At 64.8% G+C, this 112,686-nt stretch carries 107 protein-coding genes and 1 tRNA gene (1 of these 108 only partly in view); 55 read left to right on the forward strand and 53 right to left on the reverse strand.

All coding sequences use genetic code 11. The features are described 5' to 3' along the window. The first annotated feature begins 154 nt into the window (after positions 1-154). From CFE35_RS19005 to CFE35_RS22560, 5 genes are all read left to right on the forward strand, one after another. Positions 155-529, forward strand: a complete 375-nt coding sequence (locus tag CFE35_RS19005; protein WP_292933055.1) for a hypothetical protein — start codon at positions 155-157, stop codon at positions 527-529. A gap of 13 nt (positions 530-542) precedes the next feature. Beyond that, positions 543-800, forward strand: coding sequence for a hypothetical protein (locus CFE35_RS19010; RefSeq protein ID WP_292933056.1), 258 nt, complete (start codon positions 543-545; stop codon positions 798-800). 83 nt (positions 801-883) lie between these two features. Next, positions 884-1,564 carry a hypothetical protein gene (locus tag CFE35_RS19015; RefSeq protein ID WP_292933057.1) on the forward strand — a complete coding sequence of 227 codons (681 nt, stop codon included), beginning with the start codon at positions 884-886 and terminating at the stop codon, positions 1,562-1,564. 332 nt (positions 1,565-1,896) lie between these two features. After that, a complete protein-coding gene (locus tag CFE35_RS19020; RefSeq protein WP_292933058.1) occupies positions 1,897-2,367 on the forward strand; it encodes a hypothetical protein in 471 nt (156 codons plus the stop codon). A 9-nt stretch (positions 2,368-2,376) separates the two neighbouring features. Beyond that, positions 2,377-2,538: a hypothetical protein gene (locus CFE35_RS22560; RefSeq protein WP_366557166.1), complete on the forward strand. Its 162-nt coding sequence runs from the start codon at positions 2,377-2,379 to the stop codon at positions 2,536-2,538. A 350-nt stretch (positions 2,539-2,888) separates the two neighbouring features. Here the strand turns inward: CFE35_RS22560 and CFE35_RS19025 are convergent. The 4 genes from CFE35_RS19025 to CFE35_RS19040 all read right to left on the reverse strand — a co-directional run bounded on the left by CFE35_RS19025 (position 2,889) and on the right by CFE35_RS19040 (position 5,295). Further along, positions 2,889-2,964: transfer RNA gene (locus CFE35_RS19025), tRNA-Lys, on the reverse strand. Next, a complete protein-coding gene (gene folK, locus CFE35_RS19030) occupies positions 2,955-3,509 on the reverse strand; it encodes a 2-amino-4-hydroxy-6-hydroxymethyldihydropteridine diphosphokinase (RefSeq protein WP_292933059.1) in 555 nt (184 codons plus the stop codon). The genes CFE35_RS19025 and folK overlap by 10 nt, the downstream gene beginning before the upstream one ends. Beyond that, positions 3,493-4,359 carry an N-carbamoylputrescine amidase gene (aguB, locus tag CFE35_RS19035; protein WP_292933060.1) on the reverse strand — a complete coding sequence of 289 codons (867 nt, stop codon included), beginning with the start codon at positions 4,357-4,359 and terminating at the stop codon, positions 3,493-3,495. Before aguB ends, folK begins: the two co-directional genes overlap by 17 nt. An 87-nt stretch (positions 4,360-4,446) precedes the next feature. Beyond that, positions 4,447-5,295, reverse strand: coding sequence for a methyltransferase (locus CFE35_RS19040; protein ID WP_292933061.1), 849 nt, complete (start codon positions 5,293-5,295; stop codon positions 4,447-4,449). 137 nt (positions 5,296-5,432) lie between these two features. On the opposite strand from CFE35_RS19040, the gene msrA reads away from it, so the two are divergent. Together msrA and CFE35_RS19050 are read left to right on the forward strand one after the other, a co-directional pair. Beyond that, on the forward strand, positions 5,433-5,975 hold the full coding sequence (msrA, locus tag CFE35_RS19045) for a peptide-methionine (S)-S-oxide reductase MsrA (protein ID WP_292933062.1): 543 nt from the start codon (positions 5,433-5,435) through the stop codon (positions 5,973-5,975). A 7-nt stretch (positions 5,976-5,982) separates the two neighbouring features. Continuing rightward, entirely contained in the window at positions 5,983-6,348 is a 366-nt protein-coding gene (locus CFE35_RS19050; RefSeq protein ID WP_292933063.1) for an MmcQ/YjbR family DNA-binding protein, read from the forward strand. Between the two features lie 12 nt (positions 6,349-6,360). Here the strand turns inward: CFE35_RS19050 and CFE35_RS19055 are convergent, their stop codons facing one another. Further along, the gene (locus tag CFE35_RS19055; protein ID WP_292933065.1) at positions 6,361-7,617 is read right to left on the reverse strand and encodes a methyltransferase domain-containing protein; all 1,257 of its coding nucleotides are present in this window, start codon (positions 7,615-7,617) and stop codon (positions 6,361-6,363) included. A gap of 70 nt (positions 7,618-7,687) precedes the next feature. On the opposite strand from CFE35_RS19055, the gene CFE35_RS19060 reads away from it, so the two are divergent. Then, a complete protein-coding gene (locus tag CFE35_RS19060) occupies positions 7,688-7,864 on the forward strand; it encodes a DUF1674 domain-containing protein (RefSeq protein ID WP_292933067.1) in 177 nt (58 codons plus the stop codon). Here the strand turns inward: CFE35_RS19060 and CFE35_RS19065 are convergent. From CFE35_RS19065 to CFE35_RS19095, 7 genes are all read right to left on the reverse strand, one after another. Next, complete coding sequence (locus CFE35_RS19065; RefSeq protein WP_292933069.1) at positions 7,861-9,408, reverse strand: MFS transporter; 1,548 nt, start codon at positions 9,406-9,408, stop codon at positions 7,861-7,863. The genes CFE35_RS19060 and CFE35_RS19065 overlap by 4 nt on opposite strands. Continuing rightward, a complete protein-coding gene (gene queC / locus CFE35_RS19070; RefSeq protein WP_292933071.1) occupies positions 9,392-10,096 on the reverse strand; it encodes a 7-cyano-7-deazaguanine synthase QueC in 705 nt (234 codons plus the stop codon). The genes CFE35_RS19065 and queC overlap by 17 nt, the downstream gene beginning before the upstream one ends. Positions 10,097-10,163: 67 nt before the next feature. Continuing rightward, a complete protein-coding gene (locus CFE35_RS19075; RefSeq protein WP_292933073.1) occupies positions 10,164-10,553 on the reverse strand; it encodes a DUF3617 family protein in 390 nt (129 codons plus the stop codon). Positions 10,554-10,730: 177 nt separating this feature from the next. Further along, complete coding sequence (locus CFE35_RS19080; protein ID WP_292933075.1) at positions 10,731-11,639, reverse strand: Hsp33 family molecular chaperone HslO; 909 nt, start codon at positions 11,637-11,639, stop codon at positions 10,731-10,733. Between the two features lie 2 nt (positions 11,640-11,641). Beyond that, positions 11,642-12,568, reverse strand: coding sequence for an ornithine carbamoyltransferase (gene argF, locus CFE35_RS19085; RefSeq protein WP_292933076.1), 927 nt, complete (start codon positions 12,566-12,568; stop codon positions 11,642-11,644). Further along, on the reverse strand, positions 12,565-13,758 hold the full coding sequence (locus tag CFE35_RS19090; RefSeq protein ID WP_292933078.1) for an aspartate aminotransferase family protein: 1,194 nt from the start codon (positions 13,756-13,758) through the stop codon (positions 12,565-12,567). Before CFE35_RS19090 ends, argF begins: the two co-directional genes overlap by 4 nt. Before the next feature lie 140 nt (positions 13,759-13,898). Continuing rightward, the gene (locus tag CFE35_RS19095; protein ID WP_292933080.1) at positions 13,899-14,708 is read right to left on the reverse strand and encodes a cold-shock protein; all 810 of its coding nucleotides are present in this window, start codon (positions 14,706-14,708) and stop codon (positions 13,899-13,901) included. Between the two features lie 254 nt (positions 14,709-14,962). Between CFE35_RS19095 and CFE35_RS19100 the strand changes: the two genes are divergently transcribed. Genes CFE35_RS19100 through CFE35_RS19115 form a run of 4 tightly spaced genes read left to right on the forward strand, consistent with a single transcriptional unit; the run spans position 14,963 to position 17,700 of the window. Then, entirely contained in the window at positions 14,963-15,757 is a 795-nt protein-coding gene (locus tag CFE35_RS19100) for a TerC family protein (protein ID WP_292933082.1), read from the forward strand. Positions 15,758-15,796: 39 nt separating this feature from the next. After that, a complete protein-coding gene (locus CFE35_RS19105; RefSeq protein WP_292933084.1) occupies positions 15,797-16,231 on the forward strand; it encodes a TIGR01244 family sulfur transferase in 435 nt (144 codons plus the stop codon). A 30-nt stretch (positions 16,232-16,261) separates the two neighbouring features. After that, complete coding sequence (locus CFE35_RS19110) at positions 16,262-16,702, forward strand: hypothetical protein (protein ID WP_292933085.1); 441 nt, start codon at positions 16,262-16,264, stop codon at positions 16,700-16,702. Beyond that, positions 16,699-17,700 (forward strand): sterol desaturase family protein, encoded by a 1,002-nt coding sequence (locus tag CFE35_RS19115; RefSeq protein ID WP_292933087.1) that lies wholly within the window; start codon positions 16,699-16,701, stop codon positions 17,698-17,700. Before CFE35_RS19110 ends, CFE35_RS19115 begins: the two co-directional genes overlap by 4 nt. Here CFE35_RS19115 and CFE35_RS19120 read toward each other — a convergent pair. The 3 genes from CFE35_RS19120 to CFE35_RS19130 all read right to left on the reverse strand — a co-directional run bounded on the left by CFE35_RS19120 (position 17,641) and on the right by CFE35_RS19130 (position 21,858). Then, entirely contained in the window at positions 17,641-19,125 is a 1,485-nt protein-coding gene (locus CFE35_RS19120; protein ID WP_292933089.1) for a hypothetical protein, read from the reverse strand. The two genes, CFE35_RS19115 and CFE35_RS19120, sit on opposite strands and share 60 nt — an antisense overlap. Before the next feature lie 108 nt (positions 19,126-19,233). Further along, a complete protein-coding gene (locus CFE35_RS19125; RefSeq protein ID WP_292933091.1) occupies positions 19,234-20,235 on the reverse strand; it encodes an agmatine deiminase family protein in 1,002 nt (333 codons plus the stop codon). A gap of 12 nt (positions 20,236-20,247) precedes the next feature. Next, positions 20,248-21,858 (reverse strand): M28 family metallopeptidase, encoded by a 1,611-nt coding sequence (locus CFE35_RS19130; protein ID WP_292933242.1) that lies wholly within the window; start codon positions 21,856-21,858, stop codon positions 20,248-20,250. Positions 21,859-22,068: 210 nt separating this feature from the next. Here CFE35_RS19130 and glnE point away from each other — a divergent pair, with 210 nt between their 5' ends. The 6 genes from glnE to CFE35_RS19160 all read left to right on the forward strand — a co-directional run bounded on the left by glnE (position 22,069) and on the right by CFE35_RS19160 (position 30,059). Continuing rightward, positions 22,069-24,810, forward strand: a complete 2,742-nt coding sequence (gene glnE / locus CFE35_RS19135) for a bifunctional [glutamate--ammonia ligase]-adenylyl-L-tyrosine phosphorylase/[glutamate--ammonia-ligase] adenylyltransferase (protein WP_292933093.1) — start codon at positions 22,069-22,071, stop codon at positions 24,808-24,810. Then, a complete protein-coding gene (locus tag CFE35_RS19140) occupies positions 24,807-25,280 on the forward strand; it encodes a peroxiredoxin (protein ID WP_292933095.1) in 474 nt (157 codons plus the stop codon). Before glnE ends, CFE35_RS19140 begins: the two co-directional genes overlap by 4 nt. Positions 25,281-25,332: 52 nt before the next feature. Further along, complete coding sequence (locus CFE35_RS19145) at positions 25,333-26,088, forward strand: ferritin-like domain-containing protein (protein ID WP_292933243.1); 756 nt, start codon at positions 25,333-25,335, stop codon at positions 26,086-26,088. Between the two features lie 268 nt (positions 26,089-26,356). Continuing rightward, entirely contained in the window at positions 26,357-26,980 is a 624-nt protein-coding gene (locus CFE35_RS19150) for a M23 family metallopeptidase (protein WP_366557165.1), read from the forward strand. A gap of 218 nt (positions 26,981-27,198) precedes the next feature. Further along, positions 27,199-28,737, forward strand: coding sequence for an acyl-CoA synthetase (locus CFE35_RS19155; RefSeq protein WP_292933098.1), 1,539 nt, complete (start codon positions 27,199-27,201; stop codon positions 28,735-28,737). A 20-nt stretch (positions 28,738-28,757) separates the two neighbouring features. Beyond that, positions 28,758-30,059, forward strand: a complete 1,302-nt coding sequence (locus CFE35_RS19160; protein ID WP_292933100.1) for a cytochrome P450 — start codon at positions 28,758-28,760, stop codon at positions 30,057-30,059. A 9-nt stretch (positions 30,060-30,068) separates the two neighbouring features. On the opposite strand, the gene galU is transcribed toward CFE35_RS19160, so the two are convergent. Then, a complete protein-coding gene (galU, locus tag CFE35_RS19165) occupies positions 30,069-30,968 on the reverse strand; it encodes a UTP--glucose-1-phosphate uridylyltransferase GalU (RefSeq protein ID WP_292933102.1) in 900 nt (299 codons plus the stop codon). Between the two features lie 125 nt (positions 30,969-31,093). Between galU and murA the strand changes: the two genes are divergently transcribed. Both murA and chrA read left to right on the forward strand, forming a co-directional pair. Continuing rightward, positions 31,094-32,377, forward strand: coding sequence for a UDP-N-acetylglucosamine 1-carboxyvinyltransferase (gene murA, locus CFE35_RS19170; protein ID WP_292933245.1), 1,284 nt, complete (start codon positions 31,094-31,096; stop codon positions 32,375-32,377). After that, positions 32,377-33,663: a chromate efflux transporter gene (gene chrA / locus CFE35_RS19175; protein WP_292933104.1), complete on the forward strand. Its 1,287-nt coding sequence runs from the start codon at positions 32,377-32,379 to the stop codon at positions 33,661-33,663. The genes murA and chrA overlap by 1 nt, the downstream gene beginning before the upstream one ends. Before the next feature lie 23 nt (positions 33,664-33,686). On the opposite strand, the gene CFE35_RS19180 is transcribed toward chrA, so the two are convergent. Beyond that, positions 33,687-34,997: an acetyl-CoA hydrolase/transferase C-terminal domain-containing protein gene (locus tag CFE35_RS19180; protein ID WP_292933106.1), complete on the reverse strand. Its 1,311-nt coding sequence runs from the start codon at positions 34,995-34,997 to the stop codon at positions 33,687-33,689. 1 nt (position 34,998) lies between these two features. Continuing rightward, the gene (locus CFE35_RS19185) at positions 34,999-36,381 is read right to left on the reverse strand and encodes an amino acid permease (RefSeq protein ID WP_292933108.1); all 1,383 of its coding nucleotides are present in this window, start codon (positions 36,379-36,381) and stop codon (positions 34,999-35,001) included. A gap of 134 nt (positions 36,382-36,515) precedes the next feature. On the opposite strand from CFE35_RS19185, the gene CFE35_RS19190 reads away from it, so the two are divergent. Next, positions 36,516-38,063, forward strand: coding sequence for a carboxylesterase family protein (locus CFE35_RS19190; RefSeq protein WP_292933110.1), 1,548 nt, complete (start codon positions 36,516-36,518; stop codon positions 38,061-38,063). 74 nt (positions 38,064-38,137) lie between these two features. On the opposite strand, the gene CFE35_RS19195 is transcribed toward CFE35_RS19190, so the two are convergent. Next, positions 38,138-38,611: an Lrp/AsnC ligand binding domain-containing protein gene (locus CFE35_RS19195; RefSeq protein WP_292933112.1), complete on the reverse strand. Its 474-nt coding sequence runs from the start codon at positions 38,609-38,611 to the stop codon at positions 38,138-38,140. A 142-nt stretch (positions 38,612-38,753) separates the two neighbouring features. Here CFE35_RS19195 and CFE35_RS19200 point away from each other — a divergent pair, with 142 nt between their 5' ends. Continuing rightward, positions 38,754-39,773, forward strand: coding sequence for a 1-aminocyclopropane-1-carboxylate deaminase (locus tag CFE35_RS19200; RefSeq protein WP_292933114.1), 1,020 nt, complete (start codon positions 38,754-38,756; stop codon positions 39,771-39,773). Between the two features lie 51 nt (positions 39,774-39,824). Further along, positions 39,825-40,559: a GGDEF domain-containing protein gene (locus CFE35_RS19205; RefSeq protein WP_292933115.1), complete on the forward strand. Its 735-nt coding sequence runs from the start codon at positions 39,825-39,827 to the stop codon at positions 40,557-40,559. Here the strand turns inward: CFE35_RS19205 and CFE35_RS19210 are convergent. The 4 genes from CFE35_RS19210 to CFE35_RS19225 all read right to left on the reverse strand — a co-directional run bounded on the left by CFE35_RS19210 (position 40,556) and on the right by CFE35_RS19225 (position 46,650). Next, the gene (locus CFE35_RS19210; RefSeq protein ID WP_292933117.1) at positions 40,556-42,340 is read right to left on the reverse strand and encodes a hypothetical protein; all 1,785 of its coding nucleotides are present in this window, start codon (positions 42,338-42,340) and stop codon (positions 40,556-40,558) included. The genes CFE35_RS19205 and CFE35_RS19210 overlap by 4 nt on opposite strands. 85 nt (positions 42,341-42,425) lie before the next feature. Then, positions 42,426-43,658, reverse strand: a complete 1,233-nt coding sequence (locus tag CFE35_RS19215; protein WP_292933119.1) for an aromatic ring-hydroxylating dioxygenase subunit alpha — start codon at positions 43,656-43,658, stop codon at positions 42,426-42,428. 159 nt (positions 43,659-43,817) lie between these two features. Beyond that, the gene (locus tag CFE35_RS19220; RefSeq protein WP_292933121.1) at positions 43,818-45,356 is read right to left on the reverse strand and encodes an aromatic ring-hydroxylating dioxygenase subunit alpha; all 1,539 of its coding nucleotides are present in this window, start codon (positions 45,354-45,356) and stop codon (positions 43,818-43,820) included. A gap of 22 nt (positions 45,357-45,378) precedes the next feature. Then, entirely contained in the window at positions 45,379-46,650 is a 1,272-nt protein-coding gene (locus CFE35_RS19225) for a cytochrome P450 (RefSeq protein ID WP_292933122.1), read from the reverse strand. Positions 46,651-46,818: 168 nt separating this feature from the next. Between CFE35_RS19225 and CFE35_RS19230 the strand changes: the two genes are divergently transcribed. From CFE35_RS19230 to CFE35_RS19250, 5 genes are all read left to right on the forward strand, one after another. Beyond that, positions 46,819-48,429: a carboxylesterase family protein gene (locus tag CFE35_RS19230; RefSeq protein WP_292933124.1), complete on the forward strand. Its 1,611-nt coding sequence runs from the start codon at positions 46,819-46,821 to the stop codon at positions 48,427-48,429. 11 nt (positions 48,430-48,440) lie between these two features. After that, entirely contained in the window at positions 48,441-49,202 is a 762-nt protein-coding gene (locus CFE35_RS19235; protein ID WP_292933126.1) for an SDR family oxidoreductase, read from the forward strand. Between the two features lie 287 nt (positions 49,203-49,489). Further along, positions 49,490-51,103, forward strand: coding sequence for a calcium-binding protein (locus tag CFE35_RS19240; protein WP_292933128.1), 1,614 nt, complete (start codon positions 49,490-49,492; stop codon positions 51,101-51,103). A gap of 356 nt (positions 51,104-51,459) precedes the next feature. Next, positions 51,460-51,987 (forward strand): carboxymuconolactone decarboxylase family protein, encoded by a 528-nt coding sequence (locus CFE35_RS19245; RefSeq protein ID WP_292933129.1) that lies wholly within the window; start codon positions 51,460-51,462, stop codon positions 51,985-51,987. Positions 51,988-52,108: 121 nt separating this feature from the next. Further along, a complete protein-coding gene (locus tag CFE35_RS19250; RefSeq protein ID WP_292933131.1) occupies positions 52,109-52,525 on the forward strand; it encodes a DUF3237 domain-containing protein in 417 nt (138 codons plus the stop codon). Here CFE35_RS19250 and CFE35_RS19255 read toward each other — a convergent pair. Then, entirely contained in the window at positions 52,522-54,024 is a 1,503-nt protein-coding gene (locus CFE35_RS19255; RefSeq protein ID WP_292933132.1) for an AMP-binding protein, read from the reverse strand. The genes CFE35_RS19250 and CFE35_RS19255 overlap by 4 nt on opposite strands. Positions 54,025-54,252: 228 nt before the next feature. Between CFE35_RS19255 and CFE35_RS19260 the strand changes: the two genes are divergently transcribed. Genes CFE35_RS19260 through CFE35_RS19270 form a run of 3 tightly spaced genes read left to right on the forward strand, consistent with a single transcriptional unit; the run spans position 54,253 to position 58,691 of the window. Further along, positions 54,253-55,038, forward strand: a complete 786-nt coding sequence (locus CFE35_RS19260) for a cyclase family protein (protein WP_292933133.1) — start codon at positions 54,253-54,255, stop codon at positions 55,036-55,038. 9 nt (positions 55,039-55,047) lie between these two features. After that, the gene (locus tag CFE35_RS19265; RefSeq protein WP_292933134.1) at positions 55,048-57,186 is read left to right on the forward strand and encodes an indolepyruvate ferredoxin oxidoreductase subunit alpha; all 2,139 of its coding nucleotides are present in this window, start codon (positions 55,048-55,050) and stop codon (positions 57,184-57,186) included. A gap of 2 nt (positions 57,187-57,188) precedes the next feature. Continuing rightward, complete coding sequence (locus tag CFE35_RS19270; protein ID WP_292933135.1) at positions 57,189-58,691, forward strand: indolepyruvate oxidoreductase subunit beta family protein; 1,503 nt, start codon at positions 57,189-57,191, stop codon at positions 58,689-58,691. Positions 58,692-58,700: 9 nt separating this feature from the next. On the opposite strand, the gene CFE35_RS19275 is transcribed toward CFE35_RS19270, so the two are convergent. Beyond that, on the reverse strand, positions 58,701-59,090 hold the full coding sequence (locus CFE35_RS19275; RefSeq protein ID WP_292933136.1) for a RidA family protein: 390 nt from the start codon (positions 59,088-59,090) through the stop codon (positions 58,701-58,703). Positions 59,091-59,174: 84 nt separating this feature from the next. On the opposite strand from CFE35_RS19275, the gene CFE35_RS19280 reads away from it, so the two are divergent. Further along, positions 59,175-60,617 carry a hypothetical protein gene (locus CFE35_RS19280; protein ID WP_292933137.1) on the forward strand — a complete coding sequence of 481 codons (1,443 nt, stop codon included), beginning with the start codon at positions 59,175-59,177 and terminating at the stop codon, positions 60,615-60,617. A 3-nt stretch (positions 60,618-60,620) separates the two neighbouring features. On the opposite strand, the gene CFE35_RS19285 is transcribed toward CFE35_RS19280, so the two are convergent. Beyond that, positions 60,621-61,445, reverse strand: coding sequence for an alpha/beta hydrolase (locus CFE35_RS19285; RefSeq protein WP_292933138.1), 825 nt, complete (start codon positions 61,443-61,445; stop codon positions 60,621-60,623). Between the two features lie 143 nt (positions 61,446-61,588). On the opposite strand from CFE35_RS19285, the gene CFE35_RS19290 reads away from it, so the two are divergent. The 6 genes from CFE35_RS19290 (at position 61,589) to CFE35_RS19315 (ending at position 68,612) form a co-directional block, all read left to right on the forward strand. After that, positions 61,589-62,173, forward strand: coding sequence for a gluconate 2-dehydrogenase subunit 3 family protein (locus tag CFE35_RS19290; protein ID WP_292933140.1), 585 nt, complete (start codon positions 61,589-61,591; stop codon positions 62,171-62,173). Between the two features lie 4 nt (positions 62,174-62,177). Then, positions 62,178-63,755, forward strand: coding sequence for a GMC family oxidoreductase (locus CFE35_RS19295; protein ID WP_292933142.1), 1,578 nt, complete (start codon positions 62,178-62,180; stop codon positions 63,753-63,755). Positions 63,756-63,939: 184 nt separating this feature from the next. Beyond that, positions 63,940-66,432: a TonB-dependent receptor gene (locus tag CFE35_RS19300; RefSeq protein WP_292933143.1), complete on the forward strand. Its 2,493-nt coding sequence runs from the start codon at positions 63,940-63,942 to the stop codon at positions 66,430-66,432. Positions 66,433-66,495: 63 nt separating this feature from the next. Then, the gene (locus CFE35_RS19305) at positions 66,496-67,257 is read left to right on the forward strand and encodes an aspartate/glutamate racemase family protein (protein ID WP_292933145.1); all 762 of its coding nucleotides are present in this window, start codon (positions 66,496-66,498) and stop codon (positions 67,255-67,257) included. Next, positions 67,254-68,000, forward strand: coding sequence for an Asp/Glu racemase (locus tag CFE35_RS19310; RefSeq protein WP_292933147.1), 747 nt, complete (start codon positions 67,254-67,256; stop codon positions 67,998-68,000). Before CFE35_RS19305 ends, CFE35_RS19310 begins: the two co-directional genes overlap by 4 nt. A gap of 81 nt (positions 68,001-68,081) precedes the next feature. After that, positions 68,082-68,612 (forward strand): winged helix DNA-binding protein, encoded by a 531-nt coding sequence (locus CFE35_RS19315; RefSeq protein ID WP_292933149.1) that lies wholly within the window; start codon positions 68,082-68,084, stop codon positions 68,610-68,612. Between the two features lie 21 nt (positions 68,613-68,633). Here the strand turns inward: CFE35_RS19315 and CFE35_RS19320 are convergent, their stop codons facing one another. The 7 genes from CFE35_RS19320 to CFE35_RS19350 all read right to left on the reverse strand — a co-directional run bounded on the left by CFE35_RS19320 (position 68,634) and on the right by CFE35_RS19350 (position 75,909). Continuing rightward, positions 68,634-68,894: a hypothetical protein gene (locus CFE35_RS19320; RefSeq protein ID WP_292933151.1), complete on the reverse strand. Its 261-nt coding sequence runs from the start codon at positions 68,892-68,894 to the stop codon at positions 68,634-68,636. 271 nt (positions 68,895-69,165) lie between these two features. Continuing rightward, the gene (locus CFE35_RS19325) at positions 69,166-70,491 is read right to left on the reverse strand and encodes an acetylornithine deacetylase (RefSeq protein ID WP_292933153.1); all 1,326 of its coding nucleotides are present in this window, start codon (positions 70,489-70,491) and stop codon (positions 69,166-69,168) included. A 2-nt stretch (positions 70,492-70,493) separates the two neighbouring features. Then, positions 70,494-71,675, reverse strand: a complete 1,182-nt coding sequence (locus CFE35_RS19330) for an amidase (protein WP_292933155.1) — start codon at positions 71,673-71,675, stop codon at positions 70,494-70,496. A 4-nt stretch (positions 71,676-71,679) separates the two neighbouring features. Next, positions 71,680-72,522 carry a VOC family protein gene (locus CFE35_RS19335; RefSeq protein WP_292933157.1) on the reverse strand — a complete coding sequence of 281 codons (843 nt, stop codon included), beginning with the start codon at positions 72,520-72,522 and terminating at the stop codon, positions 71,680-71,682. 58 nt (positions 72,523-72,580) lie between these two features. Continuing rightward, positions 72,581-73,594, reverse strand: coding sequence for an FAD-binding oxidoreductase (locus CFE35_RS19340; protein ID WP_292933159.1), 1,014 nt, complete (start codon positions 73,592-73,594; stop codon positions 72,581-72,583). Positions 73,595-73,608: 14 nt separating this feature from the next. Further along, positions 73,609-74,961: a Rieske 2Fe-2S domain-containing protein gene (locus tag CFE35_RS19345; RefSeq protein ID WP_292933161.1), complete on the reverse strand. Its 1,353-nt coding sequence runs from the start codon at positions 74,959-74,961 to the stop codon at positions 73,609-73,611. Positions 74,962-75,009: 48 nt separating this feature from the next. Next, entirely contained in the window at positions 75,010-75,909 is a 900-nt protein-coding gene (locus CFE35_RS19350; RefSeq protein WP_292933163.1) for an alpha/beta hydrolase, read from the reverse strand. 225 nt (positions 75,910-76,134) lie between these two features. Between CFE35_RS19350 and CFE35_RS19355 the strand changes: the two genes are divergently transcribed. Beyond that, complete coding sequence (locus tag CFE35_RS19355) at positions 76,135-77,241, forward strand: LLM class flavin-dependent oxidoreductase (protein WP_292933165.1); 1,107 nt, start codon at positions 76,135-76,137, stop codon at positions 77,239-77,241. Positions 77,242-77,250: 9 nt separating this feature from the next. Here CFE35_RS19355 and CFE35_RS19360 read toward each other — a convergent pair whose 3' ends face one another. The 7 genes from CFE35_RS19360 to CFE35_RS19390 form a co-directional block, all read right to left on the reverse strand. Continuing rightward, positions 77,251-77,697 carry a thioesterase family protein gene (locus tag CFE35_RS19360; RefSeq protein WP_292933167.1) on the reverse strand — a complete coding sequence of 149 codons (447 nt, stop codon included), beginning with the start codon at positions 77,695-77,697 and terminating at the stop codon, positions 77,251-77,253. Then, positions 77,697-78,872, reverse strand: a complete 1,176-nt coding sequence (locus tag CFE35_RS19365; protein ID WP_292933169.1) for an acyl-CoA dehydrogenase family protein — start codon at positions 78,870-78,872, stop codon at positions 77,697-77,699. Before CFE35_RS19365 ends, CFE35_RS19360 begins: the two co-directional genes overlap by 1 nt. A 1-nt stretch (position 78,873) precedes the next feature. Continuing rightward, a complete protein-coding gene (locus CFE35_RS19370) occupies positions 78,874-79,683 on the reverse strand; it encodes an enoyl-CoA hydratase family protein (protein WP_292933171.1) in 810 nt (269 codons plus the stop codon). Further along, positions 79,680-80,147: a MarR family transcriptional regulator gene (locus CFE35_RS19375; protein ID WP_292933173.1), complete on the reverse strand. Its 468-nt coding sequence runs from the start codon at positions 80,145-80,147 to the stop codon at positions 79,680-79,682. Before CFE35_RS19375 ends, CFE35_RS19370 begins: the two co-directional genes overlap by 4 nt. Beyond that, on the reverse strand, positions 80,148-80,909 hold the full coding sequence (locus CFE35_RS19380; RefSeq protein ID WP_292933175.1) for an SDR family NAD(P)-dependent oxidoreductase: 762 nt from the start codon (positions 80,907-80,909) through the stop codon (positions 80,148-80,150). Then, on the reverse strand, positions 80,906-83,203 hold the full coding sequence (locus CFE35_RS19385) for a bifunctional salicylyl-CoA 5-hydroxylase/oxidoreductase (RefSeq protein WP_292933177.1): 2,298 nt from the start codon (positions 83,201-83,203) through the stop codon (positions 80,906-80,908). Before CFE35_RS19385 ends, CFE35_RS19380 begins: the two co-directional genes overlap by 4 nt. Positions 83,204-83,374: 171 nt before the next feature. Next, positions 83,375-84,145 carry an IclR family transcriptional regulator gene (locus CFE35_RS19390; protein ID WP_292933179.1) on the reverse strand — a complete coding sequence of 257 codons (771 nt, stop codon included), beginning with the start codon at positions 84,143-84,145 and terminating at the stop codon, positions 83,375-83,377. A gap of 81 nt (positions 84,146-84,226) precedes the next feature. Between CFE35_RS19390 and CFE35_RS19395 the strand changes: the two genes are divergently transcribed. The 3 genes from CFE35_RS19395 to dmpG are packed head-to-tail and all read left to right on the forward strand — an operon-like array spanning position 84,227 to position 87,001. Beyond that, positions 84,227-85,009, forward strand: coding sequence for a fumarylacetoacetate hydrolase family protein (locus CFE35_RS19395; RefSeq protein ID WP_292933181.1), 783 nt, complete (start codon positions 84,227-84,229; stop codon positions 85,007-85,009). 1 nt (position 85,010) lies between these two features. Beyond that, positions 85,011-85,955, forward strand: a complete 945-nt coding sequence (locus CFE35_RS19400) for an acetaldehyde dehydrogenase (acetylating) (protein WP_292933183.1) — start codon at positions 85,011-85,013, stop codon at positions 85,953-85,955. Next, positions 85,952-87,001, forward strand: a complete 1,050-nt coding sequence (gene dmpG / locus CFE35_RS19405; RefSeq protein WP_292933185.1) for a 4-hydroxy-2-oxovalerate aldolase — start codon at positions 85,952-85,954, stop codon at positions 86,999-87,001. Before CFE35_RS19400 ends, dmpG begins: the two co-directional genes overlap by 4 nt. A 6-nt stretch (positions 87,002-87,007) precedes the next feature. On the opposite strand, the gene CFE35_RS19410 is transcribed toward dmpG, so the two are convergent. Further along, on the reverse strand, positions 87,008-88,228 hold the full coding sequence (locus CFE35_RS19410; protein ID WP_366557167.1) for an MFS transporter: 1,221 nt from the start codon (positions 88,226-88,228) through the stop codon (positions 87,008-87,010). A 3-nt stretch (positions 88,229-88,231) separates the two neighbouring features. Then, on the reverse strand, positions 88,232-89,008 hold the full coding sequence (locus CFE35_RS19415; RefSeq protein ID WP_292933187.1) for an aspartate/glutamate racemase family protein: 777 nt from the start codon (positions 89,006-89,008) through the stop codon (positions 88,232-88,234). 141 nt (positions 89,009-89,149) lie between these two features. Here CFE35_RS19415 and CFE35_RS19420 point away from each other — a divergent pair, with 141 nt between their 5' ends. Further along, complete coding sequence (locus CFE35_RS19420; RefSeq protein WP_292933189.1) at positions 89,150-89,896, forward strand: GntR family transcriptional regulator; 747 nt, start codon at positions 89,150-89,152, stop codon at positions 89,894-89,896. Beyond that, positions 89,893-90,807 (forward strand): CoA ester lyase, encoded by a 915-nt coding sequence (locus tag CFE35_RS19425; RefSeq protein WP_292933191.1) that lies wholly within the window; start codon positions 89,893-89,895, stop codon positions 90,805-90,807. The genes CFE35_RS19420 and CFE35_RS19425 overlap by 4 nt, the downstream gene beginning before the upstream one ends. On the opposite strand, the gene CFE35_RS19430 is transcribed toward CFE35_RS19425, so the two are convergent. After that, a complete protein-coding gene (locus CFE35_RS19430; protein WP_292933193.1) occupies positions 90,804-91,988 on the reverse strand; it encodes a CoA transferase in 1,185 nt (394 codons plus the stop codon). The genes CFE35_RS19425 and CFE35_RS19430 overlap by 4 nt on opposite strands. A gap of 104 nt (positions 91,989-92,092) precedes the next feature. On the opposite strand from CFE35_RS19430, the gene CFE35_RS19435 reads away from it, so the two are divergent. Beyond that, positions 92,093-93,589: a 4-hydroxyphenylacetate 3-hydroxylase N-terminal domain-containing protein gene (locus CFE35_RS19435; RefSeq protein WP_292933195.1), complete on the forward strand. Its 1,497-nt coding sequence runs from the start codon at positions 92,093-92,095 to the stop codon at positions 93,587-93,589. Between the two features lie 4 nt (positions 93,590-93,593). Here CFE35_RS19435 and CFE35_RS19440 read toward each other — a convergent pair whose 3' ends face one another. The 3 genes from CFE35_RS19440 to CFE35_RS19450 are packed head-to-tail and all read right to left on the reverse strand — an operon-like array spanning position 93,594 to position 95,779. After that, entirely contained in the window at positions 93,594-94,232 is a 639-nt protein-coding gene (locus CFE35_RS19440) for a 2-hydroxychromene-2-carboxylate isomerase (RefSeq protein ID WP_292933197.1), read from the reverse strand. Further along, a complete protein-coding gene (locus CFE35_RS19445) occupies positions 94,232-95,089 on the reverse strand; it encodes a TauD/TfdA family dioxygenase (protein ID WP_292933199.1) in 858 nt (285 codons plus the stop codon). The genes CFE35_RS19440 and CFE35_RS19445 overlap by 1 nt, the downstream gene beginning before the upstream one ends. Positions 95,090-95,101: 12 nt before the next feature. Further along, a complete protein-coding gene (locus CFE35_RS19450) occupies positions 95,102-95,779 on the reverse strand; it encodes an isochorismatase family cysteine hydrolase (protein WP_292933201.1) in 678 nt (225 codons plus the stop codon). A gap of 93 nt (positions 95,780-95,872) precedes the next feature. Between CFE35_RS19450 and CFE35_RS19455 the strand changes: the two genes are divergently transcribed. From CFE35_RS19455 to CFE35_RS19475, 5 genes are read left to right on the forward strand one after another with little or no spacing between them, the layout of a single operon-like run. After that, on the forward strand, positions 95,873-96,595 hold the full coding sequence (locus tag CFE35_RS19455) for a glutathione S-transferase family protein (RefSeq protein ID WP_292933202.1): 723 nt from the start codon (positions 95,873-95,875) through the stop codon (positions 96,593-96,595). Continuing rightward, positions 96,592-97,278 carry a glutathione S-transferase N-terminal domain-containing protein gene (locus tag CFE35_RS19460; protein ID WP_292933203.1) on the forward strand — a complete coding sequence of 229 codons (687 nt, stop codon included), beginning with the start codon at positions 96,592-96,594 and terminating at the stop codon, positions 97,276-97,278. Before CFE35_RS19455 ends, CFE35_RS19460 begins: the two co-directional genes overlap by 4 nt. A gap of 54 nt (positions 97,279-97,332) precedes the next feature. Then, entirely contained in the window at positions 97,333-97,764 is a 432-nt protein-coding gene (locus CFE35_RS19465) for a nuclear transport factor 2 family protein (protein WP_292933204.1), read from the forward strand. After that, positions 97,764-98,162 (forward strand): nuclear transport factor 2 family protein, encoded by a 399-nt coding sequence (locus CFE35_RS19470; protein ID WP_292933205.1) that lies wholly within the window; start codon positions 97,764-97,766, stop codon positions 98,160-98,162. Before CFE35_RS19465 ends, CFE35_RS19470 begins: the two co-directional genes overlap by 1 nt. A 22-nt stretch (positions 98,163-98,184) precedes the next feature. Next, positions 98,185-98,964, forward strand: a complete 780-nt coding sequence (locus tag CFE35_RS19475; protein WP_292933207.1) for an SDR family oxidoreductase — start codon at positions 98,185-98,187, stop codon at positions 98,962-98,964. Between the two features lie 42 nt (positions 98,965-99,006). Here CFE35_RS19475 and CFE35_RS19480 read toward each other — a convergent pair whose 3' ends face one another. The 5 genes from CFE35_RS19480 to CFE35_RS19500 are packed head-to-tail and all read right to left on the reverse strand — an operon-like array spanning position 99,007 to position 104,095. Beyond that, positions 99,007-99,366 (reverse strand): hypothetical protein, encoded by a 360-nt coding sequence (locus tag CFE35_RS19480; protein ID WP_292933209.1) that lies wholly within the window; start codon positions 99,364-99,366, stop codon positions 99,007-99,009. An 11-nt stretch (positions 99,367-99,377) separates the two neighbouring features. After that, positions 99,378-100,550 (reverse strand): class I SAM-dependent methyltransferase, encoded by a 1,173-nt coding sequence (locus CFE35_RS19485; RefSeq protein WP_292933211.1) that lies wholly within the window; start codon positions 100,548-100,550, stop codon positions 99,378-99,380. 21 nt (positions 100,551-100,571) lie between these two features. Then, positions 100,572-101,378, reverse strand: a complete 807-nt coding sequence (locus CFE35_RS19490; protein ID WP_292933213.1) for an alpha/beta fold hydrolase — start codon at positions 101,376-101,378, stop codon at positions 100,572-100,574. A gap of 4 nt (positions 101,379-101,382) precedes the next feature. Continuing rightward, entirely contained in the window at positions 101,383-102,447 is a 1,065-nt protein-coding gene (locus tag CFE35_RS19495) for an LLM class flavin-dependent oxidoreductase (RefSeq protein ID WP_292933215.1), read from the reverse strand. 31 nt (positions 102,448-102,478) lie between these two features. Then, positions 102,479-104,095, reverse strand: a complete 1,617-nt coding sequence (locus tag CFE35_RS19500; protein WP_292933217.1) for an FAD-binding oxidoreductase — start codon at positions 104,093-104,095, stop codon at positions 102,479-102,481. 210 nt (positions 104,096-104,305) lie between these two features. Here CFE35_RS19500 and CFE35_RS19505 point away from each other — a divergent pair, with 210 nt between their 5' ends. Continuing rightward, complete coding sequence (locus CFE35_RS19505; RefSeq protein ID WP_292933219.1) at positions 104,306-105,055, forward strand: SDR family NAD(P)-dependent oxidoreductase; 750 nt, start codon at positions 104,306-104,308, stop codon at positions 105,053-105,055. A gap of 79 nt (positions 105,056-105,134) precedes the next feature. Here CFE35_RS19505 and CFE35_RS19510 read toward each other — a convergent pair whose 3' ends face one another. Continuing rightward, positions 105,135-107,660: a TonB-dependent receptor gene (locus tag CFE35_RS19510; RefSeq protein ID WP_292933220.1), complete on the reverse strand. Its 2,526-nt coding sequence runs from the start codon at positions 107,658-107,660 to the stop codon at positions 105,135-105,137. Positions 107,661-107,728: 68 nt separating this feature from the next. After that, positions 107,729-108,439 (reverse strand): aspartate/glutamate racemase family protein, encoded by a 711-nt coding sequence (locus CFE35_RS19515; protein WP_292933222.1) that lies wholly within the window; start codon positions 108,437-108,439, stop codon positions 107,729-107,731. Between the two features lie 122 nt (positions 108,440-108,561). Between CFE35_RS19515 and CFE35_RS19520 the strand changes: the two genes are divergently transcribed. From CFE35_RS19520 to CFE35_RS19535, 4 genes are all read left to right on the forward strand, one after another. After that, entirely contained in the window at positions 108,562-109,236 is a 675-nt protein-coding gene (locus tag CFE35_RS19520) for a GntR family transcriptional regulator (RefSeq protein ID WP_292933224.1), read from the forward strand. Positions 109,237-109,302: 66 nt separating this feature from the next. Beyond that, complete coding sequence (locus tag CFE35_RS19525) at positions 109,303-110,211, forward strand: hydroxymethylglutaryl-CoA lyase (RefSeq protein WP_292933226.1); 909 nt, start codon at positions 109,303-109,305, stop codon at positions 110,209-110,211. A 33-nt stretch (positions 110,212-110,244) separates the two neighbouring features. Next, complete coding sequence (locus CFE35_RS19530; RefSeq protein ID WP_292933228.1) at positions 110,245-112,293, forward strand: hydantoinase/oxoprolinase family protein; 2,049 nt, start codon at positions 110,245-110,247, stop codon at positions 112,291-112,293. A gap of 15 nt (positions 112,294-112,308) precedes the next feature. Further along, positions 112,309-112,686, forward strand: the beginning of a protein-coding gene (locus tag CFE35_RS19535; RefSeq protein ID WP_292933230.1) for a hydantoinase B/oxoprolinase family protein. 1,497 nt of this gene lie beyond the right edge of the window; 378 of the gene's 1,875 nt are visible here — the first part of the coding sequence; it begins with the start codon at positions 112,309-112,311; its stop codon lies beyond the right edge, outside the window.

Below are 112,686 nucleotides of genomic sequence, written 5' to 3' on the forward strand. Positions count from 1 at the left end.
CGCTGGAGCGCCCAAAACGCGAAAGGAAAAAGCCACCACTTGACCCATCCCTGCACCGCGGGGCACCATATCCACCCGGGTCACTTCTCGATGAAAATCCCGGGTCAACTCTCAGCGGAAATCAACATCCACAGTGCATTGAGGGAGGTTGGATATGTGGATCATCACGAAAATCGGCTTTTTTTCAGTCGTGGAGAAGCCCGAGGATGCAGAAGGAGGCAATCTCACCATCCGTTCCCGTGTGCGATCAGACCTCGAAAACCTGCGTGATCGCTATCTTCCCGATATGGGTGAAATCGGTGACAGCACGGCAAGTGACTACAGGTTCAGGGCTGTCGCACCTCGGGATGCTGTGTCTGCTGCTATGGCTGCGCTTGTGGCTGGAATCGACTATTCCAACTTTAAGTCGGCAGTTTCCGTTACCCAAGGTTATGGCCGTGCAGAGGTATACGGCCACGTCTGGGGAGAGCTTTATCGCCTTCAGAGTGGTAGGTTTGAAGCGCCAGCAGACGATCCACGAATGATTTGAAAGGGAGAACCGCATGACCACCAAGCGCACCAGCGGGATGTTGATCAGGAACTGCCAGTTCGCCTTCAAATGCGATGCGGTGTGGGAAAATTTGGAGCAGAAGCGGAGCAAGAAAATCCGCTTCTGCAACGCATGTGAAAAGAATGTCTACCTGTGCGATGGTGATTATGAGTTGGCTGAAAAAATAAGGCAAAACAAATGTGTAGCTATCGATAGGTATGGGGAGCGGTTGCTGGGGGCAGCATTGCACCCGGTCGATTTTGAGCGTTGAGGTCTGGTTGCGCAATGGCTAAAGTGGCTACGCCAAATCACGATTTTAGAAATTGACTTCTCACTATTTTTGAAGGCAATTACGTGAATAATATCAGATTCAAGTCAATAATGTTCTTGGGCGGCTTATCTGTGCCGAACACTGCTTACGCCTATTGCGTCATGCCCAGCGTAAGCTACGACAAATTCCAAAGCGCTCTCGCTTGGGCAAGTTATGAGAATTGCGTTCAGCAAGAACGACAAGGTGAGCAGCAGCGTTATCTTGCAGAACAGCAACGTCAGCAGATGGAGCGTCAGCGCCAGCAAATGGAGCTTCAACGACGGCAGATGGAAGCTCAAACGCTTGAGATGCAGCGCCAATCTCGCATTCAGGAGCAACAGTTGCAAACCCAGCAGAGGCAGCTTGAATCTCAGAAGCAGATGCAGAGTTATTCTGCTGCACCTTCAAATGTTGTAGGGCTTAATGCCTATATTTTTGAATTATCAAAAAAATACAACGCTCAGCTACCGTTGCAATTTGATAATGTTACTAAGCTTATTCGTGTTGATGCTGGAAATAGCACTCTAACGATGGTTCATCAAATATCATATGAGGTTGATACGCAGGATCGCATCAACACTATGGCTTCGATTATAGGGCCTAAAGCTTGCAGTGATCCAGAGACGCTGCGAAATATTAATGTATATCGTGTGAAATATGTTTATCGATATTTTATGCCATCTGGGCGAAATTTTGATATTTTCATGAATCCCGGTTCTTGCTGATATATCTGCATCTCACCCACAAAAATCCACAAGGCACCATATCCCCGCTGGGGTACCGTCTAGGCCATCGCCGTTTGACTGACCTGCACCATATCCTCGCCGTCTGCCGATCCCGCTCCGAATCAGCGTTATCGAGATGTAGGTTATGCAGGGCAATCGATCATGTCACCGGGAATGGCATGGGATAGGCGAAGCAGTGATGGCCCTGCTCTCTTCCCAAGGGTGACCACGATGGCTACAAATAACCCTATGGGTAAAGGCTTTGGCCTTCGCATCGTGGAGACTGAGAGCATATGAACGTCCCAGTCAGCAGGGTGCTTCTAGCGACGTTGATGATCGCCACGACTGCGGCACCGGAGCCAACGTTTGCTCAGTCAATGTTGGCGGGAAAACAAGCTGATCCGCAACCACAGGACGAGGTGCGAGAAGGCCCTTGGGAAGACTACTCCCCAGATGCTTGGTGGATTGTCTACGTGAAACCGGGGTCACTTGAAACATATGCCATAAGAAACAAGGACTTCGGAACTGGCAATGTGTTTTTCGGTCTGGGAGGGCAAGGGGTAAGGATTTGGGTCAAGGGAAACCATAAATCCAATCCAGCCGTAGCTTACCGGAAAACGATGACCCTCTATCGCTTCCTGTGTCAGTCGAAAGTTTACGCAAAGGATCAGTTCATAGCTTCCACCTCAAATGGCAGGATTATTCAATCTTGGCAGCGTGGTGGCAAATTTCAGGCATGGGTCCCTGATAGCCTTGAGGAAGCTGTTGCTGATCATGTTTGTCGATCTGGAACAGATCGTTGAATTCTGATCATCGACCACCTTACAGAGAATGGGGCGATGGAACCTAAGCGTCTGTATGAGTCGCCATTCACCGATCTGGACGATCAAGGTGTGGGTGGCCTGTTCCCACAGGCTGATGTGCTTCAGATTGTGAGTGTGCTGAATGATGTGAAGCTTAAGGCTGCGGCTTAGGGTTTGGTGTGAAGCGTGGAGAGTGGGGTTGCAGCCTCGGGGTGGCGTTTTGCAGCCTAGGAGGAAGTTTTGAAGCCTAGGGGTGTTGCTTCGCTAAGCGAAGGAGGCGTTTTGAAGCTTCTGTGGAGCTACCATTTGACGGTCACGCCGCCCAAGTTCGACCTACGACGTACCACCTTGCGGTCACCCTGAAAGTGAGAACCCGCCCCCTGCCAAACTACTGATTAAATGGAATTAATTTCTGCTGAAGCGGACTGGCATCCACCAGACTTTTGAAGCCTATATGAAGCCTGAAAGCGGAAAATGGCTTTGGGAGAGGCTGCAAAACTCTCCTAAGCCATTGAAAATAATGGTGAGCCCTGCTGGGTTCGAACCAGCGACCTACTGATTAAAAGTCAGTTGCTCTACCGACTGAGCTAAGGGCCCACACGCAATCGGGATGCGACGCACCTACGGACCGCGCGGGGCTGGGTCAAGCGGGCGTGGAGGTGGCGGATGGTGCATGTCCCCATGGGATCGCGCCATTGCGGCGCAACCTTGACGGCGGGGGTGAGGACGAAAGCGCGGGTGCGGAAGCGGGGGTGCGGGATTGTCAGCGTTTTGGTGCGCCAGGCGCCGCCACTCCACAGCACGATATCGAGATCAAGGGTGCGCGTCCCCCAGCGCTGGCCGCGGCGGACGCGGCCGAAGCGGGTTTCGATGGTTTGCAGCAGAGCGAGCAGCGCGGGCGGCGCAAGCGGCGTGGCGATGCGCGCAGCCCCGTTGGCATAGCGGCGGCGCGAGGGACCGACGGGAGCGCTCGTGATGAAGTGCGAGACAGCTTCCACCGTCAATCCTTCCTGCGCCAGCGCGGCAAGCGCAGCGGCGAGGACTTGCGGCGGGGAGCCGTGGCGCTGGTGCCGCTGGTTCGAACCCAGCGCGATCAGGTAGCCCCACACGGAACCGGGGGGCCGGTCAGATATCTTCGGCAAGGCGCGTATAGAGCTGCGGGCGGCGATCGCGGAAGAAGCCCATGCCGGCGCGGTGGCGCGCGGCTTCGGCAAGATCGAGCGTGGCGGTGAGGACGCCGGTTTCCGCAGCGCTGAACTCCGCGAGGAAATCGCCCCATTGATCGGCAATGAAGCTGTGGCCGTAGAACCGCTGGGGAGGCGTCCCGCCCACGCTCTCGCTGCCGATGCGGTTGGCCGCGATCACCGGCATGCAGTTCGAAACCGCATGGCCAAGCATCGCGCGGCGCCAGACGCGGCTGGTATCGAGGTTCGGATCGTAAGGTTCGCTGCCGATGGCGGTGGGATAGAACAGCACTTCGGCGCCCATCAGCGCCATGGCCCGCGCGCATTCCGGGTACCACTGATCCCAGCACACGCCGACGCCGATGCGGGTGCCAAACAGGTCCCACACCTTGAAGCCGGTGTTCCCGGGGCGAAAATAGTACTTTTCCTCATAACCCGGGCCGTCCGGGATATGGCTCTTGCGATAAGTGCCCATGATCGCGCCATCCGGCCCGATCATCGCCAGCGTGTTGTAGTAATGATGTCCCTCGCGCTCAAAGAAGCTGGTGGGGATGGCGATCTTGAGGCTGCGGGCGAGCGCCTGCATGGCCTTGACCGACGGGTCTTCGCCGAGCGGATGTGCGAGGGAAAACAGCGCCTCGTCCTCGATCGTGCAGAAATAGGGGCCGGCGAACAGCTCTGGCGGGAGGACGATCTGCGCGCCTTGCCCGGCAGCTTCTTCCACCAGCGCGCTGACAGCGGCGATGTTGGTCTGCGCATCGGGAGCGCCAAGCGCGAGCTGGAGGGCGGCGACGGTGAGCTGGGTCATGCGCGGGACTTGGGGGGCCTCGGCGGGATTGTCAAAGGGTAGCACTAACCCCGGGGCGATCCCGGGGGTTGGCGCACCAAACGGGTATCAGGGCCGCTTGGCGAAAAGCAGCGTCATGCGGTCGCTTTCGCCGATGGCTTCATACTTGGCGCGGTCCTTGTCTTTCAGGGCGAGGACGGGCGGCAGGGTCCACACGCCGTTCGGCCAATCCGCCGTATCCTTGGGGTTGGCGTTGACTTCGCTCTTGGCGACAAGGCGGAAGCCGTGCGCTTCGACGAGCGCGATCACATCGGCCTCGCGCATGTAGCCGTTGATGCCGAGGGTATAGTTCGCCGGGGCATCCGGCTTGGCGCGGTGTTCCTCGATCCCGAGGAGGCCATCGGCCTTGAGCAGGCTGCGGATCGCGGCGAGATCGTTGTAGAGGTAGCCATCGGGCCACATGTTGTGGAGTTCGCGCATGATCAGCACACGGTCGACCGTGCCCTTGCGTTCGGCAGGGATTGCATCAAGCGTATAGGCGGGGATGCGGTTCGCCGTCAGGCCCGTCCAGCCGGCGGCTTTTTCCGGGAACTGGGCGGGGAACGCGGCCAGGCGATCACGGGTTTCGCCAGAGGCAGCGGCGAGACCGGCGGTTATGCCGATATACTGCCCCTTTTCAGCGAGATAGGGGGCAAGCACGCGTGTGTACCAGCCCGACGAGGGCATATAGTCTGCCACAACCATATCCGGCTTGATGCGGAAGAAGGCCAGTGTTTCGGCGGGATGGCGGAAGGCGTCGCGCACGCGGTCCTTGTCGCGCCGGGGATCGGCGAGGACTTTTGCCATGGCGGGATCGGTCGCGCTCACCGCAGGCGCTTCGGGTGCGGCGCTGATCGCGGAAGGAATCGCAGCCGCAGCAGCGAGCAGGAGAGCGGGGAGGAAGGCGGCCTTGCGCATGATGGTACTCCGATGGCGACTCGGTGTGTTTTCCCACCAGCCTATGCGGGCAGGAGGCGATGACAACCGCGTCTGTCGTGCCTATTTGCGGTTGCAGGCATAGGGGACTTGACCCCCGGAAGACAAGGATAACGCGAATGGCGCAGGCAATCATGGCGGGCGGATGCTTCTGGTGCACCGAGGCGGTGTTTCGCGACGTGATCGGGGTGATCGCCGTGGAAAGCGGCTACATCGGCGGCACGGTGCCCGATCCGACCTACAAGGCGGTGTGCAGCGGGACGACGGGCCACGCCGAGGCGATCCGCGTGACCTATGATCCGGCGCTGCTGTCGCTCGATGATCTGCTCGACATCCACTTCGCCACGCATGACCCGACGACGCTGAACCGGCAGGGCAATGACGTGGGCACGCAGTATCGTTCAGCCCTGTTCCCGGCCGATGCGGAGCAGCGCGCGTCGATGGAAGCGGCGATTGCGCGCGCGCAGGCGGCAAGCGCGAAGCCGATCGTGACGGTGATCGAGGGCGAGGATGGCGCAATGCCGATCTGGTATCCGGCGGAAGATTATCATCAGGAGTATTGGCAGGGCGAAGGCCAGCGCAATCCCTATTGCCTCGCGGTGATCCCGCCCAAGCTGCAGAAGCTGCGCAAGAGCTTTGCCGCCAAAGTGAAGCCGGGGTGATCAGGGCGTGATCAGCGACGCGGCCTTCAACGCGTTTTGCGCCAGCCTGCCGGGCACCACCTATGCCTGCCAGTGGGGCGGGGCGCATGTGTGGAAAGTGGGCGGCAAAGTCTTCGCCATCGGCGGCTGGAACCCCGATGGCGTGGGCATCACGTTCAAGGTCAGCGAAATCACCTTCGAGGTGCTGAAGGACAGCCCGGGACTGCGCCCGGCCCCCTACATGGCCTCACGCGGGTTGTTCTGGCTCCAGTATCATGATCCGGCGGCGATGGCCGATCAGCAGGTGCTGGATCACGTGCGGGAATCCTACGAGCGTGTCACCGCGAAGCTTCCGCGCAAGACGAGAGCGGCGTTGAATCTCTTGCTCGCGTGAGAGGTCCGCCCCCTACTTGCCCCACATCGCCGCGAAAAAGCCATCGATGCCGCCCGCTTCGGCAAGCATCCCCGGATCGCTGCGAAACCAGCCTTCCGGCGTGGGGGTCAGGCCCTCAGGCAGTTGGTCGGCCGTGATGGCGACAGGCCCGAGCGCCTTGACCCACGAGGCCTGCGCTTCGCCCTCGCCCGGTTCCAGCGAGCAGACTGCATAGACAAGGCGGCCATCGGCGCGAATCGCGCCCGAAGCGCGTTCGAGGAGGCCGCGCTGGAGGTCTTCGAGGGCGGGCTGGTCGATCAGGCGGTGAAGCACATCCGGGTGACGGCGGCAGGTGCCGGTGGCGCTGCACGGCGAGTCGATCAGCACCGCGTCATAAAGTTCGGTCGGGCGCCACTGCATCGCGTCTGCGGTGACGACATCGACTTCGAGGCCAACGCGCGCAACATTTTCGCTCAGGCGTTCAAGGCGGCGCGCGGACTTGTCGAGCGCGGTGACCTTCCATCCGGCGGCGGCGAGCTGCATGGTCTTGCCGCCGGGCGCAGCGCAGAGATCGAGGACGCGGCGGCCTTCACCCGGCCCCAGCAAGCGCGCGGGCACGGTGGCGGCGAGATCCTGCACCCACCATGCGCCCTCGGCGAAGCCTTCGATGCCCTCGACCGAACCCGCGCGCGCCAGCCGGACATGGCCGGGGGCGAGCGAAACGCCGCCGAGCCGCTCGGCCCATTCAGCGGTGCGGGCGGGATCGCGCAGCGAAAGATCGAGCGGCGGCGGCACGGCAAGGCCAGCGGCGATGGCGTCCACACGGTCAGGCCAGGCTGCGCTCCAGCGGGCAAGCACGGCTGCGGGCAGGGTGGGCGCAGCAGGCAGGCCATCTGTGCGCAGTACGGCGGAAAACACCCCGTGCGCGAGGCGGCGCGGACCACCGGTGAGGAGCGGCAGGCCCGTGGCGATCACTGCGTGCGGCGGCAGGCCGAGCCGCAGCGCCTGCGCCAGCATGAGCCTCAGCACGCTGCGCGCCTTGGCGTCTTCCGGCAGGATCTGGCGGGTAGCGCCATCGATCAGCCGATCGAGGTCCGGCAGCCAGCGCAGCGCTTCGGCAGCGATGGCGAGTGCGAGGGCGCGGTCATCCCCGCGTTCGATCGCGCGCAGTACCGGCGGTGCGGCCTGATCGAGTGGATCGCCCCGGCGCAGCACGGCATCGAGGAGGCGCAGCGCGGCGCGGCGGGCGGGAACGCCGGGGAGTTCGTCTGTTACAGGGGGGCGGGCCATCAGGAGCCTATCGCGCGCGGTGCCCCCTTTGGCAATTGCGCATTGCGTCCGCGCGCGGCAGGAGAGGCCCATGGAAAAAGCGATCCCTCGCGCGACCAAGCGGCCCGCCACCTTTGCCCGGCCCGAACATTGGTCCACCGATCCTGCACCGCAACCGCGTGAAGCGGAAAAGCGCGATGATCCCGACGGCCTTGACCCCACGCGCTTTGGCGATTGGGAACGCAACGGGATCGCGATTGATTTCTAGCGTTCCCGATTGATCAGATCGCGGCGACAGACCTCGAGCGCAGCAAGCGCGAACGGCACCACGACCAGAACGCCGGCAAGGCCGATCCGCAAGTTGGCACCGAATGCGCCGGAAATCTTTCCGGCGGCATAAGGCCCGAGTGCAAGCCCCAGCATCGTTGCGAACAGGAAGAACGCAGCCGTCGCCGTGGCCCGGGTTGCCGCGGGCACGATGTTGACGATCGTGCCGGCAGCCCCACCAAGCGCGCAGCTGGCCAGAAACCACATCGGGAAGACGCAGAAGTAGACGACCGTGAGCGAATGCGTGCCCAGCATGATGGCGTTGGGCACCAGCGACGCGAGCAATGATACGCTGACGACGATAATCCGCCGCGAGTGGAGGCGGTCTCCCGCAAGCTTGTCCCCCAGCGCGCCGCCGGCAATCACGCCAAGCGCGCCGCCAACCGCCGCCGATCCGCCGACGATGAGCGCCACCGCCCCCGCCGAGGCCCCGAACTCCCGGATCACCAGCGATGGCCCGAAAGCCGAATTGGCATACGTGATCACGCACATCAGGCCATAGCCCAGATTGAGGCCAACCACCGACTTGGATGCCCAGATGACGCTGAAGGCTTCGGGATCATCATGCCGCAGGGCAACGGCCCAGGAGGCAATCGCATACGTGCCGATGCCCAGCGCGATCCATTGCGCCGGATCGCCGATCACGAACGACAGCACCGTGCCGACAACGGCCAGTCCCGCGGCGATGGCCAGATTGCCGATCAGCGCCGCGCTGCCGCACTTGGCCGCAGCAAGCAGCGTGAAGGGCGGGACAATCGCCGCAAGATCGCGCACGAAAGCATTGAGCGTCGCAGGCTGCTGCACAGGACGCGGAGCACCATCAGCCGGAGGCGCTTCGAAGCGGCCGCGCACCGGTTCCCTGAGGCTGCGCACCCACAGGGCAAGGGCAAGGCCCGGAAGCCCCACGGCGAGGAAAGCCGCCTGCCACCCGGCAAGGCCAAATGGGCGCTCGCCCAGCGCGAAGGCGTGGTTCCAGCCGCCCGCGATCGCCGTCCCGATGTAAAGCGAGAAGCCCCCGCCAAGGTAGATCCCCGACGAGAAGATCGCCACTGCGGTCGCGCGGCGGTGCGCGGGGAAATAGTCTGCCAGCAGCGAATAGGAACACGGACCAGCCGTCGCCTCACCCACGCCGACGCCGATGCGGGCGGCACCAAGCTGCCAGAAGCTGCGCGAAAGGCCGGAAAGCGCGGTCATCACCGACCACAGTGCAAGGCCGGAGGCCAGAACGCTGGTGCGCGTGGCGCGGTCCGCCAATTTCCCGAGGGGAATGCCGAACAGCGCATAGAACACACCGAAGGCGGTGCCATAGAGGAAGCCGAACTGGGCGTCTGAAATGCCGAGGTCGTGCTTTATGTCCACCGCGAGGATCGTAAGCAGCTGACGATCCACGAAATTGATGATGTAGACGATGACCAGGACAAACAGCGCATACCAGCTGTAGCGGTCAACGCCGAACCATTGCTTCGGCTTATCCGTCATCTCCATACTGCGTGCCATCCTCTATCCCGGCTGCATCGAATCCCGCGCGCCGCAGACGGCAGCTGTCGCAGACGCCACAGGCCCGGCCGTCGGGCAGCGGATCGTAGCACGACCAGCTGGCCCCCGGATCGAGCCCGAGACGGGCTGCTTCTTGCGCGATTTCGCTTTTCTTGAGGTGTTGGAGCGGGGCGTGGACCCGCACGGTACCGCCTTGATCGCCCAGCTTGGTCGCAACCCGTGCCAGCGCTTCAAAGCCGCCAATGAATTCCGGTCGGCAATCGGGGTAGCCCGAATAATCGAGCGCGTTCACGCCGATGAACAGATCGCCGGACCCTGCCGCTTCCGCCCAGGCCAGCGCCAGCGACAGAAACACGAGATTGCGCGCGGGGACATAAGTGACCGGGATATCGTCCCCCACCCCATCCTTGGGCACCGCAATGTCAGCCGTCAGGGCCGATCCGCCGAACTGGCGCAGATCGAGCGGCAGGACCAAGTGCCGCTCGACACCGAGCGTTGCGGCGATAGCGCGCGCTGCATCGATTTCGACCCGGTGGCGCTGATTGTAGTCGATCGTGAGGGCGAGAACGCGAAACCCCTGCTCCTGCGCGAGGGCCGCGCAGACCATCGAATCGAGCCCGCCCGAAAGCAGGACGACGGCAAGAGGGGCTTGTTCGGAAACGGCTTTTGCGACCATCCCACAGAGCTAGAGGCATGGATCGCCCGTGGCAATCCTCGTCACGCGATTGGCTGTCCAGCGCAGCTCAGGACGCGCAAGCCCCCACGCGCCGCACTTCGGCGCGCATGTTGAACGGCAGCCCTTGCGCGATGCCCTGCGTTTCCAGCTGAACGAGCTGCGCGCTTTCGAAACGCACCGATGTCTGGCCATAGCCGTTGCCCGGGCAGGTGTAGTGCACTGTCACCGCATCGGCAGTATCCTGCACGGCAAAGCTGCGGCAGGATTCGCGCATGTGCCGGATCTGGATCAGCCGGCGCCCGTTCTCGATGCAGAGCCGACTGCGACCACCCGCTAGATCGCGATCCCGCACTTCCCATTGGCCCGGCTGGAGATGATCGAGCATCGCGAGCGAAGGGCGCTGGGCGGTCAGCGCGGGCGCCGCGAAAGCCAGCAGCGCGGTGGCGCTCCTCCCCACCAACCGACGCTGCCGGGGTGATGCGAAACGGGACAGTCGGCGCAGCAAGCGGTCCATCGGGCAGGCGCGTCCATCAGCGGCGCTCAGGCACCATGCCCGAACAACCTGTCAGCAATATAGTCGCAAACTTGGCTGCGTTAAAGTGTACTTGGTGCGCGACGAACCGATTCCGCCCATTCAATCGAGTTCAATTTCGAACACCCGCGAACAGAATGCACAATCAACCAGGATCTGCCCCTCCTCGTTGCGCATCTCTTCGCGCTCGGCTTGTCCGAATCGCGAGAGGACCGAGCGGTAGTACTCGCTCGTGCAGCGGCAGCCCTTGGTGATCCGCGCGCCCTGATCAACGCGAACTTCGCGCTCCTCGTGAAACAGCCGCCACAGCAGGCTTTCGAGATCGAGCGCCGGATCGACCAGTTCCGGCGACGAAATCGCCCCGCCCATGATCCGCATGTGCTCCCATTCGGGGTGATCAAGCTGAACGTGGAGGCGCTCGCGCCCTTCCTCGCCTTCGGGCAGGTGCTGGATCAGCAGGCCGCCTGCCACGCAGCCAGCGGCATCGCTGCGCACACCAACCCGGATCAGCGTGGGGATCTGCTCGGACTGGACGAAATAGCTCTCGCAGGCGGCGGCGAGCGTTTCCCCTTCAAGCGGAACAATGCCCTGATAGCGCTGGCCCGACGTGGCGAGATCGAAAGTGATCGCAAGATAGCCACTGCCGAACAGCGCATGCAGCGTCGGGCTCGGGCCAAGCTCGTCAAGCCGCGCCCGATCGAACCGCGCATAGCCGCGCACTTCCCCGCCGCGATAATCGCACACCAGCAGATCAACCACGCCGTCCTGCGTCTGCGCCTGCATCGTCAACTGGCCCTGCTCATCCTTGAGCAGCGCGCCGAGCAAGGCTGCCAGCACCAGTGCTTCAGCCAGCAAGTGCCGGATCGGTGCCGGATAGGAATGGGCGGCAAGCACCGAATCGAGCACCGGGCCAAGCCGCACCACGCGCCCACGCGCATTGCGGTCGGGCACAGTGAACGCCAGAACCTGATCGAAGCCGGTCGATCCGGCAGGCTCGGAACCCTCCTGCATGGTCAGATCTGCCCGAAGGCCCAGCGCAGAATCGCCTTCTGCGCATGGATGCGGTTCTCCGCCTCGTCCCACACCACGGATTGGGGGCCGTCGATCACTGCGTCGGTCACTTCCTCGCCGCGATGCGCGGGCAGGCAGTGGAGCAGCACGGCATCGGGCTTCGCCAGCGCCAGCAACTCCGCGTTGACCTGGTACGGGCTCATTGCCGCCAGCTTCGCCTCGGCATGGGCCTGACCCATCGAGATCCAGGTGTCCGTCACCACGACATCCGCCCCGCGCACTGCTTCCGCCGCATTGCGATGAATGTCGATCCGGGCACCGCCGGCGCGCGCCGCGGCGATGAAACCGGGATCGCTGTCATAGCCCTCGGGCACGCCGATGCGGACGTTGAACTTCATCAGCCCCGCCGCCTCGACGAACGAGTTGAGCACGTTGTTGCCGTCGCCCAGCCACGCCACTTCAAGGCCCGGCAGCGCCTTGCCGTGTTCCAGCAAAGTCTGCAGGTCGGCCGCGATCTGGCATGGGTGCGAAAGATCGGTCAGGCCGTTGATCACCGGCACGCTGGCATAATGCGCCAGTTCTTCCAGCTTGGCGTGATCATCGGTGCGCAGCATGATGGCATCGGCCATGCGGCTGAGCACCCGCGCCGTATCCGCGATCGTTTCCCCGCGCCCCAGCTGCGTGGTGCCGGCATCGAGCACGATGCTGCTGCCACCGAGTTGGCGGATACCGATGTCGAACGAAACGCGCGTGCGGGTCGAGTTCTTCTCGAACACCATCGCCAGCACCCGCCCGGCGAGCGGCGCATCGGCATCGGGCAGGCCCTTGGGAAGCCCCCGCCGCGCCGCCTTGCGGTCCATCGCATCGCCGAGGATCGCCGCCAGCGCATCGCCGCCGGCATCGCTCAGGCTGAGGAAGTGGCGGGTCATGCCGGCTGCGCTTCGAGAGCGTAACTGGCCGTGGCCGCCGAGAGCTTCTCCATGAATTCGTCCATATGGCTATCGTCGATTACCAGCGGCGGCAGGACACGGAAGGTCATGTCGCCAGCAGCCACCGTCAGCAGCTGGTGGTTGTCGCGCATGTGCGCCACGAAAGCGCGCGGCTCGATCTTCATCTTCACGCCCAGCATCAGCCCGCGCCCGCGCACGAGCTCGAACATGTCCGGGTAGTTGCCGATGAACTGCTCCAGCCGGCTGCGCAGGCGCTCGCCCTTGGCCTTGACCTCGGCGAGGAAAGCGGGCTCCGCCACCACATCGAGCACGGCTTCGGCGGCGGCCATGGCCAGCGGATTGCCGCCATACGTGCTGCCATGCGTGCCAAGGCCCATGCCGCGCGCTGCCTTCTCGCTCGCAAGGCAGGCGCCGAGCGGGAAACCGCCGCCGATGCCCTTTGCGCTCGCCATGATATCGGGCACGACGCCGTACTGCTCATACGCATAGAGATCTCCGGTGCGCGCCACGCCGCACTGCACTTCGTCGAAGATCAGCATGAGATCATGCTCATCGGCAAGATCGCGCAGACCCTGCAGGAATTCGGGCGAGGCATCGCGAATGCCGCCTTCGCCCTGAATCGGCTCGACCAGGAAGCCCGCCGTATTCGGGCCGATGGCTGCCCGTGCTCCTTCGAGATCGTCGAAATCGACATACCGGAAGCCTTCGAGCAGCGGCATGAAGCCCTTGTGCATCTTCTCCTGATTGGAGGCGCTGATCGTGGCCATCGTGCGGCCGTGGAACGCATTCTTGAACGTGATCAGCTCGAACCGGTCGGTGTTGCCGGCGTGCTGGTGATAGGCGCGCGCGGTCTTGATCGCGCATTCCACCGCTTCCGCGCCCGAATTGGTGAAGAACACGGTATCGGCAAAGGTCAGGTCGACAAGGCGCTGCGCAAGGTGTTCACCCTGCGGGCTGCCATAGAGGTTGGACACGTGCATCAGCGTCGCCGCCTGCCGCTGGATCGCGCCGATCAGGTGTTCATTGCTGTGCCCGAGCAGGTTGACCGCGATGCCGCTGGCGAAATCGAGATAGCGCGTGCCGTCTTCGCTGATCAGATGGCAGTGCTCTCCGCGCACCGGACGCACGCCGCACCGGGGGTAGACGGGCATCAACGGGGTGATCGACATGACACGGTTCCTTCCTGCTTCGGCTCCCATCTGGCCGGGAGTATTGGCGTAAACGACAAATGGCGACCCGGGAGGGCCGCCACTTGCGAATTTCAGCGATGCAAGCCTGCGGCCGAAGGGCTACAGGGAATGCACCAATCTCAGTCTTGTCGGGGCACCAGGTTGACAGCCGAGTGCTTGCCGCGGCGATCAACCTCAAGGTCGAACTCAAGCTTGTCGCCTTCGTTCAGCTCGCGCATGCCCGAACGCTCGACCGCGCTGATGTGCACGAAGGCGTCCGGCTGGCCGTCATCACGCGTGATGAAGCCGAAGCCCTTCATCGCATTGAAGAACTTGACCGTACCAGTCGCCTTTTCGCCCGTCAGCGAACGCTGCGGGGCTGCGGGCTTGGCCGCAACCGCGATCACGTCGCCAACCACCTGAAGATCGGCTGCCGAAACCTTGCCGCCGCGATCGACGAGGTTGAATTCGAGCTGCTGGCCCTCTGCAAGGCCCTCAAGCCCGGCACGCTCGACCGCGCTGATGTGAACGAACACGTCCTCACCGCCGTCTTCACGCTGAATGAAGCCGAAGCCCTTCTGGGAATTGAAGAACTTGACGACACCCTTGCCGGTGCCAACGACCTGTGCCGGCATTCCGCCGCCACCACCGCCGCCGCCGCGCGGGCCGCCAAAGCCGCCGCCACCGCCGCCGCGCGGGCCGCCGAAGCCACCACCACCACCACCGCCGCCGAAGCCGCCACGATCGCCGCCGCCGAATCCGCCGCGATCACCGCCGCCGAAACCGCCACGACCGCCACCGCCGCCGTAGCCGCCGCCACCACCGCCGCGGTCAAAACCGCCGCCGCCGAAGCCACCACCGCCGCCGCCGTAGGGGTCGAACCCGCCTTCGTCACCGAAACCATCGCGCTTGTCGCGTCCGCGACCCCGCCGCCCTCTGTCAAAACCCATAAAAACCAATAAACCTTCGTTCCGCCCCTGCTTTCCTGGGTGCCGCAGGCCGGACGCGGTTGCCGGCGGCACAACAAGGGAAATGCGCGAGACTCTGCCCGCCTGATCCTCTGCACCAGACACTATAACCAAGAAAAGCGTCCAGCGCGAACGGATTCGTTGTTTGGCGCAACCGGCTACAGGATCAGTGTGGCCATTCTGCCATGTTCGTGCGGCCCTTGCCCTTGGCAGAGGGTTTGGGCAAAGCATCCGACATGCATTTGCTAACCCTTCTGGCAGACCCTTCGGCCTGGGCCGCGCTTGTCACGCTGGTCCTGCTCGAGATCGTGCTGGGCATCGACAACCTGATTTTCATCGCGATTCTTTCTAACAAGCTGCCCGCCCACCAGCAGGCGCGCGCGCGGCGCATCGGCCTGCTGCTCGCGCTCGGCTTGCGGCTGGGGCTGCTGACGCTGATCGGCTGGATCGTGACGCTCACCACGCCGCTGATCGACCTTGGCATTGCCGGCAGCGCGGGTGAACATGGCGAACCCTTGTTCGAAACCGCCCTGTCCGGGCGTGATCTCATCCTGATCGTCGGCGGCATGTTCCTGCTGTGGAAGGCGACCAAGGAAATCCACGACACCATCGATCCCGAACCCAGCGGCGAACTGCTCGATCACAAGGGCCACACCGCTGTCGCCGCCGCCCATTTCGGCACCACGATCGTGCAGATCATCGCGCTCGATCTGGTGTTCTCGATCGATTCGATCCTGACGGCGGTCGGCATGACGGACGAGATCGCGATCATGATCACCGCCGTGGTCTTTACCGTCGGCCTGATGATGATCGCAGCCGATCCGCTGGCGAAGTTCATCGAGCACAACCCGACGCTGGTGATGCTCGCGCTCGCTTTCCTGATGATGATCGGCCTCGTCCTGCTGGCCGATGGCTTCGGGGTTCATATCCCGAAGGGCTACATATATGCCGCGATGGGCTTCTCGGTCTTTGTCGAGCTGCTCAACATCATCGGCCGCAATCGCCGGACCCGCCGCAAATCCGCCGCATAGCCGGACCGCACCACACACCACCAACCAGAGGCTGCCCCCATGTTTCGCAAGATCGACGACAAGACATTCGCCAGCCCGCAGATCGAAGTGGCAGACGTGGCCGAGGCCGCCGCGCTCGGGATCGGCATGATCATCAACAACCGCCCCGAAGACGAATCGCCAGACCAAACGGCGGGCGCGGAGATCGAAGCCGCAGCGCAGGCCGCCGGGATCGCCTATGTCGCCATTCCCGTGACCCACGCGGGCTTTTCGATGCCGCAAGTCGAAGCGATGCAGGCCGCGCTGGCCGCAGCGGGCGACAAGCCAGTCCTCGCCTATTGCCGCTCGGGCACCCGGTCGACCCTGCTTTGGGCGCTCACTCAGGCGCGCATGGGCATGGCGCCCGAAACCATCGCCGCCCATGCTGCCGGTGCGGGCTATGATGTCGGCCCGATCATGCCGCAGCTCGATATGCTCGCCGCACAGGCACGCTGAAACCCACCCCCGCGACCAAGACCAACCACCATGTCTGCGCTCACCGCAATGCTGGATCACCCCGGAGCCACGATGGCCCTACAGGCGGCTGGCTCGCTCGTCTCCGTCCTGCTCGTCTTCGTGCTCGTCCGTGCTCTGGGCCTCGGCCATGATGTGCGCATCGCCGACGCAGCCGAAGCGCGCGCCCTTGCCGAACAGGCGCACTGCGGCTTCGATCCGGTCGAGATCGCGCTGGACCGCGCCCGCATCGGCTCGCTGCTCCGCAATCGCGCCGGTGAGGTCATGCTGATCCGCCGCCACGGCGCACGCTTTGCTGCACGCGTCCTCACCAGCCACGCCGGAGCCCGCCTCGATCGCAGCTTCCTCACCCTCTCCAGCGAGGATCCCCACTTCGGCAGCATCACGCTTGATCTGGGCGAACAGGCGCAAGTCTGGGCGGCCAGCCTGCGCCGATTGGAAGCACGCGCATGAACGATACCCTATCAACGCTCCTAGCCGAGCTCACTGGTGCGCTCAGCCAGCCGATCACCCATCCGATCGATGTAATCGCTTATGCCGTGCCCGCCTTCATCGCGCTGATCCTGATCGAGATCGCATGGGCTCGCCGCCATGCGCCCGATGCCTACGAGCCGCGCGACATGCTAACTTCGCTGCTCATGGGCCTTGGCAGCACCATCGCCGGAGCGCTGGTTGCGGGCGCAATCTACGCGGCGGCGACATGGCTCTACGCGCACCGTATCGCCACCGTGCCGTATGCGTGGTGGTCGTGGCTGGCCGTGCTGCTGCTCGATGATTTCAACTACTACTGGGCGCACCGCACCGGGCACCGGGTGCGCTGGTTCTGGGCGGCGCATGTCAACCACCACACCAGTCAGCACTACAACCTCAGCACCGCACTGCGGCAGACCTGGACCGGCTTCTTCGCGCTTTCCTTCGCGTTCCGCATCTGGCCAGCGTTCTTCGGCGTGCCGCCCGAAATGCTGCTGACCGCAGGCGCGATCAACACCGTCGGCCAGTTCTGGATCCACACCGAAGCCGTGCGCCGGATGCCAACATGGTTCGAATGGGTATTCAACACCCCCTCGCACCACCGCGTCCACCACGCGACCAATCCGCTCTATCTCGATCGCAACTTTGCCGGCGTGTTCATGATCTGGGACCGGATGTTCGGCACCTTCCAGCCCGAACTGGACGAGGAACCTGCGCGCTACGGGGTGATCCGCCAGCTGGGCACGTTCAACCTCCTCCACAGCGTGTTCCACGAATGGAAGGGGATGCTGCAGGACTTCGCCGCCGCCCCGCTGCGCCACAAGCTCAGCTATCTCGTCCGCGAACCCGGCTGGAGCCACGATCGCAGCCGCGAGAGTTCGGACACGATCCGTGCCCGCTGGCAGGCGCGCAATGGTACGCTATCGCCCGATCAGCCCCAGTGCATGGCGGATGAAGGCATCGCGGTCAGCCACCCATAGCGCCTCGTCCGAAAGGCGCGGGTTCACGTAAGTCCAGCCGTCTGCCGAATAGACTTTGGCAAACGTGCCCCGCGTACCGAACGCCAGCGAAACCACGCGCTGTTCGCTGCGCGTGGTGAAGCCTTCGCCTACGATGGTCGCCGTCCCCGGCTCGAACCCGCGTCCCCACGGGCGCAGTGCGAAGACATAGGGTTCACTCCGGAAGCTGCGCACATCGGTGTTGAAGAACACCGACAGGTAAACCCGATCGAGCACCCCCAGCGCGGCAGGCGGCATCTGCCAATCCGGCCGCGCAATCACCGGCCAGGGATAGTGCTGCGGATTGCCGTAGAGAATCTCGCTGCGCAGATCGACCAGCCCTTCGCGCGGCTCCTGCGGCATCGGCATCCGCTCGATCCTCAGATTGTTGGCCCAGGTAAACCCGAAGGAAGACGCATCGATCAGCGGCATCGCGGAGGGCGAACCGCGCCCCGGCGCGTTGGAGACGGTCACGTTCTCGTAGATGCGCAGATAGGCCTTGTCCTTCAGCTGGTGCCCGCTCGCCACGTTGCTCCAGCCCTGCTGCCCCTGCCAGCGCACATTGCGGAAATGCGAAACCAGCGTGCCGTTGATGTAGGTGCTGTGTTCCTGATCGGCATTGGTGCCGACATTGCCGGCGATCTCGCTGTCCTCGATATAGAGCATGGTCTCCCCGCTCGGCGCGAAGATCGCATTCTTGCCGCCGAAGATCTTCGAACGGCGCACCACGGCGGTAAACAGGCCCGGCGGCGCGCCCCCATAGGTCTCCAGATGCACGGCCCCCATCGGCTGGATCGCCCCGGGGAAATCGAGCTCGATGTCGCGCATCTCAAAGTGGATGCGGTTCTGCTGCATCTCCAGCGCACGCATCGGCAGCGCCGCCCATTCGCTGCCGGTGCGGAACGTCACCCGCTCGCCGGGGATTGAAGACCGGAAAATGTACTGCGTGCCGTTGGTGCTGCCCACAATGTTCGGCAGGCTCGGCGCAAAGGGATAGACACACGGCCGCCCCATGCGGTCGCGCGCCTCATAGACGAAATCCCACCCGCCCTCGGCCCGGCCATAAAGCGAGGCGGCATCATTGCCCTGATAGACCTCGCGCCCCGCCGCCTGCGAGGCATCGCACTTCACGAAGAACCGGTTGGCCGGGCGGCGCAGGCCCTGCATCGGCATGTAGAAGGGATAGCTCGCATCGCGCGCGGCAAAATCGGAAGGGCTTTGCGGTGCGGGCAATTCGGGCGGAACGACGGGCTGGAGCGGCGGCTGCGCGGGAGCGGGAGCCGCGCGCTGCGGTGTGCCCCGCGCCGCCGTCTGCGCGTTCGATTCGCCGCTCATGCCGCTGCAGCCGATCACCCCCAGCAAGGCGGCACTCGCCGCCAGTGTCAGGGTCAGTCCCGGTCTTGCCATCCGTCCCGCCATGCGGAGCACCTCGCGCTGGTCATACGACGCAAATGGTCGATGGCCCGGTGCTTAAGCGCCGCAGGGTTAAGGGGCCGATAATCCGCCAGCCCCGTCTCAGGCGCAAGGCATCTGCTGGCTGGAACAATGGAAGCCCCCGCCGCCTGCCAGCACCGCATCGGCCATCAGCCCGATCACCGCATGGCCGGGAAACAGCTCCGCAATCGCCGCCACGCCGTCATCATCATGCTGCGTTCCAAACACCGGTACGATCACCACCTTGTTGGCGATGACGAAGTTCATGTAGCTCGCCGGCTGGATCACCCCGCCCCATTCGACATGGCCGGGCGAGGGCACTTCGACCACCTCGACACCGAAATCGCGCGCCCGCGCCGCCGCATCGGCATAGATTGCGGCATTGGGATCGCCCGGCCCGGTCGCACGCGGCAGCGCCAGCCGGTTCGGCCCGACAAACCGCGCCAGATTATCGACATGGCCATCAGTATGATCGTTGATCAGCCCGTCACCCAGCCACAGCACGCGGGTCTGGCCCAGATCGCGCGCCAGCCGCGCTTCGAGATCGGCCTTGGTCAGAGCGGGATTGCGGTTGGGATTGAGCAGGCACTGCGCCGTCGTCGCCACCAGCCCGGTGCCATCGCCGTCGAGCGCGCCGCCTTCCAGAATCCAGTCGCAGCGATCCGCGTCCAGCCCCGCGCTCGCCGCCAGATCCGCGCCGATAGCTTCGTCTCCCGGCATCAGATACTTGCCGCCCCAGCCATTGAAGCCGAACAGCCGCGCCCGGCGCTCACCAGTCTGCGAACCTTCTGGGCCGCACACCACCAGCGGACCGGTATCGCGCAGCCACACATCGCCATAGACCCGCCGTTCGAGCTTCACCGCGCCCGATGCGAGGCTCCGCGCGCGCATTTCATTGGCCGCATCGCGCACGATCAGGCGCACTTCCTGTCCGCTCTCGGCCACGGCGCTGGCGAAGGCGGCGATCTGCACCTGTGCGGCCTCGATCACGCCCGACCATTCGTCCGCCAGATGCGGAAAGCCGATCCAGAGCCAGTCCTGCGGATGCCATTCCGGCGGCATCCGCAGCGCGGTGTCGGTCATCGTTTCCGTTCCTTACTTCGCGGCCGCTGCGGCGCGGCTCTTGTCGCGCACCGCCCGGAACTCGTCGGTCGGGTGCCAGTTCGGCCATGCGCTGCTGTTCGCCAGTTCGCGGCCCAGCCGGTAGAACAGCTTCACATCCTGCACCATGCCAGAGATGTCCCAGCTTTCCTGATACTGATCGCTCGGCTGGTGATAGCGCACGTTCACATAGTCGTCCGAAGCCGCCTGCCCCGCCGCCTTGCCGCCGTTCACAAGATCGGTGCCCCGGCCCACATCGAACATCGGCACGCCCCGCTTGGCGAGGCTGAAGTGGTCCGAGCGGTAGTAATGCCCGCGCTCGGGATGTTCCTCGGGCGCTTCCGAAAGCCCCATCTCGCCTTCCACCTTGCGCAGGATCGCGGTCAGCTCGGATTTGTCGCCGCCGGTCACGGTGATGTCCTTGGCCGGGCCGCCCACGGACAGCGCATCCATGTTTACCCCGCCCACGGTCTTCGCCAGCGGGAACACCGGGTTCTGCGCGTAGTATTCCGAACCGAGCAGCCCCGATTCCTCCAGCGTCACCGCCAGAAACACCTGACTGCGCGCGGCCGGTTTGGCCGCCGCATTCATCTTGGCCAGCGCCGCCAGCGCCGCCACGCCGGTGGCGTTATCCACCGCGCCGTTGCAGATGTCATCGCCCGTCGCATCGGGCTTGCAGCGGCCAAGGTGGTCCCAGTGCGCGCTGTAGAGCACATACTCATCAGGACGATTCGTGCCCGGCAGAATGCCGATCACGTTGTGCGAATTGGCCTTTTCGATCGTGTTGTCGAATGAAAGGCTGGCCTTCAGCCCCAGCGGCACCGGCTTAAAGCCCTTGGTCTGCGCCGCCGCTGTCAGCGCCGCCAGATCCTGCCCCGCCGCCTTAAGGATCGCTTCGGCCACCGGCTTCTGGATCCACCCGTTCGCCGCCGTCTGGTCTGCGCCGTCATTGGCGGTCTGCACGAAATGCTGCGCGCCAGACCAGCTCGATTCGACCACCTGCCAGCCATAAGCTGCCGGGAACGTGTCATGGATGATCAGCGCGCCCGTAGCGCCCTGCCGCGCAGCTTCCTCGAACTTGTAGGTCCAGCGCCCGTAATAGGTCATGCGCCGCCCGCGAAACGGCCCGTCCTCACCTGCCATCGCATAGTCCGGATCGTTGACGAGGATGACCGCCGTCTTCCCCTTCATGTCGATCCCGGCATAATCGTTCCAGCCCAGCTCCGGCGCGTTGATGCCATAGCCCACGAACACCAGCTCGCTGTCTTTCACTTCGGTGTGCGGCGTGATCCGGTAGCTGCCCGAAACGAACTCGCTCGAAGGCTGGAAAGTCAAGGTCTGCGCCGCGCCGGTCACCACCAGCGGGCTGCGGTTGATGCCGGTGATCGTCGCAGTGGGTACATCCTGCAGCCAGGTCGGCTTGCCATCGGTGCCCTTGTTCCCCGGCTGAAGCCCGGCAGCCTTGAACCGCGCAATGATCGCATCCAGCGTCTTGGGCTCCGCCGCCGTTCCCGGCCCGCGCCCTTCGTATTCGTCGGACGACAGCGTGCGGATCGTCTCGCGCAGCAAGGTTTCGTCCACCCGCGGCACGGCGGGCGCGGCCATGCTTGCCGCCAGCGGAATGGCAAGTGAAGCCCCGCCCAGCAGGGCGAAGATTCCGCGCGCGAACGGCTTGCTGATCTTCATTCTCGATCCTTCCGGAAAAGTCCAAAACGCCGCACCCGGCTTGGTGCGCACAGGTGGCAGAGCCCCCGCCCGCTGGCAAGCCGCACACACGCGCTTGATCCCGCGCCGCCGACCGGGCATCGCACATCCATGACTGGTATTACGCCGCAACCGGACTGGGCACACGCCCTCCAGCGCGCCCGCGCCGAAGCGCCTTTCCTCGCGCGCGGATTAGACCGCCTGCCCGATCTTGAAGCCTTGCTGGCTGCAGGCCGAATCGAAGACGCGCTCGCCGCTGCCCATGCCGCCGGAACGGACGTGCCCGATACAGGCCCAGACACTGGCATAGCCCTGCGCCGCCGCCGCCTCGCCCTCGCCGTGGCGCTGGCCATCGGCGATCTGGCGGGCGCGCTCCCCCTTGCCCGCGTGATGGGCGAGCTTTCCACATTCGCGGACCACGCGCTCGATGCCGCGATCATCGCCGCGATCCAGCGCCGCGTGCCCGATGCCGTGCCGCAGGGCTTCTCGGCCATCGCGCTGGGCAAGCACGGCGCGGGCGAACTCAACTACTCGTCCGATATCGACCCGATCCTGCTCTACGATCCCGATCTCCTCCCCCGGCGTTCCCGCGACGATCCCGCCGAAGCTGCCCAGCGCATCGCCCGCACTATCGTCGAACTGCTCGGCGCGGTGACGGATGAAGGCTATGTCTTCCGCGTCGATTTGCGCCTGCGCCCCGCTGCCGAAGTCACCCCGCTCGCGCTCCCGTTCATCGCAGCAATCACCCACTACGAGTCGAGCGCGCTCGCCTGGGAACGCGCCGCCTTCATCCGCGCCCGTCCGGCGTCGGGCGATGTCGCGGCGGGGCAGGCGTTCCTCGATGCCATCCGCCCGTTCGTATGGCGCCGCAGCCTCGATTTCGGCGCGATTGCCGAAATCGGCCGCCTCACCACGCGCATCCGCGATCACTACGCGGGCGGTCAGGCAGTCGGCCCGGGCTATGACCTCAAACGCGGGCGCGGCGGCATCCGCGAGGTGGAGTTCTTCGCGCAGACGCACCAGTTGATCCATGGCGGCCGCAACCCGGCGCTGCGCCTGCGCGGCACCCGCGCCGCGCTCGATGCGCTGGCCGAGGCAGGCATCGTCGCGGCGGAGGACACCGCGCTCCTGGGTGACAGCTACGACCGCCTGCGCACGCTCGAACACCGCCTGCAGATGATCGCCGACCAGCAGACCCACAGCCTGCCCACCGATGCGGCCCAGCTCAATGCAGTCGCCCGGCTCGAAGGCCTGCCTTCCGGTGCCGCGCTGGTCGAGGAACTCGCGCAGATTTCCGATGCCGTCGGCTGCCGCTTCGATGGGCTGATCGCGACCTATGCGCCCACCGGCGCGGTGCCCGTCGCGGCCCGCCCGCTCGAACTCGAACTTGCCGCGCTCGGCTTTTCCGATCCCGGCCCGCTCGCCGCGCGGATCGAAAGCTGGGACAACGGCCAGTACCGCGCCTTGCGCAGCGCCGAAGCGCGCGAGGCCTTTGCCCGCCTGCGCGCCACCTTGCTCGGCGCGCTGGCCGCCGCGCCGGATCCGGACCGCGCGCTGCTGCGCTGGGAAGGCCTGCTCGCCGGGCTGCCATCGGCGATCAACGTGTTCCAGCTGCTCGAAGCCCGCCCCGCGCTGCTCGGCCTCGTCATGCGCGTGCTCGCCCACGCCCCCACGCTGGCCGACGAACTCGCCCGCCGATCGGACCTGCTCGATACCCTGATCGATCGTAGCGCCTTCGATCTGCCGGGCAGCGTGGAGAGCCTTGCCGCCGAGTTTCGCCGCTGCGAGGCAGGCGATGATTACCAGTGCCTGCTCGATTCCGTACGCCGCAAAGTTGGCGAATGGCGCTTCGCTTTGGGCGTCCAGCTGATCGAAAGCCAGCAGGGCGAAGGCTGGCGCGATCCGCTCGATGTCGCCGCCGCGCTTTCGCGCATTGCCGAAGCGGCGATCCTCGTGCTGGCTGAGGCCGCGCATGGCGAATTTGTCCGCGCACATGGCCGCATCGCGGGCAGCGATCTTGTCATCCTCGGGCTGGGCCGGCTCGGCGGCGCGGCCCTCACCCACGCCTCCGATCTCGACATCGTGTTCCTGTTCAGCGGCGATCACACCGGTGAGTCAGATGGCCCTCGCTCCCTCGGCAGCACCCTCTATTACAATCGCCTCGCCCAGCGCGTGATTGCTGCGCTCTCCGCACCGACCGCCGCCGGTGCGCTCTACGAAGTCGATGTCCGCCTGCGCCCCAGCGGCGCGCAAGGCCCGCTCGCCGTCAGCCTCGAAAGCTTTGCCCGCTATCAGCGCGAGGAAGCGTGGACCTGGGAGCATATGGCGCTGTGCCGCGCGCGCCCCCTGTCCGGCACTGCTGCAGACCGATCCGCGCTCGCCGCGATCATCACCCAAGTGCTGCACACCCCGCGCGAGCCGGAGAAACTCCGCGCCGATGTGCTGGCGATGCGTGCCGAAATGGCCCAGCACAAACCGCCCGCTGGCCCGCTCGACGTAAAGCTCGCGCGCGGCGGGCTCGTCGATCTCGAATTCCTCGTCCACTATCTGCAACTGCGCGGACACGTGGCGCTCGACCCCCACCTTGGGGGCGCGGTTGCGGGCCTCGGCGCTGCAGGACTTGTCCCCGCGTCCCTGCGCGCGGCCCACGATCTGCTGGCACGGCTGCTGGTCGTCGTGCGCCTCGTTGCCCCTGACGGACGCTATCCCCCCGAAGCCAGCCGCGCTATCGTCGCGCGGGCATGCGGCGAGGCTGATTGGCCTGCGCTGCTGGCCGCCGTGCTGGCGGCCCGGCGCATGATCGCGGCATGCTGGCACACCGTATTTGGCGAAGAGCTGGAGATTATCGAATGAGCGAGACGTTCGGCGCGGGCGCGATGATGCCCGATATTGCCATGACCACCCCCGAGGGCGGCAGCGTGAAACCTTCCGACTTTGCGGGCCGCAAGCTGGTGCTGTTCTTCTATCCCAAGGACGACACCCCCGGCTGCACGACCGAGAACAAGGACTTTTCCGCCCTCGCCGCCGAATTTGCCGCAGCGGGCACCGCGCTGCTCGGCGTCAGCAAGGATCCGCCGAAAAAGCACCTCAAGTTCATCGAAAAGCACGCCCTTGCCGCGCCGCTCGCCAGCGATGCCGAAGAGGGCGGCCTTTCCGATGCGCTCGGTATCTGGTGCGAAAAGTCGATGTATGGCCGCACCTACATGGGCATGGAACGCACGACCTATCTCGTCGGCGCGGATGGAAAGATCGCGCAGGTCTGGCCCAAGGTGAAGGTCAAGGGCCACGCCGAAGAAGTGCTGGCCGCCGCGCGCGCCCTATGATGGCCCGCGCACAGTGACAGGACACAGCGTCGCCGCGGCGATCCGGGGGGCCATGCTCACCGCCGATCCCGCGGCCAAGGCCATGGCGACGCGCGAAGTGCGGCGCGATTGGGCGGCGGGCAAGCTGGCGTTCGCGTTCGACGTGGCGATGCCCGACGAACCGGCGCGCCCGGCCCGCCCCGAACTGCTGCCGCCAAACGCCATGCCCAAGCGCGGACGCGGCGGCTCCGAACGCGGGCGGCTCGCGCTGCTCCATGCGCTCGCGCATATCGAATTCGTCGCCATCGATCTCGCACTTGATGCCGCCGGACGCTTTGGCGCAGAGCGCGGGCCGGGTTTCGTCACCGACTGGCTCGATGTCGCTGCAGACGAATCGATGCATTTCGCCCTGCTCGCGCGCCGCCTGCGCACGCTCGGCTCGGACTACGGCGCGCTCCCCGCGCACGACGGCCTGTGGGACGCCGCGCGCGAGACGGCGCACGATCTGGCCGCCCGCCTTGCGGTGGTGCCGATGGTCCTCGAAGCGCGCGGCCTCGACGTCACGCCGGTGACCATCGAACGATTCACCGCCGCGGGGGATCTGCGCTCGGCGCGCATTCTCGAACGAATCCTTGACGACGAAATCCGGCATGTGCGTTTCGGCACAACCCACTTCCTGAAGCTGTGCGATGAACGGGGTGAATCGGCGCCAGCCCTCTGGAAAACCCTTGTGACGCGCCATTTTCGCGGGGCCGTTAAGCCGCCGTTCAACGACTCGGCGCGTCGTGCAGCCGGTTTGTCGTACGAATTGATGACAGGGGTTGTCTGATTAAGACACTTCCCCCTAACCCGTTTGCGACGAGTAGGCGGGAGGGATTTCCGCTTGGTCCTCGAAGGAAAATGCCAGGCAGGCCGGGATCATCCGGAAGGTTGTTGGCAGTATCCAGGTGGGTTTGTCCCGGTTGGCAATGCGGCACGGTCGATGCAGCAAAGCCGGGACCTAAAAGGGTTAGCGGGTCGTAATGCTTAGCAACAAGATTTTGAAACTGGTGATCAGCTCGATTGGTGCTGCCGCTTGTTTCTTTGCGGCCCCCGCCATGGCCAACAGCGCGGCTTCGGCCGATATCGCCGCCCCGCTCCGCGCCGCCGAAGCTGCCCGCAACGGCACTACGGCCACCGCCGCCGACGATGAATTTCACAAGCTTTTCGCCAGCTGGAAGGCGCTTGATACGGGCGTGTCGATCGCTTCGGCAGCTCCCGCCCAGCGCAGCAGCAGCGGCGTTTCCATTCCTTCGCTGATCCCCGTGTCATCCAACCGCTTGATGAGCAGCGGCTTCGGCATGCGCGTTCACCCGGTGCTTGGCGGCATGCGCGCGCACAAGGGCATCGATCTTCCCGCCACCACCGGCACCCCGATCCACGCTTCGGCGGATGGCGTCGTGGGCAAGGCGGATTGGTTCGGCGGCTACGGCCTGTTCGTCGAGCTTGAGCACGGCGGCAGCATGGAAACCCGCTACGGCCACATGTCGCGCATCGCGGTTGCCGAAGGCCAGCGCGTCCGCAAGGGTGACGTGATCGGCTATGTCGGCTCGACCGGCCGCTCGACCGGCGCGCACCTGCACTATGAAGTGCGCATCGGCGGTGAAGCCGTGAACCCCATTCCCTACATGCAGACGGTCGCCCCCGGCGTCGCGACTGACACGGTTCTCGCGCAGAACTAGGTTTTTGGTCCGCTGGCGCGTGTGAGCGCTGCGGCCACACAATCATCTTGGAGAGGATGGGATAAGGGCGGCGGAAACGCCGCCTTTATCTTGTGCGCCCTCCGGCTCACCGCATAGAAAACGCCAAAGCGAACGATTCCCGTTGCGCCTTTTAATCGGGCGGTTAAACTCTCGCGAAAGGCGGGCCCCAGCGCGCCGCCGATCCTGAGAGGACGCGCATGAACTACCACCCGAGTTTCCACGCAAAGACCAACCCGGAAAAGCCGGCGGTCATCATGTCCGGCACCGGCGAAGTCGTGACCTATGGCGAACTGGAAGCACAGAGCAACCGCTTCGCCCAGTTGCTGCGCTCACGCGGGATCGGGATCGGCGATACTATCGCGCTGTGCTTCGAAAACCACCCGGTGTTCTTCTCGCTGTGCTGGGGCGCCCAGCGCGCCGGGATTGTCTACGTCGCGATTTCCTCGCGCCTTGCCCCGCCAGAGGTTGCCTATATCGCACGCGATAGCGGGGCGAAGCTGCTGGTCGGATCGGGCGTCCTCACCCCGCTGCTCGATGCTGTCGCCGCCGCCGCACCCGAAGTCCCGCAATTGCGCCTTGGCGGCACCGGCGAGCACGATCTGGCCGCCGCGCTAGCAGCCATGCCCGTAGAACCCGTCGCGGATGAACGCGCGGGCTGCGACATGCTCTATTCTTCCGGCACCACCGGCAAGCCCAAGGGCGTGCGCGTGCCGCTGCCCGAAGACCCTGCCATCGGCGGCACCAATTCGCTGATCATGCTGGCAGGCGGCCCCTTCGGCATTCGGCAAGAGGCGGTCTATCTCTCCCCCGCGCCGCTCTATCATGCCGCACCGCTGCGCTGGTCGATGACCGTCCACCGCTTCGGCGGCACCGTGGTCTGCATGGAAAAGTTCGATGCCGAAAAGGCGCTCGAAGCCATCGAGCGCTACAAGGTGACCGACAGCCAATGGGTGCCCACCCATTTCGTGCGCATGCTCAAGCTGCCGGAAGAAGTCCGCACGCGTTATGACCTGTCCTCGCTGCGCGGCGCGATCCATGCCGCCGCGCCGTGCCCCGTGCCGGTCAAGCGCGCGATGATCGAATGGTGGGGGCCGGTGCTCAACGAGTATTACGCGGGCACCGAAGGCAACGGCTTCACCTTCATTTCCAGCCCCGAATGGCTGGCGCGCCCCGGCTCGGTCGGCCGCGCCCTGCTCGGCACGATCCGCATCTGCGATGAAAGCGGCGATGAAGTGCCGCGCGGCACCGAAGGCCAGGTGTTCTTCGAGGGCGGCAACCCGTTCGCCTATCACAATGATCCCGACAAGACACGCGACGCCACCAACAAGCACGGCTGGACGAGCCTGGGCGATGTGGGCTGGGAAGACGAGGACGGCTACCTGTTCCTGACCGACCGCAAGAGCTTCATGATCATTTCGGGCGGCGTGAACATCTACCCGCAAGAGATCGAGAACCTCCTGATCACGCACCCCAAAGTGGCTGACGTGGCCGTGATCGGTGCGCCCGATCCGGACATGGGCGAGCGCGTTGTCGCCGTCGTGCAGCCACATGAGATCGGCGAAGCAGGCCCCGCCCTTGCCGAAGAACTGCTCGCCTGGCTCGCCCCGCAGCTCAGCCGCGTGAAGCTCCCTCGCCAGATCGATTTCCGTGAAGAGCTGCCCCGCGAACCCACCGGCAAGCTGTTCAAGCGCCTGCTGCGCGATGAATACAAGGCCGCAGCAGCCGCTTCCCTCTGATCCAGCCAAGGACGCATTTCATGGCCACCACTGCAGAGCGCACCGTCCCCGAAGAGATCGGTCGCGCCGTGATCGATCCCGCCGCTTATGCCGCGTGGGATCCGCTGCTCGACCAGTTCGACACGCTGCGCGAGGAAGGCCTCGGCGTCGCCCGCGTAACCTCCTCGGAAGACCTGCACGAGCCGTTCTGGCTGGTCAGCAGCTTCGATGGCGTGATGGCGGCGAGCAAGGACAACGCGACCTTCCTCAATTTCCCCAAGCCCACCGTGTTCACGCTGCGCAGCACCGATGCGCTGGCCCGCGCGATCACCGGCGGCAGCCCGCATCTCGTGCAGTCGCTCGTCCAGCTCGATGCGCCGCTCCATCCCAAGCTGCGCCGGCTGACGCAGGACTGGTTCATGCCCAAGAACCTGCGCACCATCGAACAGCGCGTGCGCACCATCGCCGAAGCGACGGTGGACCGCTTTCTGGAGGCGGGCGGTGAAGGCGATTTCACCAAGCTGGTGTCCTCGCCCTATCCGCTCCACGTCGTCATGCAGATCCTCGGCGTGCCCGAAGCGGACGAACAGCGCATGCTCGTCCTCACCCAGCAGATGTTCGGCGGGCAGGATGAAGACCTCAACCAGTCCGGCATCAAGAACCTGCCGCCCGAAATGATCACCCAGATCGTTGCCGGTGCGGTGAAGGACTTCGAGGCTTATTTCGCCGCGCTCGCTGCCGAACGCCGCAAGAACCCGACCGACGATGTCGCCACCGTCATCGCCAACGGTACGATCGACGGCGCACCGCTGGATGATGTCGTCACCGCCGGGTACTACATCATCACCGCCAGCGCCGGGCACGACACCACCAGCGCCTCCACTGCAGGCGCGATGCTCGCCCTCGCCCGCGATCCCGCGCAGTTCGCCCGGGTCAAGGCCGACCGCAGTCTGCTCGCCGGGATCGTGGAGGAAGCGATTCGCTGGACCACGCCGGTGCAGCACTTCATGCGCACCGCCTCGGTCGATACCGAACTGGGCGGACAGAAGATCGCGGCAGGCGATTGGCTGATGCTCAATTATGTGGCGGCCAACCACGATCCCGCGCAGTTCCCCGATCCGCGCCGCTTCGATGCCGCGCGCGAAGGCAACCGCCACCTCGCGTTCGGGGCAGGGGCGCACCAGTGCCTCGGCCTGCACCTTGCGCGGCTGGAAATGCGCATCCTGTTCGAAGTGCTGCTCGATCGGCTGGAGAGCGTGGAGCTGGCAGGCGAACCGGCGAGGGCCAAGTCCACCTTTGTCGGCGGACTGAAGCGCCTGCCGATGCGGTGGAAAGCGGCCTGAACCAGCCGCTTACTGCTCCAGCAGCCGCTGCATGATGGCGCGCACCTCATCGGCCATATCCGGCCGTTCGAGGGCGAGCGCCAGCGTCGCCTCGACGAAACCGGTCTTGCTGCCGCAATCGAACCGCCGGCCGCCGAACGTCACCGCGTGGAACGGCTGGCTGCCGATCATCCGCGCCATCGCATCGGTCAGCTGGATCTCGCCGCCCGCGCCCTTTTCCTGGCCTTCCAGCGTACGCATAACCTCGGGCTGGAGGATATAGCGCCCGGAGATGATGAGGTTGGAAGGCGCATCCTCGCGCTTCGGCTTCTCGACCAGCCCGGTCACTTCGGTCAGCTTGTCGGAAATCCGCGCGCCGGGCGCAATCACACCGTAGCTGGAAACTTCCTCTTCCGGCACTTCCAGCACACTGATCAGATTGCCGCCCACTTCGTTGTAGGCCTCGACCATTTCCTTCATGCAGCCCGGCGTGCCGATCATCAGTTCATCGGGCAGGAAGATCGCGAAAGGCTCATCGCCCACAATCGCACGCGCGCACCAGATGGCATGGCCAAGGCCCATCGGCACTTGCTGGCGCACGGTCACAAGATTGCCGGGAAGGATGCGAGTCGGCTCGAGGATCGAAAGATCCTTGCCCCGGTCGGCCATCGTCCGCTCCAGTTCGAACGCCGTGTCGAAATGCTCGACAATCGACGTCTTTCCGCGCCCGGTGACGAAGATGAGTTGTTCGATTCCCGCTTCGCGCGCCTCATCCACAGCATACTGGATCAGCGGACGGTCGATAACCGGCAGCATTTCCTTGGGGATCGCCTTGGTCGCCGGGAGGAAGCGCGTGCCCATGCCTGCTACGGGAAACACCGCCTTGCGGACAGGCTTGCGCAGCGATTGCGATCCATTGCTACCGGTCATGTCGTGTCTGATCCCCTTGAAGCGCAGCCGGGTTTGGCCCCGATTTCACTGTGACATAACGCCCCCCTACTGCGCCATCATTTCGATCCTGTTGCGCAGCTTTTCAAACAAGCTAAATGACCGCGATGGACAAGATCATCATTCGCGGCGGCAATCGCCTCTCCGGCACGGTTCCAGTCTCGGGCGCAAAGAACGCCGCACTCACCTTGCTTCCTTGCGCGCTGCTCACCGATGAGCCGGTTACGCTGCGCAATCTGCCGCGTCTGGCGGATATCGACGGCTTCCAGCACCTGATGAACCAGTTCGGTGTCTCGACCTCGATCGCCGGTGCAAGGCCGGAAGATTTCGGCCGGGTGATGACCCTGCAGGCCACCCGCCTGACCTCGACCGTCGCCCCCTACGATCTCGTGCGCAAGATGCGCGCATCGATCCTCGTGCTCGGCCCGCTGCTGGCCCGCGCGGGTGAGGCGACCGTTTCGCTCCCCGGCGGCTGCGCCATCGGCAACCGCCCCATCGATCTCCACCTCAAGGCGCTGGAAGCCTTCGGTGCGCAGATCGAACTCGCCGCAGGCTACGTCCGCGCGATTGCGCCCGATGGCGGCCTGCCCGGCGGTGACTACAGCTTCCCGATCGTGTCCGTCGGCGCGACCGAGAACGCGCTGATGGCAGCGGTTCTGGCGCGCGGCACCAGCACCATGCACAACGCCGCGCGCGAGCCGGAAATCGTGGACTTGTGCAACCTGCTCGTCGCCATGGGCGCGCAGATCGAAGGCATCGGCACTTCGGACCTCACGATCCACGGCGTGGACCGCCTCCACGGCGCGACCTACATGGTCATGCCAGACCGGATCGAGGCGGGCAGCTATGCCTGCGCCGCTGCCATCACCGGGGGTGACATCACGCTCGCCGGTGCCCGCGCCGAAGACATGGCTGCCACCATCCAGGCGCTGCGCGATGCGGGCGTGCTGGTCGAACCGGTGCGCGGGGGCCTGCGCGTGGCGAGCGACGGCAAGCTGCGCCCGGTCACGCTGTCCACCGCGCCCTATCCCGGCCTTGCGACCGACATGCAGGCGCAGCTCATGGCTATGCTCTGCCTCGCCAATGGCTCCAGCGTGCTGACTGAAACGATCTTCGAAAACCGCTACATGCACGTTCCCGAACTCAACCGCATGGGCGCGCATATCGAGACCAAGGGCCGCACCGCGATTGTCCACGGTGTGAGCAAGCTGCACGGCGCGGAAGTCATGGCGACCGACTTGCGCGCCTCGATGAGCCTTGTCATCGCCGGGCTCGCAGCCGAAGGCGAAACCCAGGTTCACCGGCTCTATCACCTCGATCGCGGCTATGAGCGGCTGGAAGAGAAGTTCGCGCTGATCGGCGCGGATGTGGAGCGCGTCGGCGGCGACTGATGCAGAAGCCGACGCTGGCAGAACTGACCCGGGTCTTCGCGCGGATCGGCTGCCTCAGCTTTGGCGGACCTGCCGGACAAATTGCGCTGATGCAGCGCGAACTGGTCGATGAACGCGGCTGGGTGGAGCAAGGCGCGTTCCTGCGCGCGCTGAACTTGTGCCACCTCCTGCCCGGGCCTGAGGCCCAGCAACTCGCAACCTGGATCGGCTGGCGGCTCCACGGGACACGCGGCGGCCTGATTGCGGGGATGCTGTTCGTGCTGCCCGGCGCGGCGGTGATGCTGGCGCTGTCGCTGCTCTATGTCGCTGCGGCCGGGCTGCACTGGTTCGCGGCGCTGTTCCTCGGCATCAAGGCGGCGGTGCTCGCGGTGGTGGTGCAGGCGCTGGTCCGCGTCGCACGGCGGGCACTGGGAACGCGCTTCAAGCTGGCGCTGGCAGTGCTGGCCGCGCTTGCGCTCACTACGGCGCGCGCACCGTTCCCGCTGGTGATCCTGGCCGCGGGCCTGATCGGGGCGATAGCGGCGCGGTGGCAGCCGGACTGGCTGGGCACACACCACGGCGTGCCCGCGGCCAGTCCGCTGGAAAGCTCACGCCGCCTCGTTGCCGCCTCGCTGCAGACCATCGCGCTGTGGCTCGCGATCTGGGCGCTCCCGCTGGCGCTTGTGTTCCTGACCCTCGGTCCGGACCACGTGCTGTGGCAGATCGGCCTGTTCTTCTCCCGCCTTGCGGTCGTCACGTTTGGCGGCGCTTACGCGGTGCTCGCCTATATGGCGCAAGCCGCCGTCAGCGGGTTCGGCTGGCTTTCTCCGGGCGAGATGGCAGACGGGCTGGGGCTGGCCGAATCCACACCCGGCCCGCTGATCATGGTCACCCAGTTCGTCGGCTTTATTGCGGCGTGGCGCCATCCGGGCGGGCTTTCGCCGCTTATGGCCGGCGTGATGGGGGCAGGCCTCACCACATGGGTCACGTTCGCGCCCTGCTTTCTGTGGATCTTCGCCTGCGCGCCGTGGATGGAACGGCTGGAGCGCGCCGAAGTGCTGCAAGGCGCGCTCGCGGCGATCACGGCGGCGGTGGTGGGCGTGATCGCCAATCTCGCGCTGTGGTTCGCGCTCCACGTGCTGTTCCGCACCGTCTCGGCCCATGGGCTGCCCGTGCTGTCCAGCCTCGATTGGCGAGCGGCCGTGATCGCAGGCGGCGCGGCGCTCATGCTCTTTGGCCTCAAGCGCGGGATCATGCAGACCTTGGCGCTGTCCGCCGCCGCAGGGCTTGCCTTCTCCGCCTTCTAGAGCCGCGCGCTTAGGTCCTGACCCTAGAAGTAGGCGCGCGGTATCAGCCCATTGGCATAGGCACCGCGTTCCAGTTCTTCCCTGAAATCGGGGTGCGCGATGGAGATCATCGCCTTGGCCCGCTCGGCGACGCTCTTTCCCTTGAGGCAGACCATGCCGTATTCGGTCGCCACATACATCACATCGGTGCGCGGCACGGTCACGATAGTCCCCGGCGCAAGGCCCGCCACCACGCGGCTCTTGCGCACCCCGTGCTTCTCGTAAGTTGAAGGCATACACAGAAAGCCGCGCCCGCCCTGCGATTCATAGGCCGCGCGCACGAAGCCCAGCTGGCCGCCCGTGCCGCTGAAATGGCGGTAGCCGTCCGCTTCCGAGGCCGCCTGCCCCTGAAGGTCCATCTGCCCGGTGCTGTTGACCGAAAACACGTTGTGGTTGCGCGCAACGGAGCCGGGCAGGTTGGTATAGTCCACCTGCCGCGCCTCGAACGCCGGATTGCGATCGAGCGCCGCGTAGATGTTCGCCGAAGCGATGGCGAAGGCATAGACCGCCTTGCCCACATCCATCTGCTTGCGCGCGCCGTTGACCACGCCGGCCTTGACCAGTTCAACCACGCCTTCGACCATCATCTCGGTGTGGACGCCAAGATCCTTCACGCCGGCCTGCGCAATCGCGCGCCCCACGGCATTGGGCAGGCCGCCGATGCCGAGCTGGATGCAATCCCCATCGCGGATTTCCGCCGCCACCAGCCGCGCGATGGCAAGGTCCACCTCGCTCGAAATCGCGCCCGGCAGTTCGGCGGGCGGCAGGTCCAGCCCTTCGATCACGAAGTCCACTTCGCTTTCGTGCACGGCGTTATCCGGCCCGTAGCAATAAGGCAGTGCCGGGTTCACTTCCACGATCACCACATCCGCCTTCTCCACCAGCGCGCGCAGATAAGAGGCCGAGACCGAGAAGTTGTAGTTGCCGTCCGCATCCTTGGGGCAGACCTGAAACACCGCGATATCCACCCGGTCGCAGAACCGGCGATAGAGATCGGGCCATTCGCCCAGATTGAGCGGGATATAGGTCGCGCGGCCCGCATCGAACTGCTTGCGGTCGTAGCCGCTGAAGTGCCAGCTCGCGGAGAGCATGTGCGCGCCTTCGGGATCGGCTTCCTGAAACGCGCGGGGCCGCGTTGTCAGGCAACTGCGCACCTTCACCCCGCTCAGTTCATGCACCCGCGCTGCCAGCGCTTTGTCGAAGGCTTCGGCCTGCGTCGCGCCAAACCCGTAGTCCAGCCACATGCCGCTCTTGACCAGCGCCGCAGCCGCTTCCGCCGTAATAACTTCACTCATGTCAGGCACGCTTTCCCGTGCGCAGCAGCCAGAATGCCGCCGCAAACAGCCCCGCGACCAGCAGGCTCATCCATAACTGGCTTGCCAGATCAGGCTGCAATCCCATGAACACCAGCACCGCCAGCATCGCTGCCAGTGCCGTCAGCGTGCCGAAAGGATGGAACCACATCTTCAGCGTGAGCCGCTCCGGGGCCTCGCGCTCCATCCGCGTGCGTTCCTTGAGCTGCGCGATGCCCACCAGCCCGTAGAGCAGGATCATCGTCACGCCCGAGGAATTGACGAGGAAGCTGAACACCGCGCCCGGCGAAAGCCACTGCGCCGCCAGCGCGCCATAGGCAAACAGGCTGGCGGCAATGATCGCGCGCGCCGGCACCCCGCGCGCGTTCACATGCACCAGCCAGTCAGGCGCATCGCCGAAGCGCGCCAGGCCGAACAGCGCGCGGCTCGTCACGTAAAGCCCGCTGTTGAGGCACGAAAGCACCGCGACCAGCACGACCGCGCTCATGATCGTCTCGCCGCCCGGAATGTGCATCGCCGCCAGCGTCGTCGCGAAGGGAGAATGCCCCGGCACGATCTGCGTCCACGGCACCACCGCGACGATGAGGCCAATGGCGAGCACGTAGAAAATCACGATGCGCAGCGCGACCGAGACGGTCATCTTCGCGATCACTTTGGCCGGATCAGGCGATTCCGCCGCCGCAATCGTCGCGATCTCTGCCCCGCAGAGCGAGAAGATAGTGGAGGCCACACCCGCAAACACCGGCCCCCAGCCATGCGGCGCAAACCCGCCGTGCGCGGTCAGGTTGCCAATGGAAAAGCCCTGCGGCGCGGTGATGCCGAACACCCACAGCCCGCAAATCAGGCTGAACACGAGGATCGCGGCCACCTTGATCGAGGAGAACCAGAACTCGAATTCGCCGTAGCTGCGGGTGGACATCAGGTTCACCGCGGTCATCAGCGCCGTCAGCCCGCCGCCGATCGCCCATTCCGGCACGCCCGGCAGCCAGCCGCCGATGATCTTGGCCCCGGCAATCGCCTCCACGGCGACGACCACAACCCAGAAATACCAATAGAGCCAGCCCGAAAGGAACCCGGCCAGATGCCCCAGCCCTGCGCGCGCGAAGTCCGGAAATGTCCGCACGCCTTCGAGCACGATGGCCATTTCAGCGATCATCCGCATCACCAGCAGGATGAGGAGGCCCGCGATCAGATAGGAAATCACCGCCGCAGGGCCCGTGAGCGAGATCGTGGTGGATGATCCCACGAACAGCCCCGCGCCGATGATCCCGCCGATGGCGATCATCGAAACGTGGCGCGGCAGCAAAGTGCGGCTGAGCTCCACGCCGCCCGCTTGTCCTGCCTCTGCGATCCCCACTGCGCCCACGCAAATCCCCTTGGTTGGTGTGGCCCTAGGGATAAGCGGCGCTGCACCGGTGTCAAATGTCGCGTGGGCTGTTGCAAAATAGAAGATATTTTCTAATTTTGTCCATCTGCGCCGTCCGGAAGGAGCCCGCCGCCATGTTCGCCCGCCTCGCGCTTGCCCTTGCGCTTTGCGCCGCACCGCTTGCCGCTTTGGCGCAGAGCTTCGTTTCCACCACGCTCGGCGATCTGCGCGGCGCGGCGCAGGATGGGGCTGAAGCCTTTCTCGGCATCCCCTATGCCGCCCCGCCGGTCGGTGCGAACCGCTGGCGCGAGCCGCAGCCAGCCGATCCTTGGCAAGGCGTGCGCGATGCCTCGCGCTATGGCCCGGCCTGCCAGCAAGGCGTTCCCGCACCCTGGGGCCCCTATACCGAAGAATTCCTCGCCGCCGGGCCGATGAGCGAGGATTGCCTCACGCTCAACGTCTGGAAACCGCGCGGAGGCGCGCGGAAGCTTCCTGTGCTCGTCTTCATCCACGGCGGCGGCTTTGGTGGTGGCAGCGGCACCATGCCGCTCTATGCCGGGGCACGGCTCGCGGCGCAGGGCGCAGTGGTCATCACCCTCAACTACCGCGTCGGCGTGTTCGGCTTCCTCGCGCACCCCGCGCTCACTGCGGAAAGCCCGCTTGGCTCTTCAGGCAACTATGGCCTGCTCGATCAGATCGCCGCGCTCCAGTGGATCAAGGCCAATGCCACGCGCTTCGGCGGTGATCCCGCCAATGTCACCGTCTCGGGCGAAAGCGCCGGTGCGGCTTCGGTGGCGGATCTGTTGATCTCGCCCCTCGCGCAGGACCTGTTCGCCAAGGCGATTGCCTTCAGTGGGGCTAGCATGGCCATCGATGTGCCCCCGCTTGCCACCAACGAGAAAGTCGGCACCGATCTTGCCGCCAAGCTCGGCGCCGCCTCGCTCGCTGACCTGCGCGCCGCCCCGCCCGAAAAGCTGATCGAGGCGACGCGCTATGTCCCCGGCAGCGGCCCGCCGCGCCTGCTCTTCGTGCCCAACGTCGATGGCAAGGTCGTGCCTTTCGATCCTGCACGCGCGAGCGGGCCGGTGGTCAGCCCGGTGCCGCTCGTCACCGGCTACAATGGTGCGGAGATGATCGACCCGTCCGTGCGCACCCCCGCCCAGCTCGAGGCCGCGCTCCGCGCCCGCTATGGCGCATTCGCGGACCGGCTCCTTGCGCTCTATCCCCACGCGACCGATACCGAAGCGGCATCCTCGAACGCCCTCATCGCCCGCGATCGCTACATGGCCGGGCTCATCCTCTGGTCGCAGGACCGCACCCGCAGCGCCCGCCAGCCGGTCTTCGCCTATCTCTACGATCACGCCTATCCGCCCGCGAAGGGCGGCGAGGGATGGGGCGCCTTTCACTCCTCGCAGCTCCCCTATGTCTTCGGCACGATTGGTATGGGGCCGCGCACTTTCACCGCTGTGGACGCCGCCGTCAGCCGCCAGTGGCAACGCCGCATCCTCGCCTTTCTGCGCAGCGGCAAGCCGGGGCCGGGCTGGAGCGCCGTGACCCGCACCGGCACAGCCGTCATGGGCCTCGGCGACAAGGAAGTCATACGCCCTGCCGTCTCCTCGCCCGCCCGCATCGAAGCCTTCAAGGCCTATGCCGAAAGCGGCGGCAATCTTGGCTTGATGTAATTCCCGAAAGCCCCCTCCTCTTCAGAGGAGGGGGCTTTCGGGTGGTGGAGGCATCGGCTTACGCTTACGCGCCCTCAAAACCCCAGCGGCGCGTTTTCCTTCACTTCCTTCATCACGAAGAACGTGCGCGTCTGGCGCACCCCCGGCAGGGTCAGCAGGCGCTGGCCGTGGAGCGCGTTGAAATCGGCAATGTCGCGCACGCGGATCTTCAGCAGGTAATCGAAGTCCCCCGCCACCAGATTGCAATCGAGCACTTCCTTCATGCCCAGCACCGCGCCCTCGAACGCGGCAAAGCTTTCGGGCGTGGACCGATCCAGCACCACGCCAACCATCACCAGCGTGCCAAGGCCAATCACGCCCGGATCGACAAACCCGCGAAACCCGGTGATCGCGCCCGCTTCCACCAGCCGGGCCACGCGCCGGTGGCAGGTCGCCGGGCTCACGTTCGCCGCCTCGGCCAATTCCGCGTTGGAACGCCGCCCGTCTGCCTGCAGCAAGCGCAGCAGGTTGCGGTCGATACGGTCGAGTTCGATGGAAGGTTCTTTCATCAGGCCATCCATTATCGAAATAAGCCAGAAGTGAATAGCCCTCTTCTCCCGATCTGAATCAGTCTGACCCCCAAGATTGCAAGCACCTTCCGCACGCTTTCGATTAGCTTTCACCGCGAATCAACCGTCAGTCGGAGCCTGCATGTCTCTCCTCGCCCCCTTCGAACGCTACCCGCTCACCTACGGCCCCACCCCCATCGAGCACCTGCCGCGCCTCAGCGAAGCGCTCGGCGGCAAGGTCGAAATCTGGGCCAAGCGCGATGATTGCAACTCCGGCCTCGCGTTCGGCGGCAACAAGCTGCGCAAGCTCGAATATATAGTCCCCGATGCCATCGCCTCGGGCGCGGACACGCTCGTTTCCATCGGCGGCGTGCAATCGAACCACACCCGCATGGTCGCCGCCACCGCCGCCAAGCTCGGCATGAAGTGCGTTGTCGTGCAGGAAAAGTGGGTGCCGCATTACGACGCCGTCTACGACCGCGTCGGCAATATCCTGCTCACCCGCCTGATGGGTGCGGACAGCCGCCTGGTGGAAGACGGATTCGACATCGGCATCCGCCAGAGCTGGGAAGACGCCATCGAAAGCGTCAAGGCCGCGGGCGGCAAGCCCTACGCCATCCCCGCGGGCGCCTCGGTCCACAAGTACGGCGCGCTCGGTTATGTCGGCTTCGCCGAGGAAGTCGCGCAGCAGGAGGCCGAGCTTGGCTTCAAATTCGACTATATCGTCGTCTGCGTCGTCACCGGCTCCACGCAAGGCGGCATGATCGTCGGCTTTGCGGCGCAGGACCGCGCGCACACCGTCATCGGGATCGACGCTTCGGGCACGCTCGAACAGACCCGCGATCAGGTCCGCTCCATCGTCGACAACACCGCCGAGCTCGTGAAACTTGGCCGCAAGGTCCGCGAGGACGAGATCGTCATCAACCCGGACTACGCCTATCCGGCCTATGGCGTCCCTTCGGACGAGACCAACGACGCCATCCGCCTCGCCGCGCGCACCGAAGCGATGATCACCGATCCGGTCTACGAGGGCAAATCGATGCAGGGCATGATCGACCTCACGCGCAAGGGCTTCTTTCCCGAAGGCAGCCGCGTGCTCTACGCCCACCTTGGCGGCGCGCCTGCAATCAACGGCTACAGCTATTATTACAAGGACGGCTGATCCCGCCGCCGCGACACCGAACCTTAACGCATCGGCGGATATGCTCCGCCAATGCTCTGGAATCGAACATCGAATCCAGCCCGCCTGATCGCAGCTGGCATCCTCGTCGTGGGCCTGTCCATCGGCGGTTCGATGGCGGCCACCCACGCGATGTTCCAGACGAATGGCACGATCTACTACCGCGATGCGATGCTCGTTGCCTTCTGCATTCCCGCGCTCGTCGCCCCGCCCTCTTTCCTCTACTACGTCTGGGTCGCGCGGCGGATGGAGCAGCTCAACGCGCAGCTGGACCGGCTCGCGCGGCAAGACCCGCTGACTGGCCTCGACAATCGCCGGTCCTTTGTCGAACAGGCGTCGACCCGCCTCAAGGGCCGAGCGGCGCATATGCTGGTCATGGTCGATCTCGATCACTTCAAGCACATCAACGACAGCCTCGGCCATGCGGGCGGCGATCTCGCGCTCCAGCACGCCGCGGCCGTGATGACCGCCGCCGCCCCGCAAGATGCGCTGGTCGCGCGCCTCGGCGGCGAGGAGTTCGGCTTGCTCTTCGCGCTCCAGACGGGCGAAACGGCCAGTCAATCCGGTGAGGCCATGGTGGATGCGATCCGGCAGCGGCTCGAAGCCCTCCCGCTCATCACACCGGCCGGCCTTACCCGCATGACCGCCAGCTTCGGCATCGCCATATCGCGCGCCGACGAAAGCCTCGATCACCTGCTGTGCCGAGCCGACAACGCGCTCTATGCGGCCAAGAACGCCGGGCGCAACCGGCTCGCCGTCGCCGGCTAGAGCCGGTCCAGCCTGAGCAGCTGCCGATCCCCCAGCCAGGCGCGCTCCAGCGCCGCCTCTGCCGCGCGCGCTTCGAGATCATGGCCCAGCGCCCGCTCGGCCTGCGCCAGCCCCCACAACGCCCAGCCGTTGCCCGGCGCCGCCAGCAGCGCCTGATGGAACGCATCGCGCGCTTCCGCCGCCTTGCCGCCTGCCAGCAGCGCCGCGCCCAGCGACTGGCCGATCGGATAATACCAGTACGGCGGCTCCTGATAGGGGATCGTCCCCTCGATCGCCTGCGCCTTGCGGTAATGCTCCGCCGCCGCCGCGAAATCCCCCTGCGCATAGGCCAGCCGCCCGCGCATAGCATGCTGCGCCAGATGGATCAGGTCGGTGCCCGGCACGCCCTGCGCCTCCAGCGACTTGATCCCCGGATCGGCGGTCAGCGTGTCCATCGCCGCCACTTCCCGCGCGAGGGCCTCCGGCTGCTTCAATCGCGCGAAGGCCACCCCGCGCGCATAGTGCCACATCGCCCGCACATAGGGCAGGCGCGCATCTGGCTTGGGCAGGCTGAGAATCTGCGCTGGTGTCCCCCCTTGGGCAAAAGCGAACGAAGGCGCGGCGACCACTGCCTGCACCCAGCCCAGTTCCACCGCCTTGTCTTCAGGGATGATCCGCATCAGCTTGCGCGCCTGCGCCACTGCGAGGCCGAGATCGCCTGCCTGCTGCGCCGAAGTCACGATGAAGTGGACGTTGTGCGGATAGTAGCCATAGCGGTAGAGTCCGTCGTCTGGCACCCGCGCCAGATAGGCCTCGTCCGATTTTGCCGCCGCCACGTTCGCCCGGATCGAATCCTTGTAGCGCCCGATGCGGTAGTAGATGTGCCCCGGCATGTGGACGAGGTGCCCCGCCTCGGGCAGCGCGCTCAGCGCCAGCGCGTCCGCCGCCTTCTCCGCCCGCGACGGATCGACGTGGTTTTCCATCAGGTGGATATAGAGGTGCGCTGCTTGGCTGTGCCCGGGATGCCGCGCCAGCACGCCCTCGACCAGCGCGACCGCCTTGTCGATCCGTGGGCGTGGTTCACTGCGGCCCGGCTGCCAGTAGTTCCACGGGCTCGTGTCCATCGCCGCTTCGGCTGCCAGCACCGCGAGATCATCGTTCCCCGGCCGCTGCGCCGCCAGCCCCAGCATGGCTTCGGCATAGGCGGCATCCATAGCGGTCCGGTCCACCTTGGGATCAGCCGAATAGCGCGCCGCCAGCGCGGCAATCAGCGCCCGGTCCAGCGGCGTTGCGCCCGCCACCAGCGCCTGCGCCCGCGCCAAGGCATTCAGCGTCGGTGCCAGCGCCTTGGTTTCCATCGGCGCGTTGATGTTGGGGCCTTGCACCAGCGCTTCGCCCCAGAAGCACAGCGCACATCCGGGCGCGAGCGCCTGCGCCTTGCGGAACGAGGCGACTGCCGCCGCATGGTTGAAATTGTAGGCCATGAGCAGGCCCTGATCGAACCACGCCCGCGCCTGCGGCGTCATCCCGCCCGGTTCGAGCGCCGAACGTGGCACGCCGCCATAAAGCGGGAACTTGCCCGAAAAGCCCGGCCCCATCAGCGCGGCTGCCTGCTGCAAGCGCCGCAGCAGGATCGGCGTGTTCGCCCGCGCGTTTTGCGCGCAGGCAGCTGCCGCTAACCGTGAAGGATCGAGCATCGCCAGCGCAGCCGCATCGGATGACGAAGCGCGGTGCAGTGTGGTCGCAGCCGTTGCCGCGCCACCTGCCAGCAAAGCCAGCCCGAGCATTCGATAGATGCGCATCACGTCCCTCCCTCATGCCCCGGGGAGGTCCAGCCTATGCCTGCCCGGGCAGCGGCGCAATCACCGCCGCCCGGCACTGCAAGGTTTACTCCGCCGCCTCGCGCTGCACTTCGCGGGCGAACATTTCGACCAGTTCGTCGTCGGTCGCTTCGAGCAGCTTGGCCGCCCAGGTGTGGAAGACTTGGCCCCCGCGCTCGTTGCGGCCGAACAGAACGTCCTTCATCAGGCCGCTCTGCAGCGCTTCGTGCTGGCGCTTGCCGGTCTTGTAGTCCTCGTCGCGCACCACGATCTCGAGGAAATCGAACTGCTCGTGCGCGGCCTTGATCGCCACTGCGTCCGTGGGCTTCTTCTCCATCACGTAGAACTGGGTGGTATAGCTTTCGCCCACCTTGTCGCCCGGGAAGAGCTGGCTGATCATCGCGCCGCGCAGGCCGCCGCCGTAGAAGCTGGCGATCGAGATGTGCGGGAAGATCGTCCACACGCCCTGCACCAGCACGTCGTCGGAAATCTCGTCGTCGTTCAGCTGGCTGAGGTCGATCTGGCGGTCATCGCCCGAGGAAACCTTGATCGCGAACTTCGACGGGGTCGACAGGCGCTGGTGCGGCCCGAACTCGAAGTAGTTGGCGCGGTTATAGAAATCCGAACCGAACGTGGCCGCGTGGAGCACCGGCAGGTGGTAGAAATCGAGGTAGCCGTCGTAGGCGGTCTTCCAGTTCGGGCCTGAAAGCGTGCGCTGGCTGAACAGGTACCAGTCCTTGAACCCGAACGATTCGAGCAGGCCGTCGTAGCCGCACAGATAATCCGCAATCGAAAGCTTCGAATTGGGATCGAGCGTCGCCCAGATCAGGCCTGCGCTTTCATAGACCGGGAACTTCGTCAGGCAGAGCGCCGCCTTGTCCACCGCGCCGAAATCCTGCGGGCTGGCCACGCCGATCAGGTCGCCGTCGTTCTTGAAAGTCCAGCCGTGATAGCCGCAGGTGAAACGGTTGGCGTTGCCGCTGCCCGAGGCCACCGGGTTGCCGCGGTGCGTGCACATATTGAGGAACGCGCCGACCGAGCCATCGCGCTGGCGGGTGAGCAGCAGCGGCACGCCGGCAATGTCCATCGCCTTGTAATCGCCGGGATTGGGGATCTCGCACGAAGGGCCGACCATCAGCGGCAGGCGGCGGAAGATCTGCTTCTTCTCGCGCTCGAACAGCGCCTCGTCGGTATACGTCGAGGCGGGAATGCGCACGACTTCGTCCGCCAGTTCCATCGTCCCGGCATCGCCATGGGCGATAAGCGAACGGGTCATTTCGATCAGCTGTTCACGTGACATGGTTTTATCCTCGATTCCCGGGGCAGGACGTTTTCATAGACCAGAGTGATCTCCGGCAGCCCTGCCTGCAATTGTCATTTTTGCTTGGTGCTGAATGTTGAGCCGATTTTCGCCAGACCGGGGCGGCAACGTGCAGGTTGCCGCCCGGCCATGGCGAACTCAACGCGAAAGTTGCGCGGTGAGAAGCTGGTGGAAGTGGCGGATCTTCGTCTCACCATAGTTGGCGAAGACGATTTCCTTCGATTTGATCGACTTCATCCCCCGCTGCACGTGCGGCAGGTTGACCACGTCCTGGTTGAACACCTTGGCCAGCATGCCCAGTTCCGGCGCATCGCAATAGTCGTCGTCGAAATCCAGCCAGTGGACCTTGGCGGGGGCCGGGCGCGCCTCGCCTTTCGGCACCGGCATCATGAACATCGTCTCGTGGATGCACTCCTCCGGGTTGTCGCCCAGCGGGCGGAACCGGTAGAAGATCGGGTTGAGGCACCCCCACGGGCTGATGTTGGGGAAGATGTTGTAGTAGATCGTGTCGACGAACTCGGCATCGGACATCGTGTCGACCTCGTCGCCCAGCAGACCCCGCCAGCGTTCGCGCGATTCGTTTGCCATGGCCTTGCGGCGGTCTGGCACCGGGCCGCTGGTGGTGTGGTCTTCTTCCAGCTCCCAGCCTTCGGGCAGCCGCCCGCCCACCCAGTCGCACAGCTGCACATCGGCGTGGTCCAGTTCACCCTCGATATGATGCGCCTGATGGTCGAAGAGGCCGATGCGCCCATCGCGCGCGGTCACCTTCACGCGGTCCTCGCCCAGCCGCTCGTAAACGTTCCCCGAAAGCGCGTGGCGGACCTTGGCATACGTCTTCGCGCCTTCCAGCGGCTCGGCCACAAACGCCGGATTCACATGCGGACTGAGCAGGCCATTGGGCGAAATCGCGCGCGACATGTTGCCGAACACGTCATACTTCGAATTGGCATCGCCCATCACATCCAGCAGCGTCGGGTGCGTCGCCACCACGTGGTAGGCCTCCATGAAGGCCTCCTGCGCCACTTTCCAGTTGCAGCGCAGCTTCTTGGCCACGTGCACCGCCTTGTAGCGCCGCTCAAACGGGATCGGCTCGAAGTGCCGGTCGATATCGCCGAGGAACTGCTCGAACGGCTCGGCGTTGTCATCCGGATTGATGAACACCCAGCCGCCCCAGCGCCCCACTTTCAGCGGCGGCAGGCTGTGCGTTTTCGCGCTGACTGAGGGGAAGTCCCACTGGCACGGCACTTCCTTCAGCGCGCCGTCGATGCCCCAGTTCCAGCCGTGGAACGGGCAGCGGAAATCGCGCGCGCCCTTGGTGTCCTCGGTCAGCAGCGCGCGGCCGCGGTGGAGGCAGGCATTCGGAAACGCCTTGATCTCGTCCGGCGCGGTCCGCACCACGATGTAGGACAGGTGGGCAATGTCATAGACATGGCTGTCGCCTACATTAGGAATGTCGTCCTCGTGGCAGGCCATCTGCCACACCCGCTTCCACAGCCGCTCGATCTCCAGATCGAAGAAATCGCGCGAATAGTAGATGCTCGGATCGACGATCGTCGGCCCCGGCGCGATCGGATTGTCCTCGCGCAGGCGCGGCGGCACCGCATGGGTGTCCATGTCCAGCAGGGCGTCATAGGACAGCCCCAAGGAACGGTTGGTGCCGGTAAGTGTCTCGACCATGAGTGCTCTCCGTTAATTGGGTTCAGGCGGGATCGAAGCGCAGCGGCAAGGACTGCATGCCCCGCAGGATGTGGCTGGCGGCGAACTGAAACGGATTGTCCGGATTGGCGAAGCGCAGGTTCTTCAGCCGGCGCAGAATGATCGGCAGCGCGGTGCCCATCTCCACGCGCGCCAGGTGCATGCCCAGGCAGGTGTGCACGCCCGCACCGAAAGCGACGTGCTTGCCCGCATTCTGGCGCTTCACGTCGAACTTGTCGGGGCATTCGAACACGGCGCTGTCGCGATTGGCCGAGCCATAGCGCAGCAGCATGGCCTCCCCGGCTTTGAGCGCCACGCCGCCCAGCACGGTATCCTCTTTCACCACCCGCCACATGTTGTGCGAGGGCGAGAGGTGCCGCGCAGTTTCCTCCACCCAGTTCGGCACGAGGCTTTCATCCGCAATGATCGCGGCCATCTGCTCCGGATTGGCGAGCAGCTGCGCCAGCGCATAGGCCAGCGCGTGCGCGGTCGCTTCCTGCCCGGCGGTGAAGATCTGCTGCACGATCGAATAGACTTCGGAGTCGTCGAGCGGGCGCTCTGTTCCGTCATCCTCCGGCAGCCGCGCCGCGAGAAGGTCGGAAATCACGTCCGTCCCCGTCTCCGCGCGGCGCTCCGCCATGATACCCCGAAAATAGGCCTGCATGGCGATCTCGCTGCGCGCCAGATCCGCGCGCTGCTCCGGTTTCGCATTCCCGTTCAGCCGCAGGATCGCCGCGCGCACCCAGTTCTGGAACATCGGGATGTCGTCGCGCGGCACGCCCAGCACGTCGGCGATCACGATCCCCGGCAGCATTTCGGCAAACTGCGATTTGAACTCGACCTCTCCGTCCTTGATGAACCGGTCGATCAGCGCATTGGTGACTTCGGCCACATAAGGCGCCATCGCATTGACCCGGCTCAGCGGCAGCGCGTGCATGGCGATGCGCTTGTAGCGCGAATGCTGCGGCGGATCGGCGGTCAGCATCGTGTTCCGGCGCGGCAAGCCCTCGCTCAGGATGGCCGTCTCCTCGGCATCGAACGCGCCCGAACCGCCCGAACTCAGCAGCGTGGAGAAATCGCTGGAGAAGACCTTGGGCTTCTTGTTGACCTCCAGCACCAGCTCATAAGTCGAGACCGAGACGATCCCCGTCTTGGGATCGCGGAACACCGGCGCCTCGCGCCGCAGCCGGTCGTAATAGGGATAGGGGTTCTGGAGCGTCTCCGGGCTCGTCGCGTCAATCCGTTCCAGCGCTTCCATAGCGGGGCCTTCCGTCATCATCCTCGTCCAGCATGGATGATGACCCGCCACACCCCATGCGGGCTTTGACCTTGCTCAAATTCCCGGCCCTCAAAAATGAGAGCGCCTCGGCAGTTGCAACCGCGAGGCTTGCATCCCGCGCGCCCTTGCGTACCAACGGGCACGAACCGGAATGGACCTTCGCCGATGATCCTCAATTTCTGGCGCGCTCTTGTTGCCGCCATGGTGCTTCTGCTTGCTGCGCCGCTCGCCGCCCAGTCCGCACCGCAGGGCGAAATCGTCACCACGGCTTCGGGCAAGGTCGAAGGCTTTGTGCGGGGTGGCATGCTCGAATTTCGCGGCATCCCCTATGCCGCCCCCGTTGCGGGCGATGCACGGTGGAGCCTGCCGCAGCCCGCCGCGTCGTGGGCCGGCGTCCTTCCCGCAATGCACTTCGGCGGCGCCTGCCCGCAGGCCGCGCGCTATGGCCTGACGGAACGCAGCGACGAGGAAAACTGCCTCACGCTCAACATCAGCCTGCCCACCACCAAAGCCGCCGCCAAGCGCCCCGTCCTCGTGTGGATTCACGGCGGCGCTTTCGTCGGCGGCGCGGCCTCGCTCTACCGGCTGGACCGGCTCGCCAAAGGGATGGACGCCGTCGTCGTCAGCGTGAACTACCGCCTCGGCGTGTTCGGCTTCATGGCCCCGCCCGCCGGAACGCCGGGCGCAGGCCGCGTCCTCGGCCTCGAAGACCAGCGCCTCGCCCTGCGCTGGGTGAAAACCAATATCGCGGCCTTCGGCGGCGATCCTGAAAACATAACCCTCGCAGGCGAATCCGCCGGTGCCGCCTCGGTCTGCATGCACCTCATGGCCCCGGACGAGACGCGCACCCTGTTCCGCCGCGCCATTATCCAGAGCAGCGCCTGCGGCACCCCCTTGCGCGCGCTGCCCCAGGCCGAACTGTTCGCTGCCAAAGTGGCCAAGGAAGCGGGCTGTACCGATCCCGCCGCCTTGCTCGGCTGCCTCAAGGCCATCGATCCGCAAAGCCTGATCGCCGCCGGTGCCCGCGCAGCCAGCGGCGAACTCCTCGCCTTCGCGCCCTTTGCCGGCAGCGCCACGATCCCGCGCCCCACGCTCGCCGCGCTGCAAGCGGGCGATTTCGCCCGCGTGCCCATCCTCTATGGCTTCACGCGCGATGAAATGCGGCTTTACGTGGGCTATGATGTGCAAGGCGGCGCGAAGATCACCCCTGAAACCTACCCTCTCGCTGTCCGCGCCATTTATGGCGACAAGACGGACAAGGTTCTCGCCCGCTATCCCCTGAAGCCCGGCGAACACCCCGCCGAAACGCTGGGTTCGCTCATGACCGACTTCATGCCCGGCCTCGGCATCACCCACTGCATGATGCTGGAAAGCAGCCGCCTGCTGGCCGCGCATACTCCGGTGTTCCAGTGGGAATATGCCGACCGCACCGCCCCCGTGCGCGGCGTTTCGATCCCCATCAGCCCCGAGCCCGGCTTCAATCTCGGCGCAGTCCATTCGGCAGAGCTCAACGCGCTGTTTCCGGGCTTCTCCAACACCGCCGCGATGACCGCGCCCGATCTTGGCCCGGCCTCGCAGGCGCTGGCAGACGTCATCGTCGCGACATGGGCCGCCTTCCTGCGCGGCGATCCCAGCCCGCGGGAATGGCCCGCAACCCGTCCCGGCTCGGCGATGCGCTTCGCACCCGCCCATGTCGGTCCGGTCGACGCGTGGTCAGAATACCAGTGCGATTTCTGGATGGCCGAGTATCCGGCTTTCTTCGCCGCCACCCCTTAAAAGGAACCCACATGAACACTGCCATCGTCACCGGTGCCGCGCAGGGCCTCGGCCTCGTCACCGCCCGCCGCCTCGCCGCCGCCGGATACCGCGTCGTCCTCACCGATATGCAGGATGTTTCCGCGCAGGCCGCGTCCATCGGCGGTGAGGCTATCGGCATCAGCGGTGACGTTTCCAGCGAAGCCTTCGTCGATGACATGGCCGCGCGCGTCGCGAAGGACTTCGGCGGCGCGCAGGTGCTCGTCAACAACGCCGGGATCAGCCTGATCCAGCCCGCCGAGGATACCACCCTCGATCAGTGGCAGAAGATGATGGCGGTGAACCTGCAAGGCCCCTTCCTCCTCTGCCGCGCGTTCGGCCGCCAGATGCTGGGCGCGGGCAAGGGCTCCATCGTCAACGTCGCCTCGGTCGCGGGCCTCGGCGGGGTGATCCACCGCTCGGCCTACAACACCTCCAAGCACGGCCTGATCGGCCTCACCCGCACGCTGGCAGGCGAATGGGGCGGCCGCGGCGTGCGCGTGAACGCGGTCTGCCCCGGCTGGATCAAGACCGAAATGGACGTGAAGGACATGGGCTCAGGCGCCTATGACGACACCGATATCGTCAACCGCGTGCCGATGGCGCGCTTTGCCATGCCCGAAGACGTGGCAGAAGGCATCGCCTTCCTCGCGTCGGACGCCGCGTCCTTCATCAACGGTGTGAGCCTGCCGGTGGACGGCGGCTGGACTGGCGACATCAGCTGGGACAGCCTGCGCCTGAAGACGCGGGGGTGAATGCCTTGGCCCTTGCCGCGCAGGCGTGACAAGGGCCACCCCGTTGCAGGGCCGTGGGATTAGAGACTGCACGCCGCAACATAAGTAACAAGGCTTAATTCAAAAAGGCCTTACCAGAATTCCATCCCATCTCTGGACAGTTTCGATGGGATTTCCGTGAATTTGCTTAAACATATTACAAAAAAGACTCTTATTCAGCAGCTAGCGAATAGCTTCTAGAATTTGGCATTGTGATGCTGTGGCGGCGTACGCCCTATGTGTCATCGTTTTTGCCGGGAGCACCGCACATGTCTGATCGCCTTAAATTTGTGACAGCCGTTTCACCCGTCCAGATCTACGAGAACAACGACGGCGTCTGGGAACCCGACCGCCTCAAGCTGAACCAGACCGTGGCGGTCGATCCGGTGACGCAAGACGTCACCATCACCTCGACCTTCGACACCTACATCAAGATCGAAACCTTCAGCCAGACCGCCGATCTGGCGGACGACCCGACGCTCTACGAGCTGAAGAGCGAGTCCTTTGCGTCCGCCAATGGCGGCAGCCCGATCACCGATCCCAACGCCCAGCTTTCCGATGACGATGGCGTCGAAGATGACCAGAACGGCGATGGCAACATCAACGATACCCTGCATGGAACGAGCAGCGACGACAGCGAGCACGGCGGAGCCGGCAACGATGTGATCGACGGCGGCGAAGGTGACGACGACCTCAACGGCGATGAAGGCGACGACGACCTGCTCGGCGGCAACGGCAACGACACAATCAATGGCGGCGTCGGCTTCGACGCGATCTCCGGCGATGCTGGCAACGACCATCTCGATGGCGGCGCGGATGACGATATCGTATCGGGCGGCGCAGGCAGGGACGTGGTCAGCGGCGGCGATGGCGACGACCAGGTCGCAGGCGATGTCGGCAACGATCGTCTGAACGGCGGCAACGGCGACGATTCGATTGACGGCGGCGTTGGCAACGACGCGATCGTTGCGGGTGACGGGGCCGACGATGTCCTCGGCGGTGACGGCAACGACAAGGTCGATGGCGGCGCGGGCGATGACTCGCTCAACGGCGGCGCCGGCAGCGACAAGTTGGCGGGCGGTGACGGCGCCGATACACTGCATGGCAGCGATGGAACGGATTCGCTGAGCGGCGGTAACGGCGACGACTTGCTCGATGGCGGCACCGGCAACGACGCGCTTCTGGGAGGCGCCGGCAACGACGACCTCGATGGTAGCGATGGCAAGGATTCGCTGAGCGGCGATCTTGGCGACGATACGATGCAGGGCGGCGCGGGTAACGACAAGGAAAGCGGCGGCGCGGGCAACGACACCTTCCTGGCCGGGGGCGATTCCGGCGATGACAAGTTCGACGGCGGCAAGGGCGACGACCTCGTCGACTACTCGGCTGCCACCGCTGCCATGACCATCGACCTGGCTGCGGGCACCGCACATGCCACCGCAAACGACGCCGGCACCGGCACCGACAAGCTGGCCAAAATCGAGAACGTGATTGGTAGCGCGCATGACGACACCATCGTCGGCAGCAAGGCAGGCAACGTCATCACTGGTGGTGGCGGTGCCGATACGCTGACCGGCGGCAATGGCAACGACGTGTTCGCCTTCACCGCCATCGGCGACAGCCAGACCGGCCAAGGCGATACGATCACCGACTTTTCCGCCGGCGACCGGATCGATCTCTCCGCCATCGACGCGAACGGCACGCCTGGCAGCGCCTTCACCTTCTTGGCCACCGTGCCCACCGAAGGCAGCGCGGCTGGCGTCGTGTGGTTCGACAGCGCCACCAGCACGCTCTACGCCAGCACCACCGCGGACGCCGCAGCGGAACTTGCTATCGTGCTGACCGGTGTCAGCAGCATCTCTGCAGCCGATCTGGTGCTCTGAAGCCACCCGCACCCACACGTCAGCCCCCCCCCGCCCTCCCCGTTCCTGCGCGGCACGGAAGGGGAGGGCGGCGGCCGGGCCGATGGCCGAGGATTGCGGCGAGACTTTACCGAATCCCAACCTCAATCAACCCCTTGAACTGCAACACGCCAATTCGGCTGCCACCCGTTGTCCAGCATCGATGGACTACATCCCGGACATGACAGAAGCGGCTGTCGCTTATAAATCGCTGTCCGACAGCCACCCCCTTGCCGCACGATGCGCCCCGCCCGTCCCCCGCGCAGCCTCTCCAATTGGGGAGTGGGCAAGCCGCGCCCCCGCGCGTTTCATGGACCGGATAAGATAGGGAGATTGCCATGCGTGTTGCTCTGCCCGAGGCTCACCACCAGAATCCGCTCGGCCATTTGTCCGAGCACTATGCGCCCGAGATCGTGAACGCCGCTTTCGGGTTTTCCGATGTCACCTACCGCACTTCGAAGCTGCCCACGCGCCTGTTCGAAGGCGCGCGGATGCGCACGGCGCTGATCAACGGGTGCCAGCTCTGCCAGAACTTCCGCGTACTGCGCGATCGCCCCGATCTCGAGCACAACAATGGCCCCGCGCCGGACGAAGCGTTCTATGCCGCCGTCAACGAATGGCGCACCTCGCCGGTGCTGTCGGAGCGCGAGAAGCTTGCCATCGAATATGCCGAGAAAGTTGGTCTCGATCCCAAGGCGCTTGCCACCGACGAGGACTTCTGGACGCGCTACAAGGCGGCGCTGACAGACGACGAGATCGTCGATCTGGCCTTCTGCGTGGCCGTGTGGATGGGCCTCGGGCGCGTTGCCCACGTGCTCGGCCTCGATGCGGTCTGCGCGCTGCCGGCGCTGCGCGAAGTGGCCTGATGGCGGCGGGGCTTGATCGGCGCGCGCTGCTGGGCGGGTTGGCCGCTGGTGGTGCCGCGCTGGCTTCCGGCACGGGCGCGCTGCGGCTGCCGCGACCGATGTGCCTGTCGGTCCGCGCTCAGTGCTGGTTTATCAGGCCGTCGCGCTGCTCGAAGAACGCGTACCCCACGGCAAGACGCCTTATGGCGAACGCTTCCGCGTGCCCATCATCGGCGGCAGCTTCGAGGGGCCGGATCTGCGCGGCCACATCCTCCCCGGCGGGGCGGACTGGCAGTTGCTGCGCGCCGACGGCTATCTCGAACTCATCGCGGACTACTACATGGAGACCGACGACAAGGTTCTCATCAAGGTCAACAACCGAGGCCTTGTCCAGACCGTCCCCGGCTCGGACGGCAACCGCTATGCCATGACCACGCCGCATTTCGAGGCGCCGATCGGCAAGTATGGCTGGCTGAACCAGCTGATCTTTGCCGGGACGGTCGTGCCGGGGGACAGCAAGGTGCCTGCGGTCCACCTGGCGATCTTCAAGCTGGTCTAGCTGAACAGCCCCGCAAAGGTCTTGCGCAGTTCGGCCTTGAGCACTTTGCCCATCGCGTTGCGCGGGAATTCCTCGACCACGCGGATGGCCTTGGGCTGTTTGAACCGGGCGAGCTTTTCAGCCGCTACCGCTTCGATCAGCGCAGGGTCCATGTCGGGGCGCTCCGCCGTCACCACGGCCACCACCGCCTCGCCGAAATCGGGATGCGGCACACCGATGATGGCGACATCGGTGACGCCTTCCACTTCGGCCAGCACCATTTCCAGTTCGGCGGGATAGATGTTGAACCCGCCCGAAATAATCAGGTCCTTTGAACGGCCCGCAATCGTCAGCCGTCCGCTGGCATCGCGAAAGCCGGTGTCGCCGGTCACGAAGTAGCCGTCCGGCCCGATGGCTTCGGCGGTGGCTTCGGGGCGGCGCCAGTATCCGGCGCACAGGTTCGGCCCGCGGATTTCCACTTCGCCGACTTCGCCCGGCGGGAGCTCCTGTCGTCCTTCCCCGCCAACGACGCGCAGTTCCACACCAGGCAGCGGATAGCCCACCGTCCCCGCGATGCGCCCGTCCTGCTCGTAGAGGTTCGAGGTGATCATCACCGCCTCGGTCATCCCGTACCGCTCAAGAATGCGCTGGCCGGTGCGCGCTTCGAATTCGGCGAACACCGAGGGCAACAGCGGGGCCGAGCCGCAGACGAACAGGCGGATTCCGGCGGTCGCATCGCGGGTGAAATCCTCGCGGTCGAGCAGGCGGGTGTAGAATGTCGGCACGCCCATGAACACGCTCACCGTGGGCAGCAGCGAGACGACCTTTGCCGCATCGAACCGGCCCAGCAGGTGCACCGTCGCCGCGCTGTAGAGCCCGAGATGGAGCGCCACGAACAGACCGTGGGCGTGGAACAGCGGGAGGGTGTGGAGGATCGAATCCGCATCCGAAAAGCGCCACGCTTCATGCAGCGCCGCCACGTTGGACGACAGGTTGCGGTGCATCAGCATCGCGCCCTTGGGCCGCCCCGTGGTGCCCGAAGTGAAGAGGATCGCGGCGAGATCGGTCTCCGCCATCTCCGCCACCGCAAGATCGGGTTCCAGCCCCTCGGCCAGCAGGGTGAGCGAGCCGGAACCATCCGCCTCCAGCGTGGCGCGGGCGATCTTGCCGTCTTCGGGCGGGACGGCAGTGGCGGCGCTGTGCACCAGCAGGACGGGATCGGCATCCTCCACCAGCAGCGCCACTTCGCTGGGTGTATAGGCCGGATTGAGCGGCACGAAGGTCGCGCCCGAGGCGAGCACCGCAAGGTAGGTCAGCGCGAAGTGCGGCGAGTTTTCCGCCTTGAGCATGACCCGGTCGCCCTGCTTAACCCCCAGCTGCGCCAACGCCGCACGGTAGCGTCCGATAGCGGCGGGAAGCTCGCCGAAGGTGCACACAGTCTCACCATTCCAGAGCAGCGCGGGCTTGGCTTCATGCCCGGCATGGCGCGAAAGGAAGATGGCAACGAGATTGGCGTTCATGGCCCTGCACTCTCCAGCTTGGGAGGCCGGTTCATAGTGCGCACGGGCAGGGGCGCAAAGGCCGATCTCTCATATTGTGATATGGCGAGGCACGGCTGGTGCGAGACCCGACTGCAATTCATTTTAAGCTTGAAATAAATTCCGGAATGGCCAAGCTTGCGATTGGGCCATTGTGCGGAAACGGCAAATCCGCTGGAATGGGACGAACAATCAGGACGGGAGGTCATCGTGGCGGATTCAGGTGTACTGGCAGGCTTGCTGAGCGGGATTGCCGCTGGCGGGATCAAGGTGGTGGACCTCACCGAAACGCTCACGCCCGAATATCCCACGATCACCCTGCCGGCCGAATTCGGCCAGGCCTCGCCCTTCGTGAAGGAGGAAATCTCGCGCTACGATGAGCGCGGGCCGGGCTGGTACTGGAACAACTTCACGATCAGCGAACACACCGGCACGCACTTCGATGCGCCGATCCACTGGGTGACGGGCAAGGACGTGGAGAACGGCGCGGTCGACACGATCGATCCTGCGCGCTTCATCGCCCCGGTCTGCGTGATCGACTGCACCGCTGAAGTCGCCGCGAACCCCGATTTCATCCTCTCGGTGGACGTGCTGGAAGCGTGGGAGGCCAAGCATGGCCGCATTCCGGCGGGCAGCTGGGTGTTCCTGCGCAGCGACTGGCGCAAGATCGCCGATCCCGCCAACTTCACCAACCTTGACGAGAACGGCGCGCATTCGCCCGGCCCGGATGCCGCGTCCACCTTGTGGATGATAGGCGAGCGCGATGTGCTGGGCTTCGGCACCGAATGCGTCGGCACCGATGCGGGGCAGGCCTTCCTGTTCGAGCCGCAATATCCCTGCCACCACTACATGCACGGCGCGGGCCGCTATGGCCTGCAGTGCATGACCAACCTTGATCTTCTGCCGCCCACCGGCGCGGTGATCGTGGCGGCGCCGCTGAAAATCGAGAACGGATCGGGCAGCCCGCTGCGGGTGCTCGCGCTCGTTCCGGCCTGAGGCAAGACAATGGCCGAACGCTCGTTTGCAAAAGAGGTCGAGAAGCTGCGGATCGGTGCGGGCGAGGAATTCGCCGGCGAAGGCATCCTCGCGGTGACCAAGGCACTGCTGCAATCGGGCATTTCCTATGTCGGCGGCTATCAGGGCTCGCCGATCTCGCACCTCCTCGATGTACTGGCCGATGCGCAGGACATCATGGGCGAACTGGGCATCCGCTTCGAGGCTTCGGCCAACGAGGCGGCGGCGGGCGCGATGCTGGCGGCCAGCGTCAACTACCCCTTGCGCGGCGCAGTCGCGTGGAAATCGGTGGTCGGCACCAATGTCGCGTCGGATGCGCTGTCCAACGTTGCCTCTGGCGGGGTGAAGGGCGGCGCGATGATCATCGTGGGCGAGGACTACGGCGAAGGCTCCTCGATCATGCAGGAGCGCACCCACGCCTTCGCGATGAAATCGCAGATCTGGCTGCTCGATCCGCGCCCCAACCTGCCCTCCATCGTCAACATGGTCGAAAAGGGGTTCGAACTTTCGGAGGCCTCCGGCAGCCCGGTGATGCTGGAGCTGCGCGTGCGGTCCTGCCACCTCTATGGCCGGTTCACCGCCAAGGACAACGTGCGCCCGGCCTTCGGCCTCAAGGACGCGATGGAAAATCCGGTGCGCGATACGGACCGGATCGTGCTGCCGCCTGCCAACTTCCTCCACGAGCGTGAGAAGATCGCGCAGCGCTGGCCCGCTGCGGTCGAGTTCATCAAGCAGCACAAGCTCAACGAATTTCTCGGCGGGCACCTCGGCGATGTGGGGATCATCGTGCAGGGGGGGATGTACAACAACCTGATCCGTGCGCTGGAACTCGTCGGCCTGTCAGACAGCTTCGGGCAGACCGAGATCCCGATCTATTGCCTCAACGTCGCCTACCCGCTGATCGACAGCGAAGTGACCGGGTTCTGCGCCGACAAGCAAGCGGTGTTCCTGATCGAGGAAGGCCAGCCCGAATTCATCGAGCACAATGTCAACACGATCCTGCGCCGCGCCGATCTGCAAACCAAGCTGATCGGCAAGGAAACCATGCCGCTGGCGGGCGAATATACGGGACAGGTGATCAAGGACGGGCTGGTGCGCTTCCTGCGCGAACATGCGCCCAAGCTGGCGGCCAAGGCCGCGTTGCCGCCCGAACCTGCGGGCAGCAACCTTGCGCCGCTGGCCGATGTCGTGCCCGCGCGGCCATCGGGTTTCTGCACCGGCTGCCCGGAGCGCCCGATCTTCACCGCGATGAAGCTGGTCGAGAGGGACATCGGCGAGTTTCACGTCTCCGGCGATATCGGCTGCCACATCTTTTCCATCCTGCCGCCTTTCAATCTGGGCAACACGACGATGGGCTATGGCCTTGGCATGGCAGGCGCAGCGGCCTTCCAGTCGGACTCCAAGCAGCGCACCGTCTCGGTGATGGGCGACGGCGGGTTCTGGCACAATGGCCTCACCTCGGGCGTCGGCCACGCGGTGTTCAACCGCAACGACGGCGTGACGATCCTCGTCGACAACGGCTATTCGGCGGCAACCGGCGGGCAGGACATTCTTTCGAGCCGCGCCGAAAATCGCACCCGCACGACCAAGCACCCGATGGAAAACGCGATCCGGGGGATCGGCGGCCAGTGGGTGCGCACGGTGCGCAGCTATGATCTGGAGGCGATGACCTCCACCCTGACCGAGGCGATGACGACGAGCTTCAAGGGGCCGAAGATCATCATCGCGGAATCGGAATGCATGCTCAACAAGCAGCGCCGGGTGAAACCGCTGGTGGCCAAGGCCATCAAGGGCGGCAAGCGCGTGGTGAAAGAGCGCTTCGGCGTTGATGCCGATACCTGCAGCGGCGATCATTCGTGCATTCGCCTCTCCGGCTGCCCCACCCTCACCTTGCGCGAGAACCCCGATCCGCTGCGCGATGATCCGGTGGTGCAAGTACTCGATGATTGCGTGGGCTGCGGCCACTGCGGTGAGACGGCGCACGCCGCCGTGCTCTGCCCCAGCTTCTACCGCGCCGACATGGTGTTCAATCCCAGCCGCTGGGACCGCTGGCGGCAGGCGCTGCGCAGCGCGGTGATCGGCTTCTTCCAGGCCCGCGCCGCCCGCCGCCGCGCGCTGACGGCGTTCTGACCATGGGCAGCAGCAAGACCCGCCCCATCAACATCGCGATCATGGCGCTGGGCGGCCAGGGCGGCGGCGTGATGGCTGACTGGACCGTCCGCGCTGCCGAACTGGCCGGCTTCCGCGCGCAATATACCTCGGTGCAGGGCGTGGCCCAGCGCACGGGCGCGACGATCTATTATATCGAACTGTTCCCCGAGGCGGAAATCGCAGCGCGCGGGAAGGAACCCGTGCTGGCGTTGATGCCGGTGCCCGGCGATGTCGATGTGGTGGTGGCCTCCGAACTGATGGAAGCGGGCCGCGCGGTGATGCGCGGCTTTGTCACGCCCGAACGCACCACGTTGATCGGCTCCACCCACCGCGTCTTCGCGATTGCCGAGAAGATCGCGATGGCGGACGGGCGCGCCGATGCCGGCGCGGTGCACGAAGCGGCGCAGGCGCGCGCCAAGCGCTGGATCGGCTTCGACATGGAAGCCACCGCGCGCGAAGGCGACAGCGTGATCAGCGCGGTGATGTTTGGTGCGCTGGCCGGATCGGGCGCGCTGCCGATCCCGCGCGATGTGTTCGAGGCGGTGATCCGCGAGAGCGGCAAGGCCGTGGCGGCCAATCTGGCAACGTTTGCGTTGGGCTTCGACCGCGCCTGCGGGATTGCGCCTCCGGCGGCTCCAGCCATGCCAGCGGCGGCGACTGCGCCGGAAGCGCCCGCTGCGGTGAAGCCGCTGCTGGCGCGGATCGAGGCCGAACTGCCGTTCATCGCGCGCGAATTCGCGACCGAAGGCCTGCGCCGAACCATCGATTTTCAGGACCTGACCTACGGCGCCCTCTATCTCGACCGCTTGCAGCAGGCCGCCGATTGGGACGCCGCAGCCGGGGGCAGCGCCCGCCGCCATGAACTGATCCGCGAACTGGCGCGTCACCTCGCGCTGTGGATGACCTTCGACGACACCTTCCGCGTGGCCGATCTCAAAACGCGCAGCAGCCGCTTCGAACGCTTCCGGCATGAAGTGAACGCAGCGCCCGACCAGATCGTGGCTGTCACCGAATTCATGCACCCGCGCCTGAAGGAAGTGGCGGATTCGCTGCCCGCTGGCCTTGGCCGCTGGGCCGCGCGGCAGGCATGGCTGGGCCGCTGGTTTGCCAAGGGCCGCAAGGTTCAGACCAGCAGCTTGCGCGGCTTTCTGATGCTCAGCCTGCTCGCCACCGGGCGGCGCTGGCGGCGTTCCACCTTGCGGTTCAGCCACGAGAACGCGGCGATCGAAGCGTGGCTGGAGCGCGCACGCCAACTTGCGGCCAGCGATTATGCGGCGGCGGTGGAACTGGTGCGCTGCCAGAAGCTGATCCGCGGCTATGGCGAGACGAACGAGCGCGGGGCGCGCAATTTCGCGCGCATCATGGCTGCGGTGAATGGGGCGAGCGGAGCGGGCCTCGCCGCGCGCATCAAGCGACTGCGCGATGCCGCGCTGGCGGACGAAAAGGGCGAAAAGCTGGCCGAGGTTCTGGCCGAAGCAGCCTGAGCGTCTGGCTCAGTCCGGAATGACCGCCGTGACTTCGATCTCGATCTCGGCCGCGGCTTCCATCAGCGCGACCACCTGCACCACGGCCATGACCGGGAAGTGCTTGCCCATAATCTCGCGGTAGACCGCGCCGATCTCGCGACCATGGGCGAGGTAGTGGTCGCGGCTGGTGATGTACCAGGTCATCCGCACGACATGTTCGGGCTTCGCGCCGCCTTCGGCGAGGATCGCGACGATATTTTCCAGCGCCTGACGGAACTGGGCGACAAGGCCGGTGGGGAAGCGCTCTTCGGCATCCCAGCCGACGACTCCGGCGAGGAAAACCATTTCCCCGCGCGCAGCGATCCCGTTTGCGTAGCCCTTGGGACGGGGCCAGCCGTGCGGTTGCAGAACCTTCATAAGCCTCCTCCGGCGCCTTGACAGGGCGTCCTTTGCTCTCGATATTTTAAACTTGAAATATTGTCCAGCCAAAGGATCGGACCCTTGTTCAAACCTGCCGAGCGCATCGTCCACCGCGCCGATCCGGGGCGCTGGCCCAATGCAGAAACGGCGGCGCAGTCGCGGCTGTTCTCGCCAGTGCAAGTCGGCCCGCTGACGCTGGCGACGCGCACGTGGATCCCGGCGATGGTGCCCTGGCGCGCAACGCCGGATGGCGAGGCCGGGCCGGACGTGATCGACTGGTACGCCCGCTTCGCCAAGGGCCGCCCCGGCACCATCGTGATCGAGGCGACCGGCATTCGCGATGTGCCCTCCGGCCCGCTTCTGCGGATCGGCGATGATCGTTTCGTGCCCGGCCTTGCGCGGCTGGTGGAGGCCGTGCGTGAGGCCAGCGGCGGGGAAACGAAGCTGCTGATCCAGCTGATCGACTTCCTCGCGATCAAGCGCCGTCCGGACCGCGCCACGTTCCTCTCGCGCTTTCTGGCGCTCACCGACCGCCACCGCGCGGCAACCGGCGAAACGGCAGACGAGGCGGTGCGCGCCGCGCTGATCGCCATGCCCGATGCGACCTTGCGCGAAGTGCTGGACTCGCGCGACTGGGAGTCACTGGCGCAAGGCTTCCGCGAGCGGGTGACCGATGTGGACAAGCCCCATATCGCCGAATTGCCGCAAGTGCTGCCCGGCCTGTTCGCCGCCGCCGCCGCGCGCGCGGAAGCAGCGGGTTTCGACGGGATCGAGCTGCACTATGCCCATGCCTATACGATGGCCTCGTTCCTTTCGGCGCGGAACGACCGGCAGGACGGCTACGGCGGCGCGCGCGAGGACCGCGTGCGCTTGCCGCTGGAGGTCTACCGGGCGGTGCGCAGTGCGGTTTCGCCCAGTCTTGCTGTGGGCTGCCGGTTCCTCGCCGAGGAATGCATCGCGGGCGGCAACACGGTGGGGGATGCCGCGTGGTTCGGGACCGAATTCGCGCGGGCGGGCATGGATTTCCTCTCGCTCTCGCGCGGGGGCAAGTTCGAGGATGCGCTGCAGCCAAAGACTGGCGAGGCCGCCTATCCCTATACCGGGCCGAGCGGCTATGAATGCATGCCGGCCTACATTTCAGACGCAAAGGGGCCGTATGGCCGCAACCGCGATGCGGCACGGACCATCCGCGCGGCCGTGCAGGAGGCGGGCTTCAAGACGCCCATCGTGACTGCGGGCGGAGTCCACGGTTTCGCGCAGGCGGAGGCGATGCTGGCGGCGGGTGAGGCCGATATCGTCGGTTCGGCCCGCCAGTCGCTCGCCGATCCCGACTGGCTCCTCAAGGCGCGCATGGGCCGGGGCAGCGAAGTGCGGACCTGCGAGTTTTCCAACTACTGCGAGGGGCTGGATCAGAAGCACAAGCAGGTAACCTGCAAGCTCTGGGACAGGCAGGGCCTGACGCCCGGCATGGGGGGACTGTCGCACGACGGAAAACGCCGCCTGACCGCCCCCCTCTGGGACTGACACTCAGCCGCTGCAGTGATCCGCAACGAGGCGGCGGAACAGCGGCCCGTGCTCGATCATCGTCCAGTGTCCGCACTTCGCAATCGTGTGGAGCTGCGAATTGGGCAGGTGCTGGTGGAGGTTCCACGAAACTTGCGGATCGACCACGCGGTCATCGCGGCCGTGGACCAGCAAAGTCTCGTGCTGGATCGTCTGCAGCACGTTGATCGGCAGGCACTGCGCATCGAGCCAGCGCTGGCGCGGCGCGGGGAACAGCCGGTGGAAGTGATCGAGCGCGCCGGGCCGCGAACAGGCCTTGAGCCGCATCGCGACGAGTTCATCAGTGATCAGCGCCTGATTCCACGCCATCACGCTCATCGCCTGCTTCATGTGCTCAGCCGTCGGCTTGAAATCCCACAGCATTTCGAGGTTCTCGTTGACGCGGACGGGCCAGCCGCCCGGCCCCATCAGCACCAGCCGCTCGAACCGCTCAGGGTGCTTGGCCGCCAGCCACAGCGCCAGTGAACCGCCGAAGCTGTTGCCCACGACATGCGCCTTTTCAATGCCCAGCCCATCCATCAGCGCGATGATCTGATCGACCCACGAATCCATGAACCGGAATTCGAAATCCGCCGGGGTTTCGGTGTAGCCGAAGCCGACGAGATCGGGTGCGATGATCTGGAACCGGTCCTGCATCGCCGGGATGAAGGTGCGCCAGTTGGCCCATGCGCAGACCCCCGCGCCCGAACCGTGGAGGCAGAGCATGGCGGGGCCGCTGCCCGCGACGTGGACGTTCGTACGGTAGCTGCCAGTCTGCACGAACTGGCCGATTTCAGGGTTTTCGCTCATGCCGTCTCTCCACCGATATCTTGAATCGAAAGTCAATCGAAACTCTATTAGTCCGATAGCGCGCGCGAGGCCGAACCACAAAATGTTTCTGGACAGGGGGATGATTTAGTTTAAGCTTCAAACAACTCCAGAGATCGGGGTAAATGCAGACCACGCAAGCCTTTGACGCACCGGCACCTGATCGGCGGACATTGCTGAAGTCCGCCGCGTTCGGCTTGTTCGCGTTCACGGTCGGCGGGGCCGAGATGCTGCTCTCCCCGGCCGAGGCCCGCAGCCGCGGCGCTGCCTTTGCCAAGCTGTCTGCCGATGAAGCAGCCTTGCTCGAAGCCTTTGGCGATGCCTTGGTACCGGGCGCGCGCGCAGCCGGGATCGCCCATTTCGTCGATGCCAATCTGGCCCGCCCACATCATGAATCGCTCCTGACGGCACGCTATCTCGATGTGCTGCCTCCGCACGATGCGTTCTACAAATCCGGGCTTGCTGCGCTCGATGCTGCCAGCCGCGCAGTGCTGGGCGCGTCGTTCACGCAGGTTTCAGCGGCAGTCGCCAAGCCGCTGATCGGCGCGATGCTGCCGGGCACCATCGCGCCGTGGCAAGGCCCGCCGCCACCGCTGTTCTATCTTGCGGTGCGCAGCGATGCCGCCGATCTCGTCTATGGCACGCGGGCGGCCTTCGCGCGGATGCAGGTGCCCTACATGGCCCACATCGAACCGCCGGCGGACTGGTAGAGGCATGGGCGGCCAGCACCTTCCGAAACGCACCGACGCGGTGATCGTGGGCGCGGGCGCTGCCGGAAACCTGTTTGCCACCGTGCTCGCCGAAGCGGGCAAATCGGTCCTGGTGCTCGATCCCGGCCCGGCGTGGAAGGCCACCGATCTCTACAGTTCCGCGATCTGGTCCCGCCGGCTGCGCTGGGGCGGGCCGCCGGTCGAATCGACGGGCGGGAATGCCTTTGGCGCGGGCTTCAACATGGGCTGGGGCACCGGCGGCGCGGCGCTCCACCACTATGGCACCTGGCCGCGCCTGATGCCGTCCGATTTCACCATGCAATCGGACTTCGGCAAAGGGCTGGACTGGCCGATTGGCTATGACGACTTGCGCCCGTTCTATGACCGCGTTCAGGAAGAGGTTGGCGTTTCGGGCGATGCCGAGGCGGAAGTGTGGCGCCCGGCAGGCGCACCCTATCCGCTGCCCCCCCTGCAGCAATTCGCGCAGGCGCGGCTGCTGCAAAAGGGCTTTCAGGCGCTGGGCATGAAGACCGCGCCCAGCCCGATGGCCATCCTCTCGCAGGACTACAAGGGCCGCCCAGCCTGCCTCTATGACGGCTGGTGCGATGCGGGCTGCCCGACTGGCGCGCTGGCCAATCCACTAGTCACCTATCATCCGCGCGCAGTGAAGGCGGGCGCGCGCTTCGTGAACGGGGCGCATGTCACGCAGGTCATTCCCGGCAAGTCGGCACGGGCCGCTGCGGGCGTGGAATATATCGACCACACCGGCACCGTGCAGACGGCGCTGGCCGACATGGTGATCCTGGCCGCATCCACCGTGTCCAACCCGGCGATCCTGCTGAACAGCACCGGCGGCGAATGGCACACCGGCGCGAGCAATTCCTCGGGCCTCGTCGGCCGCTATTTCATGACCCACTCGATCGCATCGGTTTACGGCTTCTTCGATGGGGAGGAGACCGAGAACTACATGGGCGTGACCGGCGCGCAGGCCACGAACATGGACCACTATGGCAAGCAGAGCCTGGGAGCGGACGCCTTCGGCAGCCTGCAGTGGCAACTGGCCCCGACGATGAAGCCCAACGACCTGCTGGGCGTCGCCATGGGGCGCGCCGATCTGTTTGGCGCGGAGCTGACTGCGTTCATGGAGCGCGCGGTGCATCATCTGGCGGTGATGTTCGGGTTTGGCGAGGGCTTGCCCTTGCTGGAAAACCGCATCGAACTGGCCGAGCGCAGCGGCCCCGGCGGGACGAGGCCCCCGCGCGTGGTCCACACGTTCGCGCCGGAATCGGTCCGGCTTTCGGAGAATGCCGCGCAGCTGGGGCTGAAGATCATCAAGGCGGGCGGCGCAGCGGAGCCTTGGGCAGGGCCCATGGCATCCGCGCACATGATGGGCGGCACGATCATGGGCCGCGATGCCCGCACGTCGGTGACGGACAGCTTCGGCCGCAGCCATGATATCGACAATCTGGTGATTGCAGGGCCGGGGCTGTTCCCCACGGCAGGCGCGATGAATCCCAACTTCACCAACCACGCGCTCGCCTTGCGCAGCGCCGAACACCTCGTGGCGCGCTGGCTCTCATGATGTGAGATCATTGCAGGACGTTAAATTGACTTTCGATTGAAGTTTGCCATCATCGCATGGTGATACGTTTCCCGACGCACTGAAATTTGCGCGGGCGAATACCGGACGCAGGCACCGGAACAGGAATGACGCACACACAGGCACCTGGGCACTCTGCCGAGGGGGGGAATCAGAGGGGAGTACCATGAAAACCATCACGAAAATCACGCTTCACGCATGTGCCGGTACGCTGGCCATGGCCGCCGCCCTGCCCGCCATGGCGCAGGAAGCCGCGCCGCAGGCCACGCAGGAAACGAGCAGCAACGACAACTCGGTGCTGAGCGGCGAAATCGTCGTGACCGCGCAGAAGCGGCAGGAAAACGTCCAGAACGTCGGCATCGCGATCACCGCCTATTCCGGTGACCAGCTGCGCGCGCTCGGCATCCAGCGCAGCGCCGATGTCGCCAGCTTCTCGCCGGGCGTTTCGATCTCGGGCAGCCTTGCCGGGCAGAACACCCAGTTCACCATTCGCGGCGTCGTCCAGAACGATTTCAACGACATCGTCGAGGCGCCGAACGCGGTCTACCTCGATGAAGGCTATATCGCGGTTGCGCAGGGCCAGTCCTTCGCCGTGTTCGATATCGACCGCGTCGAAGTGCTCAAGGGTCCGCAGGGCACCCTGTTTGGCCGCAACGCCACCGGCGGCCTGATCCACTACATCAGCCACCTGCCTTCGCTCACCAAGTGGGAAGGCTATGCCGATGCCCGCTATGGCATCATGGACAGCACCGGCCATCCTGGCGTGTTCACGCTGGAAGGCGCGGTCGGCGGGCCGCTGAGCGACAAGATCGCGGTGCGCGCCGCGGGCCGCTGGAACAAGCAGGACGCCTACCTCAAGAACCAATACCCGAAGGGTGCAGTCGGCGGATCGCCGGGCGTCGGTGCGGGTGCTGATCTGGGCAACGACGATACGCTGGCGGGCCGCTTCACCGTCCTGATCGAGCCCAGTTCCTCGACCCAGTTCATCCTTTCGGCCAACGGCTCGCGCTCGAAGGTCAATACCGGCCCCTATACCCAGAAGGCGACCATCGCGCAGTTCGATGCGAACGGCGAACTGATCAACGTGCTGGATGTCGGCCCCAACGAAACCCGCGCTTCCATCGGCGTGCCGGGCGGGCCGCGCGTCGTGAACGGCGATGCCGGGTCCGACCTCAACAACGACGGCATTTTCGGCGGCCCCGGCGAAATCTATGGCCGTGCCCCGGGCGCGGACTTCTTCGGCTACCATGCGCCGGATCCCAAGACCCGCACGCTTTCGAGCGACTTCGCGTTCAAGAATCAGGGCCATGTCGATACCTGGGGCGTGAACCTGCGCGCCAAGTTCGATCTCAACGACAACATCACGCTGTCGTCGGTCACCGACTACAAGAACTTCAAGAAGCTTCTGTTCATCGACGTTGATGCCGGCCCCGCCAACCAGCTGGCCAACTATGGCAACGTCGATGCCAAGAGCTTCACGCAGGAACTGCGCCTCAACGGCAAGGCGGACCGCCTGAACTGGGCTGCGGGCCTCTACTTCCTCCATATCGACAACCTGTCGAACAACGGCCTCAAGGCGCCGCTCAATGGCCTCGTCCCTGGCAACCCGATCGACATCGCCTCGATTGGCCACCTCAAGACGACCAGCTATTCGGCGTTCGGTCAGGTCGACTATGACCTGACCGACAAGTTCCGCGTGATCGTGGGCGCGCGCGTGATCCGGGAGAAGAAGGACTACGACTTCATCCAGCAGCTCTACATTTCGCCCGATCCGCGCCAGATCCAGCCGCCCCAGACCGTCCCCGGCTTCCCGCTGACCATCGGGCCGACGTATCCGGGCGGCGTGCCGACCCCGTACCTCGACAAGGATTCGAAGACCCTGTGGGCAGGCAAGGTGCAGTTCGAATATCGCCCGGCGGAAGGGGCACTGCTCTACTTCGGCGTCAACCGCGGCGTGAAGGCGGGCAGCTATAACGCCCAGCTCAACGGCGGCCTGCCGACCCCGGATTCCGCAATCAAGTATGGCTCGGAAACGCTGTGGTCCTACGAAGGCGGCTTCAAGCTTTCGATGCTGGACAACAAGGTCCGGCTGAACGGCGCGGTCTACTACTACGACTACAAGAACTACCAGTCGTTCCTGTTCACCGGGGTTGCGGGCCTTGTCATCAACGCCGATGCGCGCACCTACGGCGGCGAAATCTCGCTGCAGGCGAACCCGATCCCCGGGCTCGACGTGGCGCTGACGTTCTCGCAGTTCAACGCCAAGGTGAAGGACGTGCCGCTGCGCGTGGGCGGCCCGATCCGCAAGGATCTGAAGCCCACCTATGCGCCTGAAACGCAGGCTTCGGGCATCATCCGCTATGGCTGGGACATGTTCGGCGGTGAAATGGCGGCCAACGCCAACATCTCCTACTCGTCCTCGTTCTTCTACAACCTGCGCAACTTCGATGCGGACAAGTTCGGCGGCTTTGCCAATGTCGATCTCGGTCTGAACTGGACTTCGGCCAGCAAGATGTTCGAGGTTGGCCTGCGCGTGGATAACGCCACCAACAAGCTGATCGGCCTGCAGGGCTATGACCTTGCCGGGCTGTGCGGGTGCAACGAGGTGTCCTACCGCCTGCCGCGCACGTTCTCCGTGCGCACGCGCGTCAGCTTCTAGTCCTCTGGCGGCCCCTGCCTGATCGCAGGCGGGGGCCACCACCTTTGCAAGGAAATACCCCGCGTGGCCGCCATCAAGCGCATCCTGATGATCGTTCCGGTTCCGGTGCCGGCCTTCGCCATTCCCGGCTTCGCGGGCCAGATCCCGGCGGAGCTCATTCGCCCCGACATCGCCATCGATTTTGTGGGCTGCCGCAACGGCGCGAACCTGATCGATTCCCCCTATGAGCAGGCGCTGGCCGATACTTGGGTGCTCGAAGCCGGGGCGCGTGCCGAAGAGCAGGGCTATGCCGCCGTCTGCATCAATTCGATGAGCGACAGCGGCCTTGCCGCACTGCGTTCGCGCCTCTCGATCCCGGTGGTCGGCCCGGGGCGTTCTTCGTTCTTCCTCGCCGCAGACCTCGGCAAGAAATTCTCGGTGCTGACGATGTGGAAGCGCTGGCACTCGCTGTATGAAAAGCTGGCGGTGGAAACCGGGCTGGGGCACCGGCTCGCCTCGATCCGCGATATCAATGTGCGGCCCGATACGGCGGAACTGCTGGCGGGCAAGGAAGACATCGTCTTCGCCAAGCTCGAAGAGCAGGCGCGCAAGGCCATCGATGAAGACGGCGCGGATGTGCTGATCCTTGGCTCCACCACCATGCACCAGTCGGCCACCTGGCTCGCCTCGCGCGTCGAAGTGCCGGTGCTCAATCCGGGTCTCGTCGCGTTCAAGCAGTGCGAGACGCTGATCGACCTCGGCATCGCGCAGTCGAAGACCACCTACTTCCCGCCCGAAATCGCCAAGGACGATCTGCTGGACCCGGTGGCATCGCTGTTTCCATGAGCCGACCTTTTCGGATCGGGCAGATCGTGCCCAGTTCCAACACCACCATGGAAACCGAGATTCCTGCGATGCTGCGCGCGCGCGAAGCGGCGTTTTCGGAACGCTTCACCTTCCATTCCAGCCGCATGCGGATGATGCATGTGGTGAAGGAAGAACTGGCGGCGATGGACGCGCAGTCGCTGCGCTGCGCCGCCGAACTGGCCGACGCGCGGGTCGATGTGATCGGCTATGCCTGCCTTGTCGCGATCATGGCGATGGGCCTTGGCTATCACCGCACCAGCGAGGGCAACCTTGCCGGGATTGCCACGCAGGAAGGCGGCCCGGCACCGGTGGTGACCAGCGCGGGCGCACTGGTGAAGACGCTGGAGGAGCTGGGGTTCCGGCGCATTGCCGTACTCGCGCCCTACATGAAGCCGCTGACCTGCACCGTCACCGACTATATCGCGGCCGAAGGCTTCACGGTGCAATCGGTCCATTCGCTGGAAATCTCTGACAACCTTGCCGTGGGGCGGCGCGATCCCTTTGCGGCCATCGAAGCGGCGGGCGCGCTCGATCTGGCCGGTGCGGATGCCCTCGTGCTGTCCGCCTGCGTGCAGATGCCTGCCGCCGCCGCGATTGAGGCGGCGCAGCAGCGCTTCGGCCTGCCGGTGGTGACAGCGTCCAGCTGCACCGTGCGGCAGATGCTGAAAGCGCTTGACCTGCCTCCCATTGTGCCGGGATACGGCGCGGCCCTATCTGCATGAGCCTATATGCGTGACCTTGTCTGCATGACCGCTGTGCTCGATAAAGGCGCCAAGCCGCCCGTGAGGAGCACCCGCAGCGCCATGAAATCCGAGTATTACCGCAACTGGCACCTCGCCAAGGACGAGACCGAGTTCAAGGTCACCGAAATGGAATTCGCGCTGCTGCGCGTGCTTGAAGCGTTTGCGCGCTGGGTGGCGGCGGCGGACGAGATTGTCGGCCTTTCCGAACTGAAGCACGCCGAGCACGTGATCCTGCACGTGATCCGCATGCAGAACCGGCCCAAGAGCGGCACGACCATCGCCCGCTTGCTCAACCGCGACGACCTGCCCAACATCCAGTACAGCCTGCGCAAGCTGGAAAGCTCCGGCCTGATCCACAAGAACAAGGAAGCGGGCACCAAGAACCACTCGTACTCGATCACCAAGCTGGGTGAGCGGCTGACGAACGAGTATTCCAAGCTGCGCAGCGAGATCCTGATGCGCAAGTTCCGCAGCCTGACCGACTTCGACGAGCGCGTGGAAGACGCGACCGAACTCCTCTCGATCATCACCGGGATCTACGAGGAATCCGCCCGCGCCACGGTGACGCTGAACCGCGCGAGTGACGTTTAGAGGTATTGGCTAGACGCGGACCTAAGGTCTGATCTCATCGCCAAGGGTGTATTTGGGAAGTTCGACCAAAGCCGCTTCGAACCCTTCACGAATCTGGGTCTGGGTGAAACCTCGGTCCCAGAGTTCGGTCATGAGATAAGCCATCGCCTGAGGCATCAATGGGATATTTGGCCAAGGATTGCTTTGGTGGAGTGCCCGAAGCTCGGTGGCAAATGCCTGCACTGCGGCAAGTCCAGCATCTTGCCACTTATCATCGGAATCTTCTTCGGACATTCCACTCATGAATTTGAAGGTATTGATTCGACTGAAGGTCCGCAATGGGGTCGCTCCCGGGCCAGCAGGGGTCGATCTTCCTTAAGCCTCAATACCAACCTGCATTAACCATGCTCACTGCCCCCCTCCCCGGCGGGGAGGGGTCGGGGGAGGGGGTACGACGTTTCCGGCAAGCTCCAGTTACCCCCACCCAGCCTCCCCCGAACGGGGGAGGGGCAGAGGCGTGCAGACAAACGCAGATTGTTGCCGGCTGCTTCCACCTTGAGACAGAAATTAGGACCTACAGCCCCAGCTCACTCCTCGGCCGCATCAGCGTGTCGATGCAGGCGTAGAGGATTTTCTCAAGGCACGGCATGAGATCGGGCACATAGGTCGCGCCCATGCCGCCCAGCCCTTCGGCGATGGGTTCGGGCGATCCTTCCGCCGGCCAGGGCCAGCCGATCCGCGCCGTGGGCACGCCGAGGCGGCGCAGCGCCGCTCCGTCGGTCTGCCCGCCGAGCGGATCGGGGGTGACATAGGACCGCTGCTCAATGGTTTCCCACCCGCGCCGGCAGGACTGGATGATCCAGTTGTCCGGATCGGTGGTGCCTCCGGGAGTGGAGCCATACATTTCCCAGTCGCAATCGATATCCGGGAAGCGCGCCGCCAGATCGTGCATGAACGCCTCGAACTGCGCCTTGACCTCGCCCGGCGTGGTGCGCGGGCTGATGCGCACATCGAAGAATATTTCGGTGACGGCGGTGGGGAAGGCCGGACGTTCCGGCCAGCCGCCGCGCACGCCTGCGATCCAGCCGTGGGGGTAGATGTCGCCCGAGCGGTTCTTCTCGGCATAATCGATCAGCCATTGTTCCAGCTCGAGGATCACGGTGGCGGCCGGAACCACCGAGCTGCGGAAGGCAGGCAGGCCGCGCGGCACCCCGGCATAGCCGAGCGTGCCCTTCACCTGGATCTTGAACCAGCCCATGCCCGGCTCTTCGTGATAGACCCAGTTCCACGGCTTCATGATGATCGCGAAATCGGGCGCCATGCCGCGATTCAGCAAGTGGTGGACGCCGTGGCTCATCCCAGCATTGTCGCGCTGCGGGATCGTCACCGGCATGCCGCCATCGGCAAAACCCACATTGAGCGTGCCGAGCATCGGCACGTCTGCCTCGATCAGCGCGTTTGCCACTTCGAGCAAGCTGGCGACCATCGCCTTGGGATTGGACGAACCGAGCCCGTACACCCAATCGCCGACCATCTTGGCCGAAGGGCGCAGATCGGCAAACTGTTCCGGGCCAGCCCAGGGGAAATCGGTCTCGTCGCCTTCAAGGTGCGTATCGATCGGGGCGTAAAGCAGCAGAGTCGCGCCGCCACCTGTCCCGCGCTTTTCGCCCAGCACGTTGGACGAGATCGGCGTCATCGGATCGAGCTTTGCGTCAAGCCCGATGCGCGCCATGTGATCGGCCACGAATTCCGCCGCATTGCGGGTCGCGCCGGTGGGCGAATGGATATCGGTGATATCGAACAGGAGCTGCTTGAGCCGCGCTGGATCGAGCTTGGCCCGCGCCCGCGCATAGGCAGCTTCCATTTCGGGCGTGAAGGGCACCGCTGCGGTGGGTTCCATGGTCAAATCTCCCTGATCGCGGCGAGGGCTGCAATGGCCCGCGCATTGGAAAGCAGTTGCCGGTCCGTGCCGGGCGCGCCGATCACTTGCAGCCCCAGCGGCAGGCCATCGGCGCGCCACGCGGCCGGAAAGCCGAAGCAGGGCGCACCGAGCGCGGTCCAGATGCGCTGGAACACGGGATCGCCGGTTGCGCTGTGCCCTGCGGGCGCTGCGCCGGGCGCGCCGGGCACGAGCAGCAGGTCGACGCCTGCGAAGACTTCGCCCGCCAGCGCCTTGCATTCGCGCTGGAGCGCAAGCGCGGCCTGATAATCCGCTTCGCTTTCCGCCGCCCCGCCATCGATCATGGCGATGAAGGCGGGGCTGACTTCGGCGGCATGGTCGCGGCGGATATGGCCCATGGCCATCGACGCCTCACGCCGGTGGATCAGCAATTGCGCGGCAATCAGCCCGGCGAAGGGCGCGGGCAGTTCACGATCCTGCACGACATGCCCGGCCGCGCGCAGCGCATCGGCAAAGGCGAGGAAGGCGGCCTGCATCTCCGCGCTGGCGGCATCCCACGCCGGACTGCGGCAGAGGCCCACGGTGAGGTTGGCAGGGGACTGCGGCACCGCATCCTCGCCCGCCAGCACCGCGTCTGCCGCCGTGATCACCGCCAGATCGCGCCCGAACAGACCCAGCGTATCAAGGCTGGGCGCGGTTTCGAGAACCCCGCCGAGCGGATAGCGGCCGAACGTGGGCTTGAAGCCGAAGGTGCCGCAGAAACTGGCAGGGCGGATCACCGAACCCGCCGTCTGCGTGCCCAGCGCGAGATCGGCCTGACCATCGGCGACGACCGCCGCCGATCCGCTGGACGAGCCGCCGGGGGTATGCGCCGGATTGCGCGGATTCGTGGTCGGGCCGGGGTGATAGGTGGCGAACTCCGCCGTCACCGTCTTGCCCAGCACCACCGCGCCCGCCGCACGCAGCCGGGCGACGCTCTCCGCATCGGCCGCAGCGATATTCCCCGCAAACGCCTGCGAGCCATGCGCGGTCGGCATGCCCGCCACGTCGATCACGTCCTTGACGCCGAGCACCAGGCCCGCCAGCGGCCCGGCACCGCCCGTCGCGGTCTTGTCCACATAGGCCCAGCCCTGCACTTGCGGCTGGCGCGCCTCGATCCGGGCGAGGCAAGTCTCCAGCGTCATGCGCTCAACCGCCCACGAACCGGTGGCCCCAGAGCATGGGCGCGTCATAGTTGCGGATTTCCCAATCCGGCCCGATCTCGCGCCCGCCGTAGCCATATTCTAGCCAGAAGCCCGAAGGCGTCTGCAGGTAGAAGCTTTGCATGTGGTCGTTCGAATGCTTGCCCGGCTCAATCATCACCGGAATGCCCATGTCGCGCACGATGTCATAGCCATAGCCGACATCGTTGTAGTCAGTCGCCTCGACCATCAGGTGCATCAGCTCGCCCGCAGGCGTATTCGGCCCGTCCTTCATCAGCGCCAGCGTGTGGTGGCGCACGTTGCAGTGCATGAACACGGCGTCGTTATCGTCCCACGCGATGTAGTCGGATATCGAGAAGCCCATGATATCCTGATAGAACTTCACCGAGGCGGCGAGGTCTTTCACCCAGTAGACGACATGGCCAAGGCCGAGATTGCCGGTCTTGTAACCGCTGATGCCGCGGCTCGGCGCGAAGGGGGTGTTGGAGACCAGCGGGCCGTAATAGATCTCCTGCCGGTTGCCGATCATCGGGCACGTGAAGCTGTAGAGCTCCTTGACCTTGCGCTGGGCGCACAAGTCCGGCCCTTCCTTGACGACGACCACGCCCTGATTCTGGAGGCTCTGCACCAGCGCCGCAAGCTTGGCCATGCTGCCCACTTCCCAGCCGATGGCTTCGACACTGTCGGTGCTGTCTGCGGTGAGGGTCAAGCGGTGGTGGTAGCTGTCGATACGGTAGTCGATAGCCCCTTCGCGCTCGCGCGGTTCCATGCCGAACACGCGTTCGAGCAAGCTGCGCCAGGCATCGAGCTTGCTCACCTTGAGAGCCATGTACCCCAGACTGTCGACGCCCAAATCCCCTGGCATATCCCCCAACTCCTGCTTGGTTTCAGCTCGCGACGAACTGTTCCGCGTGAATATTGCCGGGCGCAACGCCCAGTGTCTGCAAATGGCGGCGCGCCGCCTCGATCATGCCCGGCGGGCCGCACAGATAGGCGACCGTTGCCGGATCGAGCGGTCCATCTGCGCCGACCGCCTCGACCGGATTGCCGATGCGCACGCCATTGGGCGCGGGGCCGCGATCAACCGAGGTGGTGACGGAAAGGCGCGGCAGCCACATCTCGCGCAGGCCAATCGCCTCGCCGTGAAACAGGCCCTCGGCGCTCTGGCAGCCGAAGCTGAGGTGGATCGGCGGCTTCAGGCCGGGCCTCGCGCGGATCACGTCGATCATGGACATCATCGGGGCAAGGCCGGTGCCGCCCGCAATCATCACCAGCGGCGCCTTGCCCGTCTCCTGCAGGAAGAACGCGCCGTATGGACCCAAAATCTCCAGCACCGTGTCCACTGCCGCCTGGCCCAGCAGCCATTCAGACATGACCCCGCCCGGCAGCAGGCGGATGAGCAACTCGATCTTCGGCAGTTCCGCCGGGGTGGAGGCAATCGAATAGCTGCGGGTCTGGTCGGTGCCCGGCACCTTGATCTGGATGAACTGGCCGGGCCGAAACTCGAACCAGCAATCCTCGGCCAGTTCAAGCTCCAGCCGCATCACATCGGCGGCCACGCGTTCCACGGCATTGACGAAGGCATGGCCTTCCACTGCGCGGTTTTCGCCAACCTTGCTGTCGTAGGGCAGCGCAAAGCGGCAATCGCCTTGCACGCCGGTGACGCACAACAGGCGCTGGCCTGCCGCGCGTTCGGAGGCGAGGAGCGAGGAGCTGCATCCGGGCAGCGTGCCCGCCTCGCCCTCCACCAGCGTGGCCAGGCAGCTGGAGCAGCTGCCCGAGCGGCACTGGTGGAGCAGCGGAAGCCCCGCCGCCAGCCCGGTTTCGAGCACGCTGGCGCCGGATTCGACCGCCAGTTCCTGCTCGGTCCCGTCGCTGAAAGCCAGGGTAACCCGGTGCACCGCCTGATCCGCCATTAGTAGTTGTTCACGTCTTCGATCTTCTGCACGAAGTATCCGGGTGCCTTGCCCTCGGCGAGGTTGCGCAAGCGGATGCTCGAGGTCTTGGTAGCCCCCGGCACACCCTTGCCCGGCTTGGCGATGCCCCGGTTCCAGCGCGAGGCAAGCTTGCGCCAGGTGATCGGCGAGATGTCGGTCGAAACCAGCTGTTCGGCATCCCAGCCGGTGCCATCGGCGTAGAATTCCTCCATCGCCTCCCGCGCATAGAGATCGCAATCGTTGAACCCGCGCAGGCACAGCGGCAGGAACACGCGGTCGAAGCGGTGCTTGAACGCGGCCTTTTCCTTGTCGGTCGGGCAGACCTTCACCATGACTTCCCAGTATTCGTAGGTGTCGTCGGTGATCGGCACGTACCATTCGTACTGGACGATGTGCTCCTCGGGCCAGTTTTCCACCATCAGCACGCCCGGCATGACCACCGACGTGCGATAGAACCGGCCATTGAGGCTGTCGATCTTGAGGCCGAGCTGCTCGTTTTCCAGCACCGGCTTCCAGCGGTCGGTAAACAGCCACTGCATCATGCCCTTGGGGCCGTCCTCGTCCTCGATCAGCGTGATCGGCTCTTCGTGATTGGGCAGAATGCCCAGCGGCAGCACCCAGTTCAGCGCGTGGACGATGGTGTTGTCCATGTGGACGAGGATGTGCGCGTTATCGAAGCCGTTTTCGCAGGCGATGCGCCAGTTGCTCTGCCCGGTGCGATGCATGCCAAGCGCCACCGCGCCCTCATCGTACAGGCTGGGCGCAGCGGGCCACAGCGGGTGGGGGAACTTCTCGCTGTTTTCCGGAAAGCGGATCGGCAGATCGGCCGAAAGCGGCGGTACGTCTTCCAGCGGGAAGTCATCCTCGCGCACGAACACGAAGATCATGCCAGCCACTTCCTCGACCGGGTAGGAGGTGATGCCGGTGGTGCCGACCAGCGGATCATCCGGGTTCGCCACGATGGTGGAAAGCTTGCCGTCATCGAGATCGAACGTGAAGCCATGATACCAGCAAGTGATCGTGCTCTTGTTGAAGCACATCGGCTTGGCCGAAAGCCGCACGCCGCGGTGCAGGCACTGGTCCTTAAGCGCGAAGACCTTGCCATTGACGCGGCGCAGGACGATCGGAACGCCCGCGATCTGGATGCCTTCGACCTTGTCCTCGGGCAGTTCCTCGGTGAACAGCGCGGGATACCAGTGGTTGATGAAGCCCCAGGCCGCGTCCTTGTAGGGCTGGTACTGGCTCTGGGTCTTGCTGTCGTTGATGCGCTGATCGCTGGTGGTGTTGATCCGCACCGTGCTGCGGCGGCGGACTGGCGTGGCTTCATTCATCTCGCAGATCCTTTCAGGCGGGCGGACAAAATTCTTTCTTGTTCTTGTTCAAAGCGTTCCGAGGAGGAAGCGGGAGACGACATCGTCGTGCTCCTCCGGCCGTTCCCACTGCGGCCAGTGCGCGCAGCCGCGCATGATGTGCTTCTTCGCGCCGGGGATAAGGGCTTCCAGCCGGTGCGCGGCATCTTCGCCGTGGATCGGGTTCTTGTCCGTCCACAGTACCAGCGTGGGGCAGGTAATCTTCACGATGTCCGCTTCCTGCCAGTAGAACTCGGCAATGTTGGGCGCGAACAGGCGTTCGTAGTATTCGATCAGCGCGGTGCGCGTTTCGGGGATCGACCACAGCGCGCGGCGCAGATCGACCAGTTCGTCGGTCACTCCGCCCAGCGGCATCAGCCATTCCAGCCGCTTGCGCAGCAATTCGGGCGTGGGATTGAGCAGCGCGTTCATCGAAGTCTGGCGCAGCGCATCGAGATCGGAATCGCCCTCATGCACATGCTCGGGATCGAGATGCATGCCCCACGTGGTGTTGAGGATGACCTTCGAGGTGCGATCCGGGTGGTTGATCGCCATGTCATAGGCGATCCAGCCGCCCAGCGATTCGCCTTCGACCACGGCCTTTTCGATGCCCATGTGATCCATCAGGTTGAGCAGCTGATCGGTGAACTGGGTGAGCCAGTTTTCCGGCGCGCGGGGCGGACCATCCGAATAGGTGGGGCGCGAGGACATGCCGTGCCAGATGAAGTCGATGGCGTGCGGCTGGCACACTTTGGCCAGGCGCGTCATGTTGCGGGAATAGGTTTCGGCATGGCCGCCGCCGCCATGCAGCAGGAACACATGCTCACCCTCAGCCCCCTTGGCACCGGGTGCGGAGATGCAGCGGGTCACATACTTGCCCGTATCGATGAAACGGGTCTCGCAGCCCAGCAGGTCAACATGGATGGTCACGCAGATAACTCCCCATGGGCATCGGTCGGCGCCGCGCCCTTCCCTTATTGCTGGCAGAGGTTGAATCGAAAATCAATTGAAATTCTATCGAGGGTCCTCCTGGAGCTTGACAGGCTCCGTGGCTGGACGCAACATAGTTTAAACTTGAAATAATTAGCTGGCGGAAGCGCGCGCGAGGCCGCCACACACGCCGCCCAATAGTGAGCCACACAGTCGGAGGGACAGATGCCAGCAGTTGAAAACCGGATGCGCAGGGCGAATCACTTCAAGCTCGGCACCTTCTCCACCAACTGCTCCAGCGGCATGTCCGTCACCAAGATTCCTGAGCGCTGGGATGCCAGCTGGGACAGCAATCTTGCGCTCTCGAAGCTGCTCGATGATGCCGGGATCGACTTCATGCTGCCGATCGCGCGGTGGATCGGCTATGGCGGCGAAACCAACTTCCACGGCCATGTTCTGGAAACGATGACCTGGGCGGCGGGCCTGCTCGCATCAACCAAGCGCATTTCGGTGATCGCCACGATCCACACCGCCTGCAACCATCCGGTCGTCGTCGCCAAGCAGATCGCCACGATCGATGCCATCGGGCAGGGCCGCGCCGGGCTGAATATCGTGGCCGGATGGAACAAGCCCGAATACGAAGCGCTGGGCATGACGCTGCCCGACGACCACGAGACGCGCTACGCCTATGCGCAGGAGTGGTTCGACATCATTCAGGAGCTGTGGGCCAAGCCCGGCGCGTTCGACATCTCGACCGAGCATTTCAACCTGAAGGGCATTGAATCCGAGCCCAAGCCGGTCAACGGTCGCCCGCCGATCCTGAACGCCGCCGGTTCAGGCCTTGGCCGCGAGTTCGCGACGCGCAACGCCGATTTCCTGTTCACCTCGGTGATCGATTTCGACCGCTCGCGCGAGGAAATCGCCGAATTGAAGGCGCAGGCCAGCGCGCAGGGCCGCGATGTCGATGTGCTGACCTTCAGCCATGTCGTGTGCCGCCCGACCGAGAAAGAAGCGCAGGATTACCTGCAGCATTTCGCGCAAGACAACGCCGACTGGGAAGCGGTCGACAACCTCGTGCGGCTCCAGTTCGCCCACGCGCAGAGCTTCCCGCACGATCTGCTGGCGCTGATCCGCGACCGGTTCGCCATGGGCCACGGCGGTATTCCGCTGATCGGCACGCCCGACCAGGTGGCCGACGGTCTGTGCCAGCTGCACGAACTGGGCCTTGGAGGCACCACGCTCTCGTTTGTGGATTACGGCAAGGAATTCCCGTATTTCCGCGACAACGTGCTCCCGATCCTCGAAGCCCGCGGCATTCGCCAGCCGGGCTGAGGATGCCTCTTACGCGTCTGCCACCGGCGTGGCAGGCGCGCCTTCGGGCATATAGTACCGCTCCATCCGGCGCTTGAGATCAGCGGGAATCGGCTGCGAGCCCTTGGCATTGGCATCGGTGAACAGCAGCGTCTGATGGACGCGCATCCGGTGTTCGCCCCGGCACGATACTTCGTGGCGCAGATCGAACGAGCTGGTGCCGAAACGCGTGACCGAGGTTTCAAACGTCAGCCGGTCGCCCATCATCGAGCGGCCGGTGAAATCGACGTTGAAATGCACCGTCGGGGTCGCGAGGTTGCGGTGGAACAGCAGCCCGGAAAAGCTGGCTTCCAGCGCATCCTCGAACCAATCTTCGACCACGCCGTTGATCATCTCGAAATAGCGGGCGTAGAAAACGATCCCCGCCGGATCGCAATGCGCAAAACGGACGAGGACTTCACGTTGGTAGGCAGGCATCAGGTCGCTCCGGCACCGCTCAGGACCTGGCGGGCAATGATGAGCTTTTGCACTTCGCTGGCGCCTTCGTAAATCCGCAAAGGACGGATCTCGCGCAGCAGTTCTTCCACCACTTGCCCCGTCACCACGCCGAGCCCGCCGTGCAGCTGCACCGCCTTGTCGATCACGATCTGCGCCTGATCGGTAGCATAGAGCTTGGCCATCGCCGCCTCGCGGCTGACGCGGCCCTTGCGGACATCCTTGGTCCAGGCCGCGCGGTAGACCAGCAGCGCTGACGCATCGATGTCGATGGCCATTTCGGCGATCTGGCTCTGCGCGATGGGCATGTCGGCCAGCGTGCCGCCAAACAGCTTGCGCGATTTGACGCGCTCAAGCGCCTCATCCAGCGCGCGGCGGGCAAAGCCGAGCGCGGCGGCACCCACGGTGGAGCGGAAGATATCGAGATTGGCCATCGCCTGCGCAAAGCCCGCGCCCGCCGTGCCGACCAGCGCGTCCTTGGGCACTTTCATGCCATCGAAGCGCAACGTGGCGAGCGGATGCGGCGCGGCGACATGAATGCGCTCGGCAATTTCCAGCCCCGGCGTATCCGCATCAATCACCAGTGCGGAAAGCCCGCGTGCGCCAGGGGCTTCGCCGGTGCGCAGGAAGGTGACGTAGAAATCCGCGATCCCGCCGTTGGAGATATAGGTCTTCGCGCCGTCGACGCGGTAGTGGTCGCCCATGTCGGTAGCGGTGGAAGCCGTCGCCGCAACGTCCGAGCCGCTATCCAGTTCGGTCAGCGCGAAGGCCGCCACGAGTTCGCCGCGCGCCACGCCGGGCAGGTACTTCGCCTTCTGTGCGTCGCTGCCAAAATTGGAGATGACGCCGCTGCCCAGCCCCTGCATCGCGAACACGAAGTCGGCGAGGCCGAAGTGCCGCGCCAGCGTTTCGCGGATCAGGCAGAGCGAGCGGACATCGAGTTCTGCGAACATCCCGCCGTGGCTGGCGGGCACGCAATAGCGCAGCCAGCCGCCTTCACCGAGACGCCGGACGAGAACGCCGCAGGTGGCATCGACATCGCCGTGATCGTGCGCCAGCGGGGCGATGTGCTCCGCCGCCCAGGCATCGAGTTCGCGCGCCAGCGTGCGGTGGTGGTCTTCAAGGAAGGGCCAATCGAGAAAGCTGGTATCGGCCATGTCAGTTGCCCTCGAACACGGGTTTCTGCTTCGCGACGAAGGCGTGATAGGCCCGCGCGAAATCTTGTGTCTGCATACAGATCGCCTGCGCCTGCGCTTCGGCCTCGATCGCGGCGTCCACGCCCATGTCCCATTCGGCGTGAAGCTGGGTCTTGGTCATCGCGTTGGCGAAATTGGGCCCGGCGGCAATCTGCGCGGCCATCTTGTGCGCTTCGGCCAGCACGCCATCTTGCGCGGTGAGGCGGTTGAAAAAGCCCCAGCGCTCGCCTTCATCGGCGCTCATCGCGCGGCCCATGAAGAGGAGCTCGCTGGCCCGGCCCTGCCCGATGATGCGCGGCAGGATGGCGCAGGCGCCCATGTCGCAGCCCGCAAGGCCGACGCGGTTGAACAGGAACGCCACCTTGGCATCGGGCGCAGCGACGCGCAGGTCAGAGGCCATGGCGATGATCGCCCCGGCGCCCGCGCAGATACCGTCCACCGCCGCGATGACGGGCTGGGGGCAATGTCGGATCGCCTTGACGAGATCGCCGGTCATCCGCGTGAAATCGAGCAGTTCGGGCATGGTCATGCCGACCAGCGGGCCGATGATTTCATGCACATCGCCGCCCGAGCAGAAATTGCCGCCCGCACCGGTGATGACGATGGCTTTTACTGCCGGAACCTTGACCAGCGCGCGGAACAGATCGCGCAGTTCGGCATAGGATTCGAACGTCAGCGGGTTCTTGCGCTCGGGCCGGTTGAGCGTGATCGTGCCGACGCCATCGGCAAACGACCACAGGAAATGGGCGGGCTGGTAATCAGACGGGTTCATGCATCCTCCGCAGGGCGCGCGCCGTTCTGAAGGGCGCTGTTGAGTGTCGTGGTCAGGTCGAGCAGGGTCGCCATGTCTTCATCGGACATCGCGGCGAACAGCGAATCGACCAGCGCTTCGTGCTTGTCGGCCATCTCGCGAAAGGCGCGGCGGCCTTCGGGCGTGAGGACGACATGCTGCACACGCCGGTCATCGGGATCGATCTCGCGGCTGATGAGACCATCCTCCACCAGCCGATTGACGAGGCCCGTGAGGTTTCCGTTCGAGACCAGCAGGTGATCGGTCAGCTGCGACATCGTGATCGGCCCAGTCTCGCGGTCGAGCGCGGAAAGCACGTCGAAGCGCGGAAGCGTGCTGTCGAACTCGGTCTTCAGATAGCCGCGAATGCGCTTTTCGATGATCGTGGTGGCACGCAGCATCCGGAGCCAGACGCGCAGCGATTGCTTTGCATGGGGGACCGCCATCTACATCACCTCTCCGCCAGCGACCGCAATCGCCTGCCCGTTGACCGAGCAGGACAGCGGATCGCACAGCCACAGCGCGGTGGCCGCCACTTCCTCCGGCCGGATCAGCCGCTTTTGCGGGTTGTCGCGCACGAACTGCACAAGGACTTCATCAGCCAGCTTGCCGGTCTTCGCCGTGACCGCAGCCAGCGAACGCTGCACCAGATCGGTATCGGCAAAGCCCGGGCAGATCGCATTGGCCGTCGCGCCCGTGCTGGCAAGCTCAAGTGCCAGCGTGCGCGTCAGGCCAATCACGCCATGCTTTGCGGCGGCATAGGCCCCGGTATAGGCATAGCCCTTGAGGCCCGAAGTGCTGGCGACGGTGATGATCCGGCCATTCGCTGCCTGCGAGACCTCCTTCAGCACGGCGCGGGTGCACAGGAACGCGCCGGTCAGGTTGACCGCGATCATCTGCTGCCACAGCGCCATCGAGGTCTTCGCCACCGGCGCGGTTTCCGCCCCGCCGGCGTTGTTGACGAGGATGGTGACGGGCGCGATGGCCCGCGCCTCGGCCATCGCGGCCTCGACCGAGGCTTCATCGGTAACGTCGATCCGGATAGCCGCAGCGCCCGGCAGTGTGGCAGCGACCGCCTGTAAGGGCTCAAGCCGCCGCCCCATCAGCGTCACGCGAGCGCCTGCGCCATGCAGCGTGCGCGCAATGGCTGCGCCGATCCCGGTGCCGCCGCCAGTGATAACGGCGTGATGGCCGGAAAGGTCTGTCATACGTTCAGCACCGCCTGCGCGTTTGCCCGCGCGAGATTGCGCGAGAGCTGATCGAAGCCATTGCGATAGGGCAGCGGCACGCCCGAAGCGTCACCGCCCAGCTCCGCCGCCGCGCGCAGTGTCCACGCCGGATCGATCAGGTGCGGCCGCCCCAGCGCGCACAGGTCCGCGCGGCCCGAGGCGAGGATCGAATTGACGTGATCGACCTCGAAGATGTTTCCCACCGCCATCACCGGCACATCGAGCTCGTTGCGAATGAGGTCGGCGAACGGGGTCTGGTACATGCGGCCATAGACCGGCCGCGCTTCCTTCGATGTCTGGCCGGTGGAAACGTCGATGAGGTCCGCACCCGCATCTCGGAACGCGCGGGCAACCTCCACCGCATCCTGCGCGGTCAGCCCGCCTTCGCCGATCCAGTCGGTTGCGGAAATGCGCACCGACATCGGCTTGTCCTGCGGCCAGACGGCGCGCATCGCGCGGAACACTTCGAGCGGATAGCGCAGGCGGTTTTCGAGGGTGCCGCCGTAGGCGTCGGTGCGCCGGTTGAGCACGGGCGTGATGAAGCTGGAGATCAGGTAGCCATGCGCGGCGTGGAATTCGACCATGTCGAACCCGGCACGCGCGGCGCGCTGCGTCGCCGCAACAAACTGATCGCGCACGGTATCCATGTCCTCCAGCGTCATTTCGCGCGGGATCTGATTGGCGGTGGACCACGGCACCGGCGAAGCGGCGATCAGCGGCCAGTTGCCTTCCTCCAGCGGCGCGTCGATCGCGTCCCAGCCCAGCCGGGTGGAGCCCTTCGCCCCGCTGTGGCCCAGTTGCAGCGCGATCTTGGCCGGGCTGCTGGTGTGAACGAAATCCACGACGCGTTTCCACGCCGCCTCGGCCTCGTCGCTATAGAGCCCGGTGCAGCCCGGCGTGATGCGGCCCTCGGGCGAAACGCAGGTCATTTCGGTGAACACCAGCCCCGCCCCGCCCAAGGCGCGCGCGCCATAGTGGACGAGGTGGAAGTCGCTCGGCACGCCATCCGCCGCGCTGTACATCGCCATGGGCGAGACGGTGACGCGGTTCGCCACTTCCATGCCGCGCAGGCGGAACGGGGTGAACATGGGCGCAACCGGCTTTTCCAGCGGATGGCCGCAGGCCTTCTCGGCGAAAGCCTTTTCCAGCTGCGCCAGCCACGCCGGATCGCGCAGGCGCAGGTTCTCATGGCTCACGCGCTGGCTGCGGGTGAGCAGGGCATACGTGAACTGCAGCGGATCGAAGTGGAGATAGCGGTCCACTTCCTCGAACCAGCCCATCGAATTCTTCGCCGCGCTCTGCAGCTTGAGCACTTCGACGTGACGCTCGTCCTGATATTGCTTGAGGCCCTCGGCCAGCGGCAGATCGCTGTCGGCCAGCACATCGGCCAGCTTGATCGCGTCCTCGAGCGCCAGCTTGGTGCCCGATCCGATCGAATAGTGCGCGGTGTGCGCCGCATCGCCCAGCAGGATCAGATTGCCGTCATACCACTGGTGGCACAGCACGCGGGGGAAATTGATCCATGCCGAGCCGCGGATGTGCCCCGAATTGGTCATCAGCGGGTGGCCGCCGAGGTGATCGGCAAAGATCGCCTCGCAAGTCCGGCAGGTTTCCTCCTGCGTCATCTCGCCAAAGCCCCAGGCCGCGAACGTATCGGGCTGGCATTCGACGATGAACGTGGAGGTGTTCGCGTCGAACTTGTAGGCATGGGCCCAGACCCAGCCGTGCTTGGTTTCGACGAAGGTGAACTTGAACGCATCGAATAGCTGGTTGGTGCCCAGCCACACGAACTTGTTGGGCCGCATGTCGATATCGACCTTGAAGGTCTCCTCCCGCGTCGCGCGGATGCGGCTGTTGAGGCCATCGCTGGCGATGACGAGGTCGAAATCCTTGTAGGCTTCCAGCGTCGGATCGACCTCGACCTCGAAGTGCTGGATCACGCCCAGTTCGGCGCAGCGGTCCTGCAGGATATTGAGCAGGCGCTTGCGGCCGATGCCGATGAAACCGTGGCCAGTGGAGGTAACCTTCACGTCGTTCACGTGGACGTCGATATCGTCCCAATGCGCCAGTTCGGCTTCCATCGTCGCCGCGCTCTGGGGATCGTTGGCACGCAAGTTGGCCATGGTCTGATCGGAAAAGACCACGCCCCAGCCGAAGGTATCGCCCGGCTTGTTGCGCTCGAAGATCTCGATCTGCGCGTCCGGCTGGCGCAGCTTCATCGAGATCGCAAAGTAGAGCCCGGCTGGACCACCGCCGACACTGGCAATCCTCATCGCACCTAATCCCTTGCTGGTTCCGGCGGATTGGCCGCCCTGAAGTTTCAAGCTTAAAATATCTCGATGTCAAGCGCGCAAAGGGCCTTGCAGTCGCAGCCTGCCTCGATTTGTTTTAAGCTTAAAGTACCTTGCGGGCGGGCGCAAGACGCGAAACGTCAGACGGCAGGTTCACGTAGCGAGGACGCCCGCCAGAATGTCCTCGACCTCGGCCGCTGCAAGACGCACGTCCGCCAGGATCGCATCAGACGGGATCGCGGCCACTTGCGCCGCCCCGCGCGAGGCGGACAGCGCCGCCAGCACGCGCCCGTCCGGGCTGCGCACCGGCACGGCAAGGCACTGCAGGCCCTCGGCGATTTCCCCGTCATCCATGGCAAAACCCTGTTCGCGCACGCGGGCAAGCTCATGGCGCAGCGCCGCCGGTTCGGTGATGGTGCGCGCGGTCAGCGGCGGGAACGGCCCGGTGGCAAGATAGGCCTCGCGGTCTCCGGCAGGCAGCCACGCCAGCAGCACTTTGCCGATCCCCGAACAATAGGCTTCCAGCTGCATGCCGACGCGCGTGAACAGATCGCCCGCGCCTTCGCCCGCCTTGATCCGGTAGGTCACCATATCGGCTTCCAGCGTGCCCAGCTGGACCACGCAGCCCAGTTGGCCCGCCAGCCGGTGCAGCACCGGGGCGGCGCAATTGGCGATCACCTGCTTCTCATCGATCTGTCCCAGCAGCTTGAGCAGGCGCGGCCCTGCCACATGAAAGCCCTTGCCTTGCCGCGCGAGATAGCCATCCGCGACGAGCGAAGCGACTTGCCGGTGCGCCGTGGCGACCGGCACGCCGAGATCGCGTGCAATGGCCGCCACGCTGCGGCTTGCGCCTTCGGCAATGATTGCCTCCAGCATGGCGAGCGCCCGCGACAGTGAACTCAGCAGCGGCGTTCCTGTTCTCATGATGCGAGATGGTAATGTGCCCCGCCAGTGGCGCAAGCCCCGAACTCACGGTATCCCTCAAGGCTTGGAGGAGATGCCCGAATGACGACCAGCCACGACGATCTCGCGCGCCGTTTGCGCGATGCCTATACCGGCGGCACGGTGCCCCCCATGCGCGATGGGCTGGAGCCCACTGACGCGGCGGGCGCTTACGCGGTGCAGGAGATCAACACGCGGTACTGGCAGGCACAGGGCCGCCGCATCGTGGGCCGCAAGGCCGGGCTGACGGCCAAGGCGGTGCAAGTGCAGCTCGGCGTCGACCAGCCCGATTTCGGTGCGCTGTTCGATGACATGCGCGTGGCGGATGGCGGCACGCTCGATCCGGCAAAGTGCCTCCAGCCCAAGGCCGAGGCCGAGATCGCCTTCGTGCTGGGGGCGGATCTGCCCTCCGCCGATACCACGCCCGAACTGGTGGCCGCTGCCGTGGCCACGGTTCACGCCGCGATCGAGATCGTCGACAGCCGCATTGCCGACTGGAAGATCACGTTCGCGGATACAGTTGCCGACAACGGCTCCTCGGCCTTTTTCGTGCTGGCGGGTGAAGGCCTGCCGCTCGCCGGGCTCGACCTCGAAGGGGCGGCGATGACGATGAGCTTCAACGGCGAGACGGTTTCCACCGGCATCGGCGCGGCGGCACTCGGCAATCCGCTCAACGCCGCCGCATGGCTTGCCTCGACGCTCGCCGAACGCGGCGAACCCTTGCGCAAGGGCGACGTGCTGCTGGCCGGCGCGCTCGGCCCGATGGTGGCGCTGAAGCCCGGCGATGTGGTGCGCACCGAGATCGCCGGGATCGGCGTGTGCAGCTTCACGTATGGGGCGGCCTGACATGCCAAAAACCCCAAGGGCGAAAACGAAAGTCGCGATCATCGGTTCGGGCAACATCGGCACCGATCTGATGATCAAGATCATGCGCCTCTCGCAGGTGCTGGAAATGGGCGTGATGGTCGGCATCGATCATGCGTCCGACGGCCTCGCCCGCGCCGCGCGGATGGGGGTGCCGATCACCGCAGAGGGAATCGACGGCCTCCTCGCCATGCCCGAGTTCGCCGATGTCGGCATCGTGTTCGATGCGACCAGCGCGGGCGCGCACAAGCGCAACAGCGAGCTGGTGCTGGCCGCGGGCAAGCGGATGATCGACCTCACACCCGCCGCCATCGGGCCTTACACGGTGCCCCCGGTCAACGGCGAGGCCAACCTTGATGCGCGCAACGTCAACATGGTGACTTGCGGCGGGCAGGCGACGATCCCCATCGTCGCGGCGGTCAACCGCGTCGCCAAGGTGCACTACGGCGAGATCATCGCATCCATCGCTTCGAAGAGCGCAGGCCCGGGCACGCGCGCCAATATCGACGAGTTCACCGAAACCACTTCGCAGGCCATCGTCGATGTCGGCGGGGCGACGCGCGGCAAGGCGATCATCGTGCTCAATCCGGCCGAACCGCCGCTGATCATGCGCGATACGGTCTATTGCCTCTGCGAAGACGGCGACCGCGAGGCGATCCGCCAGAGCATCGAGACGATGGTGGCCGAAGTGCAGAGCTACGTGCCCGGCTATCGGCTCAAGCAGGCGGTGCAGTTCGAAAGCATCGGCGGCAACCAGCCGCTGCGCATCCCGGAAATGGGCGGCGCGTTCACCGGTCTCAAGGTTTCGGTCTTCCTCGAAGTGGAAGGCGCGGCGCACTACTTGCCCGCTTATGCCGGCAATCTCGACATCATGACCTCGGCGGCGCTCAAGACTGCCGAGAAGATCGCCGAAAGGATGGCGGCATGAGCACTAAAAAGACTCTGGGGGATCCCACGACCACCAAGCTCTACATCCAGGACGTCACCCTGCGTGACGGGATGCACGCCATCCGCCACCAGTACGGCCTCGATCACGTGCGCAAGATCGCCAAGGCGCTCGATCTCGCCAAAGTCGATGCCATCGAAGTGGCGCACGGCGACGGCCTGCAGGGCTCCAGCTTCAACTACGGCTTCGGTGCCTACACCGATTGGGACTGGATCGGCGCGGTGGCCGAAGTCCTCGAACACAGCGTGCTCACCACGCTGCTGCTCCCCGGCATCGGCACGGTGCATGATCTCAAGCACGCCTGCGAAATGGGCGTGAAGTCCGTGCGCATCGCGACGCATTGCACCGAAGCGGATGTGGCCAAGCAGCACATCGAGGCCGCGCGCAATCTGGGCATGGACGTCTCGGGCTTCCTGATGATGAGCCACATGGCCCCGCCCGAGGCGCTCGCGCAGCAGGCCCTGCTGATGGAAAGCTACGGCGCGCATTGTGTTTACGTCACCGACAGCGGCGGCGCGATGAACATGGACGAATACGCCGCGCGCCTTCAGGCCTACGACCGGGTGCTGAAGCCCGAAACCCAGCGCGGGGTGCACGCCCACCACAACCTCAGTCTCGGCGTCGCGAACAGCATCGTCGCGGTGCAGAACGGTGCGGTGCGCGTCGATGCCAGCCTTGCGGGCATGGGCGCGGGCGCGGGCAATGCGCCGCTCGAAGTGTTCATCGCGGCGGCGGATCGCTATGGTTGGAACCACGGCTGCGATCTCTATGCGCTGATGGACGCTGCCGAAGACCTTGTCCGGCCCTTGCAGGACCGCCCGGTGCGCGTGGACCGTGAAACGCTGATGCTGGGCTATGCAGGCGTCTATTCCAGCTTCCTGCGCCATGCCGAAAAGGCGGCGGCGGACTACGGCGTGGAACCGCGCGAGATTCTTGCCGAAGCGGGCCGCCGCAAGATGGTCGGTGGCCAGGAAGACATGCTCGTCGATATCGCGCTCGATCTGGCGAAAGCCGCGCAGGAAGGCTGATCGGCTTCAGCACGCGGGGCGGCGGGCACTGCCACCCAGCAGAATCGCGCCTGCAATCACAGCAAGGGCGGCGATGCTCGCCAGCGCAGCCGTCTTGCTGCCCAGCAGGTGATCGAGCTGCACGAAGACCAGCGGCGCCACCAGCACGCCGAGATAGGCAAACGAGGTGCCGGTGGCGACGGCTTCGGCTGTCCGTCCGGCAGGGGCCGCCAGCCCCAGTTCGGCGAGCAGGATGCCGTTCCAGCCCATCGCGGTCATGCCCAGCAGCGCGCTGCCTGCCGTCAGCCGCAAGGCGGATGGCAGCGGCCACAGCAGCAGCAGCCACGCGGCGCCGGTCATGAGGCCGATCAGCGCCAGATGCAGGTTCGCCCGGCCAAAGCGCGCGGTCGTCAGGCCGAAGACGATGCGCGCCGCCGCGCCCGCCATGGTCGCAATCGCCAGATATCCGGCTGATTTGCCCACGGAGAGGCCGTGCAGCCAGACCAGGCCGGGCACAAGATAGGTCGTCAACGCCGCCTGGTTCATCGCGTAGACGCCCGCCACGATGGCCAGCTGGCGGGTCGCCCGCTGGCTGAACGCGCCGCGCATCGCCGCCAACAGGTTCTGACGCGGCGGCAGGTGGGCGGAGATCGAACCGTGGGTCTTCAGCCCCGGCAGCGAGAGCAGGAACGTGATGCCAAGCAGGGCCAGAACCGGCAGGGTCAGCGCGTGCCAGCCGCCGTGCTGCGCGGCATAAGGCGCGATCAGAGCCACCATCGCCGTGCCCACCGGCACGCCGGTCTGCCGCAGCGAGACGACCAGCGGCTGCATCCGCGCCGAGTAGCTCTGCGCGAGCACGAACGAGCTGGAGGGCACGATCACGCCATAGGCAAAGCCCATCAGCGCGATGCCGAGGCAGGCCAGCGAAGCGCCCAGCGCATCAGGCGCAACGTTGGAAAACAGCGCATAGCCAAGCGCCGTCGCCAGAACCGAGCCGAGCTGCAAGGCGCGCACGCTCAGCCCCGCCATCAGCCGCGCGGTGCTGACCGAGCCGGCAATGGCCGCTGCATACATCAGCGAGGTGTAGTACCCGATCCAGCTTTCCGGCAGGCCCTGCGCGTGCACGATCACCACCGAAATGGCGAGCGGCCCGGCAATCGTGAACGACGCCGCGATCTGGATCAGCGAAGTTGCAAACAGCGTGCCGAGGCCGCTCTGGCGTGGTGGGGTGGAAGCAGTGGCGGGAATGGATCAGCCCTGACTTTTCTGCACCCGCGCGCCGCCATCGAGCATCCCGCTGATCATGTCGCCCATGTAGACATGCGGCTTGGGATAGGCGGCGCGGCTGTGCTTCAGGCCCAGTGCCAGCGCGGCTTCGACCAGCTTGTACGTCAGCGGGCCGGGATTGATCAGCGGCACCGGCAGGCGTTCGGCCAGCCAGGCGTGGCTCTGGTGCATGGTGGTGGAGCCGAGGCAGATCGCCTGCGCGCCGTCTTCCACGCACTGCATCGCGCTTTCCAGCAGCTTGGGGAACACGTCCTCCTCCTTGCCGCCGAGCAGGTTGGAAACGTCGGGCGCGATGTTGGGCGAGCGGACCGAGACGCACTTGTCCTCCAGCCCGTATTCACGCAGCGTCTTGGTGTAGAGCCCCTTCCACGGCGCCCACTGCGTGAGCACGGAGAAATTGTTGGCAAACATCAGCGCGGTGAGGAACGAGCAGCGGCCCGGCGAGATCACCGGGATATCCAGCACCGAGCGCAGCGCATTCATGCCCGAATCGCTCATCGTATCGATGCAGACCGCGTCATAGCCGTCCTTTTCCGCGCTCAGCCCGGCCTCGAAGATCGAGATATCGGCGAGCACGTAGTCATGGTGGCTGTCATAAAGCGCGGGCGCGGCCTTCACCGGCTTGTACTCGAAGGTGATCCCTTCGCCGAGTTGTACCGAATCCAGCTGCGCCTTGCGATTGGCGACACCATCATCGTCGAGCGGGAAGGGAACGATCACCAGAACGCGCTTGTCTGCCATGATAGGGTCCTCTCGGGAGCGCGGTGCACAGGGCACCGCAAGGGTCGGGTTTGCCTCGCCGGGGAACTATGCTAATTTAATCTGCAATGGTCCAGACCAATAATGACCAGCCTCTGTTAGACCCCTGTCGGATTGCGCTTCATGTCCTCCCAGCCCATCCCGCGCTACCGGGAAATCGCTGACCGCATTCAGGGCGAGATCGCATCGGGCAAATGGCCGGTGGGCGAAAAGCTTGCGCCCGAACAAGTGCTTGCCAGCGAGTACGACGTCAGCCGGTTCACGATCCGTGAGGCGATGAGTCGGCTGGAAGAAAGCGGCCTGATCAGCCGGCAGCGGCGGCGCGGCACCATCGTCACCGCCACGCACCCGATCGAACAGATGGTCCAGAAGCTCGGCTCGATGGACGAACTGCTGCAATATGCACCGCAGACCCGGCTCAAGCCGATCCGCACCACCATCGTCGAGGCTGATGTGGCGCTGGCGCAGATGCTGCCTTGCTCGGTCGGCACGCGCTGGGCACGGATCGAAACGATCCGGATCGAAGCGAAGCGCAGCCCCGTGTGCTGGAGCGACATCTATGTGCCCGCCGAGTTCGCCGATGTGGCCGAACGCATCGGCAAGGACACCACGCCCGTGTTCCAGCTGATGGAGCAGACTTATGGGATGCACGCTGCCGACATCAACGCGGAGCTGTTTGCCGGATCGCTATCCCAGCGCAAGGCCGAGGCGCTCGATGTCGCGCCCGGCAGCCCGGCGCTGATCATCGTGCGCCGCTACCGAGATCGAACCGGCCGCCTGTTCGAGGTTTCGGTGAGCGAGCATCCCGCCGGCCGGTTCTCCTATTCGGTCGATCTGAAACGCAAAGAAGGAAGCCTTACCCCGCCATGACCAAGAGCTTTACAACCATGGCGCAGATCAAGGGCGGACCTTCGCTTTCCGCCACCCCCATCCGCAGCTTCCTGTTTGCACCCGCCAACCACCCCCGCAAGGTGGAGAAAGTGTTCGCCAGCGGCGCGGATGCGGTGATCCTCGATCTGGAAGACGCCTGCGCGGCATCCGAAAAGGCGGCCAGCCGGGAAACCGCCGTCACCGCCCTTTCCGCGCCGCGCACGTGCCTGGGATATGTGCGGATCAACGCGGCGGACACCGAATGGTGCCTGCGCGATCTCGATGGGGTGATCGGGCCGTGGCTCGACGGGATTGTTGCGCCCAAGATCGAGAAGCCGGAAGAAATCGTGCTGATCGACTGGCTGATCGCCCAGTTCGAGCGCGAGCGCGGACTGCCCATTGGCGGGATCGACCTCATGCCGATCATCGAAACCGGGGCAGGCCTACACGCACTCGATGCGATCATCGCGGCGGGCACCCGGATCAAGCGCATCTCCTTCGGCGCGGGCGATTTCACGCGCGACATGCGCATGAAGTGGAGCGCCGACGAGGCCGAACTTGCCTATGCGCGCGGGCGGCTGGTGCTGGCCTCACGCGTCGGCGGGCTGGAAGCGCCGATCGACACGGTGCACATCGATCTGGCCGACGAGGAGAGCTTTGCCGCATCGGTCGTCACCGGCGTGAAGTTCGGATTTCAGGGCAAGCTGCTGATCCACCCGGCACAAGTCATGCTGACCAACAGCTCGTTCATGCCCAGCGAAAAGGAAATCGCGCGGGCGCAGAAGATCGTCGATGCCTTCAATGCGGCGGAAAACGCAGGCTCTGCCTCGATCAAGGTCGATGGCTATTTCGTCGATTACCCCATTGTCGAAAAAGCGCAGCAGGTCCTCGCGCTGGCGGCGCGGCTTTAACCTAGCCAGTCCGCCAGAATCGCCGCGCTGTCTGCCCCCAGCGCGCGCCCGGCCCAGCGGATGCTGCCGGGCGTTTCGCTGAGGCGGGGGCACACGGCGGGCAGGATCAGTTCGCCTGCACGCTCGTCGTCCACCCGCACCAGATTTTCCCGCGCGGCGTACTGCGGATCGGCGAAGATCTCGTCGATCCCGTAAACCGGGCCGCAGGGCACCTGCCCCGCCTCGCAGGCGGCCAGCACGTCATCGCGGGTCATGCCGCTGGTCCAGTGGCTGACGAACGCGTCCACCTCGGCGCGCCGCGCCTCGCGCTTCGTGATTGTGCCGTAGATGCCATCGCCGGTCACATCCATCCGGTCCATGATCGCGGTAAGGCGGCCGAATATCTTGTCATTGGTGCAGGCAATCGCCACCCACTTGCCGTCCTTGGTCGGATAATGGCTGTGCGGCACCGCGTTGACCGTGCCTGCACCCATCCGCTCGCGCACAAAGCCGCTGCGTGCATAGGCAGGCGCAAGTTCATCGAGCAGGCGGAACGTGCCTTCATAGAGGCCCAGGTCGATGATCTGACCGCGCCCGGTTGTCTGCCGCACATGCAGCGCCGTGAGCACGCCAAGTGCTGCGTAAACCCCGGTCAGATAGTCCGACAGGGTGGCGGTACCAGGGGAAGCCGGCGGCGCATCCGGCTCTCCGCAGAGATAGGAAATGCCGCTGAAGGCATTGGCGATACGGCCGAAGCCGGGCCGGTCGCTATAAGGGCCGGTCTGGCCATAGGCGGTGACGCGCGCGATGATCAGGCGCGGGTTTATCTCCTGCAGCACATCGGGGCCGAGCCCCCAGCGCTCCAGCGTGCCGGGCTGGAAGTTTTCGACCAGAACATCGGCCTTGGCTGCCAGTTTGCGCAAGGTTTCCGCGCCTTCCGGGGTGCGCAGATCAAGCTCGATAGACCGCTTGTTGCGCCCTTCGCTCAGCCAGACGAGCGTGTCGCCCGCTTCGGTCTGCGTGCCGAACTTGCGCACCGGATCACCGCTGCCGGTGAGCTCAACCTTGACCACATCGGCGCCGAATTCGGCGAGGTACGTCGCGCAATAAGGCCCGGCAATGAACGTCGCCAGATCGAGCACCTTGAGGCCTTCGAAGGCACCCTGTGGCAGGCTTTCGGGCGACAGGCTTGGGGAGGGCATTTTGTGTACTTTCTATTGGTCCAGACCTTTTTCCCGCGTAAGGGAAGGGCGAGAGGCCATCAAGGCCGAATGTTGTATGCCCAAGGGGAGCCTGCGCCGTGCTGATGTCTGCCGAAGCCTACCGCGAATCGCTGCGCAGCCTTGCCCCGCGCGTCTATGTCGGCGGCGATCTCGTGGCATCGGTGGCGGACGAGCCTCGGCTGGAGCCCGGCATCAACGCGGTCGGCCTCACTTATGATTTCGCGCTGCTGCCCGAATCCGCCAAGGTGATGACGACGACCGGCCTTTCGGGAGAGCCGGTGAACCGCTTTCTCGCCATAAATCGCAGCCGCGAAGACTTGCTCGACAAGCTGGAGGCTGTGCGCCTCACCTGCCAGTATGGCGGCTGTACGCAGCGTTATCTGACGCACGATGCGTTCAATGGGCTGTGGGAAGCGACCTGGCGGATCACGCAGCGCACGGGCGGTGAAAGCCATGACCGGCTCAAGGCCTATATCACTCACGCGCAGGCCAACGACCTCGCCATCGGCATCGCGATGACCGACGGCAAGGGCGACCGTTCGAAGCGTCCGTCCGAGCAGGTGGAGCCGCTGTCCTATGTCCATGTGCGCGAGCGGCGCGCGGACGGGATCGTGATCGCGGGGGTGAAGGCCATCGTGACCGGCGGCCCTTACATGCACGAATTCCTCGTGCTGCCCTGCCGCCGGATGCGCCCGGAAGATCGCGATTTCGCGGTGGCCTGCGCGGTGCCGATCGATGCGCCGGGGGTCACGGTCGTCTCGCGCCCGGCAGGCCGGCCGGGCAATGCTGCGGCCAAGTTCAGCGCCAAGTTCGCGCAATCGGTCGCGGTGGTGCATTTCGACGATGTCTTCGTGCCGTGGGACCGCGTGTTCATCGATGGCGAGACCGAAGAAGCGCACCTGATGACCACCAACTATGCCTCGCACCACCGGCACAGCTGCATCGGCGCGCGCGCGGGCTTTGGCGATCTGCTGATCGGCGCGGGCGCGATGATGATGGACGCCAACGGGCTGGAACTGGACCGGATTTCCCATCTCAAGGACAAGATGGTCGAACTGATCAAGATCACCGAAGGCTTCTATGCCTGCGGGGTGGCGGCCTCCACCTTTGGCGAGGAAGACGAGGCGGGCAATTTCCGGCCCGAGCAGATCTATTCGAACATCGGCAAGCTGCTGCTGGCCAACCAGATCTACGACATGCACCGCATCGCCCACGAGGTTTCGGGCGGTCTGATCGTGGGGCTCCCCTCGCCTGAGGAGGACCACAATCCCGCCACCGCCCCGATGATCGAGGCGCTGCTGCGCGGGCGGCCCGATGTGCCCTATGCCCACCGCGCCAATGTCGCGCGGTTCATCGAGGATCTGACCGCATCGGAAACCGGCGGCTGGTATTCGGTGATCAGCCTGCATGGCGGCGGTTCGCCCGAGGCGATGAAGATGGAAATCCTGCGCAATTATCCGGTGCAGGACCGCAAGGATCTGGTGCAGGCGCTGCTCGATCGCGGCGCGCTCGATCTGGGCAAGGGCCCGGCGCGCGACAAGCAGCCGGGTCGGTGCTGCACCAAGGGCTGCGCGGAATAAGCCCTCAGCGCGGGCGGACGGTTGCCATCGGCAGGCTGGAAACCCGCGCCATCTCACCGCTCGCGAACAGGCCGGGATCGGCCAGATAGGCGCGCGCCATCGGCATGGCGTCGAGGCCCCAGAACAACTCCTCGCCAATCGCCAGCGTCGGCACGCCATAAACCCCTGCCGCCACTGCCGCTTCGGTGTTGGCGCGCAACCGGTCTTTCACGGCCGTATCAGTGCCCGCATCCACCGGCACGCCCAGCGCATCGGCCAGCGCGGCGGCTGTTTCCTGGCTTTGCGGATCGCGGCCCTCGCCCCACACCAGGCGGAAGGCGGCGGCAACGTCGGCCACGCTCAGATCGCGCACGCACAGCAGCCGCAGCAGTGCGAGCGGATTGAACGGATGCGCAGGCGGCGCGCGGAACGGAATGCCGCGCTCGTCCGCGATCCACTGCACGATGCGGTAGGTCTGCGTGCGCTTGGCCGGGATTTCCGCAGGGCCGAGATGCCCGAATGCCTTCAGCAAGCCCGCGAACAGCACCGGGCGGAACGTGACCTTATGCTGCGCGCATAGCTCCTCCATTTCCGGAACGGCGAGCGCAGCAAACGGCGAGATGACATCGAAGTACCAGATGAGCGGCGGCTGCGGTGTTTCCATCAGAACGGAATCGCGCGGTCTGGCTGCGGCAGGATCGTGGTGCGGTACATCAGCCGTTCGTGCTGCCCGTCGAAGTCATCGCGGCGGTGCATGGTGCAGGCGTTATCCCACAGCAGGCAGTCGGCAACCCGCCAATCGTGACGGTAGATGAACTCCTCGCGCGCCGTCCAGGCGAACAGTTCATCCAGCACCGAGCGGCTTTCATCATCCGGCAGACCGGGGATCGCAATGGTCATGCCCGGGCAGACGTAGAGCGCGCGGCGGCCGGTGTAGGGATGGGTGCGCACCAGCGGATGGGTGATATCCGGGGTCAGGTTCTTCTGCTTGGCGTTCGTATCGGTGGAATACATCCGGTTGAACGCGACATAGGATTGCAGCGCCGTGCGCCCATCGACCACGTCCTTGAGATGCCGCGGCAGGCGGGCATAGGCCGCCGTCATGTCGACAAAGTGGGTGCCACCGCCCACCGGGGGGATCTTCACCGAATAGAGCAGCGAGGCAATCGCAGGCTTGGGCAGATAGATCTGATCGAAATGCCAGCCCACTTCGCCATCGGCCAGCGCACCCGTGGGCTTGCCGTCCTCGCGGATGTTGGTGATCTGCAGGATCTCGGGATGGGTCTTGTTGAGCCATTCCTCACGCAAGTGGATTTCCAGCGGGCCGATCTTGCGGCTGAACTCGATCAGGTCTTCCTTCTCGATCTGCTGATCGCGGAACAGCAGCACTTCATAGCGCAGCCAGAGCGCCTTGATCTCGTTGAAGGTATCGGCATCCATATCGCCGGACAGCGTGACGCCAAGCACTTCGGCGCCGAATGTTTCAGCCAGCGGCCTGACTTCGAGTGACTTTGCAACCATGTCCTGTCCCTGTTAGCCCGCGTTGGTGGTCTGTGCGATTTCCGCAATGATCTCGTCGGTGGCGGCCACCCGGCCCCACAGGCGGCGGAAGGTGTTTTCGTAGGCGTCCTGCATCAGATCGCTGCAGGTGCCCGAAGCATCCGATGCGAGGACGACGCCGAAGCCGCGATCTGCCGCTTCCTGCCCGGTCATGCCGACGCAGTTGTTGGTGGAAACGCCCGTCACGATGATCTCGCGGATGCCCTTCGAGGTGAGGTGCGCGCCGATCCCGGTGGAGGAGAATGCGCCCATCGTCACCTTGTTGAACACCGGTTCGCCCGGCAGAGGCTTGAGCGCATCGACGATCTCGTGCTCGCGCGTGCCGGCATGATTGTTGGTGCCTTCGAAGAACGGGCGCATGTGGCGCGGGGCATCGCTGAAATCGGGCCGCTCGCTGCCCACCGTCACGTGCACGATATGCGTGCCATTGGCGCGGAACGCGGCCAGCATCTTGCCGATATTGGGAATCAGCAGCGCATCGATCCGGTCAAACCGGTAGGCCGCGCTATCAAGCGTGCCCTGCTCGCCCAGCAGCTTGCCGAGACCATGCTCGCGGCTGCCGCTGGCATATTGCATGTCCACCACCACCAGCGCGGTGGTGCGCGCGCTCATCGTGACCGGGGCAGTGAAGCCTTCAACGTAGCTCGACATCGGCATGGGCCTCCAATTGGTCCGGACCTTTCCCTAACACCGCCTTGACAAGGCACGCAATAGGAAGAACCATGAGCCGAAAGGAAATTGGCCATGAAGCTGTTCTACTCACCCTTCCATACCTTCGTGCACAAGGTGCTGGTGACCGCGCATGAGTGCGGACACTGGGACAAGCTGGAGCGCGTCGCGACCTTTCCGTTCAAGAACAACGCGGGCGAGGATTGCGGCGACAGCTACGACATTTCGCCGCTCAATCCGCTGGACAAGGTGCCTACGCTCGTCACCGATGATGGCCAGGTGATCTTCGCCAGCCAGGCGATCTGCGAATACCTCGACAGCACGGCGACCGCGCGCAAGATGTATCCCGCGCCGGGGCCAAAGCGCTGGGACGCGCTGCGCCGCCTCTCGCTTTCGGACACGATATTCGAAAGCACTGTCCAGATGGTGATGGAGCAGTGGAAGCCTAAGGAGCAGTGGAACATGGGCCTGTTCGAATGGCTCTGGCCCAAGTTCATCGCCGGGCTCGATTCGCTGGAACGCGATGCCAAGGCCGGGTGGGACGAGTTCGACGTCGGCCACGCCGCGATGCTCCACGCGATCAGCTATCTGGGCTTCCGCGCCGAGTTCTATGAAGCCAAGGACCCGATCCACCCCAACTTCAACTGGCGCGAAGGCCGCCCGGCCCTGTCCGCTTGGTTCGATGAAGCCATCCAGCGGCCTTCGGTGCAATCGCACTACAACAAGCCGTTCGAGGGCGATGACAGCGCCGCTGCCTGCCAGGCCGCCGTCGCCGCGTCTCTCGCGCTCCGCACATGATTGACCTCTATTACTGGCCGACGCCCAACGGCCACAAGATCTCGGTCGCGCTGGAGGAGATGGGCCTCGCCTACACGGTGAAGCCGGTGAACATCCTCTCCGGCGAACAGCATACGCCGGAATTTGCTGCGCTCAGCCCCAACACCCGCATCCCGGCCATCGTCGATCACGATGGTCCCGGGGGCGCACCTCATACCGTGTTCGAATCCGGCGCGATCCTGATGTACCTTGCGGAAAAGTCCGGCCAGTTCTGGCCCGAGGGTGCCGCCGCGCGGTCTGACGTGATCCAGTGGCTGTTCTTCCAGTGCGCCAATGTTGGCCCGATGTTCGGCCAGTGCGGCCACTTCCGCGGCTATGCGCCCGAGCGCATTGAATATGGCATCAACCGCTACTGCGGCGAGACGGTGAAGCTCTACGGGGTAATGGACCGGGTGCTGGGCACGCGGGCCTATCTGGCAGGCGACGATTACTCGCTGGCTGATATGGCGACTTACCCGTGGTGCGCGCCCAAGATCCGCGAACTTCATGCGATCGATATCGACCAGTTTCCCCATGTGAAGCGCTGGGTCGAAGCCATCGAAGCCCGCCCCGCCGTGCAGCGCGGCATGGCGGTGCTGGGCGATGTAATGAAGATCGGCAATCCCGACGAGAAGGCCCGCACGGCGCTCTTCGGAAAGGCCTGAACCCCTTAGAATGCACGAAAACACCACGCAAAACACCACGAGGAGGAATCCGCAATGAGCGAATGGCAAGAGGCGGGACCAGGGCAGACAGCGCTGCCTTATCCCTATTACATAGACATCGTGACGAAGCGCTATTTCGATGGCGTGGACAACAAGGCGATGGATCAGGTGCTCGATTGCTTCACCGAGGACGCGGTCCTCACCGAAGTGACCTCTAACACCGTCCACGACGGCAAGGCCGCGATCCGCGCCATGTTCATCAAGCTGTTCGCCGATTTTTCGCACATCTGGCACGGCAATTTCGTCCACACCGCCGATCCGGCCAGCAACTCGGTCTGCTCGCAGTTCACCGTGCTGATCACGCCTCACGGCGGCGACGAGCTGCGCTACGAGAACTGCAACCGCTTCTACCTCAAGGGCGACAAGTTCCACCGGGTCTATGTCTACATGAGCGGCGATAACCTGCTCAAGGAAGGGGACGCCTGATGCAGTACGAACCTACCCTCAACCGCGCAGAGCTGATCGAGCTGGCCACCATCCGCTATTTCGGCAACGTGGACGCCAAGAACATCGACGCTGCGCTCGATTGCTTCCACGATGAAGCGCTGTTCTGCGTGCAGACCGAGTTTACCCGCCACGCCGGCAAGGCCGCGATCCGCGCCATGTTCGAAGGCTTCATGGGGGCCTACGAAACCATCGTGCACAAGGATTTCGTCTGCACGGTGGACGAGAAGAACGGGCGCATCACCGCCAGCTTCGAAGCGGTGCTGACCGCTGCGGATGGCTCGGTCACGCGGCTGTTCAACACCAATTTCTGGCGCATCCGCGATGGGAAGTTCCAGGAAGTCTATGTCTATTTCAGCGGGGCCAACGTCCTCGTCTGATACCCCTGAAGGAGCGGCGAACATGACAGATACCCATGCTGGCGCTTCGCCGCTCCACGGGCGCACTGCGCTGATCACCGGCAGTTCTTCCGGCATCGGCGCGGGCGTGGCAGTGGCCTTTGCCCGCGCCGGAGCTGCCTGCGTGATTGTGAACTATCCCTCGCCGGATCAGGCGGCGGCGGCAGAAGCCGTGGTCGAAGAAGTCCGCAAGCTGGGCGCGCAGGCGCTGGCGGTGCAGGCCGACGTTTCCAGTGAGGCGGATGTCGAAGCGCTGGTCGCCAAGGCGCTGGAAGCTGCCGGTCGGATCGACATTCTCGTCAACAATGCCGGGATCGGGCATGGCGAGCCGGTGGAGGATCTCCCGGTTGCGACGTGGGACCGCGTGATCGGCATTCACTTGCGCGGCACCTTCCTGATGACCCACGCGGTGCTGCCGGGCATGTATGCCAATGGCTTTGGCCGGATCATCAACACCGCCTCGCAGCTGGCCTACAAGGGCGCGCCGGGGCTTTCGGCCTATACGGCGGCGAAGGGCGGGATCATCTCGTTCACGCGTTCACTGGCGCTGGAAATCGGCAGCCGCGATGTGCGGGTCAATTGCGTCGCACCGGGCGCGACGCGCACGCCCATTCTCGATGCCGTGCCCGCCGATGTTCTGAAAGCGATCGAGGCCGGAATTCCCATCGGCCATCTCGCGGTGGTGGACGATATCGTGCCGTCCTACGTGTTCCTCGCCAGCGAGGCGGGGCGGCATTTTCAGGGGCAAGTGCTCAGCCCCAACGGCGGCGACCACTTCCTGTAGGTAGTCCGGGGCAGCGTTGCCGCCGCCCCAGGATGCACTACTTCACTCGGTTTCGAGCACTTCCTCGATCACGGCCGCATAGGGCTTGGTATCGGCGGCGCACTGTTCCAGTTCCTCGCGTTCCTGGTGGATGATGCGCAGCACCGTATCGAGGTAGCTGTCGCGCCACGCATCCCGCTCGGCGCGCACCGTGGCGTCGGGCTTGTAGGCATCGACGGCGGCGCGGGTGGGCGCAGTGCCCGCCTCGGCCAGCCGTTCGATGGTGTCAATCCGGTCGCGCAGCACGGCGACTTCACCGGCCAGCGCGAGCGTGATCGCCAGCGTCTTGTCGATGGCGGGATCGGCGAAGTACTGCGGCCGTTCGCCGCGGGCCTTCTTCTGCAGGGTTATGGTGTCGGCCATCTGGCTATTCCTTACTTCTGCACGCCCCAGAGCCACCAGGCCCCGCCGCCACCGAAATCTCCGCCCTGAAACACCTTGGTGCGGCGCTCGGTCGCCTCGAAGGCGCTGGGTTGATAGACTTCAAACGCCTTGGCCGGATCGAAGCCGGTCTGCCCCGCGAGATCGGCGGGCACCAGTTCGTGGCTTGCGCCCCAGTAGGGCTCGTTGTTGTTGCGCGTATCCCAATCGAGCATGAACGCGTCATAGGCCGGGAGATCGCGGTAGGGCGGCGTTTCGGCGTGAACGACCAGTCCGCCCGGGGTGAGCAGGCGGTTGCACTCGGCCATGATGCGCCGCATCGCCGCATTGCTGGTCTCGTGGATCAGGATGTGGCTGACGATCAGATCGAAGAAGCCGTCCTCGAAATCGGTGCCTTCCGCGTTCTGCTGGCTGAAGTGCACCGTCTTGCCCATCGATTGCGCGCGGGCATGGGCATAGCGCAGCACCGGCGCGCCGACATCGATGCCGTAGACTTCGGCATCGGGGAAGGCATCGCAGTAGCTGAGGGTGGAATGGCCCACGGTGCAGCCCATGTCGAGAATGCGGCGCGGCTTGAAATCGGGGTGGTTTTCCTTGATCCACGCGATCGTGGTATCGCCGATATCGCTGTTGAGCGGCCCCATGCGGCCCATCGCATAGATATAGACGGCGGTATCATAGACTGCGCCGTTAGCGACATCGTCTGCCGTGAATTCGGTGTGATAGCCGCCGGGCATGCAGTGAATGTCCACTCCGCGGTGGTACTTGGGGATTTCCAGCTCCGGGTTGAGCTTCAGTGTTCCGGCAACCTCGCCGCCCTTGCCCGCCGCTGCGATCAGATCGGGCAGCTGGCGCTCGACCGGGATCTGGACGGACTTCCACATCATCTCCTGGCTGTTGCGCTGCATCGCGCTCCAGAAGGCGAAGTAGGGATCAGTGCTCATCGCCTTGCGGATATCCGCATAGGTCTCGGGCTCCGCGCCCGTCGCCTTGGTGAAGGCCGGCTTGGCGCGCGCTTCATAGGCATCGTGGTTGCCCAGCGAAACCTTGGAGGCGAGGTGGAACTTGAGGCTCTTCACGAACTCCTGACGGGAAAATTCGTCAGACGTCGTCTGCGGCAGCACGCCGTGGCGGAATTGGGTGGTCAGATCCTGAGTAGCAGTCATGACATCCATCCTTTGGTGAGATTAAACCGAAACTTCCCGCAAAAACGCGGCCAGTCCAGCAGCAAAATTGTCAGCATCGAGATCGGGTTCGAAATTCGCGCCATCGACCGGGAGCACGCGGGCATCGGGGCGCATTTCAGCAGCGCGGCCCAGATAGGGATGCAGCACATCGTCCGGTGCAGCGGCGATCATCATCGGCACCTTGATGTCCCTATAGAACGAGGGGAAATCCTGCCCCCACACCGCGCTGTAGCTCTTCACCCGGCCGACATAGGCGCGCATCTGATCGCACATTTCGCGGTGGATCAGCTGCGGATCGGCATGGGCACCAAGCTGGCGCAGGTATTCCCAGTTTTCAAGCAGATAGCTGCCCGAAACGACCGGCGAGAACGGCACGCCATAGTACTTGGAGAACTCGATGCGCTCTTCCTCCGTCAGCGGCACCGGGCCGATCATGGTGAGCGAGGCGACCAGATCAGGCTGGCGCGCGGCAAGCTCCACCCCGATGCACGAGCCGGTGTGATGGCCCACGACATGGCACTTCGTGATGCCCAGTGCGCGCACCGCCTCACCCAGCCAGCCGACATATTCGGTCATCGAGGGCGAGTGATCTTCGGGTACATCGAACGACCCGCCAAAGCCTGGCGTATCCAGCGCGTGCATTGGCCATTCGCCCTTCAGCCGCTGCATCGTCTTGAGCCACATCTGACCCGAGCTGGCGGTCTGGTGGAAGAACACCACCGGTACGCCATCTCCCGCCATGCTGCGGACGTGGACTTGCCCGCCGCTGGTATCCACGTAGCTTTTCCGGACGCCCGCTTCGCTCATCGCTTCAGTTCCTGCACTTGAGCAGCGGCATGACCCGCTCGCCAAAATCGGTGATCCCGCCCACGAAATCGGGCCAGCTGAACAGCATCCCGTCGATGCCGGTTTCCTGAGCGATCTCGTCGATCCGCAGCGCCAGTGTTTCCGGGCTGCCGCACAGCACGGGGATGCCCATGAACGCCATGTTGCCTTCTTCCAGGCCGAGCGAGAGGCCCGACTTGAGCCGCTCGGCAATCCCGCCAGCGTTGGTGTCCATCGCCGCGCTGGCCATGATGTTGGCGATGGCACCGTGGTCCGCCCCGGCAATGATCGCATCGGCCTGCGCCTTGGCTTCGGCATCGGTGCGCGCCACGATCATGTGCATCAGCGCATATGTGCCGACCCGGCGGTTGTTTGCCGCAGTCGCCTTCCGCACGTTCTCGACAATGGATTTCAGCGCTTCGGGATGGGCGATGACGAAGTTCTGATCGCCCATCTCGGCGGTGAAGGCGATGCCCTTGGGGCTCTGGCCTGCGCAGACAATGGGAATCTCGCGGCCCGGCTGGGGGTAGACGCTGCACCCGTCGAGCGAGAAGAACTCGCCCTTGAAGTTCGTTTCATCGGTGCGCCACAAGTCCTTCAGGATGGTGAGGTATTCGCGCGCGTAGTCGTAGCGCCGGTCGAAATACTCATCGCCGCGCCACAGACCCATCTGGGTGTATTCGGGCTTGTTCCAGCCCGTCACGATGTTGAGCCCGCAGCGCCCCTCGCTCACGTCGTCGATGGTGGCGATCATGCGCGCCACCACCGGCGGATGCGCGCTGAGCAGGGTGACGCTGGGGAACAGGCCGATCGTCTTCGTATCCGCCGCCAGCGCCGACATCAGGGTGAAGCTTTCGAGGCAGGCGTCCCAATAGCCGGTCTCACCCCCGAAGCCTTTGAACTTCATCATCGAGAGCACAAAATCGAGGCCCAGCCGCTCGGCTTCGAGCGAGATCGCCTTGTTGTGCTGATAGGTCGGCAGATAGACCGGGCTGCCCTTGGAGGGGATGTAGCCGTTGCTGCCGTTGGGGAGGAAAACGCCGAACTTCATGCCCTTGCTCCGATATCGCTACGCCCGATCTTCAAAGACCCAGCGCGCCGGGGTTCATGAGGCGATCAGGATCGACGAGCGACTTCATGCCGGCAACGACATTGCCGAGCGCCTCGTTGTTCATGATCTCGCGGTAGGGGTAGTACTTCCCGATCTGCAGATGCAGCCCACCCAGTTCGTCGAACAGGTTGCGCAGTTCATCGCGTAGCCCCAGCGCCACCGCGCGGCGCGCTTCGTCGGCCGGAATGTCGCGCCACTTGTCGGCAAACTCCGGCTCGATCAGCGAGAGGCGGAATTCGCCGAGTTGATCGTGCCAGTAGAAGCTCGGCTCGATCACGAATTCGGGGCCGGAGAAGCAGGTGAGATAGCTGGTCTTGATGCCCCACTTTTCCATCAGCGGCTTGCGTTCCGCCAGAAAACGCTCGGTTGCCTGCGCTGCCGGAATGGCGCGCGAGAGCGGGAAGTAGCCGTGGACCGGGATCCAGATTTCGCCCTGTGAGCCGAGCAGGATCGTGCGCACCCCGCCGAACGGCGCATTGCGGAACACGGTCGGGATGGAATTGGCCATTTCGGTGCCACCTTCATCGGCGCAGATTTCAGCGGCGAGATCGGTGTGTTCGGCGGCAACCACTTCGGTCAGCGCATCGAGCGTCATGTGCAAGGAATAGGGCACATTCTTCAGGATCTTCTTGCCGCCCAGCGCCACGCGGGCTGCATTCTTGAGGCCCTTGAGCCCGCCCTTGCGCGCGATCTTGCCGACGAGCGAAAGCCCTTCCTCGAAGGTGATGCCCTGATTTTCGAACCCGGCGTTGTAATAGGGATCGAAGCCATAGCATTCGGACGCAATGCCCAGCCGGGCAATGCGCACTTGCGCCGCCAGCATCGCTTCCAGCGTATCGAACTTGTACGACAGGTAGCCGGTGTGGCCCGCCGTGCGCACCAGCCGCAGCGCCGCGACTGCCTTCACGCCCATTGCGCCGGTATCGGCGGTGAACAAGCCGGTCACATCCGGGCCGAAGTGCCGCCAGAAGGGAGAGGAATTCTTGTGCGCCCAGCTGCCCGTGGTCAGCACATTGCCATCGGCGAGCACGACCTTGAGGCCGATCACCGTCTGCGCCGCCGTGCCGCCGGTGCCCGATCCATGGAACAGGCTGTTCTGCGAAAGCGCACCGCCGACCGTGGCATAGGCACCTGATAGCGGCCCCCAATAGGGCGTGCGCACGCCGTGCGGGGCGAGCGCTTCGTGCAGATCTTTCCAGGTGCAGCCGGTTTCGACGATCACGTACATGTCGTCGGCGTTGATCTCGATCACGCGGTTCAGCTTGCGCATGTCGATCAGCACGCTGCGCTCCCGTTCGGGCGAGTAGCCGCTGGTGTAGCTCATCCCGCCGCCGCGCGGGATCACTGCAAAACCGGCGCGCGTGGCGACCCCGACCGCATCGGCCAGCGCATCGACCGAAGCGGGCTGGAGCACCATCGCCGCGACTTCATGCGGGCGAAAGCTGAGATCCTGCGAGTAGAATTCGCGGCTGCCGGTATCGAGCAGGACATTCTCACGGCCGAGGATTTGCTGAAGCTGCTCGATCGTGGCGCCGTCAGCCGCCGACCCGCCAGAGGAATTGCCCGATCCGTTCTGCAGACTCGCCACTGCGCCATCCTCCTTCGCGTTCTTGAGCAAAAATGTATCCCAAAATGATGAGAGTGCAAGTTTCAATTCACTTTCAATCGACTTTTTGTGCACATTTCTGGTCTGTTTTCCTGAAGCGGCCTTGCTGCGGGCAGTTTTGGTATGCATCCTGCGGCCCACGACGTTTCAGCGCGACGTTTCAGCAAGACCCAGTGTGAAAGGATCACCCGCATGCGTGCAGCTTTGGTTTCGGGGGCCGGAATCGGCATCGGCGCGGCCACCGCGAAAATTCTCGGCCGCGAAGGGTATCATGTGTTCGTCAGCGACATTCTGGCCGAAGAAGGCGAGGCCGTGGCGGCGGAAATCCGCAGTGCAGGCGGCTCAGCCGAATACGTGGCGCTCGATGTTGGCGATACCGCCGCCTGCAATGCCGTGATTGCCGATATCGATGCGCGGTTTGGCGGGCTTTCGGCGCTTGTTGCCAATGCCGGGATCGCGCCGCGCGCGGCTTATCCCATCCTGACCGACGAGAAGTGGGACGAGGTGCTGAACGTGAACCTCAAGGGCCAATTGCGGCTGATCCGCGCAGCCGCCCCCGCCATGAGCGCGCGGCGGGAGGGGGCCATAGTCTGCGTGTCCTCGATCGCCGGGGCATCGGTCGGCTGGGACGACCACTGGCACTATTCCGCCGCCAAGGCGGGGATCACCGGCATGGTCAAGGCATCGGCCTGCGCGCTCGCCCCAGACAACGTGCGCGTGAACGCCGTGGCACCGGGCTTCATCCGCACGGCGCAGATCCTGTCGGAGGAAAACTCGCTCGGGCCGGTCGGCCTCGCGGCGGCGGAATCAACCGTGCCTTTGCGCCGTGCCGGACTGGCTTCGGAAATCGGCGAGGTGATCGCCTTCCTCCTCTCCGACAAGGCCAGCTATATCACCGGGCAGACCATTGTCGTCGATGGCGGGCTGACCGTGGCGCTCTGAGACAGGAACGCCGGACACAAAAAACCGGGCCATGCATCGCTGCATGGCCCGGTTGTTTTTTGTCAGGTCAGGCGTTCGTTCAGAACTTGAACGTACCCTCTACACCGATGGTGCGCAGCGCACCCGGAGCGACGAAGGCACCGCCGAATTCCGGCGCCACGATCACTTCGGCCAGGTAGCGCTTCTTGGTCACGTTGTTGGCGAAAGCCACCAGCGACCAGTGATCACCCTTCAGGCCGCCGCGCAGGTTGAGGATGCCATAAGCATCGCGCTGGCTGTTGGTGTAGTTGGCGCCCAACCCGAAGATGGTCGGAACGTTGTTGTTCTGCACCGTGTGGAACGAGGTCGGGCCGGTCACGCGGTAGTCGGCGCGCAGCAGCAGGCCAAGGCTATCGGTGAGCGGACCATCAAACTGGCCGCCAACGTTGATCGTGTACTTCGAAGTGGCCGGAGCGTCGTTACCCACGGTGTAGGGCCGCGCCGAGTTCTTCTTGATCTCGCTGTCGGTGTAGTTCGCCGAACCGAACACCGAGAAGCCCTTGTAGACGCGGGCGTTGAACGAACCTTCGATGCCCTTGAACGTCACCTTGTCGATGTTGGAAACGACGCGGAGCAGACCGAACGGGCCGACGAAGAATTCGAAGAACTGCGAATTGCGGACGTTGGTGTAGTAGCCCGCCAGTTCGAAGTTCACGCCGGGGGCGATGTTGCCCTTGACGCCGGCTTCGAACGAGCTCGAGATTTCCTTCTTGTAGTCGTCGAAAATGGTCAGGCCGGCCCCGATACCGGCATTGAAGAAGCCGTTCACGATGGCAGCCGAACCGGCGTTGTTGAAGCCGCCCGTCTTGAAGCCGACACCCCAGTTCGCGAACACGCTGATATCATCGGTCGCCGCGTAGGACACCGAGATCTTGGGCTGGAAGTGCTTGTAGGTCTGCTTGCGGGGCAACAGCACACCGCTCGGGTTGTAGGCCGGATCAAGACCAGGATTGAGGTAGTAGTTGGCCGGCGTTTCTTCGGTGCCGTTGGGGTTGCCGGTAAGCACGTTGCCCACCCAGCGGGTGCGGCGGCCGGTCGGGATGCCGTTTTCGGTCGAGCGCTTCTCGATATCGAAGCGGCCGGCTGCGCTGATCTTCAGCTTGTCGGTCGGCTTGTATTCGAGCGAGCCAAACAAGGCGTAGACGTTGGTCTTGAACGAATCTTCCGCCAGCGCCTCGGTCGGGTTGCGCGCATCAGTGGTGTAGCACTGACGGATCACGCCCTGGCCCGTATCGACGCCGAGGTTGTTGCAGTTGAAGCGGTCAATGTTGAGGTAGTAGCCACCCAGCGACCAGTTGATGGCGCTGCCAGCCTCCCCGGCGATGCGCAGTTCGGCCGAAATGTCCTTCTGATCGCGCTGCTGGTACTGCGAACCGTCGCAGGTGACCGGCGAATAGGGATTGAGGAACACGCCAGGGTTGCCGAGATCGACGCCGAACGGCGCCTGCACGGGGAAGCCCTTGAGTGCTGCGGCGCTGGCCATGCAGTTCGGTTCTTTGTTGAAGAAGCCGAAGGTGCCGCTGGTGCCATCCGCGAAGAAGTCGTTCTTCGTGTCGCTGTACGAGACGTAGCCGGTCAGCTTGATCGTATCCGTGAGCGTCTGGGCGAGACGGATCGAGGCTTCGACCGAACGCTGGTTGTTTTCCGGATTGATGTTGCGCGCGAACACGAACTGGTGATCGTTGGCATCGATGTTGAACACCGGCGCGTTGAACGCAGCGGCGAGGCCGGGCAACTGGAAGATAGCGTTGAAGCCGATGGCCGCGCCCTTCAGCTTGCTGTAGCGCGCCTTGATGTCGATCTCGGTGTCGCTGCTCGGCGTGAACAGCAGGCGGCCGTTGATGTTGAAGCGTTCGTTGTCATCAACCGATGCGCCGATGCCGGGAGCCTGCTTGGGATAGGTCGTGCCGTAAAGCGCGCTGGTCTGGAACACGTCGCGGTAGAAACCGTCGGTGGTCGCATATTCCCCGTTCAGCACGAAGCCGACGTTCGAACCAAGCGGACCGCTGATGACGGCAGCACCGGAGAAGGTGTTGTTGTTGGCACCCGAAAGGCGGCCCGAGACTTCGAGCTTGTCGCCCGGCTTCTTCGTGGCGATCACGATGGCACCGGCGACCGCGCTGCGGCCATAGTAAGCGCCCTGCGGACCCTTCAGGATTTCGATCTGCTTCAGCGCGCCCTGATCCTGCGCAAGCAGCGCAGTGTTGGACTTCAGCACACCGTCGACGACGAGCGCGACGTTGTTTTCACCGTCACGCGCGCCGTTGATGCCGCGGATGGCGATCTGGGTGTCGCCGGCTTCGACCACGCCGGTGACGATGGTCACACCCGGGGTGAGCTGCACATAATCAGCCGCAACGCGCGCACCGGTATTGGCAATCGCGCCTGCGGTGATGACGGTGACCGATGCCGGCACGTCCTTGAGCTTCTCGTCTTCGCGGCGGGCGGTGACGACGATCTCTTCAGAGTTGGCGGCTTCCTGCGGTGCGGCCTGCGCGAATGCGGACATCGGCGCAAGCGCGGATACGGCAACCGAGCTCAGGATCAGATACTTGGTGATTCTCATGCTTACCCCCTGATTGTTTCTTGAATTCCGGGAACCTTGATATTCTGTCCGGTGAAGTTTCACCTGGTTCAGGCGCTCCCCCTGCGAATGCCCTCATCGTTGCCAACCTGCGGCGCAGGGAAGGCCTTCTTGCTATGCGACAGCCCAAGCTGGACCAGCAGTTCCGCCTGCTTGTAGGCAATGAGGCCCGGGTTGATCACCGGGATCGGCAGGTTCTGCGAAAGCCAGTGCGCCGACTGGTGCATGGTCGTCGAACCCAGCACGATCACGTCGGCACCGTCCTCGGCCATCGCGGCTTCTGCTTCCGCCTTGAGCTTGGCGAAGATCACTTCTTCCTTGCCTTCGAGCAGCTCGGAAAGGTCGGGCCGGGTCCGAATCGAGCGCAAGCCCGAACAACGCGGCCAGAAGCCATATTCGGTGAGCGTCTTCTCGTAGAGCGGGAACCATTCATCCCACATCGTGAGCACGGCGAACTTCTTGCCGAGCATCATCGCGGCGTGGAACGCGCATTCACCGGGGCCGACGACCGGAATCGAGAGGCGCGAACGCAAGGCGCGCAGGCCCGAATCGCTGACCGTATCAATCACCACGGCGGAATAGCCTTCCGCCTCCGCATCGATGCCGGCCTGAAACACGGTCCAGTCCATCAGCATCGTATCGTGATACGAATCGCCGAGTGCGGCGCCCCACTTGACCGCCGCGAACTCCGGCCTGAAACCGGGTGCGATCACTTCGGGCGGAAGCTGGGCAGCGCGATTGGCGACGCCGGCTTCATCCATGGGTATGGGAACAATGACTTTTATGCGGTGATCAGCCACGTGACGATGCATCCCAGTCAGTTGCGGTTATGACAGCCTAATGTATACAATGACAATCGGTCAAGCACGAGGAGCAAGAAAGAATGTCGCGCGCATCCGACAGGGCTTACGAGATGATCCGCGACATGATCCTCTCTGGCGATCTGCCCTCAGGGGCAAAGATCGGCGAGGAGGCCCTGGCCGAGCAATGCGGCGTTTCGCGCACTCCGATCCGGGAAGCGCTGGGGCGGCTTGAAGCCGAACTGCTGATCCGCCGCAGCGATACCCAGCGCAGCTATGTGGCGGACTGGTCGCTTGAGGATGTCGAGGAAGTGTTCGAGCTGCGCGGCCTACTGGAGAGCCGCGCCGCGCGCCGCGCGGCAAAGCGCATCAGCGCCAGCCAGATCGAGCGGTTGAAGAAGCACCACGCCGCGATTGGCGAGGCGATCTACGCCAAAACGCCCGACACGCAGCAGTTTGTGGAGCACAACCATCTGTTCCACGGGGTTATTCTTGAGGCGTCGGCATCGGCCGAATTGACCAGTATGCTGGCGCGGATCATCGAGCGACCGATGGTCCACCGCACCGCGCGCAACTACTCGTTCGATGATCTCAAGCGCTCGCACCGCCAGCACGGCGAACTGCTCGCCGCCTTCGAGCAGCGCGATCCGGCCTGGGCCGAGGCAGTCATGGTGTCCCACATCCGCCGCGCATTCCACGCTTATGCCAACGCCCATATCGACCAGCGGATTCATGATGTGTCGCAGGCAGCGGAGTAATTGCGCCAGACGGAAGCCTGGGGCGAGGCCTCTTGATTTTGTATCCAAAACTGCGATGCTTACAAAATGGCAGCATCGAGCATAAACTTTGTCGAGGTGGGTCCGCGCGACGGCCTTCAGAACGAGCGGACGGTGGTTTCGACTGCTGACAAGCTTGAACTGATCGCTCGTTCGATCGCAGCGGGTGCGCGCCGAATCGAAGTGACGAGCTTCGTGAACCCTACCCGCGTGCCGCAAATGGCGGACGCCGAGGCGGTTTGCGCCGGCTTGCCCGAAAGGGCAGGCGTGACCTACATCGGCCTTGTCATGAACGGGCGCGGCGCCGACCGCGCCATCGCGACCGGGCGGATCAACCAGCTCGGCGCCGTTGCGGTGGCAACGGACAAGTTCGCCATGGCAAACCAGGGCCAGACGAGCGACGAATCGGTCGAAGCCGCCAAAGCGATCATCGCCAAGGCCAAGGATGCGGGCCTCACCGGGCAGGCCACCATCGGCGCATCGTTCGGCTGCCCGTTCGAGGGCGAAGTCAGCGAAGCGCGGGTCATCGAGATGGCACGGCGGCTGGCCAAAGCCGGTCCGGTCGAAGTGGCTCTCGCCGATACGATCGGCGTGGCGGATCCCGCACATGTCACCCGGCTCGTTGCCGCCGTGCGCGCGGCGATCGATCCGCTGCCGGTGCGCGTGCATTTCCACAACACGCGCGGCACCGGCCTTGCCAATGTCTGGGCGGCGGTCGCGGCCGGGGCGACCGTGATCGACGCGGCGCTGGGCGGGCTGGGCGGATGCCCGTTCGCTCCCGGTGCCGCAGGCAACGTTTCGAGCGAAGACGTGGTCTACATGCTGGAGCGCGCGCGTGTTTCGACGGGCATGGACCTCGATCAGCTGATCGAGAGCAGCGCGTGGCTGACAGACGTTATCGGTCGGAAATTGCCGGGAATGGTGGCGCAGGCGCCGCGCTTTCCGCAAGTTTCGTGAACAATCCTGCCTGAAGCAGCAAAGGACGCAGTAATGGGTTACCGTTTGGGGGTTGATGTCGGCGGCACGTTCACCGACTTGCTGTTGTTTGATGAGGCGACCGGCGCATTCTGGCGCCACAAGACACCTTCGACCCCGCATGACAGCTCGGAAGGCATCCTCACCGGCGTCACCGCGATCTGCGAGAAGGCGAATGTCGATCCCAAGGAGATCGAATACTTCCTGCACGGCACCACTGTGGCCACCAACGCGGTGCTCGAAGGCAAGGGTGCGCGCGTCGGCCTGATCACGACCGAGGGCTATCGCCACGTGCTGCAGATCGCACGTTCCTATGTGCCGGGCGGCCTTGCCGGCTGGATCATCTGGCCCAAGCCGACGCCGCTGGCCGCGCTGGAAGACACCGTCACCGTGGGTGGCCGCATGGACGCGGCGGGCAAGGAAGTCCGCCCGCTTGATGAGGCCAGCGTCAAGACCGCCTTGCTCAAGCTCAAGGAACAGGGCGTCGAGGCGATCACGGTTTCGCTGATCAATGCCTATGTCAACGGCGACCATGAAGCCCGCATCGGCGCGATGGCGCGCGAGATGATGCAGGACGTCCCGGTTTCGCTCAGCCACGAAGTGCTGCCCGAAATGCAGGAATACGAACGCACGCTGACCACGGTGGCCAACGCGGCTGTGCGCCCCGTCGTGGGCCGCTATGTGCGCAGCCTGCGCGACAAGCTGGCGGCATCGGGCATGAACGGCAAGCTTTCGCTGCTGCGCTCGGATGGCGGCCTGATGTCGGCGCAGAAGGCCGAGGAGCAGCCGGTCAACATCCTCATGTCCGGCCCGGCGGGCGGTGTCACCGGGGCGCTGTGGGTCGGCCGGAATGCAGGCATCCGCAATATCCTGACGCTCGACGTCGGCGGCACTTCGACCGACGTGGCGCTGATCGAAAACCTCGAGCCGCGCCGCCAGCGCACGACCGAGGTCGGGCACCTTTCGGTCCGCGCCTCCGCGCTTGATGTGAAGACCGTGGGCGCGGGCGGCGGTTCCATTGCTTATGTGCCGGAACTGACCAAGGCCCTTCGCGTGGGTCCGCAATCGGCGGGCGCGGTGCCGGGGCCAGTGGCTTATGGCAAGGGCGGCGAACTGCCGACCGTGACCGACGCCAACGTGGTGCTGGGCTATCTGCCGGAAAACCTCCTCGGCGGCAGCTTCAAGTTGGACCGCGAAGGCGCCAAGCGCGCGGTGCAGACCATTGCCGACGCGCTGGGCATCGACCTGATGGCCGCCGCGCGCGGGATCATCGACATCGTGAACGAGAACATGTTCGGTGCGCTGCGCATGATCTCGGTGCAGCAGGGCTATGACCCGCGCCACTTCGCGCTGATGGGCTTTGGCGGGGCGGGTCCGCTCCATGTCAACGCCGTGGCGCGGCTGATGAGCAGCTGGCCCGCGATTTCGCCGGTTTCGCCGGGCGTGCTCTGCGCGCTGGGCGATGCGACGACGCGGATGCGCACGGAAACCGCGCGTTCGTTCTCGCGCCTTGCGGCCCAGACCGACGCGTCCGAACTGATCGCGATCCTCAAGGACATGGCCGAGCAGACCCGTGCCGAACTGCGCGCCGATGGCCTGCCTGAAGCGAGCATCGAAAGCGAGTTCGAGGTCGACGTGCGCTATGCCGGCCAGGCTTTCGAAGTGCCGCTGACGATCACCGCCGAAGCGCTGGAGCGTGACGGCATTGCCGGGATCCTCAAGCGGTTCGACGAGGAGCACCTGCGCCTCTTCACCTTCAACATGGACACCCCGCACGAGATCGTGAACTTGCGCGCCGTGGCGCTGGGCCAGGCGCTGGACCTGCCCGCCGCCGAACTGCCCAAGGGCGACGGCAACCCCATCGGGGCAAAGATGCGCGACCATACCTTGTGGATGGACGGCAAGGAGCAGGCGGCGGTGATCTATGACCGCGCCAAGCTGCGCCAGGGCGATGTGATCCCCGGCCCTGCCATCGTCATCGAAATGGACTCCACGACTTTGATCGAAACCGGGTGTGTGGCGGTCGTCGACCGTGTCGGCAACATCCTGATCAACCTGGCCTGAGAGGAGGCAAGACCCATGCCCGCAACCATCATCCAGACCAATCCGGCCCCCTTCGAGAAGCTGGCGATTGATCCGGTCACGCTCGACATCATCGAAAACGCGCTGCGCAACGCGCGCAACGAAATGGACGCCACGCTGAAGCGCACCGCCATGTCTCCCGGCATCCGCGAACAAGGCGATGCCTTCCCGCTGATCGCGGATCATGCCGGGCGCATGATCGTCGGCCAGTTCGGCAGCTTCATCGGCGGCTTCCTCGACCGCTTTGACGGCACGCTGGAAGATGGGGACATGATCTTCCTGTCCGACCCCTACAGCTGCGGCGGCGCGGTGAGCCATTCGAACGACTGGCTGGTGCTGCTGCCTGTGTTCAAGTCCGGCCGCCTCATCGGCTAT

The organism is Novosphingobium sp. PASSN1 (assembly GCF_002278815.1).

What these genes read in the sequence shown, in the direction of transcription:
- CFE35_RS19005 (WP_292933055.1), top strand. Translation starts at nt 155, where the DNA reads ATGTGGATCATCACGAAAATCGGCTTTTTTTCAGTCGTGGAGAAGCCC.
- CFE35_RS19010 (WP_292933056.1), top strand. Translation starts at nt 543, where the DNA reads ATGACCACCAAGCGCACCAGCGGGATGTTGATCAGGAACTGCCAGTTC.
- CFE35_RS19020 (WP_292933058.1), top strand. Translation starts at nt 1,897, where the DNA reads ATGATCGCCACGACTGCGGCACCGGAGCCAACGTTTGCTCAGTCAATG.
- aguB (WP_292933060.1), bottom strand. Translation starts at nt 4,359, where the DNA reads ATGACCCAGCTCACCGTCGCCGCCCTCCAGCTCGCGCTTGGCGCTCCC.
- CFE35_RS19040 (WP_292933061.1), bottom strand. Translation starts at nt 5,295, where the DNA reads ATGCGCAAGGCCGCCTTCCTCCCCGCTCTCCTGCTCGCTGCTGCGGCT.
- msrA (WP_292933062.1), top strand. Translation starts at nt 5,433, where the DNA reads ATGGCGCAGGCAATCATGGCGGGCGGATGCTTCTGGTGCACCGAGGCG.
- CFE35_RS19055 (WP_292933065.1), bottom strand. Translation starts at nt 7,617, where the DNA reads ATGGCCCGCCCCCCTGTAACAGACGAACTCCCCGGCGTTCCCGCCCGC.
- CFE35_RS19060 (WP_292933067.1), top strand. Translation starts at nt 7,688, where the DNA reads ATGGAAAAAGCGATCCCTCGCGCGACCAAGCGGCCCGCCACCTTTGCC.
- CFE35_RS19065 (WP_292933069.1), bottom strand. Translation starts at nt 9,408, where the DNA reads ATGGAGATGACGGATAAGCCGAAGCAATGGTTCGGCGTTGACCGCTAC.
- queC (WP_292933071.1), bottom strand. Translation starts at nt 10,096, where the DNA reads ATGGTCGCAAAAGCCGTTTCCGAACAAGCCCCTCTTGCCGTCGTCCTG.
- CFE35_RS19080 (WP_292933075.1), bottom strand. Translation starts at nt 11,639, where the DNA reads ATGCAGGAGGGTTCCGAGCCTGCCGGATCGACCGGCTTCGATCAGGTT.
- argF (WP_292933076.1), bottom strand. Translation starts at nt 12,568, where the DNA reads ATGACCCGCCACTTCCTCAGCCTGAGCGATGCCGGCGGCGATGCGCTG.
- CFE35_RS19090 (WP_292933078.1), bottom strand. Translation starts at nt 13,758, where the DNA reads ATGTCGATCACCCCGTTGATGCCCGTCTACCCCCGGTGCGGCGTGCGT.
- CFE35_RS19095 (WP_292933080.1), bottom strand. Translation starts at nt 14,708, where the DNA reads ATGGGTTTTGACAGAGGGCGGCGGGGTCGCGGACGCGACAAGCGCGAT.
- CFE35_RS19100 (WP_292933082.1), top strand. Translation starts at nt 14,963, where the DNA reads ATGCATTTGCTAACCCTTCTGGCAGACCCTTCGGCCTGGGCCGCGCTT.
- CFE35_RS19105 (WP_292933084.1), top strand. Translation starts at nt 15,797, where the DNA reads ATGTTTCGCAAGATCGACGACAAGACATTCGCCAGCCCGCAGATCGAA.
- CFE35_RS19110 (WP_292933085.1), top strand. Translation starts at nt 16,262, where the DNA reads ATGTCTGCGCTCACCGCAATGCTGGATCACCCCGGAGCCACGATGGCC.
- CFE35_RS19115 (WP_292933087.1), top strand. Translation starts at nt 16,699, where the DNA reads ATGAACGATACCCTATCAACGCTCCTAGCCGAGCTCACTGGTGCGCTC.
- CFE35_RS19120 (WP_292933089.1), bottom strand. Translation starts at nt 19,125, where the DNA reads ATGGCAAGACCGGGACTGACCCTGACACTGGCGGCGAGTGCCGCCTTG.
- CFE35_RS19125 (WP_292933091.1), bottom strand. Translation starts at nt 20,235, where the DNA reads ATGACCGACACCGCGCTGCGGATGCCGCCGGAATGGCATCCGCAGGAC.
- CFE35_RS19130 (WP_292933242.1), bottom strand. Translation starts at nt 21,858, where the DNA reads ATGGCCGCGCCCGCCGTGCCGCGGGTGGACGAAACCTTGCTGCGCGAG.
- glnE (WP_292933093.1), top strand. Translation starts at nt 22,069, where the DNA reads ATGACTGGTATTACGCCGCAACCGGACTGGGCACACGCCCTCCAGCGC.
- CFE35_RS19140 (WP_292933095.1), top strand. Translation starts at nt 24,807, where the DNA reads ATGAGCGAGACGTTCGGCGCGGGCGCGATGATGCCCGATATTGCCATG.
- CFE35_RS19145 (WP_292933243.1), top strand. Translation starts at nt 25,333, where the DNA reads ATGCTCACCGCCGATCCCGCGGCCAAGGCCATGGCGACGCGCGAAGTG.
- CFE35_RS19150 (WP_366557165.1), top strand. Translation starts at nt 26,357, where the DNA reads ATGGCCAACAGCGCGGCTTCGGCCGATATCGCCGCCCCGCTCCGCGCC.
- CFE35_RS19155 (WP_292933098.1), top strand. Translation starts at nt 27,199, where the DNA reads ATGAACTACCACCCGAGTTTCCACGCAAAGACCAACCCGGAAAAGCCG.
- CFE35_RS19160 (WP_292933100.1), top strand. Translation starts at nt 28,758, where the DNA reads ATGGCCACCACTGCAGAGCGCACCGTCCCCGAAGAGATCGGTCGCGCC.
- galU (WP_292933102.1), bottom strand. Translation starts at nt 30,968, where the DNA reads ATGACCGGTAGCAATGGATCGCAATCGCTGCGCAAGCCTGTCCGCAAG.
- murA (WP_292933245.1), top strand. Translation starts at nt 31,094, where the DNA reads ATGGACAAGATCATCATTCGCGGCGGCAATCGCCTCTCCGGCACGGTT.
- chrA (WP_292933104.1), top strand. Translation starts at nt 32,377, where the DNA reads ATGCAGAAGCCGACGCTGGCAGAACTGACCCGGGTCTTCGCGCGGATC.
- CFE35_RS19180 (WP_292933106.1), bottom strand. Translation starts at nt 34,997, where the DNA reads ATGAGTGAAGTTATTACGGCGGAAGCGGCTGCGGCGCTGGTCAAGAGC.
- CFE35_RS19190 (WP_292933110.1), top strand. Translation starts at nt 36,516, where the DNA reads ATGTTCGCCCGCCTCGCGCTTGCCCTTGCGCTTTGCGCCGCACCGCTT.
- CFE35_RS19195 (WP_292933112.1), bottom strand. Translation starts at nt 38,611, where the DNA reads ATGAAAGAACCTTCCATCGAACTCGACCGTATCGACCGCAACCTGCTG.
- CFE35_RS19200 (WP_292933114.1), top strand. Translation starts at nt 38,754, where the DNA reads ATGTCTCTCCTCGCCCCCTTCGAACGCTACCCGCTCACCTACGGCCCC.
- CFE35_RS19205 (WP_292933115.1), top strand. Translation starts at nt 39,825, where the DNA reads ATGCTCTGGAATCGAACATCGAATCCAGCCCGCCTGATCGCAGCTGGC.
- CFE35_RS19210 (WP_292933117.1), bottom strand. Translation starts at nt 42,340, where the DNA reads ATGCGCATCTATCGAATGCTCGGGCTGGCTTTGCTGGCAGGTGGCGCG.
- CFE35_RS19215 (WP_292933119.1), bottom strand. Translation starts at nt 43,658, where the DNA reads ATGTCACGTGAACAGCTGATCGAAATGACCCGTTCGCTTATCGCCCAT.
- CFE35_RS19220 (WP_292933121.1), bottom strand. Translation starts at nt 45,356, where the DNA reads ATGGTCGAGACACTTACCGGCACCAACCGTTCCTTGGGGCTGTCCTAT.
- CFE35_RS19225 (WP_292933122.1), bottom strand. Translation starts at nt 46,650, where the DNA reads ATGACGGAAGGCCCCGCTATGGAAGCGCTGGAACGGATTGACGCGACG.
- CFE35_RS19230 (WP_292933124.1), top strand. Translation starts at nt 46,819, where the DNA reads ATGATCCTCAATTTCTGGCGCGCTCTTGTTGCCGCCATGGTGCTTCTG.
- CFE35_RS19235 (WP_292933126.1), top strand. Translation starts at nt 48,441, where the DNA reads ATGAACACTGCCATCGTCACCGGTGCCGCGCAGGGCCTCGGCCTCGTC.
- CFE35_RS19240 (WP_292933128.1), top strand. Translation starts at nt 49,490, where the DNA reads ATGTCTGATCGCCTTAAATTTGTGACAGCCGTTTCACCCGTCCAGATC.
- CFE35_RS19245 (WP_292933129.1), top strand. Translation starts at nt 51,460, where the DNA reads ATGCGTGTTGCTCTGCCCGAGGCTCACCACCAGAATCCGCTCGGCCAT.
- CFE35_RS19255 (WP_292933132.1), bottom strand. Translation starts at nt 54,024, where the DNA reads ATGAACGCCAATCTCGTTGCCATCTTCCTTTCGCGCCATGCCGGGCAT.
- CFE35_RS19265 (WP_292933134.1), top strand. Translation starts at nt 55,048, where the DNA reads ATGGCCGAACGCTCGTTTGCAAAAGAGGTCGAGAAGCTGCGGATCGGT.
- CFE35_RS19270 (WP_292933135.1), top strand. Translation starts at nt 57,189, where the DNA reads ATGGGCAGCAGCAAGACCCGCCCCATCAACATCGCGATCATGGCGCTG.
- CFE35_RS19275 (WP_292933136.1), bottom strand. Translation starts at nt 59,090, where the DNA reads ATGAAGGTTCTGCAACCGCACGGCTGGCCCCGTCCCAAGGGCTACGCA.
- CFE35_RS19285 (WP_292933138.1), bottom strand. Translation starts at nt 61,445, where the DNA reads ATGAGCGAAAACCCTGAAATCGGCCAGTTCGTGCAGACTGGCAGCTAC.
- CFE35_RS19290 (WP_292933140.1), top strand. Translation starts at nt 61,589, where the DNA reads ATGCAGACCACGCAAGCCTTTGACGCACCGGCACCTGATCGGCGGACA.
- CFE35_RS19295 (WP_292933142.1), top strand. Translation starts at nt 62,178, where the DNA reads ATGGGCGGCCAGCACCTTCCGAAACGCACCGACGCGGTGATCGTGGGC.
- CFE35_RS19300 (WP_292933143.1), top strand. Translation starts at nt 63,940, where the DNA reads ATGAAAACCATCACGAAAATCACGCTTCACGCATGTGCCGGTACGCTG.
- CFE35_RS19310 (WP_292933147.1), top strand. Translation starts at nt 67,254, where the DNA reads ATGAGCCGACCTTTTCGGATCGGGCAGATCGTGCCCAGTTCCAACACC.
- CFE35_RS19315 (WP_292933149.1), top strand. Translation starts at nt 68,082, where the DNA reads ATGAAATCCGAGTATTACCGCAACTGGCACCTCGCCAAGGACGAGACC.
- CFE35_RS19320 (WP_292933151.1), bottom strand. Translation starts at nt 68,894, where the DNA reads ATGAGTGGAATGTCCGAAGAAGATTCCGATGATAAGTGGCAAGATGCT.
- CFE35_RS19325 (WP_292933153.1), bottom strand. Translation starts at nt 70,491, where the DNA reads ATGGAACCCACCGCAGCGGTGCCCTTCACGCCCGAAATGGAAGCTGCC.
- CFE35_RS19330 (WP_292933155.1), bottom strand. Translation starts at nt 71,675, where the DNA reads ATGACGCTGGAGACTTGCCTCGCCCGGATCGAGGCGCGCCAGCCGCAA.
- CFE35_RS19335 (WP_292933157.1), bottom strand. Translation starts at nt 72,522, where the DNA reads ATGGCTCTCAAGGTGAGCAAGCTCGATGCCTGGCGCAGCTTGCTCGAA.
- CFE35_RS19345 (WP_292933161.1), bottom strand. Translation starts at nt 74,961, where the DNA reads ATGAATGAAGCCACGCCAGTCCGCCGCCGCAGCACGGTGCGGATCAAC.
- CFE35_RS19355 (WP_292933165.1), top strand. Translation starts at nt 76,135, where the DNA reads ATGCCAGCAGTTGAAAACCGGATGCGCAGGGCGAATCACTTCAAGCTC.
- CFE35_RS19360 (WP_292933167.1), bottom strand. Translation starts at nt 77,697, where the DNA reads ATGCCTGCCTACCAACGTGAAGTCCTCGTCCGTTTTGCGCATTGCGAT.
- CFE35_RS19365 (WP_292933169.1), bottom strand. Translation starts at nt 78,872, where the DNA reads ATGGCCGATACCAGCTTTCTCGATTGGCCCTTCCTTGAAGACCACCAC.
- CFE35_RS19370 (WP_292933171.1), bottom strand. Translation starts at nt 79,683, where the DNA reads ATGAACCCGTCTGATTACCAGCCCGCCCATTTCCTGTGGTCGTTTGCC.
- CFE35_RS19375 (WP_292933173.1), bottom strand. Translation starts at nt 80,147, where the DNA reads ATGGCGGTCCCCCATGCAAAGCAATCGCTGCGCGTCTGGCTCCGGATG.
- CFE35_RS19380 (WP_292933175.1), bottom strand. Translation starts at nt 80,909, where the DNA reads ATGACAGACCTTTCCGGCCATCACGCCGTTATCACTGGCGGCGGCACC.
- CFE35_RS19385 (WP_292933177.1), bottom strand. Translation starts at nt 83,203, where the DNA reads ATGAGGATTGCCAGTGTCGGCGGTGGTCCAGCCGGGCTCTACTTTGCG.
- CFE35_RS19390 (WP_292933179.1), bottom strand. Translation starts at nt 84,145, where the DNA reads ATGAGAACAGGAACGCCGCTGCTGAGTTCACTGTCGCGGGCGCTCGCC.
- CFE35_RS19395 (WP_292933181.1), top strand. Translation starts at nt 84,227, where the DNA reads ATGACGACCAGCCACGACGATCTCGCGCGCCGTTTGCGCGATGCCTAT.
- CFE35_RS19400 (WP_292933183.1), top strand. Translation starts at nt 85,011, where the DNA reads ATGCCAAAAACCCCAAGGGCGAAAACGAAAGTCGCGATCATCGGTTCG.
- dmpG (WP_292933185.1), top strand. Translation starts at nt 85,952, where the DNA reads ATGAGCACTAAAAAGACTCTGGGGGATCCCACGACCACCAAGCTCTAC.
- CFE35_RS19415 (WP_292933187.1), bottom strand. Translation starts at nt 89,008, where the DNA reads ATGGCAGACAAGCGCGTTCTGGTGATCGTTCCCTTCCCGCTCGACGAT.
- CFE35_RS19420 (WP_292933189.1), top strand. Translation starts at nt 89,150, where the DNA reads ATGTCCTCCCAGCCCATCCCGCGCTACCGGGAAATCGCTGACCGCATT.
- CFE35_RS19425 (WP_292933191.1), top strand. Translation starts at nt 89,893, where the DNA reads ATGACCAAGAGCTTTACAACCATGGCGCAGATCAAGGGCGGACCTTCG.
- CFE35_RS19430 (WP_292933193.1), bottom strand. Translation starts at nt 91,988, where the DNA reads ATGCCCTCCCCAAGCCTGTCGCCCGAAAGCCTGCCACAGGGTGCCTTC.
- CFE35_RS19435 (WP_292933195.1), top strand. Translation starts at nt 92,093, where the DNA reads ATGTCTGCCGAAGCCTACCGCGAATCGCTGCGCAGCCTTGCCCCGCGC.
- CFE35_RS19440 (WP_292933197.1), bottom strand. Translation starts at nt 94,232, where the DNA reads ATGGAAACACCGCAGCCGCCGCTCATCTGGTACTTCGATGTCATCTCG.
- CFE35_RS19445 (WP_292933199.1), bottom strand. Translation starts at nt 95,089, where the DNA reads ATGGTTGCAAAGTCACTCGAAGTCAGGCCGCTGGCTGAAACATTCGGC.
- CFE35_RS19450 (WP_292933201.1), bottom strand. Translation starts at nt 95,779, where the DNA reads ATGTCGAGCTACGTTGAAGGCTTCACTGCCCCGGTCACGATGAGCGCG.
- CFE35_RS19455 (WP_292933202.1), top strand. Translation starts at nt 95,873, where the DNA reads ATGAAGCTGTTCTACTCACCCTTCCATACCTTCGTGCACAAGGTGCTG.
- CFE35_RS19460 (WP_292933203.1), top strand. Translation starts at nt 96,592, where the DNA reads ATGATTGACCTCTATTACTGGCCGACGCCCAACGGCCACAAGATCTCG.
- CFE35_RS19465 (WP_292933204.1), top strand. Translation starts at nt 97,333, where the DNA reads ATGAGCGAATGGCAAGAGGCGGGACCAGGGCAGACAGCGCTGCCTTAT.
- CFE35_RS19470 (WP_292933205.1), top strand. Translation starts at nt 97,764, where the DNA reads ATGCAGTACGAACCTACCCTCAACCGCGCAGAGCTGATCGAGCTGGCC.
- CFE35_RS19475 (WP_292933207.1), top strand. Translation starts at nt 98,185, where the DNA reads ATGACAGATACCCATGCTGGCGCTTCGCCGCTCCACGGGCGCACTGCG.
- CFE35_RS19480 (WP_292933209.1), bottom strand. Translation starts at nt 99,366, where the DNA reads ATGGCCGACACCATAACCCTGCAGAAGAAGGCCCGCGGCGAACGGCCG.
- CFE35_RS19485 (WP_292933211.1), bottom strand. Translation starts at nt 100,550, where the DNA reads ATGACTGCTACTCAGGATCTGACCACCCAATTCCGCCACGGCGTGCTG.
- CFE35_RS19490 (WP_292933213.1), bottom strand. Translation starts at nt 101,378, where the DNA reads ATGAGCGAAGCGGGCGTCCGGAAAAGCTACGTGGATACCAGCGGCGGG.
- CFE35_RS19495 (WP_292933215.1), bottom strand. Translation starts at nt 102,447, where the DNA reads ATGAAGTTCGGCGTTTTCCTCCCCAACGGCAGCAACGGCTACATCCCC.
- CFE35_RS19505 (WP_292933219.1), top strand. Translation starts at nt 104,306, where the DNA reads ATGCGTGCAGCTTTGGTTTCGGGGGCCGGAATCGGCATCGGCGCGGCC.
- CFE35_RS19510 (WP_292933220.1), bottom strand. Translation starts at nt 107,660, where the DNA reads ATGAGAATCACCAAGTATCTGATCCTGAGCTCGGTTGCCGTATCCGCG.
- CFE35_RS19515 (WP_292933222.1), bottom strand. Translation starts at nt 108,439, where the DNA reads ATGGATGAAGCCGGCGTCGCCAATCGCGCTGCCCAGCTTCCGCCCGAA.
- CFE35_RS19520 (WP_292933224.1), top strand. Translation starts at nt 108,562, where the DNA reads ATGTCGCGCGCATCCGACAGGGCTTACGAGATGATCCGCGACATGATC.
- CFE35_RS19525 (WP_292933226.1), top strand. Translation starts at nt 109,303, where the DNA reads ATGGCAGCATCGAGCATAAACTTTGTCGAGGTGGGTCCGCGCGACGGC.
- CFE35_RS19530 (WP_292933228.1), top strand. Translation starts at nt 110,245, where the DNA reads ATGGGTTACCGTTTGGGGGTTGATGTCGGCGGCACGTTCACCGACTTG.